Here is a 106,093-nt window from a genome sequence, read left to right as displayed (position 1 = left end):
CCATGGAGGAAAAGCTCAGGGCAGCGGCATGAACCTTAACCAGTGTCCAAAATTACTTGACCAGATCAAGGCCGCTCCTACAGGGGTTCGCGTTCTCCTGTAGGAGCGGCCTTGCGTCGCGATGGGCTGCGCAGCAGCCCCATAGATCTTACGGGTTACCCTGGAGCTCAGTGGTCGTCAACTTCCTCGTCATCCCCACCCGCCACATTCATCCCCAGCTCCTTGATCTTGCGCGTCAGGGTATTACGCCCCCAACCCAGCAACAGCGCCGCGTCCCGGCGCCGTCCGGCGGTGTGCTTGAGCGCCGTCTCTATCATGATCCGTTCAAAACTCGGCACCGCGCTGTCCAGCAGGTTCGACTGCCCACGCGCCAGCGCCTGGTCGGCCCACTGGCGCAGGGCCTGCTCCCAGTTGGTGACCGGTGCGGCATCCTGTGGCAGGTTCAGCAGCTCGGGCGGCAGGTCGCCGATCAGCACCTCGCGGCTGGAGGCCATCACGGTGATCCAGCGGCAGGTGTTTTCCATCTGCCGCACGTTGCCCGGCCACGGCAGATTGCGGATGAACTCTTCGGTTTCCGGCTTGAGGATCTTCGGCTCGACTGCCAGCTCCTGCGCGGCGCGGGCGAGGAAGTGGCGGGCGAGGGCAGGGATGTCCTCGCGGCGGTCGGCCAGCCGCGGAATGTGGATGCGGATCACGTTCAGGCGGTGGAACAAGTCCTCACGGAACTTGCCCGCCTGCACCAGCGACTCCAGGTTCTGGTGGGTCGCAGCAATGATGCGCACGTCGACCTTGACCGGCACATGGCCGCCAACGCGGTAGAACTCGCCATCGGCCAGCACCCGCAGCAGGCGGGTTTGGGTGTCGGCGGGCATATCGCCGATTTCGTCGAGGAACAAGGTGCCGCCATCGGCCTGCTCGAAACGGCCCCGGCGCAGGTTGGCAGCACCGGTGAAGGCACCTTTCTCATGGCCGAACAGCTCGGACTCCATCAAGTCCTTGGGGATGGCCGCCATGTTCAGGGCAATGAACGGCGACGCTGCACGCGGGCTGTGACGGTGCAGGGCGTGGGCCACCAGCTCTTTGCCGGTACCGGACTCGCCGTTGATCAGTACGGTGATGTTGGAATGGCTGAGGCGGCCGATGGCGCGGAACACCTCCTGCATCGCCGGGGCTTCACCGATGATTTCCGGTGTGCGCGCCAGGTTCTGTGGCACGTCCAGGCCTTGCTGCTCCTGGGCGTGCTGGTTGGCGCGCTTTACCAGCGAGACGGCTTCGTCCACATCGAACGGCTTGGGCAGGTACTCGAAGGCTCCGCCTTGGTACGACGCCACGGCGCTGTCGAGGTCGGAATGGGCGGTCATGATGATGACCGGCAGGCGCGGGTGGTGTTCGCGGATCTGTGCCAGCAGGTCGAGGCCGCTGGCGCCCGGCATGCGGATATCTGAAATGATCACGTCCGGTTGCTGGCGTGCCAGGCGGCCCATCACCCCGTCTGCGCTGTCGAAGCTCTGGGTGGTCATGCCTTCTTGTTGCAGGGCTTTTTCCAGGACCCAGCGGATGGAGCGATCATCGTCGACGATCCATACGGTTTCACTTCGGCTCATGAGGCGGTGGCTCCTTGTTCCAGGGGCAGGTAGATCGAGAAGGCGGTGTGGCCTGCGTGGCTTTCGCACTCGATCAGGCCCTGGTGCTGGCTGATGATGTTCTGGGTAATGGCCAGGCCCAGCCCGGTACCGTCCGGGCGGCCGCTGACCATGGGATAGAAGAGGGTGTCTTGCAGTTCCGGTGGAATGCCCGGGCCGTTATCGATGATCTCCACCCGCGCGACCAGGCGGTGGCGAACATGGCCGATGGTGAACTGGCGCAAGGCGCGGCTGCGCAGGGTGATGCGGCCCAGGCGCAGTTCGTTCTGCGAACTGATCGCCTGCATGGCATTGCGCACGATGTTGAGTACGGCCTGGATCATCTGCTCGCGGTCGATCAGCACGTCCGGCAGGCTGGGGTCGTAATCGCGCACCAAAGTGATGCAACCCTGGCTTTCGGCATCGACCAGGCTGCAGACCCGCTCCAGCACTTCGTGGATGTTGGTCATGGCCAGCGACGGCAGCTTGTTCGAACCGAGCATGCGGTCGACCAGGTTGCGCAGGCGGTCGGCCTCCTCGATGATCACGTTGGTGTAGTCGCGCAGGCCTTCTTCGGGTAGCTCGCGGGCCAGCAGCTGGGCCGCGCCGCGAATGCCGCCGAGGGGGTTCTTGATTTCGTGGGCCAGGCCGCGCACCAGCATCTTGGTGGTTTCCTGCTTGCTCAGTTGGGCCTCTTCCTTGGTGATGCGCAGCAGCCGGTCGCGCGGGTGCACCTCCAGCAACAACAGGGTCTGGCCCTGGTTGAGGATGGGGGTTACCGCGTAGTCGACGGTGATGGTCTGCCCGGTCAGCGAGGTGAGCTGCGCTTCGCGCTTGGTGAACGGGTGCGCCTGCTCCACCGCCTGGCGCAACGAGCTGAGCGCCTCGGTCGATTCGGTAAACAGCTCGCTGATGAACTGCCCATGGCTACGTTGACCACTGACGGCCAGCAGCATTTCCGCGGCCGGGTTCATGTACTCCAGGCGCAGCTCGGCGTTGAGCAGCAACGTGGCGGTGGTCAGGTTGTCCAGTAGCAGACGGTGCTGCGCATCGCTGATGGTCATAAGGCGTCGTTGACCTCTTTTGGCGCTTGCCTGGCACTTCTTTGGCCAGGGCCGGGCTCGGGGTGCATCGGCTGATGTGTCTCTCCGCAGAAAAAATGCAAGAAACAAACCAAAGCTCCGAAAAGAAGCGGGATTTGCCGATAAAGGCCTGGATCTGCGCAAATTCGGATCAGAAAGTCTTGGTGAAACGTTTAATGTGAACCAGATTGGGGAGCAAATCGGGGCGCTGCACTCAATCTTGCACCAAGATAGAGCATAGCGTGGGTGGCGAGGGTTCTGCGTGGGGCGCAAACGAAAACGGCCTCCCGAAGGAGGCCGTCGTGATCATTTCACCGGCGCGAGGCGCCGATCAGATCAGCAGCTGTAGTACAGCTCGTATTCCAGCGGGTGCACGAAGGTACGGACCTTGATCTCTTCTTCCGACTTCAGCTCGATGAAGGCATCGATGAAGTCATCGGAGAACACGCCGCCCTTGGTCAGGAACGCACGGCCTTTATCCAGCTCTTCCAGGGCTTCTTTCAGGCTGCCGCACACTTGCGGAATGTCCTTGGCCTCTTCTGGTGGCAGGTCGTACAGGTTCTTGTCGGCAGCATCGCCTGGGTGGATCTTGTTCTGGATGCCATCCAGGCCAGCCATCAGCAGGGCCGCGAAGGCCAGGTACGGGTTGGCCGATGGGTCCGGGAAGCGTGCTTCGATACGGCGGGCTTTCGGGCTGCCGACGTAAGGAATACGGATCGAGGCGGAACGGTTACGAGCCGAGTAGGCCAGCATTACCGGGGCTTCGAAGCCTGGGACCAGACGCTTGTAGGAGTTGGTCGACGGGTTGGTGAAGCCGTTCAGGGCCTTACCGTGCTTGATGATACCGCCGATGAAGTACAGGGCAGTGTCGGACAGGCCGGCATAGCCTTCACCCGAGAAGGTGTTCTTGCCGTCTTTCCAGATCGACATGTGCACGTGCATGCCCGAGCCGTTGTCGCCGTACAGTGGCTTCGGCATGAAGGTGGCGGTACGGCCGTAGGCGTCGGCAACGTTGTGCACGACGTATTTCAGGGCCTGTACTTCGTCAGCTTTCTTCACCAGGGTGTTGAACTTGACGCCGATTTCGTTCTGGCCGGCAGTCGCCACTTCGTGGTGGTGAACTTCAACGATCTGGCCCATTTCTTCCAGTGCGTTGCACATGGCAGTACGGATTTCGTGGTCGTGGTCGAACGGCGGAACCGGGAAGTAGCCGCCTTTCACGCCTGGACGGTGGCCTTTGTTGCCGCCTTCCACGTCAGCGCCGGTCATCCACGAGCCTTGCTCGGAGAAGATCTTGAACATCGAACCGGAGATGTCCGAGTGGAACTTCACTTCGTCGAAGATGAAGAACTCTGGCTCCGGGCCTGCGAATACGGTGTCACCGATGCCGGTGCTCTTCAGGTACTCTTCGGCACGCTTGGCGATCGCACGTGGGTCGCGATCGTAGCCCTGCATGCTCGACGGGTCGACGATGTCGCAGGTGATGATCAGGGTAGGTTCTTCGGTGAACGGGTCCAGGACGGCAGTGTCGTCAACCGGCATCAGGATCATGTCGGAAGCTTCGATGCCTTTCCAGCCAGCAATGGAGGAACCGTCGAACATCTTGCCGACTTCGAAGAAGTCTTCGTCCAGCGCATCACGCGACGGCATGGTCACGTGGTGCTGAATGCCTTTGGTGTCCGTGAAACGCAGATCAATCCACTTGACGTCATGATCTTTGATGAGTTGAACCGACTTCGACATGTTGTCCTCCGGAGGGTCTAGAGCGCGGTGGGCCGCTGCCCTGGAAAAAGGGTGTTGCCGGGCGCGGATAGTCGGCCAAGCTTACCTGCCTCACAAGGGAGCAAATTGCATGCCAGTGCCCGAAAATGGCGAGGGTGGGATAAAAGCAGGCGTTTGCGGGCATTTGGCGGCGAGTTGGCGGGCAAAAGTGCACCCTTACGATGCGGTTTTTGGTGGGTGCGCACTATTATGGTGCGCCTGGTGAGTCTTGTGCCTTTTCCGAGGGCCTCTTCGCGGGTAAACCCGCTCCCACAGGGACCGCACGGATTTCGAGGACTGTGCAAACCCCTGTAGGAGCGGGTTTACCCGCGAAAGGGCCGGAACAGGCGCCACAAAACCCCAGCCTTGCATTTATCTCAAAGCTTCTGATCAAAAGTTGGTCAAATCCTGAGCAGTTTCCGCTATAATTCGCGCCCCACATTTTCGGCAGGCCCTGCGCGCGCTGTTAACCAATGAAACTTATCGTCAAAGTCTTCCCAGAAATCACCATCAAGAGCCGGCCGGTGCGCAAGCGCTTCATCCGCCAGCTCGCCAAGAACATCCGCAACGTGCTCAAGGACCTCGATCCTGAGCTCGCGGTCGATGGTGTCTGGGACAATCTCGAAGTGGTTACCCGCATCGATGACGAAAAAGTCCAGCGCGAGATCATCGAGCGCCTCACCTGCACACCGGGTATCACCCATTTCCTGCAGGTAGAGGAATACCCGCTGGGTGACTTCGACGACATCGTTGCCAAGTGCAAGCAGCACTTCGGCCACTTGCTGGCCGGCAAGCACTTTGCCGTGCGCTGCAAGCGCGGGGGCCACCATGACTTCACCTCGATGGACGTCGACCGTTACGTCGGCAGCCAGCTGCGTCAGCAGTGTGGCGCCGCTGGCATCGAGCTGAAAAAGCCTGAAGTGCTGGTACGCATCGAAATCCGCAACCAGCGCCTGTACGTCATCCACAACCAGCACCAGGGCATCGGCGGCTACCCGCTGGGCGCCCTGGAGCAGACCCTGGTGCTGATGTCCGGTGGCTTCGACTCCACCGTGGCGGCCTACCAGATGATGCGCCGTGGCCTGATGACCCACTTCTGCTTCTTCAACCTCGGCGGCCGTGCCCACGAGCTGGGCGTAATGGAAGTGGCCCACTACCTGTGGAAGAAGTACGGCAGCAGCCAGCGCGTGCTGTTCATCAGCGTGCCGTTCGAGGAAGTGGTCGGCGAGATCCTCAACAAGGTCGACAACAGCTACATGGGCGTGACCCTCAAGCGCATGATGCTGCGCGGTGCCGCGCACATGGCTGACCGCCTGGAGATCGACGCCCTGGTAACTGGCGAGGCCATTTCCCAGGTGTCCAGCCAGACTCTGCCGAACCTGTCGATCATCGACTCGGCCACCGACAAGCTGGTGCTGCGCCCTTTGCTGGCCAGCCACAAGCAGGACATCATCGACCAGGCCAACGAAATCGGCACCGCCGACTTCGCCAAGCACATGCCAGAATACTGCGGCGTGATTTCGGTAAACCCGACCACTCACGCCAAGCGCCACCGCATGGAGCATGAAGAGAAGCAGTTCGACATGGCCGTGCTGGAGCGCGCCCTGGAGCGCGCCAAGCTGATCTCCATCGACCATGTGATCGACGAGCTGGGCAAGGATGTCGAAATCGAGGAAGTGGCCGAGGCACTGTCGGGCCAGATCGTCATCGACATTCGTCACCCCGATGCCCAGGAAGACGAACCCCTGGTACTGGAAGGTATCGAAGTCCAGGCCATGCCGTTTTATGCCATCAACAGCAAGTTCAAGCATCTGGACCCGACGCGCCAGTACTTGCTGTATTGCGACAAGGGTGTGATGAGCCGTTTGCACGCACACCATCTGCTCAGTGAGGGACATGCCAATGTGCGTGTTTATCGTCCGACATAAGACGCCGGGGCTGTTTGGCGGCAGTATCCGCCATCGCCCTCCCGACCGCCGGGCCCGCTGAGCCTTAAACAGTACATATTGGCCGCCTACACTGGCGGCAACCGAATCCTCTGATCGAGATACACTTGTGATCGAAAATCTGCGTAACATCGCCATCATCGCCCACGTTGACCATGGTAAAACCACCCTGGTCGACAAACTCCTGCGTCAGTCCGGCACTCTGGAGCGTAACGAGCTCAACGACGAGCGCGTCATGGACTCCAACGACCAGGAAAAAGAGCGCGGTATTACCATTCTGGCGAAAAACACCGCCATCAACTGGAACGGCTACCACATCAACATCGTCGACACCCCCGGCCACGCCGACTTCGGTGGCGAGGTTGAGCGTGTAATGTCGATGGTCGACTCCGTGCTGCTGCTGGTCGACGCTCAAGACGGCCCTATGCCGCAAACCCGCTTCGTAACCAAGAAGGCCTTCGAAGCCGGCCTGAAGCCAATCGTCGTGATCAACAAGGTTGACCGCCCGGGCGCGCGTCCTGACTGGGTTCTGGACCAGATCTTCGACCTGTTCGACAACCTCGGCGCTACCGACGAGCAGCTGGACTTCAAAGTGGTCTACGCCTCGGCCCTGAACGGCATTGCCGGTCTGGACCACACCGAAATGGGCGAAGACATGACTGCCCTGTACCAGGCTGTCATCGACCACGTTCCAGCGCCAGCTGTTGACCGTGACGGCCCGTTCCAGATGCAGATCTCCGCACTGGACTACAACAGCTTCCTGGGTGTTATCGGCGTTGGCCGTATTGCCCGTGGTCGCATCAAGCCGAACACCCCGGTTGTTGCCATCGACGCTGACGGCAAGAAGCGTAACGGCCGTATCCTCAAGCTGATGGGCCACCACGGCCTGCACCGCGTTGACGTTGAAGAAGCCCAGGCTGGCGACATCGTCTGCATCAGCGGTTTCGACGAGCTGTTCATCTCCGACACCCTGTGCGACCCGACTGCCGTTGAGGCGATGAAGCCGCTGACCGTTGACGAGCCAACCGTTTCGATGACCTTCCAGGTCAACGACTCGCCGTTCTGCGGCAAGGAAGGCAAGTTCGTCACCAGCCGTAACATCAAGGACCGCCTGGACAAAGAGCTGCTGTACAACGTTGCCCTGCGCGTTGAAGAAACCGATTCCCCAGACAAGTTCAAGGTCTCGGGCCGTGGCGAGCTGCACCTGTCGGTACTGATCGAAACCATGCGTCGCGAAGGCTTCGAGCTGGCCCTGGGCCGCCCGGAAGTAATCATTCGTGAAGTAGACGGCGTCAAGCAAGAGCCGTTCGAAAACGTCACCATCGATATCCCTGAAGAATCCCAGGGCAAGGTGATGGAAGAAATGGGTCTGCGTAAAGGCGACCTGACCAACATGGTTCCGGATGGCAAGGGCCGTGTACGCCTGGAATACAACATTCCGGCGCGTGGTCTGATCGGTTTCCGTAACCAGTTCCTGACCCTGACCAACGGTGCAGGCATCCTGACCTCGATCTTCGACCGCTACGACGCGGTGAAGTCCGGCCACATGTCCGGCCGTCAGAACGGCGTACTGGTTTCGGTCGAAACCGGCAAGGCGCTGACCTACTCGCTGGAAACCCTGCAGGCGCGTGGCAAGCTGTTTGTCGAGCACGGTCAGGAGATCTACAACGGTCAGATCATCGGCCAGAACAGCCGCGACAACGACCTGGGCGTCAACCCTACCAAGGGCAAGAAGCTCGACAACATGCGTGCTTCGGGTAAAGACGAAGTCATCGCCCTGGTTCCGCCGGTTCGCTTCACCCTGGAACAGGCTCTGGAATACATCCAGGAAGACGAGCTGTGCGAAGTAACGCCGAAGTCCATCCGTCTTCGCAAGAAGATCCTGGACGAAAGCGAGCGTACCCGCGCTGCCAAGAAAGCCAAAAACAGCTGAGTTAGCTCTGGCTGAATGAAAACGCCCCCGGTCGAAAGGCCGGGGGCGTTTTTTTTACCTTGAGATTTTGGGGCCGCTTTGCGGCCCTATCGCGACACAAGGCCGCTCCTACAAGTTACCGCGGTCTCCTGTAGGAGCGGCCTTGTGTCGCGATAGGGCTGCAAAGCAGCCCCAGGATCTCAAATGTAAAGCAGGATCAGCGCCCGACCACCTTGGGCTTATAGGCGCAATACCCCGGCCGCGGCCCGACCTTGGGGTGGTTGCGGCAGGTATCCGGGCGCTTGTCATAAATGGTGCACAGCCGGCTCTTACGATCCAGGTACATGCAGTCATCGTTGCTCATCCGGGTCAGGGTGAAGATGCCCGACTTCTGGTTGAAGCGCTCGATGATGCCTTCTTTTTGCAGGCGCTTGGCCACGTTCTTCGGCGGTTCGTCTTTCTCGAACTCGTCTACCACGCCGATACGGATCAGATCCTTGATCTTCACCTCCACCGGCAGGGTGCAGCAGGTCGAATGGCAGCCATGGCACATGTTGCTGGTATAGCGCTGCCAGGTCTCCAGGCGGTCGACTTCGGCCGCGGCGATCAGGGTCGTTTTCATCTTTATAGGGTGGATCACGGTCTTGGGGCGCGCGATCATACCGGAATTGTTCAATTTATGAACAACCTTTTGCCGGATTGGCAAAGTGGGCATGAAAACTGCGAACACTAACTGTCACTCCCTGTCGAAGGGGCTAGTCTCATCAATCTCCCTCCGCTTTCGTCAACTTGCCAGAGGATGCCGCATGTCCCAGGAACCCGAAGCACGTGACGCCGAGGTGGCCGAATTTCGTGCCGCTGTACTGAACAAACTGACCTACGCCGTTGGCAAGGACCCGGAGCATGCGTTCGACCACGACTGGTTCGAAGCCATCGCCCTGGCCGCGCGCGATCACATGGTCGACCACTGGATGGACCATACCCGCCTGGCCTACCGCCGTAGCCAGAAGCGGGTCTATTACCTCTCCCTCGAGTTCCTCATCGGGCGCTTGCTGTACGACAGCCTGAGCAACCTTGGCCTGCTGGACATCGCCCGTGATGCGCTGGAAGGGCTGGATGTGGACCTGGAGCGTATCCGTCTGCTCGAGCCCGACGCCGCGCTGGGTAACGGTGGTCTCGGTCGCCTGGCGGCGTGCTTCATGGAAAGCATGTCCACCCTCGGTATTGCCGCCCATGGTTACGGCATCCGCTACGAGCATGGTTTGTTCCGTCAGGCCGTGGTCGATGGTTGGCAGCAGGAACAGACCGAAAACTGGCTGGACTTCGGTAACCCCTGGGAGTTCGAGCGTGCCGAGGTGATCTACCCGATCAGCTTCGGCGGCAGTGTCGAAACCGTGAACGACGCCAGTGGTGCCCAGCGCCAGGTATGGTCGCCAGGCGAAACGGTGCGGGCGGTGGCGTACGACACGCCCGTGGTGGGCTGGCGTGGGTCCAGCGTCAATACCTTGCGGCTGTGGCGTGCGCGGGCGCTGGAAGAGCTGCACCTGGAGCGCTTCAATGCCGGTGATCACCTGGGGGCGGTGGCCGAAGTGGCGCGGGCCGAGAGTATTTCCCGCGTGCTGTACCCGGCCGACAGCACTGAGGCCGGGCAGGAACTGCGCCTGCGCCAGGAGTACTTCTTTGTGTCGGCTTCGCTGCAGGACTTGCTGCGCCGCCACCTGAACATGCACAAGGACTTGCTCAACCTGCCCGACGCCGCGGCCATCCAGCTCAACGACACGCACCCTTCGATTGCCGTGGCAGAGCTGATGCGCCTGCTGGTAGACCAGCACGAAGTGCCGTGGGACAAGGCCTGGGAGCTGACCGTGGGCACGCTCGCCTACACCAACCACACCTTGCTGCCCGAGGCCCTGGAAACCTGGCCGGTAGCCCTGATGGAGCGCATGCTGCCGCGGCACATGCAGATCATCTACCTGATCAATGCCTACCATATCGACGCATTGCGGGCCAAAGGGCTGCACGATTTCGACGTGCTGCGCGCCGTATCGCTGATCGAGGAAGACAACGGCCGCCGGGTGCGCATGGGTAACCTGGCGTTCCTCGGCTCGCACAGCGTCAACGGGGTGTCTGCGCTGCACAGCAAGCTGATGAAAAGCACGGTGTTCTCCGAGCTGCACAAGCTCTACCCGCAACGGATCAACAACAAGACCAACGGCATTACCTTCCGCCGCTGGCTGTACCAGTCAAACCCACAGCTGACCGAGATGCTGGTCGAAGCGCTCGGGCCGGGGCTCAAGGACGACCCTGAAGGGCTTCTGGCTGGCCTCGTGCCATTTGCCGACAAGGCGAGTTTCCGCAAGCAGTTCGCCGCTCAGCGCCTGCACAGCAAGCGCGCCCTGGCCAGCATCATCCAGGACCGCATTGGGGTCACGGTGAACCCCGAAGCGATGTTCGATGTGCAGGTCAAGCGGATCCACGAGTACAAGCGCCAGTTGCTCAACCTGCTGCACACCGTGGCGCTGTACCAGGCCATACGCAACGACCCTGGCACCAATTGGGTGCCGCGGGTGAAGATCTTTGCCGGCAAGGCTGCGGCCAGTTACCACCAGGCCAAGCTGATCATCAAGCTGGCCAACGACATCGCCCGGGTGGTGAACAACGACCCGACCGTGCGCGGCCTGCTCAAGGTGGTGTTCCTGCCCAACTACAACGTCAGCCTGGCAGAAAGCATCATCCCGGCGGCAGACCTTTCCGAGCAGATTTCCACGGCCGGTTATGAAGCCTCCGGTACCAGCAACATGAAGTTCGGCCTGAACGGTGCGCTGACCATCGGCACCCTGGACGGTGCCAACGTGGAAATGTGCGAACAGGTGGGCGCCGACAACATGTTCATCTTCGGCCTCACTGCGCAGCAGGTCGAGGCGCGCAAGCGTGCCGGTGACTTTGGTGCCAATGCCGCCATTGCCGCTTCCAACCGCTTGAGCGACGTGCTGCAGGCCATTCGCAGCGGTGTGTTCTCGCCAGACGACCCTTCACGCTACGCCGGGTTGATCGACGGGCTGGTGGCCTATGACCGCTTCCTGGTGTGTGCCGACTTCGATGCCTACTGGGATGCCCAGCGGCGGGTCGAGGAACTGTGGCACACGCCGCAGGAGTGGTGGCGCATGGCGGTGTTGAACACGGCACGGATGGGCTGGTTCTCGTCGGACCGCACCATTCGCGAATATGCCACCGACATCTGGAAGGCCCTCGACTGACAAGCGACCGCGGTCTTTGTAGGAGCGGCCTTGTGTCGCGATAGGGCCGCAAAGCGGCCCCGGCAATCTTTGCGTTACAGCTGAGAACCGCGGGCCGCTTTGCGGCCCTATCGCGACACAAGGCCGCTCCTACAGAGATTGCGCAAGCCTGGAGCAATTAGACAGCCGGCCTGGCGAAGGCTGAACTAGCGACCTATTGTGCCGTCTGAGAGCCGTGGCGAGTCTCATTGCTCGCTAGCCCGCCACTCTCCCTGTAAACTGCGGGGGTTTTTACTTCCCCAATCCTTTCGGAGCCATACATGTCCCGCGTTACCCTGAGTCGCTATCTGATTGAGCAGACCCGCAGCAACAATACCCCTGCCGATCTGCGCTTCCTGATCGAAGTGGTGGCGCGTGCGTGCAAGGAAATCAGCCATCACGTGTCCAAAGGCGCCCTCGGCGGCGTGCTGGGCAGCATGGGCACTGAAAACGTGCAGGGCGAAGTCCAGAAGAAACTGGACGTGATTTCCAACGATATCCTGCTGGAAGCCAACGAGTGGGGCGGCCACCTGGCCGGCATGGCTTCCGAAGAAATGGACAATGCCTACCAGATCCCGGGCAAATACCCGAAAGGCGCGTACCTGCTGGTCTTCGACCCACTGGACGGTTCGTCGAACATCGACGTCAACGTCTCGGTCGGCACCATCTTCTCGGTGCTGCGTTGCCCTAACCAGTACCTGAGCCAGAACGAAAGCCTGAACGAAGAAGCCTTCCTGCAGCCAGGCACCGAGCAGGTCGCCGCCGGTTACGCCATCTACGGCCCGCAGACCATGCTGATCCTGACCCTGGGCAACGGCGTCAAGGGCTTCACCCTGGACCGTGAACTGGGCAGCTTCGTGCTGACCCACGAAAACATCCAGGTGCCGGCGACCACCGCCGAATTCGCCATCAACATGTCCAACCAGCGTCACTGGGAAGCCCCGGTCCAACGCTACGTGGGCGAACTGCTGGCCGGCGAAACCGGCCCGTTGAAAAAGAACTACAACATGCGCTGGATCGCCTCGATGGTGGCCGACGTGCACCGCATCCTGACCCGTGGCGGCCTGTTCATGTACCCACGTGACGCCCGCGAGCCAAGCAAGCCGGGCAAGCTGCGCCTGATGTACGAAGCCAACCCGATGTCGTTCATCATCGAACAGGCAGGCGGCGCCTCTACCAACGGTTACGATCGCATCCTCGACATCAAGCCAGAAAGCCTGCACCAGCGCGTGTCGGTGATCCTTGGCTCGAAGGAAGAGGTAGAGCGCGTCACCGCCTACCACAAGGAGTAAGTCATGCTCGCACCTTGGCAGCCGTTGCTGGAATGGTGGTTCGGTTGGGGCACCAGTGCCCAGGCCGTGGCTGACGAGAAGAGCACGCTGTGGTTCGGCAAGCATCACGATGCCGATGCCCATGCGCTGTTTGGCGACCTGGTCGAGCACGCCCTGGCGGGCGGGCTCGAGGAATGGCAGCAAAGCCCGCAGGGCTGGCTGGGCTTGCTGATCCTGCTGGACCAGTTGCCGCGCATGATCTACCGCGACACGCCGCGCGCCTTCGAGGGCGACCGGCGTGCCCAGGTGGTGGCCATGCAGGGCCTGCAGAAGGGCTGGGACTACCAGCTGCTGCCGATCCAGCGTGTGTTCGTGCTGCTGGTGCTGGAGCATGCCGAGGTGCTGGACTGGCAGAACCTGTGTGTCGAGCGTTATCAGTTGTTGCTGGACGAGCAGCCCGAAGCCAGCCGGCGGCTGTTCGAAGGCTTCCTGGACTATGCCGAGCAGCACCAGCGGGTGATTGCCCGGTTTGGGCGTTTCCCGCACCGCAACCTGGTGCTGGAGCGGCCGAGCACCAGCGAAGAAATGGACTTTTTGCTGGAGCCTGGGTCCAGATTCTGATGCCCACGGGGCCTGCTGCGCAGGCCATCGCGACGCAAGGCCGCCCCTGAAAAGGGGCGGCCTTTTTATTGGCACGCGGTTAATGCTTTGTGATTAATCGCACAGTAGTGGCCATCCGACCAATGGTGTAGGGGCAAAGTGGGTAGGGCAGGGAACCTGGGAGGGATTTTCCCGTCGAAGGTCACTGCAGGCCACTCGCCTGTTTCCCCTCTCCAGGAGTGTCCTTCATGTCGTTGCGTTCCCTCGCCCTGTTGTCGTTGTGCGTCGTCCTGACTGCGTGCAGCAAGATCAACCAGGAAAACTATTCCAAGATCAAGGCCGGTATGAACAAGGCCGAGGTCGAGCAGCTGCTCGGCACGCCGACCGAGTGTTCTGGCGCGCTGGGCATGAGCAGCTGCACCTGGGGGGACGAGAAGAGCTTCATCAGCGTGCAGTACGCGGCTGACAAGGTGCTGATGTATTCAGGGCAGGGCCTCAAATGAGGCGTCTGTACCTGCTGATGGGGGTATGCCTGGCGTTGCTGCTGGGCGGTTGTGCGGGCTCCGTGCACGACCCGCTGGCGCCGAAGACCGCTGGCAACGTCGACCTCAAGCGCTACCAGGGCAAATGGTTCGAGCTGGCGCGCCTGCCCATGCGCTACCAGACCGGCTGCGAGCAGTCCGAGGCGCACTACAACCTCAAGCCTGATGGCACGTATGGTGTGCTCAACCGTTGCCGCACCATGGGTGATGAGTGGCTGCGTGCCGAGGGGCACGCAAGCATCCAGGAGCCGGGGCACACCGACAAGCTGTGGGTAGAGTTCGATAACTGGTTTACCAAGCTGGTGCCTGGCGTGGCGCGGGGCGAATACTGGATCCTGTACGTGGACGATCGCTACCGCACGGCAGTGGTCGGCAGCCCGGACCGCAAGTACCTGTGGATACTGTCACGCACGCCGACGTTGCCGGCCTGGGAGCGCGAGCACCTGCTGGCCAAGGCGCGGCAGCAGGGGTATGACACCAGCCGGCTGATCTGGCGGGCGTCCGATCAGCAAATCGTAAAAATGCACTGATTTTTGGGGCCGCTTTGCGGCCCTTTCGCGACACAAGGCCGCTCCTACAGGGATACGCGTTCCCCTGTAGGAGCGGCCTTGTGTCGCGAAAGGGCTGCAAAGCAGCCCAATACGCTCAACCCAAGAGCTGCCGCAGCACCCCGGCAAACGCCTGCGCGCTTTCCTCTTCCTGGGCATGCCGCCCCTGGCGCACCACCCATTGCCCATTCACCATCACATCCCGCACCTGGCGATCCCCGCCAGCAAACAGCCAGCGGTTGAGAATGGCATCGCCATCCGCCAGGGCGATGTAGGGGTCCTGCCCATCCAGTACCAGCCAGTCGGCGCGCTTGCCCACGGCCAGTTCACCGACCGCTTGCCCCAGTGCCTGGGCACCGCCCGCCAGCGCGGCGTCGTACAGCGTGCGCCCGACCATCGGTTGATCGCCGCGGTACAAGCGGTTGCGTCGCTGGTCACGCAGCCGCTGGCCATATTCCAGCCAGCGCAGTTCTTCCACCACGCTTAGCGACACATGGCTGTCCGAGCCAATGCCCATACGCCCGCCCTGGGCCAGGAAGTCCACCGCCGGGAAAATCCCGTCGCCCAGGTTGGCTTCGGTGGTCAGGCACAACCCAGCCACCGCGCCACTGCGGGCCATGGCGGTGACTTCATCCGGCTCGGCATGGGTGGCATGCACCAGGCACCAGCGACGGTCCACCTCCACATGCTCGTACAACCATTGCAGCGGGCGCAGGCCGCTCCAGGCCAGGCAGTCGTCGACCTCCTTCTGCTGCTCGGCGATATGGATATGCACCGGGCATTGCTTGTCGCTGGCCGCCAGCACTTCGGCGATCTGCCCTGGCGTCACCGCACGCAGCGAGTGGAAGCACAGGCCCAGATGCTGCGCGGGTTGCGCGGCCAGCAGCGGGGCCAGTTGCGCTTGCAGTTGCAGGTACTGTTCGGTTGAGTTGATGAAGCGCCGCTGCCCGTCGTTCGGTGCCTGCCCGCCGAACCCGGCATGGCTGTACAGCACCGGCAACAAGGTCAGGCCAATGCCACTGTCGGCTGCGGCCGCGCTGATGCGGCGGGACAGCTCGGCCGGGTCGGCGTAGGCCTTGCCTGCCTGGTCGTGGTGCACGTAATGGAATTCGGCCACCGAGGTATAGCCGGCCTTGAGCATTTCGATATACAGCTGGCGGGCGATGACCTGCAATTGGTCCGGGTTGATCTGCCCGACCAGGCGGTACATCAAGTCGCGCCAGGTCCAGAAGCTGTCGTTGGGGTTACCGGCGACTTCCGCCAAGCCCGCCATCGCACGCTGGAAGGCATGCGAGTGCAAGTTGGGCATGCCGGGCAGCAATGGGCCGGCCAGGCGCTCGGCGCCTTCGGCCGAAGCGCCCGGCTCGATGCGGGTCACATGGCCATCGCTGGCGACCTCGATACGGACATGGCTGGCCCAGCCCGTAGGCAACAGAGCGCGTTCGGCGAAGTAGGCGGACATCGGTCAAATCCTGTTATTGTTAACTTGTATATACATATACAGGCGTTTGCCTGCCGGGTAAACTGCGGCAAGCTACCGCTCATTCCCTATGCACAAGGATCCAACGCCGTGCCGACACCTCCTGTCTCCGCGCTGGTTGCCCAGATGGGCGAGGGCCCGGCGCCGCTGTACGCCCGGGTCAAACAGATGATCATCCAGCAGATCGACAACGGCAGCTGGCCGCCGCATCACCGGGTCCCCTCGGAGAGTGAACTGGTCAACGAGCTAGGCTTCAGCCGCATGACCATCAACCGTGCCCTGCGCGAACTCACGGCCGACGGCCTGCTGGTGCGCATGCAAGGGGTCGGCACTTTCGTAGCCGAGCCCAAGGGCCGTTCGGCGTTGTTCGAAGTCAACAACATTGCCGATGAAATTGCCGCACGCGGTCATCAGCATAGCTGCCAGGTGATCACGCTCACCGAGGAGGCAGCCGGTTCCGAGCGGGCCCTGGCGCTGGACATGCGCGAAGGCCAGCGGGTGTTCCACTCGCTGATTGTGCATTTCGAGAACGGCGTGCCGGTGCAGATCGAGGACCGCTACGTCAACGCGGCGATCGCACCCGACTACCTCAAGCAGGATTTCACCCGGCAGACGCCTTACGCCTACCTGTCCCAGGTGGCGCCGCTGACAGAGGGTGAGCACGTGGTCGAAGCCATCCTGGCAGAGCCGGAAGAATGCCGCCTGCTGCAGATCGAGCGGGGCGAACCTTGCCTGCTGATCCGCCGTCGTACCTGGTCCGGTCGCCAGCCGGTAACCGCTGCGCGGCTGATCCACCCCGGTTCCCGTCATCGCCTGGAAGGACGTTTCAGCAAATGAGCCAGCTGCAGTTGTTGCGCGCGCAGGATTACCCGCGCATGCCGTGGAAGAACGGTGGCGGTTTCACCGAAGAGATCACCCGCGACAGCGGCGAGGGCCTGGACGGCTTTGGCTGGCGCCTGTCGATTGCTGATATCGAAGAGTCTGGCGGCTTTTCCACCTTCGCCGGTTACCAGCGCATCATCACCGTGCTACAGGGCGACGGCATGCGCCTGTTGGTCGATGGCCAGCCCAGCCGGCCGTTGCTGCCGTTTGATGCCTTTGCCTTCGGCGGTGAAAGCCAGGTCAGCTGCAAGCTGCTGGGCGGGCCGATCCGCGATTTCAACCTGATCTATGCACCGCAGCGGTACCGGGCGAGGTTGCAGTGGTTTGATGGCACGAGCCGGTTGTACAGCTCGGCGTCGACAGTGCTGTTGTTTGCTGCCAGCAGCCACGTGGAAGTGGCCATGGCGGGGCGTGAGGTGGAGCGGTTGGGGTTGTATGACTGCTTGCGGCTGGAGGGCAACGATGAGTTGCTTGGGTTGGAGGTATTGGGGCGGTTCTGCCTGATCGAACTCATTACACGTTGAGATAGCCGGGGCTGCTGCGCAGCCCTTTCGCGACGCAAGGCCGCTCCTACAAAGACTGCGTTTGCCCAGGCTGGCGCGGTCACCTGTAGGAGCGGCCTTGCGTCGCGAAAGGGCCGCAAAGCGGCCCCAGCTTTCCCAGCCTGCTAGCGAATCAGTCCGAATATTTTGGTTGTCGATGCTTGTACATACAAGTAAAGGTGTGTTTGTATATTGACCACGACATACCCGCCCGCGGACGACCGCAGAGGACCTTTCCCGTGACCGACAACAACAAATACCGTGACGTTGAAATCCGTGCCCCACGTGGCAACAAGCTGACCGCCAAAAGCTGGCTGACCGAAGCGCCACTGCGCATGCTGATGAACAACCTCGACCCACAGGTTGCGGAAAACCCGAAAGAACTGGTGGTGTACGGCGGTATCGGCCGCGCCGCCCGTAACTGGGAATGCTACGACAAGATCGTCGAAACCCTGACCCGCCTGGAAGACGACGAAACCCTGCTGGTGCAGTCGGGCAAGCCGGTCGGCGTGTTCAAGACCCACAGCAACGCCCCGCGCGTGCTGATCGCCAACTCCAACCTGGTGCCGCACTGGGCCAACTGGGAACACTTCAACGAACTGGACGCCAAAGGCCTGGCCATGTACGGCCAGATGACCGCCGGCAGCTGGATCTACATCGGCAGCCAGGGCATCGTCCAGGGCACTTATGAAACCTTCGTCGAAGCCGGCCGCCAGCACTACGGCGGCAGCCTGAAAGGCAAGTGGGTACTCACCGCAGGCCTCGGCGGCATGGGCGGCGCCCAGCCACTGGCTGCCACCCTGGCCGGCGCCTGCTCGCTGAACATCGAATGCCAGCAGAGCCGCATCGACTTCCGTCTGGAAACCCGCTACGTCGACGAGCAGGCCAACGACCTCGACGACGCCCTGGTGCGCATCGCCAAGTACACCGCCGAGGGCAAGGCCATCTCCATCGCCCTGCACGGCAACGCTGCCGAAATCCTGCCAGAGCTGGTCAAGCGTGGCGTGCGCCCGGACATGGTCACCGACCAGACCAGCGCCCACGACCCGCTCAACGGCTACTTGCCCGCCGGCTGGACCTGGGAGCAGTACCGCGACCGCGCGCAGACCGAACCGGCTGCAGTGGTCAAGGCCGCCAAGCAGTCGATGGCCGTGCACGTGCAGGCCATGCTGGACTTCCAGAAGCAGGGCGTGCCGACCTTCGACTATGGCAACAACATCCGCCAGATGGCCAAGGAAGAGGGCGTGGCCAATGCCTTCGACTTCCCGGGCTTCGTCCCTGCCTATATCCGTCCGCTGTTCTGCCGCGGGGTTGGCCCGTTCCGCTGGGCGGCGCTGTCTGGCGAGGCCGAGGACATCTACAAGACCGACGCCAAGGTCAAGGAACTGATCCCTGACGACGCCCACCTGCACCGCTGGCTGGACATGGCCCGCGAGCGCATCAGCTTCCAGGGCCTGCCAGCACGTATCTGCTGGGTTGGCCTGGGCCTGCGCGCCAAGCTGGGCCTGGCCTTCAACGAAATGGTCCGCAGCGGCGAGCTGTCGGCGCCGGTCGTGATCGGCCGTGACCACCTGGACTCGGGTTCGGTCTCCAGCCCCAACCGCGAAACCGAAGCCATGCGTGATGGCTCGGACGCTGTGTCCGACTGGCCGCTGCTCAACGCCCTGCTGAACACCGCAGGCGGCGCTACCTGGGTGTCGTTGCACCATGGTGGTGGTGTGGGCATGGGCTTCTCGCAGCACTCGGGCATGGTCATCGTCTGCGACGGTACCGATGAAGCCGCCGAGCGCATCGCCCGTGTACTGACCAACGACCCAGGGACTGGCGTCATGCGCCACGCCGATGCCGGTTATGACATCGCCATCGACTGCGCCAAGGAGCAGGGCCTGGACCTGCCGATGATCACTGGCTGATCGCCACGCTTTGGATCGCACCCCGCCAGGGGTGATACTGAACAACAAGAAGGAGCGCGCAGGCACCCACGAACGGGCCTGCGGCTCCACGCGATTTGGAGTAGTAACGTGACCGAACTCACCCTCAAGCCGGGCACCCTGACCCTGGCCCAGCTGCGCGCGATCTACGCCGCGCCCGTGCGCCTGCAACTGGATGCCAGCGCCGCGCCGGCCATCGACGCCAGCGTCGCCTGTGTCGAGCAGATCATTGCCGAAGACCGCACCGCCTATGGCATCAACACCGGTTTCGGCCTGCTGGCCTCGACCCGCATCGCCAGCCACGACCTGGAAAACCTGCAGCGCTCGCTGGTGCTGTCCCACGCCGCCGGTATCGGCGCGCCGCTGGATGACGACCTGGTGCGGTTGATCATGGTGCTGAAAATCAACAGCCTCAGCCGCGGCTTCTCCGGCATTCGCCGCAAAGTCATCGACGCGCTGATCGCCCTGGTCAACGCCGAAGTCTACCCGCACATCCCGCTGAAAGGCTCGGTGGGTGCTTCCGGTGACCTGGCGCCACTGGCGCACATGTCGCTGGTGCTGCTGGGCGAAGGCAAAGCCCGCTACAAGGGCCAGTGGCTGTCGGCCACCGAAGCCCTGGCGGTTGCCGGCCTCGAACCGCTGACCCTGGCTGCCAAAGAGGGCCTGGCCCTGCTTAACGGCACCCAGGCGTCCACCGCCTATGCCCTGCGTGGCCTGTTCTATGCCGAAGACCTGTACGCGGCGGCTATCGCCTGCGGCGGCCTGAGCGTCGAAGCCGTACTGGGCTCGCGTTCGCCGTTCGATGCGCGCATTCACGAAGCGCGTGGCCAGCGCGGCCAGATCGACACCGCCGCCTGCTTCCGCGACCTGCTGGGCGAAGCCAGCGAAGTGTCGCTGTCGCACAAGAACTGCGACAAGGTCCAGGACCCGTACTCGCTGCGCTGCCAGCCGCAGGTCATGGGCGCGTGCCTGACCCAACTGCGCCAGGCTGCCGAGGTGCTGGGTATCGAAGCCAACGCCGTGTCGGACAACCCGCTGGTGTTCGCTGCCGAGGGTGACGTGATTTCCGGTGGCAACTTCCACGCAGAACCGGTGGCCATGGCCGCCGACAACCTGGCCCTGGCCATCGCCGAAATCGGTTCGCTCAGCGAGCGCCGCATCTCGCTGATGATGGACAAGCACATGTCCCAGCTGCCGCCGTTCCTGGTGGAAAACGGTGGGGTCAACTCCGGCTTCATGATCGCCCAGGTCACCGCTGCCGCCCTGGCCAGCGAGAACAAGGCCCTGTCGCACCCACACAGCGTCGATAGCCTGCCGACCTCGGCCAACCAGGAAGACCACGTGTCGATGGCCCCGGCTGCCGGCAAGCGCCTGTGGGAAATGGCCGAAAACACCCGTGGCGTGCTGGCCATCGAATGGCTGGGCGCCTGCCAGGGCCTGGACCTGCGCAAAGGCCTGAAAACTTCCGCCAAGCTGGAGCAAGCGCGCCAGGCGCTGCGCAGCGAAGTGCCGCACTATGACCGTGACCGTTTCTTTGCGCCGGACATCGAAAAGGCTGTGGAACTGTTGGCCAAGGGTAGTTTGACCGGTTTGCTGCCGGCAGGTGTGCTGCCAAGCCTGTAATGCCCCCAGGGGCCGCTGTGCGGCCCATTCGCAGCACAAGGCTGCTCCTACAAAAGCGACGCGCTCCCTTGTAGGAGCAGCCTTGTGCTGCGAAAGGGCTGCAAGCCAGCCCCCTGATCTCACGACCACAAAAACAATTTAAGGACGTGACATGCAACAAGCTCAAGGTCTCAAGCGCGGGCTAAATGCTCGCCACATCCGTTTCATGGCCCTCGGTTCGGCCATCGGAACCGGGCTGTTCTACGGCTCCGCCTCAGCCATCCAGATGGCCGGCCCGGCCGTGCTGCTGGCTTACCTGATCGGCGGCGCCGCTGTGTTCATGGTCATGCGCGCCCTCGGCGAAATGGCCGTGCACAACCCGGTGGCCGGCTCCTTCGGCCACTACGCCAGCACCTACCTCGGCCCCATGGCCGGCTTCATCCTCGGCTGGACCTACGCCTTCGAGATGGTCATCGTCGCCATCGCCGACGTTACTGCCTTCGGTATCTACATGGGCTTCTGGTTCCCGGAAGTGGCCCGCTGGATCTGGGTGCTGGGCATCGTCTTCATCATCGGCGGCCTCAACCTGTGCAACGTCAAGGTCTTTGGCGAGATGGAATTCTGGCTGTCGCTGCTCAAGGTCGGCGCCATCGTCGCAATGATCCTGGCCGGCCTTGGCATCATGGCCTTCGGTTTCAGCCAGGTGGGTACCGGGCATGCCGTAGGGCTGAGCAACCTGTTCGACCATGGCGGCTTCATGCCCAATGGCGTAAGCGGGCTGATCGCCTCCTTTGCCGTGGTGATGTTCGCCTTCGGCGGCATCGAGATCATTGGCGTGACTGCCGGTGAAGCCAAGGACCCGCAGCGGGTCATCCCCAAGGCAATCAACGCCGTGCCCCTGCGCATCCTGCTGTTCTATGTGCTCACCCTGTTCGTGCTGATGTGCCTGTACCCGTGGCCGCAGATCGGCAGCGAAGGCAGCCCGTTCGTGCAGATCTTCAGCAACCTGGGGATTGGCTCTGCCGCCGCAGTGCTGAACGTGGTGGTGATTTCCGCTGCGATCTCGGCCATCAACAGTGACATCTTTGGTGCTGGCCGCATGATGTATGGCCTGGCCCAGCAAGGCCATGCGCCACGCAGTTTCGGCAAGCTGTCGAAACACGGTGTGCCATGGATGACCGTGGTGGTGATGGGCGCCGCGCTGCTGATCGGCGTGCTGCTCAACTACCTGATCCCGGAGAACGTGTTCCTGCTGATCGCTTCGATCGCCACCTTCGCCACCGTGTGGGTGTGGTTGATGATCCTGCTCACCCAAGTGGCCATGCGCCGCAGCATGAGCCGTGAAGAGGTGGCCCAGCTCAAGTTCCCGGTACCGTTCTGGCCATACGGCCCGGCCATGGCCATTGCGTTCATGGTGTTCATCTTTGGCGTGCTCGGCTACTTCCCGGATACCCAGGCGGCATTGATCGTCGGCGTGGTCTGGGTGGTGTTCCTGGTGGCGTCCTACCTGCTGTGGTGCAAGCCGCGCGCAGGGCAGGGCCAGCCAGTAGCAGAGCCAGTCGAGCTGCACCGCTAGCAAAGGAGATTTGCGCATGAGAACCCTCTGGCAGCATTGCCATGTGGCCACCATGGCCGAGGGCCGTTACTCGGCCATCGAAGACGCGGCCATCGTCACCCGCGCCGGGCTGATCGAATGGATCGGCCCACGGGCCGAGCTGGCGCAGGTCGACGCTGACCGTACGGTGGACCTGGGCGGCGCCTGGGTCACCCCGGGGCTGATCGACTGCCACACCCACGCGGTGTTCGGTGGCAACCGCAGCGGCGAGTTCGAGCAGCGCCTGCAAGGCGTCAGCTATGCCGAAATTGCCGCCCAGGGCGGTGGTATCGCCAGCACCGTGCGGGCCACCCGCGCGGCCAGCGAGGACGAGCTGTTCGCCAGTGCCCGCCAGCGGGTTCAGGCGCTGATGCGCGATGGCGTAACCACTCTCGAGATCAAGTCCGGTTACGGCCTGGACCTGACCAACGAGCGCAAGATGCTGCGCGTGGCCCGGCGCCTGGCCGACGAGCTGCCGCTGGCGGTGCGCGCCACCTGCCTGGCCGCGCACGCCTTGCCGCCGGAGTACGCCGGCCGGGCCGACGACTACATCGCGCACATCTGTGACGAGATGCTGCCGGCCCTGGCCGCCGAAGGCCTGGTGGATGCGGTGGATGCCTTCTGCGAACACCTGGCGTTCTCCCCGGCCCAGGTCGAGCGACTGTTCATCAAGGCGCGTGAGCTGGGCCTGCCGGTCAAGCTGCACGCCGAACAGCTGTCGTCGCTGCATGGTTCGAGCCTGGCGGCCCGCTACCAGGCGCTGTCGGCCGACCACCTGGAGTTCATGACCGAGGAAGACGCCATTGCCATGGCCGCAGCCGGCACGGTCGCCGTGCTGCTGCCGGGCGCCTTCTACTTCCTGCGCGAAACCCAGTTGCCGCCCATGGACGCATTGCGCCGCCACGGGGTGAAGATTGCCCTGGCCAGCGACCTCAACCCCGGCACTTCGCCCGGGCTGTCGCTGCGGCTGATGCTGAACATGGGCTGCACCTGCTTCCGCATGACCCCGGAAGAAGCCTTGGCCGGCGTCACCGTGCATGCCGCCACGGCCTTGGGCCTGGGCGACAGCCACGGCTCGCTGGAAGTGGGCAAGGTAGCCGACTTCGTCGCCTGGCAAATCGAACGCCCCGCCGACCTGGCCTACTGGCTGGGCGGCGACCTGCCCAAGCGCGTAGTGCGCAAAGGCCACGAAATCTCCAACTGAGCGAGGCACGATGGACAAGGTTCTGAGTTTTCACCAAGGCCGCCTGCCGCTGTTGATCAGCATGCCGCACGCCGGCCTGCGCCTGAGCGACGCCGTGCGCGACGGCCTGGTCGACGAAGCGCGCAGCTTGCCGGACACCGACTGGCACATCCCGCAGTTGTACGACTTCGCCCGCGACCTGGGCGCCAGCGTGGTAGCCGCAGAGTACTCGCGCTTCGTCATCGACCTGAACCGCCCGGATGACGACAAGCCGTTGTACGCAGGCGCCACCACTGGCCTGTACCCGGCCACGTTGTTCGAAGGCGAACCCCTGTTCAAGGAGGGGCTGGCGCCGTCTGGCGAAGAACGCAAACGCTACCTGGAGCAGATCTGGCGCCCGTATCACGGCACCCTTCGCCGCGAGCTGGACCGGTTGCGCGAGCAGTTTGGCTATGCACTGCTGTGGGATGCCCACTCGATCCGTTCGCACATCCCGCACCTGTTCGATGGCAAGTTGCCCGACTTCAACCTGGGTACCTTCAATGGCGCCAGCTGCGATCCAGTGCTGGCCGAGCGTTTGCAGGGCGTATGTGCCGAAGCCCGAAACTACAGCCATGTACTCAATGGCCGCTTCAAGGGTGGGCACATTACCCGGCATTACGGCGACCCGGCCAACCACATCCATGCAGTGCAGCTGGAGCTGGCACAAAGCACCTACATGAATGAAACCGAGCCATTTGCCTACCGCGAAGACCTGGCGCAACCGACCCAGCAAGTACTGCAGCAGCTTTTGCAGGCACTGCTGGATTGGGGCAAGGAGCAGTACGGACGTTGATGTTTGCCCGTGAAAGTGGCGACGCGCTGCGGGCCATGCGCGTCGCCATTTGAAGCGGGTAATCAGTTGTTGATCTGCGCTATGGTGAGTTCACGCAACAGCTCCTGCTCCTCCAGGCCCTTATCGTTTTGTAATTGTTGTTGCAGCCTCAGTTCCTCCTGAAGCGAGTGATCCTTGTTGGCCAGTTCAAGTACAAGCTGGCGGTAGCGGTTATCTATTTCGGCAAAGCGCTCGGCATGTTCGGCCCGCAGGCGTGCAACCCAGTCCGTATTGGCCAGCATGTAGTCGACCAGGGCATCGCCCAGTTCGCTTTTGCGGACCTTTTCCAGCACCAGCGACAATTCATCAGGCGCCAGATTTGCTGCGCTTCGAAAACGCATGCTGTCGGCAAGCGGAAGGTCGAGCTCCCTGGCCAGCTCCCGGCGGTAGGCCAGCCGCACCGAAACCCGGTCGCCCGAGCCGGTTCGCTGGTTGGCCAGTTTCTCCAGTTGTTCGATCCTGAACAGTTGCAACAGGCGTAGTCGCAACGTTTGCAAGGTATCGCCCGCTTCGATCAACAGGCGCTGCCCCATCAGGTACAACTCGATATTGTTGAACTCCTGCAGCGCACCATCGTGGCAGGTCTGCGAGCCGGTTTCCGGGTCAGGCAATGCGGCCGCAGCGATACTCTCCATCAGCGGGCGCTCGGCATCGTTGCCTGCGGCCACAACCAGCATCATCCGTACACGCTCGCAGAAGCTGGCTTGCGAGGCCGGGTCGATGTAGGGCGCAGCATTGCGCAGGCGGCCCGCCAACCGCAGCAGATCGCTGCCTTCGAGCATTTCCCAGCAGTCGCGCAATGCCTCGTTCTGCGCCTCGTTGCCAAGCATCCAGTCTTCGAGCCTGGGCGTATCGTCGCCCATCAGAGGGAAGTGCGGGTGATCCAGTGATCCTTCGCTCGAAGAATTGACCAGCATCAGGTTGCCCGGGATATCCAGGGCGAAGGAGTAGCTGTGCTGGCTGTCCGAGAACGCACGCACACGCAGAATGGTTTCAAGCGGTAAAGGGTTGCCGAACAAGGCGATCGACGAGATCGGCATGGGGTTGTCCAGGTTCGAGAGTATGTGCTCGGGCAACTGGGTGATGTTGTTGGAACTCAAGTCCAGCAGCTCCAGCGGCAGCAAGCTGTCGCACCAGTTTGGCCAGGCTTGCAGGTTCATGTCGGTCAGCGCGAGTGATTGCAGGTTGCTGGAGAGCCGTGCAGGTACCTGGCTGATGGTCCCCATACGGTTGCCTGACACGTCCAGTGACGACAGGTGCTCCAACCCCGCCAAGGTCTCCAGCATGCGCTGATCCACTTCCAGGCCCATGTTGCGAAACTCCAGGTAGTTGAGCCGGGGAAGACGTGCCAAGGCAGACGCCAGTGAGGAAGTGGCCGCCTGATGCGCATCGATGGTCAACCGGGTGACATTGGGGAAGCGGCTGAGCAATTCGTCGAGTTGCGACGTGGTGCCGCTGGTGCGGGTCAGCATGAGCGCTTGAACGCGTTCTTCAAAGAATGCTGGAAGCCGCCTGGGGAACTGTTCGACAGCCACATCCTCCAGTTGCAGGCGCAGGTATCGCTGGCCCTGCTCCTGTTGCTCCCAGAACTGGCTGATCGCTGCCTGGATGCGCTGCCTGTGTGCGAGCGCTTCCTGGGTCAAGGGGTTGCTCGAACTGGACGCCTGGGCCCAGCCGTCGATTGCGTCGCGCATTTGCTGGCGCTCGTCGCGTATGCGTGCAAGCCGGCCGGTGAGTTCTGCAGGTACATCCACGGTAACGCCCGCCGTCTCGGCCCGCTCGTTCAACAACAAGCGCTGTAAATGGGTTTCGTTGACAGGGTTGCCTTCGAGTGAGATCACTGTCGGGTTGGGCAGTGCGTCTGCTTCATTGAGCAGGAACGACGGCAATGACCTGAGGCTGTTGTTGCGCAGGGACAGGTGGGCAATACGCCCCAGGGCATCACTGCCAATTCCGATGGGCCACTGCGCCAGTTGCATGTGGTCCAGGCCCAGGAAATCCAGCGTCAGTTCATGGAAGCTTGGGCTGTTGTTCTGGGCCAGGCGGTTGCCACTCAGGTCCAGGTACCTCAACTGGCGAAGTTCTGCCAACAGATTGAGGTCGTTTTCTGAGAGCGCGATGTTCTGGTTGGTCAGTACCAGCCTTTGCAGTTCGGGCAAGAGTTGGGTGATGGAAGGGACGCTGAGCATGAAGAAAGAGGGTGCTGACCGGGCATTGTAAGGCCGGCTGATTTCCAACGATTCGATCTGCGGCATCTGCCTGAGCAGACGTTGCAGCAAGCGCTCGTGCTGTGCCCAGCCAGCGAGCCTGCCTGACGGGAGGTCAAGCAGGTTGAGGCTACGCACACGATTGTAGAAAAAATCGGGCAGGGTCAGAGGTACATCGGCCAAGGGCACCTGAGTGATGCGTAGCTCGGCCGTGTGCTGGCCGCCTTCATCCAGAGCGGTGTCATACCAGTGTTGCATGATCGCGTCACGCAGGCTGTTGTAGTCGCTTGCAGCCTGTTCTGTGTCCGGTGAAATGGCTTCGCTCCAGTCAGCCAGCCTGCTTTGCAGTTCATTGCGCTGCTCCAGCAGCGCCTGCAGATGGTCGAGTATTTGCGACGGCCCCAGACCGCGACTGGTCAGCGACAGCAGGACCTGATCCGCCGTAGCGCCGGTGTGTGCGAGAAGCCCTGTTGCTTCGACAGCCTCGATCAGGCGCTGGCGGGTAGCGCCTTGAGCTGCCGGGCCGCTCCCGCTCAACGGGTAGCCCAGGCGCCCATCGGCCAAGCGCATGGGCGAACGGTAGCCGGGGCGCACAGGTTGCATGCCCAGTACCGCCCTCACGGTCGAGCGGGGTGGCAGGGGGCTTTCCTGTACCAGGCGTTGCAGTGCTTGCTGATCTGCGACACCAAGCTGCGCCATGGCCTCTGGCAGCGCCTCGTACAGCGCGGCATAGAGGTCTGGATAAGCGCTGACCGCTGTGCTCGGGCGGCTTTCATCGTGCACGATGTATCCGGCATCCGCATGGGTGATGGTGTGGTAGGGGCGAGCGTCTTGTGGGCCGATGGCATGCGCCTGGGCAGGCCAGGACATGCGCTGGAGCAGCTGCAGTCTTGTCTCGACGGGCCAGCCTGGCAGGTGTTCAAGTGTATGCATGATCAGCCTGTCGCTGTCCCAGTTTGGCACACCGGACAGGTACAACCCTTCGCAGGCGCGGGCCAGGCGGATGTTTTGCTGGTAGACGCGGATCTCCTCGCCAAGGCGCATGGGGATTTTGTCGCTGCCGAGCATTTGCAGTTCGCTGGCGCTTGCGCCGCGCACCAGCTCGTCGCTGACGACGGCCGGCAGGTTCGGATACACCCGCCGTATGGCTCCGGCTCCCGGCGTCAGGTCGCTCGGAAGGCGAGCGTAAGCCCTGGAAAACGCGGCTGCCCGGGTGCTTGCGTCCGGCAGCTCGCGGACTGTTTCGTCCAGCTTGAAGCGTTGCAGGGTGTCTTCGAGCAAGGCCGGCAGCCGCTGGTTCTCGGCCAAGGTCCGGCGCAGTACGTCTTCGTGGGTGTCGCTGACGGCAAGTATCCGTTGCAGCGTCGGCTCGTCGAAGTGGGCATTCAAGTGACCGATACGGCGCAGCAGTGCCATGCCCGACCAGCTCAGCGGCTTGTCCGTGACCTGCAACCAGGCCCCGGCCCCATTGTGCCGCAACGGTGGCTCATAACCGCCCGCCTTGCTGGGGTGCTCGATGCCGTAGGTGCCGGTGTCGGCATTCCATTTCAGTGAAAATACCTTGCCTTCAAGGCGTAGCCAGATCTTGCCATCCTGGCGGTACAGCCCAAGCCCGTCCGGACTGGCCTGCGATGGCAGCGTGACGTCTTGTTCGAAGGGGGTCAGGTCCTGGTTCCACAGGCGCGTGCTGCCATCTGGTAGCTCAACCTCTACCAGTTCCTCGATGAAGGAGGGGGTCGGCACATCAATGCGTTCTATTTCTGGCTCTTCCAGCGCACTGCCTGCTTCGCTGTCTGCGGTGTTTCTCGCCGCTTTGGCTGCCGCGCTCAAAGCGGCCATGATCGCCACGTTTTCAATTACATCGACCATGTAGGTGAATGCCTTGTCGCGCTCGTCGTTTTTCCAGGCCTCGATGCCCTCGTAGACCTCGTGGGCCAGTTGGGCCACGCAGACGGCGAGCATTACCTCGCCCAGCCCGGGCACGAAGAAACCGGCGATGTTAAGGGCTGTCAGCACGCGTCCTGCAATCAATTCCCGGTGAGCCTGGGCCGTGCGCCGGTCGACGATTTCGGTGGGGATTGCGTGGAACAGCACATCTTTTTCATGCCGTTGGGCTTTCTGGAAGGCCATGACGCTCTGGAACGTGTGGCCGAATGGCCTTGCAACCGGATGCAGGGTGGCATGTGGGTCAGGGACACGCTCAAGTAACCCGCGCACACTCCAGGCGATGGGCGTGAGCCGGTCCTTGAGGCGGGTGATCGTCGCCGCCTTGTCACGGTCGGCAATGTGTTTGTCCAGGTAGCTGATGTTGGCGTGCAGCCTGTCGCGCAAATCGGCCTGCAAGGCCTCCAGGGTTGTGAATTCCTTGAGTGGCTGTGCGCTGTCCTCAGGGATATACAGGCCCACGGCCTGATGCCCTTCGGCTTGCAGGGTAATGAGCACCACTCCGGTCAGCTCTGCTTCCCACAGGTCGAGATAGCTGAACGTCAGGGGCGAGGTTGCCGATAGCGGCTGGTCGACCGGCACGGCAAGCGCTGCGGTGTACAGCGTCTCACCGATATCGCCTTTGAGGCGGGCGTAATGCAAGGATTGCCGGAAGGCCGAGACCTCCGCTCGCCCCAGGGTCTGGTAAACGGCCAGCCTGGCTTCATCGGTGTCTGGCTGCGTGGTGGCCTCAGGGTAATAGATTGCGTGCACCATGCCATGGTACTTGCCACCGATGTCCAGCGTGCGGCACAGGTCGGCGAAGTCTTCGGCGACGATATCCACTGCATTGGTGATCGGGACGGTGCCCATGAAGCGTCGATGATCGAGGATGACGGACTTTTTTAGCGCCGCCCCAGGCGCGTCCATGCCGTGTTCGGCAGCGGCGTCCTGGTCAAAGTTGTGCAGGGCGCTGTGCAGCAGCGAGCGGGTAGCCTGGTTCACCGCCACGCGCGCGTCGCCTGCGCGGGTCGTGTCGATGAGGCGGGCGTCGACCAGGTACGTGTTGTGCACATCCAGGTCGAGCCCGAAGCGTTGCTTGATGGCTTCAGTCAGGGTCTGGGCAGCGTGGGTTTGCAGGTCGGGTAGCGGTTCGAACAACTTCTGCACCTGTGCATGGTGTTCGCGGTGGCGAGCATGTTCCGCCTGCCATGCCTTGGCGATTTCCGGTAGCTGCTGCACCGCTGTGGCCAGCCAAGCAGGGATCGGCAACGCGTTGCGCATTGCGCGGTGGGTGTCTGGCGTGGCTTGCTTGAGCCAGGCGGGTATCTTGCGCTCGATGGTGGCGTAATGAGCGCCAGGTAAGGTGTTGGCTGGGGTTGGCATGGCGGGCCCTTGCTAGGTATGGGGCAAGGGACTATCGGGGCTCTGGCTGGCGCGCTGGAGGTAAATATGTGTGCCCGGCTTGCGGCGGTGCCCTAGAGGACGGTGCTCAAAGCGCAATTCAGGTTTATGATGCCCAACGGCAGTCAATATCCTCACACGGAGTGCGCAATGCAGACCCTCTACCCGCAGATCAAACCCTACGCCCGGCACGATCTGGCCGTGGAAGCGCCGCATGTGCTGTATGTCGACGAAAGTGGCTCGCCAGAAGGTCTGCCCGTGGTATTCATCCACGGAGGCCCGGGCGCTGGCTGCGACGCCCAGAGCCGCTGCTACTTTGACCCCAACCTGTACCGCATCATCACCTTCGACCAGCGTGGCTGTGGCCGTTCCACGCCCCATGCAAGCCTGGAGAACAACACCACCTGGCACCTGGTCGAGGACCTGGAGCGCATTCGCGAGCACCTTGGCATCGACAAATGGGTGCTGTTCGGCGGCTCGTGGGGCTCGACCCTGGCCCTGGCCTATGCCCAGACCCACCCCGAGCGCGTGCATGGGCTGATCCTGCGCGGCATCTTCCTGTGCCGGCCGCAGGAGATCGAGTGGTTCTACCAGGAGGGTGCCAGCCGCCTGTTCCCCGACTACTGGCAGGACTATATCGCGCCGATTCCGCCGGAAGAGCGTGGCGACCTGGTCAAGGCCTTCCACAAGCGCCTGACCGGTAATGACCAGATTGCCCAGATGCACGCCGCCAAGGCCTGGTCCACCTGGGAGGGCCGTACCGCCACTCTGCGCCCGAACCCCCTGGTGGTCGACCGCTTCTCCGAGCCGCAGCGGGCGCTGTCGATCGCCCGTATCGAATGCCACTACTTCATGAACAACGCCTTCCTCGAACCGGACCAGCTGATCCGCGACCTGCCGAAGATCGCCCACCTGCCAGCGGTGATCGTGCACGGTCGCTATGACGTGATCTGCCCGCTGGACAACGCCTGGGCCCTGCACCAGGCCTGGCCGAACAGCGAACTGAAGGTGATCCGTGACGCGGGCCACGCCGCATCCGAGCCGGGCATCACCGATGCCTTGGTGCGTGCCGCCGACCAGATGGCCCGCCGCCTGCTCGACCTGCCCTTGGAAGAAGCATGAGGGGCTTGCTGCAGCGCGTGCGCGGTGCGCGGGTTGAAGTCGCGGGGGAGGTGGTTGGCGCCATCGACCAGGGTTTGCTGGTGCTGGTGGCCGTCGAGCCTGAAGATTCCCACGAGCAGGCCGATAAACTGTTGCACAAGCTGCTGAACTACCGTGTATTCAGCGATGAGCAAGGCAAGATGAACCTGTCGCTCAAGGATGTCGGGGGTGGTTTGTTGCTGGTGTCGCAGTTCACCTTGGCGGCGGACACCCGCAACGGCATGCGCCCGAGTTTCTCGACGGCAGCGCCGCCGGCCCTCGGGGCTGAATTGTTCGACTATCTTTTGCAGCAAGCGAAGCGCCAGCATGCCGACGTGGCGAGCGGGCAGTTCGGGGCAGACATGCAGGTGCATCTGGTCAATGATGGCCCCGTAACATTTATGTTACAAATATGAGGTCAAAAAACCCTTTGTTTATAGGAAAACAAGGGGTTTTGTACGATAAATAGTTGTTCCAGCCTGATGCGTTGTCACGCGACCTGCTGGATAATCGCGCGCTGCATGGACCTGCGTTCGCAGGTTCGTTTCACTCTGACTCGAGCATTGTCTGGATCCGTTTGGGGAATCATTACGCCCTCACGGGGTCCGAACAGTGCTCGCCAACCCGGCATTTGTCGCTGGCCGTTGGTTTCATGATCTGTTTTCGGCGAGGGTTGCTCGTGATTGTTAGTCCCCAAAAAGCATCAAGAATCCCCGGCATCCGGCTACGCAAGGCCCTGATGGCCAGTGTGGCAGTGGTCGGCCTGATGAGCGCGGGCCAGCTGTGGGCATTCAATCTTGACGATGTTGCAGCCAAGGCAAAGGATCTGGCCGGCCAGAAGTACGACGCACCAAAAAGCAATTTGCCGGCGGTGTTCCGTGACATGAAGTTCGCGGATTATCAGAAAATCCATTTCCTGCAGGAAAAGGCCGAGTGGGCCAAGGACAAGACCCCGTTCAAGCTGTCGTTCTACCACCAGGGCATGCATTTCGACACCCCGGTGAAAATCAACGAGGTCACCGCTTCCAAGGTCGAGGAAATCAAGTACGACCCGAGCCGCTTCGAGTTCGGTGACGTGCCACACGACCCGGAAACCACCAAGAACCTGGGTTATGCCGGTTTCCGCGTGCTGTACCCGATCAACAAGGCTGACAAGCAAGACGAGATCATGACCTTGCTTGGCGCCAGCTATTTCCGCGTGGTCGGCAAGGGCCATGTGTATGGCCTGTCGGCCCGTGGCCTGGCCATTGACACCGCGCTGCCGTCGGGCGAGGAATTCCCGCGCTTCACCGAGTTCTGGGTCGAGAAGCCCAAGCCGGCCGACAAGCACCTGGTGATCTACGCCCTGCTGGATTCGCCGCGCTCCACCGGCGCCTACAAGCTGACCCTGCGCCCGGGCAACGACACCGTGGTCGACGTGCAGTCCCGCGTGTTCCTGCGTGACCAGGTCAGCCGCCTGGGCATTGCCCCGCTGACCAGCATGTTCCTGTTCGGCCCCAACCAGCCGTCCAAGGTCCTGAACTACCGTCCGGCCCTGCACGACTCCGAAGGCCTGTCGATCCACGCCGGCAATGGCGAGTGGCTGTGGCGCCCGCTGAACAACCCGAAACACCTGGCCGTGAGCAACTTCAGCGTCGAGAACCCGCGTGGTTTCGGCCTGATGCAGCGCCAGCGCGCCTTCAGCGACTATGAAGACCTCGACGACAACTACCAGAAGCGCCCAAGCGCTTGGATCGAGCCGAAGGGTGACTGGGGCAAGGGCACCGTCGACCTGGTCGAAATCCCGACTGCCGACGAGACCAACGACAACATCGTGGCCTTCTGGAGCCCGGAAAAGCTGCCGGAGGCAGGCAAGCCGATCGAGTACGCCTACCGCCTGCACTGGACCATCGACGAGGCAAAGTTCCAGGCGCCTGAGCTGGGTTCGGTCAAGCAGACCCTGCGCTCCACCGGTGACGTCAAGCAGTCCAACCTGATCCGCCAGCCAGACGGCAGCGTGGCCTTCCTGGTCGACTTCGCCGGCCCGGCCCTGGCCGCATTGCCTGAAGACACCCCGGTGCGCAGCCAGATCAGCGTTGGTGACAACGCCGAGGTGGTCGAGAACAATCTGCGCTATAACCCTGAGACCAAGGGCTGGCGCCTGACCCTGCGCCTGAAGGTCAAGGAAGCCAACAAATCGACCGAAATGCGTGCCGCGCTGCTGCGTGATGTGCCGGTCGAGCCCGCCAAGCCTGCCCAGGACACCAAGCAGGACAAGGCCGCAGCCAAGCATGCCAAGGCCGAGAAAGCCGTCAAGGCCGAGCAACCTGCCAAGGCCGAACAACCTGCCGCCGATGCGGCGCCCACCAACGGGACCCCGGCCACCACCGAGAAGGTGCTGACCGAGACCTGGAGCTATCAGTTGCCTGCCGATGAGTAACTCAAACGCAAGGCCAGTATCGCTTGGCGAGTACCTGGCTCACCTACCACTGAGTGACGAGCAACGGGCGGAACTCGCCAGCTGCACGTCGTTCAGTGAGCTGCACCAACGCCTGGCGGCCAACCCGGCCGCCAACGCTGCCGAGGCCGTGCAGGCCTCGGTGGGCCCGCGCCTCACCGTGGGCAGCGCCGCCGAGCTGGAAGAGGCCGAAATGCTCGGCGTCGACGGCAGCGGCCGCCTGTGCCTGAAGATCGCCCCGCCGATCAAGCGCACCAAAGTGGTGCCCGAGCCTTGGCGCACCAACGTGCTGATTCGCATGTGGCGGCGCATGACGGGCCGTACCAACGCCCCCCAGCCACCCAAGCGCGAGCTGCCGCCGGCACGCTGGCGCACGGTTGGCTCGATCCGCCGCTACATCCTGCTGACCCTGATGATCGGCCAGACCATCGTCGCCGGTTGGTACATGAAGGGCATCCTGCCGTACCAGGGCTGGTCGTTCGTCGACCTTGACGAAGTCCTCAGCCAGCCGCTGTGGGATACCGTGGTGCAGGTGTGGCCGTATGCCTTGCAAACCTCCATCCTGATTCTCTTCGGCATCCTGTTCTGCTGGGTGTCGGCGGGCTTCTGGACCGCACTGATGGGCTTCCTCGAGCTGCTCACCGGGCGCGACAAATACAAGATTTCGGGCAGCAGCGCCGGCAACGAGCCGATTGCACCCGAGGCGCGTACTGCGCTGGTGATGCCGATCTGCAACGAGGACGTGCCTCGCGTGTTCGCGGGCCTGCGCGCAACCTTCGAGTCGGTGGCCGCCAGCGGTAACCTCGACCGCTTCGACTTCTTCGTGCTCAGCGACACCAACGACACCGACATTGCCGTGGCCGAACAGCAGGCCTGGCTGGACGTGTGCCGCGAAACCAAGGGCTTCGGCCGCATCTTCTACCGCCGCCGCCGGCGCCGGGTGAAGCGCAAGAGCGGCAACCTCGACGACTTCTGCCGTCGCTGGGGTGGCGAGTACAAGTACATGGTCGTGCTGGACGCAGACAGCGTCATGAGCGGCGAGTGCCTGAGCAGCCTGGTGCGCCTGATGGAGGCCAACCCGGATGCCGGCATCATCCAGACCGGGCCTAGAGCCTCGGGCATGGACACCCTGTACGCACGTATGCAGCAGTTTGCCACCCGCGTGTACGGCCCGCTGTTCACCGCTGGCCTGCACTTCTGGCAGCTGGGCGAATCGCACTACTGGGGCCACAACGCGATCATCCGCATGAAGCCGTTCATCGAGCACTGCGCCTTGGCGCCATTGCCGGGCAAGGGCGCGTTCGCCGGTGCGATTCTCTCCCACGACTTCGTCGAAGCTGCGCTGATGCGCCGTGCCGGCTGGGGCGTGTGGATCGCCTATGACCTGCCGGGCAGCTACGAAGAGCTGCCGCCCAACCTGCTCGACGAGCTCAAGCGCGACCGTCGCTGGTGCCACGGCAACCTGATGAACTTCCGCCTGTTCCTGGTCAAGGGCATGCACCCGGTGCACCGTGCGGTGTTCCTCACCGGGGTGATGTCGTACCTGTCGGCGCCGCTATGGTTCCTGTTCCTGGTGCTGTCGACGGCGTTGCTGGCGACCAACACCCTGATGGAGCCGCAGTATTTCATCGAACCGTACCAGCTCTACCCGCTGTGGCCGCAGTGGCACCCGGAGAAGGCCGTGGCGCTGTTCTCCACCACCATCGTGCTGCTGTTCCTGCCCAAGCTGCTCAGTATTATCCTGATCTGGGCCAAGGGAGCCGTCGAATTCGGCGGGCGGATCAAGGTCACCTTGTCGATGCTGATGGAGATGCTGTTCTCCATGCTGCTGGCACCGGTGCGCATGATCTTTCACACCCGCTTCGTGCTGGCCGCGTTCCTCGGTTGGGCAGCGACCTGGAACTCGCCGCAGCGTGACGACGACTCCACACCGTGGAGCGAGGCGGTGCGCCGCCATGGCCCGCAAACCCTGCTGGGCATTGCCTGGGCCGCACTGGTGGCGTGGTTGAACCCGAGCTTCCTGTGGTGGCTGGCGCCAATCGTTGGCTCGCTGGTGCTGTCGATTCCGGTTTCGGTGATCTCCAGCCGTACCCGCCTGGGCCTGGCGGCCAAGGACGAGAAGCTGTTCCTCATCCCCGAGGAATACGCTACCCCGCAAGAATTGCTGGCCACCGACCAGTACACCCACGAAAACCGCTGGCATGCCCTGCATGACGGCTTCGTGCGGGCTGTGGTCGACCCGCGGCAGAACGCCCTGGCCTGCGCCATGGCCACTGCCCGTCATGGCCAGGCGGCGCCGATTGAAGCGCTGCGTGCCGAGCGCGTGGCCAAGGCCCTGGAAGTCGGGCCGAAAGGGCTGGACCTCAATACCCGCCTGGCCCTGCTCAGCGACCCGGTGGCGCTGACCCGCCTGCACGAGCAGGTGTGGGCGGAGCACAACGCGGCGTGGATCGATGTGTGGCGCGCGTCGATCAAGAACGACCCGCACTCGCCGCTGTTGCCGCTGCACCCAGAGAACGAAGGCCAACCGGCACTCGTCGGCGCCTGACAGACCTTGGGGCCGCTTTGCGGCCCGATCGCGACACAAGGCCGCTCCTACAGGAATATGCATTCCCCTGTAGGAGCGGCCTTGTGTCGCGAAACGAGGGCGAAGCCCTCGCCAGCAATTTCCCTGCCTGATGGATTTTGGCCAACAAAGTCCCCCCCGGCGCTAGGTCCCCGAGCCGCCATGCGTTAGCATCCCATTCCGATACGACGCCTCGGCCGGTACGGCCGTGCCAACACAATAAGATTCGCTACTTTTCTTGCTAGGGGACTTGGTGATGATCAAGCAATACCTTTCGCGGCTGCTGGTGGGTGTAACCGCCCTGGTCGCTGTAACTGCGGCCCAGGCAGGCGCCATCGATGACGCGGTCAAGCGCGGCACCCTTAAGGTGGGCATGGACCCGACCTACATGCCGTTCCAGATGACTAACAAGCGTGGCGAGATCATCGGCTTCGAAGTCGACATTCTCAAAGCCATGGCCAAGTCCATGGGCGTCAAGTTCGAAGCGGTCTCCACGGCTTATGACGGCATCATCCCGGCCCTGCTGACCGACAAGTTCGACATGATCGGCAGCGGCATGACCCTGACTCAGGAGCGCAACCTGCGCCTGAACTTCAGCGAACCCTTCATCGTGGTTGGCCAGACCCTGCTGATCCGCAAGGAGCTGGCGGGCGAGATCAAGTCGTACAAGGACCTGAACAACGAGAAGTACCGCCTGACCTCCAAGCTGGGCACCACCGGTGAAATGGTCTCCAAGAAGCTGATCGGCAAAGCCAAGTACCACGGCTACGACAACGAACAGGAAGCGGTGATGGACGTGGTCAACGGCAAGGCTGATGCCTTCGTCTACGATGCGCCATACAACGTGGTAGCCGTGGAGAAGGCCGGTGCCGGCAAGCTGCTGTTCCTCGAAGAGCCCTTCACCTACGAGCCGCTGGCCTTCGGCCTGAAGAAAGGCGACTACGACAGCATCAACTTCATCAACAACTTCCTGCACCAGATCAAGCATGACGGGACCTACGATCGTATTCACGACAAGTGGTTCAAGAACAAGGACTGGCTGAAGGACATGGAATAAGGCCCAGGCCACAAGCCCGGCTTTGACCCCGACGCGCAGGCAAACCCTGCGCGTTCGCATTTACGGAAGTACCCCACGTGATCAAACACAAGAAAGCCCAGTGGCCCTGGCACGGGCTGACCGCCCTGGTGCTGGTCGGCCTGGCGATCAGCCTGTACATGGCCACCTCGATGATGTCCTACGAGTGGCGCTGGAACCGCGTACCGCAGTACTTCGCCTACAAGGCCGAAGACGTTCAGCGCGCTGCCGGTTATGGCACCGTCCAGGAGATCGTAATTTCCGGCGATAACGCCCGCGTCACGCTGAAGGACGAGCAAGGTGACGAGCAGGTGCTCGAAGTAGCCAAGGACAGCCTGCAACTGAGCCGCGGTGACGATGTGGCCGAAGGCGACCAGATCGGTGTCACCCGCCACTGGGCAGCCGGCCCGCTCGCCTGGGGCCTGTGGACCACGTTGTGGCTGTCGGTGGTGTCTGGCGCCCTGGGCCTGGTCATCGGCCTGTTCGCTGGCCTGTGCCGGTTGTCCAGCAACCCGACCCTGCGTGACCTCTCAACCGTGTATGTCGAACTGGTGCGTGGCACGCCGCTGCTGGTGCAGATCTTCATTTTCTACTTCTTCATCGGCACTGTGCTCAACTTGTCACGCGAGTTCGCCGGGGTGGCGGCCTTGGCATTGTTCACCGGCGCCTACGTGGCGGAAATCGTCCGTGCTGGCGTGCAGTCCATCGCCAAGGGCCAGAACGAAGCCGCCCGCTCGCTGGGCCTGAACGCTGGCCAGTCGATGCGCCACGTGATCCTGCCGCAGGCTTTCAAACGTGTGCTGCCGCCGTTGGCGGGCCAGTTCATCAGCCTGGTCAAAGACACCTCGCTGGTTTCGGTGATCGCCATCACCGAACTGACCAAGAGCGGCCGGGAGGCCATCACCACCTCGTTCTCGACCTTCGAGATCTGGTTCTGCGTGGCAGGTCTGTACCTGCTGATCAACCTGCCGCTGTCGCACCTGGCCAGCCGGCTCGAGCGGAGGCTTGCGCAAAGTGATTGAAGTCCGTGACCTGCTGAAAGTCTTCGACACCCGTGGCCACGTGGTACGGGCTGTGGACAACGTCACCACCCAGGTTGCCAAGGGCGAAGTGGTGGTGGTGCTCGGCCCATCGGGTTCGGGCAAGTCCACCTTCCTGCGCTGCCTCAACGGCCTGGAGCATTTCGACGAAGGCCATGTCGCCATCGACGGCCTGCAACTGGCTGACCCCAAGACCGACATCAACGCCTACCGCCGCGAGGTCGGCATGGTGTTCCAGCACTTCAACCTGTTCCCGCACATGACCGTGCTGGAAAACCTGTGCCTGGCGCAGAAGGTGGTGCGCAAGCGCAACAAGGCGGAGCGTGAAGCCAAGGCCCGGGCGTTGCTGGAGAAGGTGGGCATTTCGCAGAAGGCCAACGAGTACCCGTCGCGCTTGTCGGGCGGCCAGCAACAGCGCGTGGCGATTGCCCGTGCCCTGGCGATGGACCCGAAAGTGATGCTGTTCGACGAGCCGACCTCGGCGCTTGACCCGGAAATGGTCGGCGAAGTGCTGGACGTGATGAAGACCCTCGCCCAGGAAGGCATGACCATGGTCTGCGTCACCCATGAAATGGGCTTTGCCCGCGAAGTGGCGGACCGGGTGCTGTTCTTCGACCATGGCAAGCTGCTGGAAGATGCCGCGCCTGGGGCGTTCTTCGATGCGCCGAAAGACCCGCGCGCGCAAGCGTTCCTGCGCCAGGTATTGTGAAACTTGGTGGACGGTAGAGCGTAGCCAACCCCGAAGCTCGCTTCCTGCGGGTTGGCTATATCACTCATCCGTTGATTTGGAATGCAGCTGGCAAATGAATAATTGCAGGGCAAGTGGCTTAAGTGATTTTTCTAATTGCTTTTGAAGCTACATGAGGATATTTCTTTTCTAGATAATTCAGACGGCTGCGCGCTGCCTGAATTGCTATTGTGTTCTGTTCAAGTCGCCACTCTGCAGCCTTGACTTGCGACGGTGTTTTCTCAAGCGCTAGACGCTCTGTGTTCAGCTGATCAAGAGTGGACTCAAACGTTCTTAATTTGGACGCTTTGCCGGCGTAACCTGCGTGTAAGTAACTTGCCTTTATACCGTGCTTGCTATTTTCGTATGTGACTGTACCGTCCATTTTGCTCATGTCGTCCATGAGTGCTAACATTTCCTTATTTGTTTCTGTGAGTCTGGTATCAATTGCTTGAATATCCCGCTGTACCTGAGCGTGTTTCCTCTGTTCGTTGCCGACGTTAAATTTTAAATTTGCAGTGCTGTCTATGTGATTTTTCAGATTTTTTGAGGCTTTGACTAGAGATTTTGCTGCTTTCCAGTCCTTGTAGCGAGCTATAAGTCCACGGAAGTTTCCTGAAGGATCATTATAGTTAATCGGGTCGCCCGCTGTGTAAGCATATGCATTAAGGTTGCCGGCCAAGAATATGCTGGTACGATCGGCAGAAATAAATCGCTTAAGACTGGGGCTGTATCCACGTTCTCCGCGGCCTAACAAGTACACACCGAAAGCTTCCCGATGCTCTCCGTTGAAGCCCGGTGCTACAGGTAAAGGCCCAGTGCCGTTATTTCCGTAAGCACAGTAGGCCACGCTGTTGATGGCAGAACTCTGGATCGAAGCCAATACGGACGTTGCTCTGTCGACAGCAAGCAGCTTGGTCTCGGTAAAAGGTGGCCCCCCTAGCTGACAGACCGGAGTGCTGGCCGCGTTCATCACTCTTACTGAGCCACCGGGCACTCCAATAGATGCGAGCCGGTCATGCTGATAAAATCGTAACTGACGATTATTCATGAGAAGCATCCCTATTGAGTCATGGCCTCAAGGATGCAGGCAGCCAGGTAGCCCCAACAACTGGCAAAAATGCCAGGTTGAGGCGCCCCTGTAATCTCAAATGCTGAACCGCCCAACCATCCCCCGCAACTGCTGCCCCAGCTGCTCCAGCTCCCCGCTCGAGGCCGCCGTCTGTTCGCTGGCCGCACTGGTCTGATCCGACACATCCCGCACATTGATCACGCTTCGGTTGATCTGCTCGGCCACCACGCTTTGTTCTTCGCTGGCCGTGGCGATCTGTTGGTTCATGCCCTGAATGCTCGACACGGTGTCGGTGATCTGGCTTAGCGCATGCCCGGCCCTGCGGCTCAGCTCCACGCTCTGCTCGGTCAGGTTCTTGCTGCTGTCCAGCAAGCGGGTCACCTCGTCGGTACCGTTGTGCAGGCTGTCGATCAGCTGGCCAATCTCTTCGGTTGCAGTCGAGGTACGCTTGGCCAACCCGCGCACTTCATCGGCCACTACGGCAAAGCCACGGCCGGCTTCGCCAGCACGGGCCGCCTCGATGGCCGCGTTCAGCGCCAGCAGGTTGGTCTGTTCGGACACCGACTTGATCACGTCAAGGATGCTGCCAATGCGCTGGCTTTCGCCTGCCAGGTGATGCATGGCCGCCAGGCAATGATCCATCTGCCCGGCCAGTTGCTCGATACGGCCGATGGCTTCGGATACGACCCGGTCGCCCACCTGGGCCTGCTGGTCGGCGTTGGTTGCAGCCAGCGAGGCCTGCTCGGCGTTCTGTGCCACTTCCTGAACGGTGGCGCTCATCTGGTTCATGGCGGTGGCCACCTGGTCGGTTTCTTCGCGCTGCTGGTTGATCTTCAGTTTGGTGTCCTCGCTGCTGGCTGCCAGCTGTGTGGCGGCCTGTGACAGCTGCCCGACGCCTTGGTCGATACCCCCGATAAGCTCGCGCAGGCTCAAGGTCATCTCACGCATGCGGCTTTGCAACTGGCCCATCTCGTCACGGCGTTGCACCGCGTCAACCTGGCTCAGGTCGCCTTTGGCTATGCGTGCAGCCACGGCCAGCGTCTGGCGCAACGGCTGGGTGATCTGCAAGGTGATCAGCCAGGCGGCCAACACCCCCATCGCGAGTGCCAGCAGCGCTACGCCGGTCAGCAGCGAGCGGGCGGCCAAGGCTTCGCTGTCGCGCTGTTCGATCTTGCGTTCACCCAGTTGCACGCTCACTGCGGCCAGTTCATCGCCCATTTTCTCCATCGCATTCTGCAGTTGCTCAACCCGCACGGCCGCGCGGCGGTACTGGTCCAGGCTGGCCCGGTAACTTGCCAACTCGGTACCGGGTTGCTCGGTGAGCGCGTGTGGCAAGCCCAGCGGCTCGAGGTTTTGTAGCAATTGCCCAAGGCTGGTATCGGCAGCGTCCAGCGCACGTTCACCCACCCGTGTGAATTCCTCGACGGGTGAGAAGGTATAGGCCGGCATCAGGCTTTGCTGGTTAGCGCCATCGACATGCCGGGTGAAGGTATCCATCAGGCTCAGTACGGCACTTCGCTGGCTGTCGGTCGACATGTTCAGCAAGGCCTGGGCCTGTAGATTCTCGATGACCTCGTTTAGCTTATGTTCCTGTGCCTGCATGGTTTCGCGCAGGGCAGTACGGTCAATGACGCTGCGTTGCAGCTCGCTGAAAGTGTCGCGCAGGCGCTGCAGCATCGCCTGCTTTTCGCTCAGTAACTGGCGAGACTCATCAACGTTGCTGCGTTGCTGCAGCGTGGTCAGCATGGCGTTCAGCTGGTCAAGGATACGGGTAACTTGTGCTTTGCTGGCGTCGTCGTTAAGCACGCGATACGTGATGCGCTCTGCGCGCAGGTCTTTGGTGAAGTCGTTGATCAGGCCTATCTCGCTCAGCTGTTCCGAGCGGGTAATGGCGCCATCCAGTGCGCGCCAGCCGCTGAGGGTGGTGGCCAGGGTAAGCAGCAGGACCACGGCAAAGCCGAGGGCCAGCTTGGCAGCGACACTGATGTTGCCGAGCTTGCGGTTGAGGTATCCGAGCATGATGGGGCTCCGTCCATTCGAGAAAGGGGATGCAAGCGCATTGCTGGCATCTCACCTCTGCCAATCGGCAGCGGAGCTGTAGGACTTGACCTGAAAACCGGGTAGGAAATTTCGCTGCGAACTGTAGGAAGGTTATGCCAGCACTGGCCTCTTCGCGGGTAAATCCGCTCCTACAGGTACTGCTCAGCCCTTGAAGCCTGCGCGATACCTGTGGGAGCGGGTTTACCCGCGAAGAGGCCAATACAGGTGATCCATCCCTCAGATCAAAGTTTGAACCGCCCCACCAACCCCTGCAGGTGGGTCCCCAGCCGAGCCAATTCCACACTCGAACTGGCCGTCTCTTCACTGGCCGCTGACGTCTGGTCGGATATATCCCGCACATTCATCACGCTACGGTTGATCTCCTCGGCCACGGCTGTCTGTTCCTCGGCTGCCGTGGCAATCTGCTGGTTCATCGCCTGGATCGACGACACGGTGCGGGTAATGGTCTCCAGCGAGCTGCCAGCGCGGCGGGTCAGCTCGACGCTGCTGTCGGTCAGCTGGCGGCTGTTGTCCATCACGCTGGCCACCCGTTGGGTGCCGCTTTGCAGGCCGGCAATCAGTTCTTCGATCTCTTCCGTCGACTGCTGGGTGCGCTGGGCCAGGCTGCGTACTTCATCGGCCACCACGGCAAAACCACGGCCGGCCTCGCCGGCACGGGCGGCTTCGATAGCCGCGTTAAGGGCCAGCAGGTTGGTCTGCTGGGCCACCGACTTGATCACGTCGAGCACGCTGCCGATCTTGTCGCTCTCGGCCTTGAGCTGGTTCATCGCTTCGCTGGAGTTGATCACTTCACCCGCCAACCGCTCGATCTGCGCCACAGCCTCACCCACCACGCGGTCGCCTTCGCGGGCTTGCTGGTCGGCCATCAGGGCGGCTTCCGAGGCCTGCTCGGCGTTACGGGCTACCTCGTGAACGGTGGCCGTCATCTGGTTCATGGCGGTCGCTACCTGGTCGGTTTCGACCTTCTGGTTGTTGACCCCGGCGCTGGTCTGCTCAGTTACCGCCGACAGTTCTTCTGCGGCGCTGGCGATCTGCGTGACCCCGTCACCGATGCCGCCAATCAGCTCGCGCAGCCCTTGGGTCATGCGCTGCATGCTCGCTTGCAGCTGGCCCAGTTCGTCGCGGCGATTTACTTGCAGGTTTTGGGTCAGGTCGCCACTGGCTACCCGCTCGGCGGCGCGCAGGGTTTGTCGCAGGGGAATGATGATCTGCCGGGTAATGGCCCATGCCGCCAGCAGGCCGAGGGCCAGGGCCAGCCCGGTGGCCACGGCGAGCAGGGTCTTGGCCTGGGTCGCGCCGGCGTCACGCACGGCGGTCTGCGAAGTGGTCATCGCCTGGCTGGTCTGTAGCAGCAGCGTGCCTTGCTCGGCCATGTGCTGCAGGGCCTGCTCGCTGGCGACCTGGGCATTGCCGAACTGAGTGACCGCATCGCGGTAGCCGCCCATGGCGGTGGCGGCATCGTCGAGACCGGCGGCATGCTCGGCCGGCACTTTGGCCGGCAATGCACGCAGCTCGGCGAGGGCCTGGTCGATGGCTTTCAGCGCCGTTTGCTGGAACTCGGCATTGCCGCTGTAGGTGTAGCCACGCACCTGGAAACGCGCTTGTTGCAGCATGGCGCTGACATCTACCGCGTGCTGGTACTGGTTGATATCGCCACCTTGCAGCAGGCCCCGTTGCACGCGGCCGATCAGCTCTGCAGCCTTGTCGGCGCTGTCGCCGAGCACGCTACGGCTGGCCTCGCGGCGCTGGCCGGCCTGCTTCAGCTCGTTGAATGCCTGCTGGTAGATGCGCACGGCCTCGCGCTGCTGCTCCAGGCGCTGGCGGTCGGTGGGGTTTTCGATCTGCCCGAGCATCAGCTGCACCTGGCGGTCGAGGTTGGCCAGGGCTTTTTCCAGCTCGGCCACCGATGCGTCATCACTGCGGCGCTCGTAATGCTGGCGGGCAATGCGCAGTTCCTGGGTGTACTGCTGGATGACCGAGATGTTACCCAGCTTGTCGCCACGGTCGATGATGCTGTCCATGCCGTGCCAGCCGGCCAGGGTAATAGCCAGGGTCAACAGCAGCACCAGGCCAAAACCCAGCCCCAGTTTGCGATTCACGCTCACATTGCCCAGCGATTGGGCTAACCATTGGTACATGTACGACTCCCCGGCGGCTTGGCAGCACAAATAATTGTTGTGTTGCCAAGGCCATCGGCCCGGGAGGGGGAAACTTGATGGGCGAAAAAGTGGCGTTTACGTCAGAAAATACGCGAAAGCAGCGCAGTGACGGCAGTCTCTACCCGCAGGATGCGATCACCCAGCTGCACCGGTGCCAGGCCAGCCTTGCCCAACAGGTCAATTTCGTAGGGGATCCAGCCGCCTTCAGGGCCGATGGCCAGGGTTACGGCTTGTTCCACGGCACGCGGGCAGGCCGGGTAAGGGCCGGGGTGGCCCACAAGGCCCAGGGTGCCAGCGGCGATGGCGGGCAGGCGGTCTTCGACGAAAGGCTTGAAGCGTTTCTCGATGATCACCTCGGGCAGCACCGTGTCACGCGCCTGTTCCAGGCCGAGGATCAGGTTGTCGCGAATGCTCTCGGGCTGCAGGAAAGGCGTTTGCCAGAAGCTTTTCTCGACCTTGTAACTGTTCACCAGGATCAGCCGCGATACGCCCAGGGTAGCCACGGTCTGGAACAGCCGCCGCAGCATTTTTGGCCGCGGCACTGCCAGCACCAGGGTCAACGGCAGCTTGGCCGGTGGCTGCTGGTCGAAGGCCACTTCAAGTTCGGCTTCGTGCTTTTCCAGGCGCAGCACCGTGGCTTTACCCATCAGGCCGTTGATACGGCCCACGCGCAGGTTGTCGCCCACCGCCACACGGTGAATCTCCTGCATGTGGGTAAAACGCCTGTCAGCGAGAACGACGCGGTCGGCCGAGACGAAATCGGCCTCTTCAAGAAGCAACAGATTCACGGTTGGGTCGCTGGTGGCTGGTCGTTGTGGTCGTTGGCTGCTTCGTCGTGGGCACTGCGCTTGCGGATCAGGCTGCCGCACAGCACGCCGACCTCGAACAGTAGCCACATGGGCACGGCCAGCAGGGTCTGGGAGAAGATGTCCGGCGGGGTGAGGACCATGCCGACCACGAAGCAGCCGATGATCACGTAAGGGCGGATCTTCTTCAGGTACTTCACGTCGACCACGCCTATCCACACCAGCAACACTACCGCCACCGGGATTTCGAAGGCCACGCCAAAGGCGAAGAACAGCGTCATCACGAAGTCGAGGTAGTTGGCGATGTCGGTCATCATTGCCACGCCTGCCGGGGTGGCGGCGGCAAAAAACTTGAACATCAGCGGGAACACCAGGAAATAGGCAAAGGCCATACCGGCGTAGAACAGCAGAATGCTCGACACCAGCAGCGGAATGGCAATGCGCTTTTCATGGCGGTACAGCCCTGGCGCGATAAAGCCCCAGATCTGCTGAAGGATGAACGGGATGGCCAGGAACAGCGACACGATCATGGTCAGCTTGAACGGCGTGAGGAACGGCGAGGCCACGTCGGTGGCGATCATCGTCGCGTTGGCCGGCAAATGGTCGCGCAGCGGCGCCGAGACCAGGGTGTAGATCTGCTGGGCGAAGGAAAACAGCCCGGCAAAGATCAGGAAAATGACGGCAACACAACGCAGCAGGCGGGTGCGCAGTTCGGTCAGGTGCGATACCAGCGGCATCGGCTGGTCGTGTTCCGGATTCTCGCTCATGGGGCTCGCGGCGGTTGAGGCGGTTCAGAGGATGCGACCGGGGTTGCAGGTGCTTCGACCGGCCTGGCCTCAAGCCCGGCAGGTGGCTGCACGCTGGCCGTGGTTACCGGCGGCTGGGCAGGGGGTGTCATCGGGTTGAGGATGCGCTTGGCTTCCTCTTCCATCTGCAGGATGTGCTCGTTATGCAGCTGGCGACGGATGTCGTCGGCGCCGATTTCGCGCTCCACTTCCATCTTGATGCTGTTGAAGCTGCGTTTGAGCCGGCCGATCCACAGGCCTGCGGTGCGCGCGGCACCGGGCAGGCGCTCGGGGCCGAGCACCAGCAGGGCGACCAGACCTACGAGTAGCAGCTCGCTGAAACTGATGCCGAACATGGGTCAGTCTTTCCGTTGCGGCTCTTGGACCGGTTGGGCCTGGCCTTCGATGGTGTGGCCTTGTTGCGGCTGGGCAGTGTTTTGCACCGGCGGCACAGGCTGGGCAGGCGGCGGAGTCTGCTCGGCCGGCTTGGTCTCTTCTTCGTTCATGGCCTTGCGGAAGCCCTTGATCGACTCGCCCAGGTCACTGCCAAAGTTTTTCAGCTTCTTGGTGCCGAACACCAGGACCACGACAACCAGCAGGACGATCCAGTGTTTCCAGTCAAAAATACCCATTTCGTACTCCCGAAATTTACAGGTACAGCAAATCTGTCTGGCAGCGCGGCCCTTGTGGGAGCGGGTTTACCCGCGAACACCGGCGCTGCCGGTGCCATATACCGCGTTGCATGCTTCGCGGGTGAACCCGCTCCCACAGGGGCGTGCAGCGCCCCAAAAATACATCAGGCAGATGGCTGGCGTGCGGCCTTTTCATCGTGCCCGGACAGCCCGAAACGGCGATCCAGCTCATCCAGCACGGCTTGTGGATGCTGGCCCAGCGCGCTGAGCATCACCAGGCTATGAAACCACAGGTCGGCGGTTTCGTAGATGACATCGCTGTAATCCTTGCTGACGGCAGCGTCCTTGGCGGCAATGATCGTTTCGACCGACTCTTCGCCGAGCTTTTCGAGGATCTTGTTCAGGCCCTTGTGGTAAAGGCTGGCTACGTAGGAGCTGTCAGGCGCCGCTTGCTTGCGTTCTTCAAGCACTTCGGCCAGGCGGTTGAGGGTGTCGCTCATGTCAGTGTCCTGCGCTGTAGATGGCATCCGGGTCCTTCAGGACCGGGTCGACGATTTTCCACTGGCCGTCTTCAAAGACGCGGTAGAAGCAGCTTTCACGGCCGGTATGACAGGCGATATGGCCCAGTTGCTCGACCATCAGGATGATCACGTCGGCGTCGCAGTCCAGACGCAGCTCATGCAGCTTTTGCACGTGCCCGGATTCTTCGCCTTTACGCCACAGCTTGCCACGCGAACGCGACCAGTAGATGGCGCGCTGTTCGGTGGCGGTCAGCGCCAGCGATTCGCGGTTCATCCAGGCCATCATCAGCACGCGTCCGGTCTTGTGGTCCTGGGCGATTGCCGGTACCAGGCCGTCGCTGTTCCACTTGATCTCGTCCAGCCAGTCTTTCATCGTCGACTCCAAAGCGGGCCCGCTCCTGTATCGGGCCCTTTGCGCTAGTGTGCCAGCCACAGGCGCGGCTGGCTATTGGCGCACGATCAGGTAAAGGCCTGCGGCCAGCATCAGCCAGGCCGGCCACGCAGCAGGGGCGGCCAGGCTGGCGGCCTCGGCGGCGCCTGCGGCCAGCACCGCGCCACCACCGAGCAGGCCGGCGCCCAGCAGGCGCAGGGCCCAGCGGTCACCCTGGCGGCGGCGTTCCGGCATTTGCGGATCGTGCAGGTGCGGTTGCGACAGGCGTTCGAGAAGGTCGCGGGCCATGTTGGTCAGGTGCGGCAACTGCTCGACCTGCCCATGAATGTTGCCAAGCACAGCCTTGGGGCTGTAGCGGTCGCGCATCCAGCGTTCGAGGTAGGGTTTGGCGGTGCTCCACAGGTCCAGGTCGGGGTACAGCTGGCGGCCCAGGCCCTCGATGTTGAGCAGGGTCTTTTGCAGCAGCACCAGCTGCGGCTGCACTTCCATGTTGAAGCGCCGCGCGGTCTGGAACAGGCGCATCAGCACCTGGCCGAAGGAAATATCCTTTAACGGTTTTTCGAAGATCGGCTCGCACACGGTGCGGATCGCCGCTTCGAATTCGTTGACCTTGGTGTGCGCAGGCACCCAGCCTGAGTCGATGTGCAACTCGGCGACACGGCGATAGTCACGCTTGAAGAAGGCAAACAGGTTGCGTGCCAGGTAATCCTGGTCCTCGGCGGTCAGGCTGCCGACGATGCCGCAGTCGATGGCGATGTACTGCGGGCTCCACGGCTTGACCGTGCTGACAAAGATGTTGCCCGGGTGCATGTCGGCATGGAAGAAGCTGTCGCGGAATACCTGGGTGAAGAACACCTCCACGCCGCGCTCGGCCAGCAGCTTCATGTCGGTACGCTGGTCGGCCAGGGTGGCCATGTCGGTCACCGGTACGCCGTAGATGCGTTCCATCACCAGCACTTTGGGGCGGCACAGGTCCCAGTAGACCTGGGGCACGTACATCAACTCGGAGCCTTCGAAGTTGCGCCGCAGCTGGCTGGCGTTGGCCGCTTCGCGCAGCAGGTCGAGCTCGTCGTAGATGGTTTTTTCGTAGTCGCCGACGATTTCCACCGGGTGCAGGCGGCGGGCATCGGCCGAGGCGCGTTCGGCAGCCTTGGCGATCAGGAACAGCCAGGCTAGGTCCTGGGCGATCACCGGCTTCAGGCCCGGGCGTACCACCTTGACCACCACCTCTTCGCCGGTTTTCAGGCGTGCGGCGTGTACCTGGGCCACCGAGGCCGAGGCCAGCGGCTCGACATCGAAGCGGCTGAACACCTCGCCAACCTTCGCGCCCAGCTGCGCTTCAATCAGTGCCACGGCCTGTTTCGGGTCGAACGGCGGCACGCGGTCCTGCAGCAGCATCAGCTCGTCGGCGATGTCGGTGGGCAGCAGGTCGCGGCGGGTGGACAGCAACTGCCCGAACTTGATGAAGATCGGCCCCAGATCCTGCAGCGCCAGGCGCAGGCGCGCGCCACGGCTGAGTTCGGTGGGCTTGCGTGGCAGCCAGCGCCACGGCATCAGCAGGCGCAGGCTGGCCAGCCACCAGGGCAGCAAGGGCTGTTCGAACAGCAGGTCATCGAGACGGTAGCGAATCACCACGCGCTGGATGCGAAAAAGACGGCGGACGGCGAGCAGCTTCATGCGTTTTCGCTGGTATCAAGGGATCGGGAGAGGCGCTTGATGCGCGCCTCGAGGCGTTCTGTATCGAGCTTCAGGGCATCGAGCTCGCTGAAGGCGGCTTCGGCTTCGCGCTTGCCTACCAGGGTGCGGGACTCTTCGGCCAGGTATTCGGAAAGGTTCTGGCTGAAGCGCGCCAGGCCCTGGCGGGTCCAGCGTGCACGCAGGCGAATGTGGCCTGCCAGCATTGCCGTGGCGACCGGGCCGAGCCAGCGTTGCAGCTCGTGCTCCCAGTCCAGCTCCAGGTCCTGCAGCACGCCGAACAGGTCGAGCAGCACGGCGCTGTCGCCATGCAGTTCTACCTGCGGGCTGTGCAGCACGGCGGTCTTGTCCCTGGCCAGGGCCAGTTGCACCAGGCTGCCGGCCGGTGCGCGCAGGCTGCAGTCGACCTCGCCTTCCCAGTGGGCGGCGAGCATCAGGCCGTCTTCATCGGGCAGGATGAAGACCTGCAGGGCCGGTTGGCGGCAGTCGATCTCGATGACCTTGCCTTCCAGCGCGGCCAGCCGCGGCAGGGCCGTGCTGTCCATGCGCAGGACGCGGTTCAGGCCATGTTCGACGCTGGCGAGCAGCCCGGCCAGCAGCATCAGGGTTTGATCCCCCGGTGCACGGCAACGATGCCGCTGGTCATGTTGTGGTAGGTGACGCGGTCGAAACCGGCCTCGACCATCATGCTCTTCAGGGTTTCCTGGTCCGGGTGCATGCGGATCGATTCGGCGAGGTAACGGTAGCTTTCCGAGTCGTTGGTGATCAGCTTGCCGGCCAGCGGCATGAAGGCGAACGAATAGGCGTCGTAGGCCTTGGACATCAGCTTGCTGGTCGGTTTGGAGAATTCCAGGATCAGCAGGCGGCCACCGGGCTTGAGCACGCGCAGCATCGAACGGATGGCTTCGTCCTTGTGGGTGACGTTGCGCAGGCCGAAGGCGATGGTCACGCAGTCGAAGTGGTTGTCCGGGAACGGCAGTTTTTCGGCGTCGGCCTGGACGAACTCGATGTTGCCGGCCACGCCACGGTCCAGCAGGCGGTCACGGCCAACCTTGAGCATCGACTCGTTGATGTCGGCCAGTACCACCTGACCCGTCGGGCCGACCAGGCGCGAGAACTTGGCGGCCAGGTCACCGGTACCGCCGGCGATGTCCAGCACCCGGTTGCCGCTGCGCACGCCCGACAGCTCGATGGTAAAGCGCTTCCACAGGCGGTGCATGCCGCCGGACAGCACATCGTTCATCAGGTCGTACTTGGCTGCCACCGAGTGGAACACTTCGGCGACTTTTTTCGCCTTCTGGCTTTCAGGTACGTCCTGGTAGCCAAAGTGGGTGGTGGGTTCGGCGTGGTCGCCTTTGCGCTGGTCGTTCATATCGCTTCACCGGAAAAAATTACCGCCATTCTAGGGCGAACGGGCGGATTTGTCTTGGCGGGGTGTGCCAGTGGGCAGGGGCGGGCATAATGCCCATTATGTCTACATCTTCAGGAATGCCCGCATGACCCAGATCAGCGTCGAACGTAAACACTCCCTAGGCCGCGATGCTGCCCGCGCCAAGGCGCAAGCGCTGGTCGACAAGCTCAGCCGCGAGTACGACCTCAAGGCCACCTGGAACGGTGACCGGGTCGATGTGGCGCGCAGCGGCGCAAACGGCAGCGTGCACATTGGCGAAGACATCATCCGTGTCGAGCTGAAGCTGGGCATGATGCTGTCGATGATGAGCGGCACCATCAAGGGTGAAATCGAGCGGGCGCTGGACAAGGCACTGGCCTGACGCCCTCTGTAGTCAGTTGTCGGGGAAAGGAATCACGCCTTCGATCTGCTCTAGGCGCAGGTCGCCCCGGTAGACATGGATCCGCTCTGCCGGGTCGCGGGAGCGCTCCAGCTTTTCCTCGCGGCTCATGGCCCGGGGTTCCCAGAACTTCAAATGGGCCTTGGCAAACCTGCGAGCCGCGGCTTGGGCACTGGTGTAGTGAAAGTGCGCTTCCCAGAGCATCTGCTTGGGTTGCTTGCGAAAAATGCTGTAGACATCCAGGTAGTCGTCGGCTTTGAGCCGCTTGCGCGCCTTGCTCAGGGTTATCTCGATTTGGCCTTGCTCATGAAGGTAGCGCAATGCCTTGCTGTCCGGATGCCGCGTGTTGAAGTAGGCGTCGGTAAGCAACCGGCGCTTTTCAGCCTGCAGCTCCTTGACCGCCTCGTTCAACTGCGCTGCCAGGGCCTGGCCCTGGGCCGGGCCGGCCGTCAACTGCCGGGCGATGTCCTCCATGTCCTGAATTTGCCAGTCCATCAGGTCTGCCAGGCTGTTGGGTTCATTCGAATAGCGGGCGGCCAGGGCGAGCTTGCCAGCCTTCTGCGCAAGCAGGCTGGCGCCGACGCGGCGAAGGTAGGCGTTGCTACGCGGGGGGGCGGCGCTGGGTACCGGTTCCCACTGCTCGCCACGCTGCTGGTACTGGACGGTCTGCTGGGTGACAGGGTCGCTCTGCGTCGCCAGCTGCCCTTCCTCGGTGTCTTCGGCCAGGATCGTTCTACCCTGCACGGTGCGGATCAGCTTGCGTCTGCCTGGGCGCCCGCGGTAGGTCAACTGCCTGGGCTGTGCGGGCATGCCGCCTTGGTGGGCGAGCAGTGCGTTGCTCAAGTCATGCTCGGCCGCTGACTTCAAGGCCGTTACCTCGCCTATGTACTGCTCCAGGCGTGCAGTATCAAGTGCCGGCTCGTTCAATGACAGCAGGTAGTTGGCCTTGCCAAGCGAAGCCTGGTATTCGCGTACGGCATTGCCGAGGATTTCCGCTTGCTCTTCGGCGGGCAGGTTCGCCGCCGCCAGGCCATCGTGGCTCAGCAGTGCCGCCTGGAAGCCGCGATCGCGCAGGCTTGCTTGCATGCGCAGCAGTTCGTCGAAGTTTTCGCCGGTCAGTTGCTCCCTGTTCACTACCAACTGGGCCAGATCGCTGATCACCTGGCCGCGGGTGATGACGGTCGAGTAGTGGCGCTGGCCAATGATTTTTTCCAGCTTCGCCGGTTTGTCCTTGAACTGCAGGGTGGAGTCGGCCAGGGCGTGTGCGATGTTCTGGTCCAGGCGTTCACTGACCGTGAGTACGCGCTTGTGAGTGGCGTGCGCCGCTGCCAGGTTGTCGCGGTACGCAAGGTACAGCAACCCTTGTTCCTGGCCGAACGGTAATTTGACCAGTTGCGCCGACTGTTGCCTCAGGACTTCATAGTCGGTCAGGTCGAGCAGGCGGTGGAACAGATGCAGGTCGGTGTCGAGCAGTTGTTCCGCCCACTGACTGCGGCCCACGGCCGATGTGCTCCGTGGGTCGAGCCTGGCGAAGCGCGGCTCGCTCATCTGGGTGAACAGCCTGACTTGCGAGGCCAGCAGCTCGGCCTGCTTTTCATAAGTCAGCGAGATGATCAGCAAATGCGGCCGGATCTCGTTGCGCATCGTCTGCACCGTGCGCAGCTGTTCCTGAAGCGTTTCCGGCAAGTCGGCGCGCGCGATACCCGGATGCTCGCGCAGCGCTCGCCTCACTTCCCGCGCGGCCTCGTCGTAGGGTTTGCTCAGTTCCAGGTACCTTTCGATGAAGGTCTCGTTCTTCAGGATCGCCTGGTCGTTGCGTTTTCGCTGTTCCTGCAGGGCAACAATCGCGGTTCGGTTCTCATCCAGTACCTCCTTGCGTGACCTGGGCATGCCGCCCGCCAGCCGCAGGTCGATCATCCATTCGCCGTTCCAGCGGGCCAGCCAGGGCCCTCTGCTGCGTTCGCGCCCGACGATGTGGTAGCCATCCCAGGCACCGCCAAGCGCCTGCCAGTCGCCTGCACTGGTATCGGGGCCGATGACGCGAACACCTGTGTAAGACTCTTCGACCTCGTAGGTGGTGGCCTCGAGCTTCACGTAGTAGCGCTCGTCGACCTTGTACAGCCCGCGCAGGCGCCCTTGCTGCTGCGCCGCCAGCCCTTGCAGGTCAACACTGGCACGCATTTCGAGCAGGGCATTGCGCGCCGCGCTCGGAAGGTTGCCGATGCGTTGCTTATTGCCCCAGGCGCTTACCTTGCAGGGGGTGGGCCCAGGCAGCTGGGACGGGTCTTGCCAGGCCCTGGCCTGGGGCTGTTCCTGTCGTGCCGCGCTGCCGGCCTGGCGAGGCGATGGGCCACCGAAGTGCAGCCGGGCCTTTTCCGGCTGTACCCGTTGCGGCGGTGCCATGCCATGAACCTGAACCAGCAGCATGGCGATATTGGCCAGCAGGTCGGAGGCAGCCAACGCCTTCTCCGCCAGGCTGCCTGTGGCTAGCGCTGACAGGTCGGTTTTAAGGCTGACCACTGTGCCGACCAGCCAGATCACCGTAGCCGCAGGCCCGCGCAGCAGCGTTGTGACCGTGTTGAACGCCATCCAGCCAAGTTGCACCACCATCGCCCAGCGCAGCTGGGCATTGGAGACACTCTGGCGCGAAGCCAGCAGCACCATCGCTTCGGCATGGGATTGAAGCAGCTGGGTGGGCAGATCGTCCGACCAGGCAGCGAAGGCCAGGTTGGCTGGCGCACGCAACTGCTCCAGGGCGTGTTCGGTCAGCACCGTGCCGGCCCCCAGCAAGTCGGCCAGTTCAGACAGCTGCGGGTGCAGGTGGGGCCGGGTGAACCCTCCGTTGTCATAGATTGGGCGGTCCGCGTCATCCAGCCAGGCAAGGATGCTTTGTTGCAGTTCGCCAGGCGCGCGGATATCGGCCATCAACAGTGCTTCGCTGGTGTATGCCAGCAGTCTGCGGCCAGCGGCCAGCGGGCGATAGAGGACCAAAATGCGTGGTTGTGCGACCACGATCACGAACATGCCATGCACCCGGTTGGCACGGCTGGCGCCCGGTGCGCAATGGAATGCCAGCGGGGCTACGCTGACTGGCGCGGTGGCCGTTGTCGTGTCACGGCAGAACAGCATCAATGCCTGGCAGGCCTGTTCGCCCAAGCACCCCTCGATCCTGGCCTGAAGGGCGTCCAGCAGCAGGCTGCTGCGCCATTCACTGGCGAAGCGCTGGATACGCTGGTCACGGTCGATCGGGTCCTGCAGCTTTTGGTGGATGTACAGGGGATATTGGCCACCCACATCCACGCTATCTACCAGGCGATTGACGTAATCGAGGTCCAGCCAGCCTTCGACGGGTGGTGTGCCGGCTGCTGTGACTGCAGTGGCGACTTCCTGCAGGTTCGGTTGCAAGCGCGAGATGGCCAGTTCGGTCAGGGAGACGGGTTTGAGCGGCTCCAGGCGCGCTGGCCCGGTGGACGATATCTCGACCACTTGCGAAATCGAGACAAGCAACTGATCGGAGGCCGGCACTGCCTTGCCGGGGTGGTCCGCGCTCATCTGTTCACGCAGACGTCGGGTGGTGTACTGCTGCAGGTCCTCGAAGTCGTCCGCCGCTGCTTTGCCAGCTGCCAGCGCCTGGCGTGCCGCCAGCGCCAGCATTGCCCGGTGGTAGTCGAAGCGGTCACTGGCGCTGGCCTGGGCAAGCCAGGCCGGTAGCGCAATGGCTGGCGCCTGCCGGTCGATGCAAGTGTACTGCGGGAACGCCAAGGAGGGGTCGCAGAGCTGGCTGTAAAGGCGCTCCAGTTCGCCCACCTGGCTGATCGCGCATAGCTGTAGGCGTTCGATACCCTGCAAGACGCCGTTGAGCAACTGGCTGGCCTGGTAGCGGAAAGCGTCCCCCTGCACTGGCGTACAGGCCCAGGACAGCGTGTCGAAATCATGCTGGTCGGCCAGTTCGTCGCGCAAGGCCAGGGCGAAGGCGGATACGTCTTCAAAGCTGCGAACGGTGCCCGAAGGCTGGCACCAGAGCACCAGGCTAGCCTGGTCGTGCTCCGCGATCATGAGCAGGTCCGCAGATACCAGCTGATGCGCGTCGCCTCCCTGTTGCAGTGACACTTGCAGCCCCTGCAGGGCGGGTACGCTGCTGTCTTCGGCGACCCATGCGTACAACAGGCGTTTGGCAGCTGCGCACAGGCCCTGGCGTTCCAGCGTACTGAGCAACGCAGCCTTGATCATCTGCTCCAGCCAGCGCAAACGGGACACGCCCGAGTCGCCTTCGCAGCCATTCCAGAAACTCACCTGCGCTTGCTGGAACGACTCGGTGAGGGTGGTCAGCATGTCGTCGAACGCCTGGTTTACAACATCCATACGCAGATCGATGGTGGGCGCTTGCGGCTGCGGGCGAAAAATGGCGGGCGGCGCCAGGCTGAACTGGTCGCTGGCGGCCAACGACAGGTTGCTGCCGTCAAGGAAGTGCGTAAGCAGCGTGTCGAGCAGATCACTTTGCCGAACTGCGCCATCGCCTGTCGGCGCATGCACAATGCTCATCCCCTCGAGCGATTGCAGCCCGGGGTGATTGGTGCGGATCCAGGGATAACGGTCTGCCAGTGCCTCGAAGGCGGCGCGGGCGGTAACGCTGCGCAAGCTGGGGCGATCGGCAAAGTGCGCAGCCACTCGCTGGCTGAACGAATTGGGGGGAGTGGGAAACGAGTCGGGCATGGCAGCGGCGCTCCGTGGGCTAAAGAGGCCGATGCTGGCTCGCGCTGCCAGGCAGGCGGTGGTAGATAGGTAAACGCGGGCCTGTTTTCAACGCAGCAAAATCGGTGCGCAGGGACTTCTTCGGCAAAGCCTAGGGTGAAGATTCTAATTTGGCTCATTACCTTATGCTCAAGCCCAACCTCCATGGGCGGTTTCTCCTCCACTCATGAGCATGAGGTACAGAGCATGGCCAAAGTGAATGTGAAGAAAAAGGATGACGCCCAGAGCACCTTGGGTGAAGTTCGCGGGTATGCACGCAAGATCTGGCTGGCTGGCATCGGCGCCTATGCGCGGGTCGGCCAGGAAGGCTCCGACTACTTCCAGGAGCTGGTCAAGGCCGGCGAAGGCGTCGAGAAGCGTGGCAAGAAACGCATCGACAAAGAGCTCGATGCTGCCAACCACCAGATCGACGAAGCCGCTGAAGAAGTCAGTCGCGTACGCGGTAAGGTCGAAATTCAACTCGACAAGATCGAAAAAGCTTTCGACGCACGGGTAGGGCGCGCCTTGAATCGCCTCGGCATTCCGTCTAAACATGACGTTGAGGCGTTGTCGGTGAAGCTTGAACAGCTGCACGAGCTGCTTGAGCGCGTCGCGCACAAACCATAAGGAGAGCAGGATGGCTGGCAAGAAAAATTCCGATAAAGAAAGCAGCTCCTGGGTCGGCGGGATCGAGAAGTACTCCCGCAAGATCTGGCTGGCGGGGCTGGGTATCTATTCGAAAGTCGACCAGGACGGCCCGAAGCTGTTCGACTCGCTGGTGAAAGATGGCGAGAAGGCCGAGAAGCAGGCGAAGAAGACGGCTGAAGAAGCAGCCGAATCCGCCAAGTCGTCGACCACCTCGCGCGTGTCTGGCGTGAAGGACCGTGCGCTGGGCAAGTGGGGCGAACTCGAAGAGGCTTTCGACAAGCGCCTTAACAGCGCTATCTCGCGCCTGGGCGTGCCGAGCCGCAACGAGATCAAGGCCCTGCACCAGCAGGTGGACAGCCTGACCAAGCAGATCGAGAAGCTGACCGGTGCTTCGGTTACGCCGATTTCGTCGCGCACTGCGGCGGCCAAGCCGGCTGCGAGCAAGGCAGCGGCCAAGCCCCTGGCCAAGGCAGCAGCGGCCAAGCCTGCGGCGGCCAAACCTGCTGCTAAAACGGCGGCGGCCAAACCTGCAGCTAAAACTGCAGCGGCCAAACCTGCGGCCAAGCCTGCATCTGCCAAGCCAGCGGCAAAACCGGCAGCGGCCAAGCCAGCGGCAGCGAAGAAACCTGCGGTGAAGAAAGCTCCGGCCAAACCGGCAGCCGCCAAGCCGGCAGCCCCAGCCGCCAGCGCCGCCCCGGCCGCAACCGCAGCACCGGCACCTGCTGCCGCCCCGGCCAGCAGCGCACCGTCGGCACCAAACGGCACCGGTACTCTGATCTGAAAGCAGATTGCCTTCCGGGCAAACGCGGTCAGCGTAGGAGCGGCCTTGTGCCGCGAATGGGCTGCAAAGCAGCCCCGGGATCTTTGCCGTTACGCTGAGGTCGCGGGGCCGCTTTGCGGCCCTTTCGCGGCACAAGGCCGCTCCTACAATGACGGCGTTGTCAGCGTGGTGTTTCTACCCGTCCAGGTAGCGCACCGCCAACTGCTCCGCCGCCGCCCGCGCCTGTGCCTGCAGGTGTGGCGCCACCAGCATCATCACCTGGTACACCACAATCCCCACATCCCCCTCGCGCCCCAGCACACGCTGGTAATCCAGCGAGAACAGCAGCGTCATTGTGATCTGCTCCACCAGTTGCCCCAGCGCCTGGGTCTCACTCTCCACCAACCCTTGGCCCTTGAGGCTGGCGAGCAGCGCCGCCAGCGTACGCTTGAGTGCATTGATCAGGCTGCGCATGCCGCGCGCCAGCTTGGGCAGGCGGCCGGTGAGGTTGGACAGGTCCTGGAACAGAAAACGGTACTGGGCCATGTGCTCGACGATCAGGTGCAGGAACAGCCAGTAGTCCTCGGCGTCCAGGCGCACCTCCAGGGGTGGGTCAAGCAAGGGCATCAGCGCTTCTTCGAAGCGCTCGAACAGGCCCAGCACCAAGGGCTCCTTGCCATGGAAGTGGTAGTACAGGTTGCCCGGGCTGATACCCAGTTCGTTGGCAATCTCCAGGGTGGATACGTTCGGTTCGCCCTGCTGGTTGAACAGTTGCAGGGCGCATTCGAGGATACGGTCGCGGGTCTTCATCCAGTCGTAGGGCTCATCGGGTCAGGACATAGGTGCCTGGCGCCGGGCCGAGCGGTGGATAGGTACTGTTGCCCAGCTCGGTACGGGGAGCCTTGAGCGGGCCGGAGCGCGGTGTGATCCACTCCAGCCACAAGGGCCACCAACTGCCGTCGCTGCGCTTGGCCTCGTAGAACCAGGCGCGCGGGTCGCCGGACAGTTTGGGGTTTTCCAGGTAGTAGGCCTTGGGGTTGCCCGGCGGGTTGATGATGCTCTGGATGTGCCCGCTGTTGGCCAGCACGAAACGCCGGTCGCCACCGAGCAGCAAGGCCGAGCGATACACGGCGTCCCACGGGGTGATGTGGTCATTGCTGCCGGCTACGGTAAAGCTGTCCAGGTCGACCTGCTTGAGGTCGATGGGCGTGCCGCACACTTCGAGGCCTGCCGGGTGGGTGAGCGGGTTGTGCTTGAAAAAGTCCAGCAAGTCGCCGTGCAGTGCTGCGGGCAGGCGTGTGTTGTCGGCGTTCCAGTACAGGATGTCGAACGCAGGTGGGGCTTTGCCCAACAGGTAGTTGTTGACCCAGTAGTTCCAGATCAGGTCGTTTGGGCGCATCCAGGCGAAAATCCTGGCGACTTCGCCGCCGTCCAGCACGCCCCGTTGATAGGAACGGCGCTTGGCGGCCTCTACTGTCTGCTCGTCGGCGAACAGGCTGGCGGGGCTATCGAACTTGCTATCGAGCAGGCTCACCAGGTAAGTGGCGCTGCGGATCTTGCGCAACTGATGCTTGGCCTTCAGGTGGCCCTGCAGTGCGGCCATGGTCAGGCCGCCAGCGCAGGCACCCATCAGGTTGGGGTCGCGGTTGCCGCTGATGCTGCGGCAGGCGTTCAGCGCTTCTTCCAGGGCCTGTACGTAGGAGGACAGGCCCCATTCGCGGTGGCGCGGGTCGGGGTTGCGCCAACTGATCATGAACACCTGCAGGCCGTTCTTGAGCATGTACTGGACGAAGCTGTTGTGCGCCTGCATGTCGAAGATATAGAACTTGTTGATTTGCGGCGGCACCACCAGCAAGGGCCTGGCGTGCTGTTTTTCGCTCATCGGCTTGTACTGGATCAGCTCCAGCAGCTCGTTGCGAAACACCACCGCGCCCGGCGTTGCCGCCAGGCTGCCACCCACCTCGAAGGCGCGTTCGTCCACCTGGCGGGGCAGGCCGTCGTTGTGGCGCAGGTCGTCGAGCAAGTGGGCTACGCCACGTACCAGGCTTTGCCCGCCCGTGTTCAGCAGCTCTTTGACCGCCAGCGGGTTGAGTAGCGAGTTGCTTGGTGCCAGGGCGTCGTTGATCATGCCGAACAGAAAATGTGCGCGGGCGCGGTCATCGTCGTCCAGGTGGCTTTCGTCGATCCACTGGCGCGTCTGCTTCTGCCACGCCAGGTAGGCCTGCAGGCCACGGCGATAAAACGGGTTCTGGCTCCAGGTCGGGTCGCTGAAGCGGCTGTCGCGTGGGTTGGGCTGGTAGGGGGTGTCGCCCAGCATCACACGGCCCAGCTCGCCGCCGAACGCCAGCAGGTGCCGTGCCGTGTGCAGCGGGTTGGTCAAGCCGTGGCGGCCAACCCTGCGCAGGGTCGACACCAGGTCGCGCCCGCGTAGGCCGAGTATGGCGTTCTGCACGTTCATGCTGGTGGCGGGAAGCGTTTTCGTTCCTTTGCCCGGTTTGTCTGTCATGGCAACACTCCCTCGTCTTACCCGATGCTTGGGCAGCGACAATCAACCGCCAGAGGCGGGGCGCGGGTGCATGACCGCGCGCTGACGTTCTTCCTGGAGAAACTTCATGATGATCGGTGCGACGGCCTCGGCCCGGGTAATCAGGAACAGATGGCCATCGTCGATTATGTGTAGCTGGGCATTGGGAATCCGCCAGGCCAGCAGGCGCATGTTGATCAGCGGGATCAGCGGGTCGTCGTCACCGGCCAGCACCAGCGTTGGCTGGTGGATCTTGTGCAGCCAGTGGATGCTGGTCCAGCCCAGGCCGGCGAACAGCTGCCAGTAGTAGCCCAGCTTGCCGCCTGAGCGCACCTTGGACGCATGGTGCATGGCCAGGTCCGGGTCGCGGCGGAAGGCGCCGCCGTAGATCAGCGGTGCAATGCGGATTACATGGGAAGGCTGCACGTAGCGCCTTGGGCTGGCCATCATCCACAACACCTTGGGCTTGCCCGGCACCATTACCGCACCGGCCGCAGTGGCGGCCAGCACCAGTTTCTTGCAGCGTTCGGGGTAGTCGTGGGCAAACTGCTGGGCCAGGGCGCCGCCCCAGGACACGCCGATGACGTTGACCTGGCCGTAGTCCAGGTAATCGAGCATGCGCGCCGTGAGCTTGGCCAGGCCAGGAAAGCGATAGGGGTGACGCGGGGTGGATGACCCCCCCACACCGGGCACATCGAAGGCGATGACCTCCAGGTCCGGGTCAAGCGCCTCGATGAACGGGAACACCAGCTCCAGGTTGGCACCGATGCCGTTGAAGATCAGCAACGGTGTCAGGTGTGGCTTGCCCGGGCGGACGGCGGTGCGAATGGACTGGTCGTCCAGTTCGACGGTCCTGAAGATGTAGGGTTCCGGCATGCGTTCGACTCTGTCGTGAATAAAGCGCCGTGGCCCGCTCATGGCGGCCACGGCAACGCAACTTAGCGTTCGTGAACGTAGGTGCCTGGGGCGGCTTCGCCAGCGGCATAAGCGCGGTTGCCCAGACGGGTTGGCGCTTTTTTCAGCTCCCCGGCACGTTCGCTCAGCCAGCTCTGCCAGTGCAGCCACCAGGAGTCGGCGTGCTTGGTGGCGTTTTCTTGCCAGGCCACCGGGTCACCCGGGCGATCGGCGCCGGTCATGAAGCGCGCCTTGGGGTTACCTGGCGGGTTGAGGATGCTCTGGATGTGGCCGCTGTTGGACAGCACGAACTCGATCTTGCCGCCGAACAGGTGCGCCGAGCGGTAGCACGATTGCCACGGGGTGATGTGGTCGGCTGTACCGGCAACGCTGAAGATGTCGCAGTGCACATTCTTCAGGTCGATGGGTGTGCCGCACACTTCCAGTGCATCCGGGCGGGTCAGCGGGTTGCTCTTGAACATTTCGATCAGGTCGCCATGGAAGGCGGCCGGCAGGCGCGTGGTGTCGTTGTTCCAGAACAGGATGTCGAACACCGGCGGCTCGTTGCCGAGCAGGTAGTTGTTGACCCAGTAGTTCCAGATCAGGTCGTTGGGGCGCATCCAGGCGAACACCTTGGCCATTTCGCTGCCTTCCAGCACGCCAGCCTGGTAGGAGTGGCGCTTGGCACTTTCCAGGGTCTGCTCATCGACGAACAAGGCGACCTGGTTGTCCATGGTCGTGTCCAGCACGCTGACCAGCAGGGTCAGGGCGTTGACCTTGTTTTCGCCAATGGCGGCATAGTGACCCACCAGCGCGGTGCAGGTGATGCCGCCGGAGCAGGCACCGAGCATGTTCAGGTCTTTGCTGCCTGTAATCGCCAGCACCGCGTCGACGGCTTCCTTGAGCGCATCGATGTAGGTGGACAGGCCCCATTCACGCTGGGCCTTGGTCGGGTTGCGCCAGCTGATGATGAAGGTTTGCTGCTGCGAGCGCAGGCAGTAGCGCGCCAGGCTCTTTTCCGGGCTGAGGTCGAACACGTAGAACTTGTTGATCTGCGGCGGCACCACCAGCAGCGGGCGGGCGTGCACCTGCTCGGTGATGGGACTGTACTGGATCAGCTCCAGCACATCGTTGCGGTACACCACCGCGCCCTCGCTGGTGCCCAGGTTCTTGCCCACTTCGAAGGCGTCCATGTTCACCTGGCTGGGCATGCCGCCGTTGTTGACCATGTCCTTGGCCAGGTTGGACAGGCCATCGAGCAGGCTTTTCCCGCCGGTTTCGAAGAAGCGTTTGACCGCTGCCGGGTTGGACAAGGTATTGGTCGGCGCCATGGCTTCGGTCATCAGGTTGATGACGAATTGGCCGCGGCTGATGTCCTGGGGTGGCAGGTCGCTGTTGCCGATCCAGTCCTGCAACTCGTTGCGCCAGGCCAGGTAGGTTTGCAGGTAGCGGCGGTACAGCGGGTTGTTGCTCCAGGCCGGGTCGTTGAAACGGCGGTCGTCGCTTTCCGGGGCCAGGCTGGACTTGCCCAGCAGCACGTTTTTCAGTTCCAGGCCAAAGTGGGCCATATGCTTGGCGCTGTGCAGCGGTTGGCGCACGGCCTGGCGCAGCACAGTGCGTGCCGAGCTCAACAGGTCCTTGCGGCGAATGCCGATGACCGGGTTCAGCCCCAGGGTGTTTTCCGAGGCCTGCCGCTGTAGCTCATCGTTGTTCTTGTTACTCATCTACGACGCTCCGTTGTCCTGAGACGAGTACCGGTTGCTGTGACAAGCGCACAGCCCTGAGCCCGGTACTGCTACTCGGGTGACCAGTGATAAGGAACAGCGGTGCTGCGGGGGTTCTGACTGCCTGCAAAGTGATGCAGGGAACTTGCCACACCCATTGGTTACCCGACTTTCATGTAATGCGCAAGACAGCCCTTCACTGGGCTGTCTGTAAGTCATTCAAACAGATGAATTTAGAAAATGCGCTCTAAACCCTGCAGGCCTTGCGCTAGAGCATGAGTTTCACAACCGATTCGGCCGGGTCGCGGGATTTTCCGGCCTTGTGCAGCTCGTCGAGGTAGTCGGCCCACAGCTGTTCCTGGCGCAGGCACAGCTGTTCCAGGTATTCCCAGGTGAACAGGCCGCTGTCATGGCCGTCGTCGAAGGTCAGTTTCAGTGCATATTGGCCGGCAGGCTCCAGGCCGACCAGGCCGACGTTGATCTTGCCGAACTGCAGGATGGGGTTGCCGTGGCCCTGGACCTCGGCGGAGGGGGAATGCACGCGCAGGAGTTCGGCGGGCAGGTGGTAGACCTCGCCGGGGGCGTAGGTGAGGGTGAGGGTTTTCGAGGCTTTGTGCAGGTTTATGGCGGTGGGCATGCGGGCCATGGCTGGAATCTCTCGGGAGCTGATGATGCACAGCTTCTGGAGATTTGGGGGAATGTGCAAGGGGGCCGCACAGCGGCCCCCTGCGGTCTTACAGGATGTAACGCGACAGGTCTTCGTTCTGCGCCAGTTCACCCAGGTGGCTGTTCACATACGCAGCGTCGATCTGGATCGGCGTTTCGTCATGGGCACTGGCCAGGTCACCAGCGCTGAACGACACCTCTTCGAGCAAACGCTCAAGCAGGGTGTGCAGGCGGCGGGCACCGATGTTCTCGGTCTTTTCGTTTACCTGGTAGGCAATCTCGGCCAGGCGCTTGATGCCATCGCCGATGAACTCGATGTTCAGGCCTTCGGTCTTCAGCAGGGCCTGGTACTGCTCGGTCAGCGAAGCGTGCGGCTCTTGCAGGATGCGCTCGAAATCTTCCGGGGTCAGTGCCTTGAGTTCCACACGGATCGGCAGGCGGCCTTGCAGCTCGGGCACCAGGTCGCTCGGCTTGCTCAGGTGGAACGCACCCGAGGCAATGAACAGGATGTGGTCGGTCTTGACCATGCCCAGCTTGGTGTTGACGGTGCAGCCTTCGATCAGCGGCAGCAGGTCGCGCTGCACGCCTTCACGGGACACGTCGGCGCCGCCAACGTTGCCACGCTTGGCAACCTTGTCGATTTCGTCGATGAACACGATGCCGTGCTGCTCTACCGCTTCCAAGGCCTTGGCCTTGAGCTCTTCCTCGTTGACCAGGCGGCCCGCTTCTTCGTCGCGAACCATCTTCAGCGCTTCTTTCACCTTCAGCTTGCGCGCCTTGCGCTTGCCTTTGCCCATGTTGGCAAACAGGCTCTGCAGCTGGTTGGTCATCTCTTCCATGCCAGGCGGCGCGGCAATTTCGACGCCCACGGCATCGGCCACTTCGATTTCGATTTCCTTGTCGTCCAGCTGGCCTTCACGCAGGCGCTTGCGGAACAGCTGGCGGGTGTTGGAATCGCTGCTGGTCTGCGCGGCTTCTTCGCTGAAGCTGGTGACGCGTGCCTGCGGCAGCAGGGCATCGAGGATACGGTCTTCAGCGGCGTCCTCGGCGCGGTGGCGCACGCGGATGATCTCCTGCTCGCGCAGCATTTTCAGCGCGGCATCGGCTAGGTCACGGATGATCGACTCGACGTCGCGGCCCACGTAGCCCACTTCGGTGAACTTGGTGGCTTCGACCTTGAGGAACGGCGCGTTGGCCAGCTTGGCCAGGCGACGGGCGATTTCGGTCTTGCCGACGCCGGTAGGGCCGATCATCAGGATGTTCTTCGGGGTCACTTCGGCACGCAGCTCGGCAGGCAGCTGCATCCGGCGCCAGCGGTTGCGCAGGGCAATGGCCACGGCGCGCTTGGCGTCGTCCTGGCCGATGATGTGGCGGTTGAGTTCGTGGACGATCTCGCGGGGGGTCATGGACATGATCAATAGGGTCCTGGGGCAGGTGAGTCAGCGTGGAAAAGCCTCTTCACCGGGAAGAGGCGCCAAAGCAACTGAATCAGTCGGCCAGGTCCTGCTCCTCGATGGTCAGGTTGTGGTTGGTGAACACGCAGATGTCGCCGGCGATGTTCAGGGCAGTTTCAGCGATTTCACGGGCCGAAAGGTCGGTCTTGTTCAGCAGGGCGCGGGCTGCGGCCTGGGCGTAGGCGCCACCGGAACCCATGGCGATAAGGCCGTCTTCGGGTTCGACCACGTCACCGTTGCCGGTGATGATCAGCGAGGCATCCTTGTTGGCCACGGCCAGCATGGCTTCCAGGCGGCTCAGGGAACGGTCGGTACGCCATTCCTTGGCCAGCTCGACGGCGGCGCGAACCAGGTGGCCCTGGTGTTTCTCCAGCTGGCCTTCAAAGCGCTCGAACAGGGTGAAGGCATCGGCGGTGGCACCCGCGAAGCCGGCGATGACCTGGCCGTGGTACAGGCGGCGCACTTTCTTGGCGTTGCCTTTCATCACGGTGTTGCCGAGGGAAACCTGGCCGTCGCCGCCCATGACGACTTTGCCGTTACGGCGGACAGAAACGATGGTGGTCAAGGGGAGAGTCTCCACGCAGCGGGGCGAAAGTGCCTGATGCAGACTCATATGGGGGTGGGGGAAAAGATTTCAACCGGGGGGGATGAATGGTTGGTCCGGTCTTCGAACCGGGCACGGTCGATGTAGGAGCGGCCTTGTGTCGCGAAAGGGCCGCAGAGCGGCCCCAGCAATTCATGCGTGATGCAGTGGCCCTGGGGCCGCTGCGCGGCCCGATCGCGACACAAGGCCGCTCCTACACAAAGCAAGTAGGCGCTTTGTCAGGCCTCGTGGCAGACGTGCCCATCGACCAAGGTATAACGCACTGCACCCGGCAGGCAGTGGCCGATGAACGGGCAGTTCTCGCCACGCGAGAACCACTGTTCGCCGGCAACGGTGGAGGCTTGCGGGTCGAACAGCACCAGGTCGGCCGCACCACCCACTTTCAGCTCACCGGCCGGCAGGCGCAGGGCGGCAGCCGGGCCGCTGCTCAGGCGGGCCAGCAAGGTCGGCAGGTCGAGCAGGCCGTCCTGCACCAGGGTCATGGCCAGTGGCAGCAGCAACTCGACGCTGCTGATGCCCGGCTCGGTGGCGCCGAATGGGGCAAGCTTGGCGTCGCGCTCATGGGGCTGGTGATGGCTGGAAATCGCCTGGATCACACCCGATTTCACTGCGGCGCGCAGGCCATCCCGGTCTTTGGCAGTGCGCAGCGGTGGCTGCACGTGGTACAGGCTGGAAAACTCGCGCAGCGACTCATCGGTGAGTATCAGCTGGTATAGCGCCACATCGGCGGTCACCGGCAGGCCGAGTTCCTGCGCCTGGGCAATCAGCTGTGCGCCACGGGCGCTGGTGATCTGGCTGAAGTGCGCACGCACGCCGCTTTGTTCCACCAGCAGCAGGTTGCGGGCCAGTGCCACGGTTTCGGCGCTTTCCGGGATGCCCGGCAGGCCGAGGAAACTGGCCATGGCACCTTCGTGGGCCAGGCCGCCCTCGGCCAGGTCGCGGTCCTGGGAGTGGAACACCACGGTGAGGTCGAAGGTGGCGGCGTATTCCAGGGCGCGGGCCAGGGTACGGTTGTTGGGGATTTGTTTCAGGCCGTTGCCGAAGGCCACGCAACCGGTGTCGCGCAGGGCCACCAGCTCGGCCAGTTGCTCGCCTTCGAGGCCTTTGGTCAGGGCGCCGATCGGGTACACCTTGCTGTTGGCGGCCTCGCGGGCGCGGTCCAGGATCAGCTCGGCCACCGCCGAGGTGTCCAGCACCGGCTTGGTCTGCGGCGGGCAGCACAGACTGGTGACACCGCCGGCCACGGCTGCGCGGGTTTCACTGGCGATGTTGCCTTTGCGGCTGTAACCCGGCTCGCGCAGGGACACGCCCAGGTCGACCAGGCCCGGTGCGGCAACCAGGCCATCGGCCTGGATCGTGCGGCTGGCGCTGAAGCCGGCTGGCGCGGCGCCGATGGCGGCAATGCGGCCACCGTCCAGGTGCAGGTCGGTGATCTGGTCCAGGCCGGTTTTAGGATCGATGACCCGGGCGCCAAGAATACTGATGGTCACTGGGCGTTCTCCTGGTCGAATTGACGTTGCGCGTTCTGCCCGCTCATGGCCATGGACAGCACGGCCATGCGCACGGCGATGCCGTAGGTGACCTGGTTGAGGATCACCGAGTGCTTGCCGTCGGCCACCGCCGACTCGATTTCCACACCACGGTTGATCGGGCCCGGGTGCATGACGATGGCGTCAGGCTTGGCGCCGGCCAGCCGCGCGGTGGTCAGGCCGAACAGGCGGTAGAACTCGCCCTCGCTGGGCAGCAGGCCGCCGGCCATGCGCTCGCGTTGCAGGCGCAGCATGATCACCACGTCGACATCCTTCAGGCCTTCGGCGAGGTCGGTGTAGACCTTTACGCCGTACTGCTCGATGCCGATCGGGATCAGGGTTTTCGGGCCGATGACGCGGATGTCCGGGCAGCCCAGCGCTTTGAGCGCCAGCATGTCGGAGCGGGCCACGCGCGAGTGCAGGATGTCGCCGACGATGGCCACCGAGAGGTTCTCGAAGCTGCCCTTGTGGCGGCGAATGGTAAGCATGTCGAGCATGCCCTGGGTCGGGTGCGCGTGGCGGCCGTCACCGCCGTTGATCACGGCGACGTCCGGGCACACGTGCTCGGCGATGAAGTGCGCGGCGCCGGAGTCGGAATGGCGTACCACGAACATGTCGGCCGCCATGGCCTCGAGGTTGCGCAGGGTGTCGAACAGGGTCTCGCCCTTGCTGGTCGAGGAGGTCGACACGTTCAGGCTGATCACGTCGGCCGACAGGCGCTGGGCCGCCAGTTCGAAGGTGGTGCGGGTGCGGGTCGAGTTCTCGAAGAACACGTTGCACACGGTCTTGCCGCGCAGCAACGGGACTTTCTTCACGGCCCGGGCACCGACTTCCAGAAAGGAGTCGGCGGTGTCGAGGATCTCGGTGAGCAGTTCGCGGGGCAAACCGTCGAGCGAGAGGAAGTGGCGTAGCTGGCCCTGATCATTGAGCTGCAGCGGGCGCTTGGCGTCGATTGGCGTCATCGCGGGGGGACTCTTAAAGGGCGGAAGCGGAGGCGAGGTCCTGGCGCTCGAGGGCGAGCGGTGCGGGTCCGGTCAATTTTACCCGTTCATGGGCGGCCAGCGACAGGGTGGCACCGAGCACATTCGGACGGATCGGCAATTCGCCGGCATCCAGGTCCAGCAGGCAGACCAGGGTGACGCTGGCCGGGCGGCCGTAATCGAACAGTTCGTTGAGCGCCGCGCGGATGGTACGACCGCTCATCAGTACGTCATCCACCAGCACCAGGTGCTGGCCCTCGACCTCGAACGGCAGCTCGGACGGGCGCACTTGTGGGTGCAGGCCGTTCTGGCTGAAGTCGTCGCGGTAGAACGAGACGTCCAGGGTACCCATGGGGCTGGCGTCGCCCATGGCTTCCTGCAGGGCCTGGGCAACCCAGACACCGCCGGTGCGGATACCGATGTAACGGGGCTCGGTGATTGCCCGGCGCGCCAGGTGGGCACGAAGGTCGACAGCCATCTGCCGAATCAGGTCGGCGGGATTGGGTAGGCTCATTGCGGGCTCCTCGGAAGGGTGCGCCGGGCGGGCCCGGCGGCAAAGATGATCAGGTATTGGCCTCCAGCCAGCCTTGCAGCAACAGGGCGGCGGCGATGGCGTCGACCGGGTTGTCGCGGTAACTGCCGCGCTGGCCGCCACGGGCCATGCGCTCGCCTTTGGCCTCGAAGGTGGTCAGGCGTTCGTCGTGGGTGTGCACGGGCAGATTGAAGCGGCCGTTCAGGCGGCGGGCGAACTTTTCGGCGCGGGCGCTCATTTCGCTGGGCGTGCCGTCCATGTTCAACGGCAGGCCGACGACAATGGCATCGGGTTTCCACTCATTGATGAGTTTTTCCACCTGAGCCCAGTCCGGCACGCCGTTCTGCGCCTTCAGGGTGCACAGCTCGCGGGCCTGGCCGGTGATCACCTGGCCGACGGCCACGCCGATCTGTTTGCTGCCGTAGTCGAAACCCAGCAAGAGGCGTAGTTCGGCCATCAGGCGTGGCCCGCCTGGCTGGTCAGCAGGTGCAGGTTGATCCCCAGGCTGGCGGCCGCTGCTTCCAGTCGCAGGTCGCTGGCCCGGTCAAAGATGATTTCCGGGTCGAACGGGCAGTTGAGCCAGGCGTTGTCGGCCAGCTCCGCTTCCAGTTGGCCCGCTTCCCAGCCGGCATAACCCAGTGTGATCAGGCTCTGTTTCGGGCCTACCCCTGCGGCAATCGCAAGCAACACATCCTGCGATGTGCTCAGTGACAGCCCTTCCAGGGCTACGGTTGCCTGGAAGCTGCATTCGCTGCTGTGCAGTACGAAGCCGCGGTCGGTCTGCACCGGGCCACCCTGGTAGATCGGCACCTGCAAGGTACTGGCCGGCGGCGTTTCGTCGGGGCGCAGCTGCTCGAGGATGTCGGCCAGGCTCAGTTCCTGCGGCCGGTTGACCACCAGGCCCATGGCGCCATGCTCATTGTGCTCGACAATGTACGTGAGAGTCTGGGCGAAGTTCGGATCGGCCATGTGCGGCATGGCGATCAGGAACTGGTGCTTGAGGTAGCTCGGGGCGAGGGTTTTCATGGGGGATAGTGTGGCGCCAGGTGGCGAGGCTGACAAGGTGCGGATTTGTGTCGCTTGGTTGGCGACTGTCTTGAGGTTTTTGGCGCCTGTGAGATCGAGCGCCACCGCATAGCGCAAGCCCTACACCGAGGCAGTAAATCAGTTGCTGGACAAACGGTCCCCACGGGCAAAGCGCCAGGTGCGGATGATCTCCAGCCGGTCAAACTCGGCAAGATCCCCGGTAAACGGTGCAAACGGCGCTGCCAGCCGCACGATGCGTTGCGCCGCCTGGTCCAGCACCTGCTGCCCGGACGATTCCAGTACCAGCACTTCGTACAGCGAACCGTCGCGGTTGATCGACACCATCATGCGCAGGTTGCCGTAGATCTGTTGCCGACGTGCTTCGTCGGGGTAGTTCAGGTTGCCGACCCGCTCGACCTTCTTGCGCCACTCTTCCTTGTACCAGGCGCCCTTGTCGCGCATGGTCGAAGCGGCGTTCAGGCGATGGATGCGCGGGCGCTTGGCGTACATCTGCTGCTCGTTGGACAGCTCCGCCTCCAGGCTGGCGATCTGGCTGGACAGCTGCGAGCTGTCGAAGTCGGGCGCTGGCGCCGCCGGCTTGGGCTGTGCCTTGCTTTCCTTGGGCTTGGGTTCGACCTTCTGCGGCTTGGGCGCACTCGTCACTACCGCCGACTTTTGTGGGGTAGGGGGTGGTACCACCTCGGGCCTGGCGGCGGGTGGCGGGGTGATCTTGTTGATCTTGCTGTCCTGGAACGGCGCCAGTTCGGTGGTCGTGGGCACCGCTTTCTTGTCCAGCGTGCCGCTGCCCTGCTGGTTTTCCTGAGCCTGGAAATCGGCCTTCTCGGGCGCTTTTTCGCTTTTGAAGGTGGCCAGGGTGATGTCCATGGTGTGGCGGATTTCGGCAGGCTTGACCACGGTGAAGCCGACGCCAAGAATCAGCGCCAGGTGCACCAGGGCAGCCAGGAACAGGGTAAAGCCGAGCCGGTCCACCGGGCGAACACGGGGCGGCAGCAGGTCGGAGGGGATGTCAGCGGGCAGCGTCATCAGGTATCCAGCAACTGCTGGGCGGGGCAGCAGCTCAGTCGAATAGGACCGGCATCATACCCCACTCTGCGGTTTTGCTTCGCGTTGGCTGTCAGCGCGCCTTGAGCTGGCGATCAATGGCATCCATCAATTTGCCACCGATATCGGTGTTGTAGGCAGCATCGATCTCGCGGATGCAGGTGGGGCTGGTGACGTTGATTTCGGTGAGGTAGTCGCCGATCACGTCCAGGCCCACGAACAACAGGCCCTTCTCGCGCAGGGTCGGGCCGACCTGGGCGGCAATCCAGCGGTCGCGGTCGGTCAGCGGGCGCGCTTCGCCACGCCCGCCAGCGGCCAGGTTGCCACGGGTCTCGCCGCTGGCCGGAATACGCGCCAGGCAGTAGTCCACCGGCTCGCCGTCGATCATCAGGATGCGTTTGTCGCCGTCCTTGATCGCTGGCAGGTAAGCCTGGGCCATGATCTGCTGTGTGCCCAGTGCGGTCAGGGTTTCCAGGATCACCGACAGGTTGGGGTCGCCAGCCCGGTGGCGGAAGATCGACGTGCCACCCATGCCATCCAGCGGCTTGAGGATTACATCACCATGTTTGGCTGCGAATTCGCGAATGATGTCCGGGCGGCGGCTGACCAGGGTTGGGGTGGTGCACTGCGGGAACAACGTGGCGAACATCTTTTCGTTGCAGTCGCGCAGGCTCTGCGGGCGGTTGACCACCAGCACGCCGTCATTCTCGGCCTGCTCCAGCAGGTAGGTGCTGTAGACGAACTCCATGTCGAAGGGTGGATCCTTGCGCATAAGGATCACGTCCAGTTCGGCCAGCGGGCTGTCTTGCTCCTCGCCCAGCTCGAACCAGTGCGCCGGGTCGGCAAACACCTTCAGCGGGCGCATGCGGGCGCGGGCCTTGCTTTCGCCCTGGTACAGGTCTTGCTGTTCCATGTAGAACAGGCTCCAGCCGCGGGCCTGGGCGGCCAGCAGCATGGCCAGCGAACTGTCCTTCTTGTAGGAGATGGACGCGATGGGGTCCATGACAATGCCGAGGCGAACGCTCATGGGGTGGTTCCTCTTGGCGGCAGGTGGCCGCGATGGCGAAAGAAAAGTGGCTCAGGGTGGCGCCGCGAACGCCGCCGGTCAAGGGGCGGCGCAGATGGAATGGCCACCCGGAGTATGCTAAAAGTGCAGCTAATTTCCATTGGTAGGCGTCTATGGAACAACCCCTGAAGGTGATGGTGATCGACGATTCGCGCACGATCCGCCGCACCGCGCAGATGCTGCTCGGTGAAGCGGGCTGCGAGGTGATCACCGCCAGCGATGGCTTCGATGCCCTGGCCAAGATCGTCGACCACCAGCCCAGCATCATCTTCGTTGATGTGCTGATGCCGCGCCTGGACGGCTACCAGACCTGCGCCGTGATCAAGCACAACAGTGCTTTCAAGGACACCCCGGTGATCCTGCTGTCGTCGCGCGACGGGTTGTTCGACAAGGCCCGCGGCCGGGTGGTCGGCTCTGATCAGTTCCTGACCAAACCGTTCAGCAAGGAAGAGCTGCTCGACGCGATCCGCGCCCACGTGCCCGGGTTTACCGCGCCTCCACAACACGCACCCTGACCGCGCCCCGCCATGGCACGGCCTTACTTTCCTGATGGGGAAACAGCATGGCCCGAGTTCTGATTGTCGACGACTCGCCGACAGAGATGTACAAATTGGCCGGATGGCTTGAAAAGCACGGCCATGAGGTGCTCAAAGCCAGCAACGGTGCCGATGGCGTTGCGCTGGCCCGTCAGGCAAAGCCCGATGCGGTGTTGATGGATATCGTCATGCCTGTTCTCAACGGCTTCCAGGCGACCCGGCAACTGAGCAAGGACCCCGAGACCAGCGCCATTCCAGTATTGGTCGTTACCACCAAAGACCAGGAAACCGATCGCATCTGGGCAAAGCGCCAGGGCGCGAGGGGGTTCGTGACCAAGCCTGTGGAAGAAGACGACCTGATCGCCAAGCTCAAAGAAGTGCTGGGCGCTTGACCACCCGCCCGCAGGGCGCGTCGCTGACCGCCTTCGAGCTGTTGCTGGACATTGACCGGCGCTGTCGCCTGCTGGTCGCCGACCAACCGCCGCAGGACAACCGCCTGCAACAGTGGAGCGGTATCGGTTTTCGCATTGCCGGGCAGTGGTTCGTCGCGCCCATGGGCGAAGTGGCCGAGGTGCTGCGCGAACCGCGCAGCAGCCGCGTCCCTGGTGTGCAGCCCTGGGTGTGCGGGGTCGCCAACCTGCGCGGCCGGTTGTTGCCGGTGATGGACCTCAGCTGCTTTTTCGGCCTGGGCCATGTTGCCCCGGGCAAGCAACGGCGGGTGCTGGTGCTGGACCACGAGGCGCTGTTCGTCGGCCTGCTGGTGGACGAGGTACTGGGCCTGCAGCACTTTGACCTGGACAGCCTGCAGCTTTCACCGCCGCAGCCACTGATCCGCGCCGCTGCACGTTTTGTGCAGGGGCATTTCCCGCGTGAACGCAATTGGGCGATCTTCAGCCCCTTCGCCCTGGCCCAGGCGCCGGGCTTTCTCGATGTGGCGTTATAGGACCTGCGAACGTGAACAAGCCTGCCACCTCCGTCACCGCAACCACTGTGAGCCCGCGTACCCGCAGCATCGCGCAGATCACTGTGCTGTTTTTGATCCTGATCCTGTCGATCATCCTGCTGTTCGCCAACTTCGCGTACCTGAACACCCAATCCAATTACGACAAGCAGTACATCGGCCATGCTGGCGAGCTGCGGGTGTTATCGCAACGTATCGCCAAGAACGCCACCGAAGCGGCCACCGGCAAGGCCTTGGCCTTCAAGCTGCTGTCGGATGCGCGCAACGATTTTGAGCGGCGCTGGGGCTACCTGCGCCAGGGTGACAAGTCCACCGGGCTGCCGCCCGCGCCGCCCACGGTGCGTGACGAGATGGAATCGGTACGCCGCGACTGGGAAAACCTGCGCAAGAACACCGACACCATCCTGGCCAGTGAGCAGACTGTGCTGTCGCTGCACCAGGTAGCGGCGACCCTGGCCGAAACCGTGCCGCAGTTGCAGGTGGAATACGAGAAGGTGGTCGAGATCCTGCTGCAAAGTGGTGCCCCGGCCAACCAGGTGGCGGTGGCCCAGCGCCAGCTGTTGCTGGCCGAGCGCATCCTCGGTTCGGTCAACACTGTGCTGGCCGGTGACGATGCCGCAGCCCAGGCGGCCGACGCCTTTGGTCGTGATGCCGGGCGCTTTGGCCAGGTGCTGGAGGGCATGCTCAACGGCAACGCGGCAATCCAGGTAACCCGCGTCGAAGACGCCGATGCGCGCGCACGCCTGGCTGAAATCGCCGAACTGTTCCAGTTCGTTGCCGGCTCTGTGGATGAAATCCTCGAAACCTCGCCCGAACTGTTCCGCGTGCGCGAGGCAGCAGGCAACATCTTCAGCCTGTCGCAAACCCTGCTCGACGAAGCGTCGCACCTGGCCAACGGTTTCGAGAACCTGGCCGGCGGGCGCACCCTCGACACCGTTGGCGGCTACGCCCTGGGCCTGCTCGCGCTGGCCTCGATCATCCTCATCGGCCTGGTCATGGTGCGCACCACCAACCGCCAGCTGCGCGAAACGGCGGAAAAAAACGAACGCAACCAGCAGGCGATCATGCGCCTGCTCGACGAAATCGAAGAGCTGGCCGATGGCGATCTGACCGTGACCGTATCGGTAACCGAGGACTTCACCGGTGCCATTGCCGACTCGATCAACTATTCCGTGGACCAGCTGCGCGACCTTGTGGCCACCATCAACCACAGCGCCGTGCAGGTGGCTGCGGCCGTGCAGGACACGCAAAACACCGCTCGCCAGCTGGCCAAGGCGTCCGAGCACCAGGCCGAGCAGATCAGCGAGGCATCCGAGGCGGTTGGCGACATGGTCGAGTCGATCGACCGGGTATCCGCGCATGCCTACGAATCGGCCAAGGTAGCCGAACGCTCGGTAGCCATCGCCAACAAGGGTAACGAGGTGGTGCACAACACCATCAACGGCATGGACAATATTCGCGAGCAGATCCAGGACACCGCCAAGCGGATCAAGCGCCTGGGTGAGTCTTCCCAGGAAATCGGCGACATCGTCAGCCTGATCGACGACATTGCCGACCAGACCAACATCCTTGCCCTCAACGCGGCGATCCAGGCCTCGCTGGCCGGTGAGGCCGGCCGTGGTTTTGCCGTGGTCGCCGACGAGGTGCAGCGCCTGGCCGAACGCTCGTCATCGGCTACCCGCCAGATCGAGGCGCTGGTGCGCACCATCCAGGCCGACACCAACGAGGCGGTGATCTCCATGGAGCAGACCACCGCCGAAGTGGTGCGCGGCGCCCGCCTGGCCCAGGATGCCGGGGTGGCGCTGGCCGAGATCGAAGGGGTATCGCAGAACCTGGCCGACCTTATCCACAGCATCTCCGACGCTGCCCAGTTGCAGACCTCTTCGGCCGGGCAGATCTCCCACACCATGGCGGTCATTCAGCAGATTACCGCGCAGACCTCCGCCGGCTCCGGGGCCACTGCCGACAGCATCCGCCACCTGGCCCGCATGGCCAGCGAGATGCGCCGTTCGGTGTCTGGCTTCACCCTGCCGCCACCTGCCGAGCCCAAGTGAAGCGCCGCGCTGAGGAAGTGACCATGGCATCTGTTGCTGTAAGCCCCGAGCGCCACGACACGGTGGCGCTGGCCTGGACCAAGGCTGCCATCCTCGACTGCCTGGGCCAGGCGCGCCAAGCGCTGGAGCGTTTTGCCGGCGAGCCTGGCGAGCTGTCGATACTGGCCTTTGTGGTCGACAACCTGCACCAGGTGCATGGCTGCCTGCGCATGCTCGAGCTGCGAGGTGCCACGCGCCTGGCCGAGGAACTGGAGCTGTTCGCCAAGGCCATGGCCGATGGCCAGGTGAGCCCACGGGGTGATTGCCTGGGTGCGTTGTTCCGCGGCCTGGAGCAATTGCCCTCATACCTGGAGCGCTTGCGCGGTGCCCGCCACGACCTGCCCTTGGTGATGCTGCCGCTGCTCAACCAGCTGCGTGCCTGCCGTGGCATCGAGCCGCTGGCCCAGGCCAGCTTGATCAGCGGTGCTGCGCAGCGTTTTGCCGGCTCCGACGACCTGGCCAACCTCGACTTGTCGCTGGGCAACTGGCGCGAACAGTTGCAGGCCGGGCCGGGCCGCGATGCCTTGCGCTCGGTGGTGACCGCACTGTGCGACGACCTGATGCGCATAAAGGAGCGCCTGGACCAGTTTGTGCGCAGCGATCGCCAGCACAGCGAGCAGCTCGATGCCCTGCTGGCGCCGCTACGCCACGTGGCCGATACCCTGGCGGTACTGGGCTTTCAGCAACCACGGCGAGTGATCATCGACCAGGTGCTGGCGTTGCAGGCCCTGGCCCAGGGCGAACGGGCCGTGGACGACGCGGTGCTGATGGATGTAGCGGGGGCCCTGCTGTATGTGGAAGCCTCCCTGAACGGCATGGTCGGCCCACTGGAGGAAAACGGCCAGGGCGGCCTGCCAGGCTCGGACCTGGCCGAAATACGCCAGCTGGTGCTGAACGAGTCGCTGAACGTGTTGCAGCAGGCCAAGGACCTGATCGGCGACTATGTGGAGTCCGACTGGCCCCGGCAGCGCCTGCAACCCTTGCCTGGGCTGTTGCAGCAGGTGCGCGGGGCGTTGGCCATGTTGATGCTACCCGCCGTGGCCGAGCTGTTTGCCGGCTGCGCAAGTTATGCGCAACGTTGGTTGCAGCACCTGGAGGACGAACCGCCCGCCGACGAGCTGAGCCACCTGGCCGAGGCCTTGAGCGCCGCTGAATGCTACCTGCAGTGGCGGGTGGCCGACCCGCTGGCGGATGGCCAGCCGTTCATCGACATGGCGTGTGCCAGCCTGGCGGCGCTGGGCGTGCACTGTGCACAGGCCGACGCCCGAGCGGGCCTGGATAGCCAGGGCGATGGCATCGATGACGAACTGCGCGAGGTGTTCCTCGAAGAAGCAGGCGAGTTGCTGCCGGAAATCGAGCGCCACTGGCTGCGCTGGCGTGCCGACAACCAGCAGCGCGGGGCACTGGGGGAAGTGCGCCGTGCGCTGCATACGCTCAAAGGCAGTGGCCGCATGGTGCATGCCGAGGCCGTGGCGGAACTGGCTTGGGGCGCCGAGCACCTGCTGAACCGGGTGCTGGAGGGCCGCAGCGTGCTCAGCCCGGAAGGCGTGGTGGCCCTGCAACAGGTGTTCGTCCATCTGCCTGATCTGCTGGCCGACTTTGCCGCCGGCCAGCTGCCGCAACTGACCGAAATCGAACAATTGGCCGGGCACCTGCATGCCCTGGCGGAAAACGACGCACCGGCGGCCAGTATCGATGGCCTCGATCCACAGTTGCTTGATATCTTCCGCAGTGAGGCACAGGGCCATCTGGCCAGCCTTGATGATTTTCTACAGGGCGCCGATGGCCACGACACGCCGGTCAGCGATGGCCTGCAACGTGCCCTGCACACGCTCAAGGGCAGTGCCGCCATGGCCGGGGTGATGCCGGTCGCCGAGCTGGCCACCGCCTTCGACCGCCTCGCCCGTGAATACAAGGGCCATCAACTGCCACTGCAAATGGCCGAGATCGAATGGCTGGAAGCCGCGCGCTCGCTGTTCCACCTGGGCCTGGCGCAACTCGACAGCACACCCCTGGCCGCCATCCCTGGCGCCGCGGAACTGATCGAAGCGGTTGGCCAGGCAGTCGATAGCCGCCTGGCCGGCGGGCATGACGACCCGCAGCATGCCCGGCGCAGCAAGCGCGACCCGCAGCTGGTTGCCAGTTTCCTGGCCCAGGCCATGGACATTCTGCTGGATGCCGAGTCGTTGCTGTCGCGCTGGCAGCAACAACCCGGCCAGCGCGACGCACTGGATACCCTGCTCGACCAGATGACCACCCTGGGCCACGCCGCGCACCTGGCCGATTTGTGGCAAATGGATGATGTGTGCGAGGCCTTGCTGGACCTGTATGGCGCCGTGGAAGAGGGCAGCCTGCCCGCCGACGCACGCTTTTTCGCCCACACACATCGCGCCCATGAGGCCCTGCTGGACATGCTCGACGAAGTGGCAGCCGGGCAGGACGTAGTGCCGCGGCCGGAGCTGGTCGACAGCCTGCGCAACCTGCTGGACCAGGCCTTGCCACCAGATGCCACCGGCCTGGTGGGCATCGACACGGTGACACCGCTGCACCCGGACATGGACCTGACCGATACCTTGGGGCTGTCGCATGACGCGTTCTCGCCAGAGCTGGTCGAACCACTGCCTGAAGAGCCGGAAAGCCCAGGCGAAGAGCTGCTTGAAGTATTCCTCGAAGAAAGCTCGGACATCGTCGAGAGCGCCGCCGCAGCCCTGGCGCGCTGGCAGGCCGACCCGCGCAGCAGCGTCGAGGTCGACAACCTGATGCGCGACCTGCACACCCTCAAGGGTGTGGCGCGCATGGTTGAAATTGCGCCGATCGGTGACCTGGCCCACGAACTGGAATTTCTTTACGAGCTGCTGGCGGCCGGGCGTTTGCCGCCGAGCCCGCCACTGTTCGCCCTGTTGCAGAATTGCCATGACCGCCTGGCGCACATGCTTGATGCCGTGCGCCTGGGGCAGCCTTTGCATGCCGCCACGGCGCTGATCGACTATATACGCAACTTCAGCAGCGCGGCCCTGACCGACAGTGCAGCTGGCCAAGGGCCGGTCGAAGCCGCCGCCAGCGAGGTACCGGCGGCAGCGCCAGATCGGGCGCCAGGCGACATGGTCAAGGTTGATGCCGAGTTGCTCGATGACCTCGGCAACCTGGCCGGCGAACACTCGATCATTCGTGGGCGCATCGAGCAGCAGGTCAACGATGCGCAGTTCGCCCTCAACGAGATGGAAACCACCCTGGAGCGCATGCGCGACCAGTTGCTGCGCCTGGACAACGAGACCCAGGGGCGGATCTCCAGCCGCCAGGCATTTGAAGGCGACGCCTATGACGACTTCGACCCCCTGGAAATGGACCGCCATTCGCAGTTGCAACAACTGTCGCGGGCCTTGTTCGAGTCTGCCTCGGACTTGCTCGACCTGAAGGAAACCCTGGCCCAGCGCGCTCAGGAGGCGTACAGCCTGCTACAGCAGCAGGCGCGGGTGAACAGCCAGTTGCAGGAAGGCCTGACCGCCACCCTGATGGTGCCCTTCGAACGCCTGGTGCCACGCCTGCAGCGTGTGGTGCGGCAGGTGGCCAGCGAACTGGGCAAGCAGGTTGATCTGGTGGTCGGCAACGCCGAAGGCGAACTGGACCGCAGTGTGCTCGAACGCATGGTGGCGCCGCTGGAGCACATGCTGCGCAACGCTGTCGACCATGGCCTGGAAAGCCGCGAAGCGCGGCTGGCCGCTGGCAAGCCGGAGCAGGGCACCATCCACCTGAACTTGCTGCACGAAGGCGCCGATATCGTTATCGAAATGATTGACGACGGTGCCGGTGTGCCCCTGGACGCGGTGCGGCGCAAGGCCATCAAGCGCGGCCTGCTGGACCCGCAGGCGTACTTGAGCGATCACGAGATCCTGCAATTCATCCTGCGCCCGGGTTTTTCCACCGCCGAAAAGATCACCCAGATTTCCGGGCGCGGCCTGGGCATGGACGTTGTGCACGAGGAGGTCAAGCAGTTGGGTGGCTCGATGAGCATCGAGTCCGCCCAGGGCAAGGGCGCGCGCTTCTTGATCCGGCTGCCGTTCACCGTATCGATCAACCGTGCGCTGATGGTGCACCTGGGCGAGGAACAGTACGCCATCCCGCTCAATACCATCGAGGGCATCGTCCGCGTGCCGCCGGCAGAGCTGGCGACCTGCTACCAGCTGGACGCACCTCGCTATGTATACGCCGGCCACGAATACGAGCTGCGTTACCTGGGCGAGTTGCTGCAAGGCTTGCCGCGCCCCGCACTGCTGGGGCAGAGCGTGCCGTTGCCGGTGCTGCTGGTGCATTCCAAGGAGCAGTCGTTCGCCATCCAGGCCGACAGCCTGTCGCCCAGCCGCGAGATCGTGGTTAAAAGCCTGGGGCCACAGTTTGCTGCGGTTGCCGGGTTGTCGGGGGCGACATTGCTGGGGGATGGCCGGGTCGTGCTGATTCTCGACTTGCTTGGCCAGCTGCGCGGCCAGCAGCGGCGCCTGGCCCGCTTGCCCGGCGGCGGCACCCAGCGCCAACTGCTCGGCCCGGCGCCGCGGCGGGCGTTGCTGGTGATGGTGGTGGACGATTCGGTGACCGTGCGCAAAGTTACCAGCCGCCTGCTGGAGCGCCACGGCATGAGCGTGCTCACGGCCAAGGACGGGGTCGATGCCATGGCCCTGCTGGCAGAGCACCGCCCCGACGTGTTGCTGCTGGACATCGAAATGCCACGCATGGACGGCTTTGAGGTGGCTACACGCATCCGCCGTGACGAGCGGCTGAAAGATTTGCCGATCATCATGATCACTTCGCGCACCGGGCAGAAGCACCGCGACCGTGCCATGGCCATCGGCGTCAACGAATACCTGGGCAAGCCGTATCAGGAGTCGCTGCTGTTGCAGAGCATTGCCCATTGGAGCCAGGCCCATGCTTGAACTGATTTCCGGCCAGCGCAGCAGCCTGACCGGGCTGTTGCTGCCGTTGGGTGACCGTACCCTGGTGTTGCCCAACGTGGCGGTGGCCGAGCTGAGCGGGCAGCGTAACCTGGTGTGCCAGCCCGGCGACCCCGCCTGGCACCTGGGCTGGATCGACTGGCGGCAGCAGCGCCTGCCGCTGATCGGCTTCGAGGCGGCGTGCGGTGGTGAAACACCGTGCGGTGAGCGGGCCCGGGTGGTGGTGCTCAATGCCCTGGGTGATACCGGCCTGCGCTACCTGGCGCTGTTGCTGCAAGACATACCGCGCTCGTGCAAGCTCGACAGCCAGTTGAACTACGTGGATGTGGCGCTGGGCAGGCTGGAACTGGCGGCGGTGCAGGTGGGCGAGCAGGTGGCTCGGGTACCGGATCTGGTTGCATTGGAAAGGCTGGTGCGTGACGCGGATCTGCAACCTGACCTTGGGTAGGATGTAAGGCACAGGGGCCTAGTCGTCTGGATGTGGGAATCGGGCTACCGCAACACCCTGTAGGAGCAGCCTTGTGCTGCGAAGAGGCCGGTAAGGCTGAAGGTCATCTTCGGCTGCTATGGCCTCTTCGCAGCACAAGGCTGCTCCTACAGGCCTTGTGTTTATCTTGAAATCGACACCGGGTGAGGCCATCAGCATCACATCAGGAACCCAGCCCACCTAAGGAGGTCTGTGTTTGCATGTATTACGGTGAACGCTTCAACGCCTGGACCCACCTGGTCGGTGCCGTCCTGGCCTGTATCGGTGCCATCTGGCTGATCGTGGTCGCGGGCCTGCAAGGCGACCCGTGGAAGATCGTCAGTTTCTCCATCTACGGCGGCACGCTGCTGTTGCTGTACAGCATCTCCACCCTGTACCACAGCACCCGCGGGCGGGCGAAGGTGATCATGCGCAAGCTCGATCACCTGTCGATCTACCTGCTGATCGCCGGTAGCTACACGCCATTCTGTCTCGTCAGCCTGCGTGGCCCCTGGGGCTGGAGCCTGTTCGGCGTGGTCTGGGGGCTGGCGGTGATCGGCATGTTGCAGGAGATCAAGCCGCGCTCCGAGGCGCGGATCCTGTCGATCATCATTTATGCCGTGATGGGCTGGATCGTGCTGGTGGCAGTGAAGCCGTTGCTGCACTCGCTGGGCGGCGCCGGCTTTGCCTGGTTGGCCGCCGGCGGAGTGTTCTACACCGTGGGCATCATCTTCTTCGCGCTCGACAGCCGTTTGCGCCACGCGCACGGCATCTGGCACTTGTTCGTGATTACTGGCAGCCTGCTGCACTTCGTGGCGGTGTCGTTCTACGTGCTCTAGTTAAAAATCGCCCCACAATTGCTGTGCCACCGACAGCGCCACCACTGGCGCAGTCTCGGTGCGCAGCACCCGTGGACCAAGGCGGGCGGCGTGGAAGCCGGACGCGTTGGCCTGCTCGACTTCGGCCTCGCTCAGGCCGCCTTCGGGGCCGATCAGAAACGCCAGGGTCGCAGGTTTTTCGTGGCTGGTAAGCGGCTCGGCCACCGGGTGCAGGACCAGTTTCAGGTCCGCCTTGGTGCTGCCCAGCCATTCGGCCAGCGTCACGGGTGGGTGGATGACCGGCAAGGTAGAGCGGCCGCATTGTTCGCAGGCGCTGATCGCCACCTGGCGCCAGTGGGCCAGGCGCTTGTCGGCGCGCTCGTCTTTCAACCGCACTTCGCAGCGTTCGCTGACGATCGGGGTGATTTCGTTGGCGCCAAGCTCGGTGGCTTTCTGGATCGCCCAGTCCATGCGCTCGCCACGGGACAGACCCTGGCCGAGGTGCACGTGCAGCGGTGAATCGGCCTGGCCGGCGAGGGCCCGGTCGAGGCTGACGCGTACGGTTTTCTTGCCCACTTCAAGCAACTGGCCGAGGTATTCATGGCCGCTGCCGTCGAACAGCTGCACGGTGTCGCCGGGGGCCATGCGCAGTACGCGGCCGATGTAGTGGGCCTGGGCTTCGGGCAGGTCGTGCTCGCCAAGGCTCAGGGGGGCGTCGATGAAGAAGCGGGACAGTCTCATGGAATGCTCGTTTAAAAGGTGTACTCGCCCTTTGTAGGAGCGGCCTTGTGTCGCGAAAGGGCTGCGCAGCAGCCCCAGGGTTTTAACAGTGGTGCATAAATTGCCGGGGCCGCTGCGCGGCCCTTTCGCGACACAAGGCCGCTCCTACAGGGGTTATGCGGATAGGTTTCTGGCCTAGCCCGGGTCGCGGAAGTCGGGGTGGAAGTTGGCCGGCACGGCAACACTGACGCTGTCGCGGGTGGCGATGTCGATGCCTTCGCTGGCAACTTCTGCAAGGAAGTCGATCTGCTCCGGGGTGATCACGTACGGCGGCAGGAAGTACACCACGCTGCCCAACGGGCGTAGCAGGGCGCCGCGGGTCAGGGCGTGTTCGAACACCTTCAGGCCGCGCCGCTCCTGCCAGGGGTAAGCAACCTTGCCAGCCTTGTCCTGGACCATCTCGATCGCCAGGGCCATGCCGGTCTGGCGGATTTCGGCCACGTGAGCATGATCGGCCAGGTGCGCAGTGGCGCTGGCCATGCGCGTAGCCAGGGCCTTGTTGGCCTCGATCACGTTGTCCTGTTCGAAGATGTCCAGGGTCGCCAGCGCCGCAGCGCACGCCAGCGGGTTGCCGGTGTAGCTGTGCGAGTGCAGGAACGCGCGCAGGGTCGGGTAGTCGTCATAGAACGCCTGGTACACCTTGTCGGTGGTCAGGCAGGCGGCCAGCGGCAGGTAGCCACCCGTCAGGGCCTTGGACAGGCACAGGAAGTCCGGGCGGATGCCGGCCTGCTCGCAGGCGAACATCGTGCCGGTGCGGCCAAAGCCCACGGCGATCTCGTCGTGGATCAGGTGCACGTCGTAACGGTCGCAGGCCTCGCGCAACAGCTTGAGGTACACCGGGTGGTACATGCGCATGCCGCCGGCACCCTGGATCAGCGGCTCGACGATCACGGCGCTGATCGAGGCGTGGTGCTCGGCCAGGGTCTGCTCCATGGCGGCGAACATGTTGCGCGAGTGCTCTTCCCAGCTCATGCCCTCTGGGCGCAGGTAGCAGTCGGGGCTTGGCACCTTGATCGTGTCCAGCAGCAACGCCTTGTAGGTTTCGGTGAACAGCGGCACATCACCTACCGACATGGCGGCGATGGTTTCGCCGTGGTAGCTGTTGGTCAGGGTGACGAAGCGCTTCTTGTCCGGTTTGCCGACGTTCTGCCAGTAGTGGAAGCTCATCTTCAGCGCCACTTCGATGCACGACGAGCCGTTGTCGGCGTAGAACACCCGGTCGAGGCCGGCCGGGGTCATGGCCACCAGTCGCTCGGACAGCTCGATTACCGGCTGATGGCTGAACCCGGCCAGGATCACGTGCTCCAGTTGGTCGACCTGGTCCTTGATGCGCTGGTTGATGCGCGGGTTGGCGTGGCCGAACACATTGACCCACCAGCTGCTCACCGCGTCCAGGTAGCGTTTGCCTTCGAAGTCCTCCAGCCACACGCCTTCGCCGCGCCTGATCGGGATCAGCGGCAGCTGCTCGTGGTCTTTCATCTGGGTGCAGGGGTGCCACAGGACCTTGAGGTCGCGTTGCATCCACTGATCGTTGAGGCCCATGGGCACTTCTCCTGGCTTTGCGGCGTGGTTCGACCGCGTAAGCCTAAGCAATGCCGCAAGGCAGGACAACCGCTGCCTTTCAATGGCGGTGGGTGCCGGTCCATTCGAGCCGCCGGATGTGCACGGTACCGGCCTGCGAAGTGGAGATGGTCAGGCGGCGGAAGGGGCCGTCGATCACCTGGTGGTAGGGGTTAGTGGCGATGGGGCCAGGGCGCAGGTCGCGAAACCCGCTGCCTTCCACGGTGAGCCAGTAGAAGTTGCGCGGTATCGGGGTGGCCAGGTCGCAATCTACTCTTTCAGCATCGAACAGCATGTGCAGGTCGTCGCAGAGAAAGTCGCTGACTACGTAGTATTCCAGGCGCAGGCACTCGACTTCCTGGGCGAAGACGATTTCTACATCGCTGTGTTCCCCGATGACCAGTTCGGTACCGTCTTCACCCTTGAACGCTTCATGAAAGCCGGTCCATGAGGTGCTGTTGGAGCGGATACTCAGGCCGGATGCTGTATGCAGCGTCTTTTTGTGCCACAGAAACTGCCGTTCGACGTGTTGGAAGTGCTCCTCGAAGATCATGCGCGTGCCCTCCTGGTGGGGCTTCTGGCCATCCTGGCCAGCTTCGCCTGCTTCTGTGTGATCGGGCTACTGGCAAAAATGTCAGTTGCCAAAAGCACTTGATGTCACTGCGCTGGCAGGGTCGGCGGAGGTGACGTATTCTTAACGCATCTCCCTCGGGGCATTCCTGCCTCTCCCCGTTTCTGTAACCTCTGACTCGGAGTCCGCCGACATGGCTGCTGCTTGGGTGCGCCTGTGCGCGTTGGTATTGATTGGTGTCTCCAGCGGCGCCGCGCTGGCCAAGGACAAGACGCCCACGGCGATTGTCGTGGGTGGCGGCCTGGCGGGCCTGACGGCAGCCTACGAGCTGCAGGACAAAGGCTGGCAGGTGACCCTGCTGGAGGCCAAATCGGGCATGGGCGGGCGCTCGGGCTTGGCCACCAGTGAGTGGATCGGCAATGCCAAGGCGCAGCCGGTGCTCAACCATTACCTGGACCGTTTCAAGCTTGAAACACTGCCGGCACCGGAGTTTGTGCGTAGCCCCGGCTACCTGATCGACGGTGAGTACTTCAGCGCAACCGACCTGGCCACCAAGCAACCGGCTACCGCCGAAGCGCTCAAGCGCTACGAGAAAACCCTCGATGACCTGGCCCGTTCGATCGATGACCCGCTGAACCCGCAGGCAACCAGCACGCTGTTCGCCCTCGACCAGATCAACGTCTCCACCTGGCTGGACAAACTGCAACTGCCGGCGACCGCCCGTCAGCTGGTCAACCAGCAGATCCGTACCCGTTACGACGAACCGTCGCGCCTGTCGCTGCTGTATTTTGCCCAGCAGAACCGTGTGTATCGCGGTGTCAGCGACCGTGACCTGCGTGCCGCGCGCCTGCCCGGTGGCAGCCCGGTGCTGGCCCAGGCCTTTGTCAAGCAACTGAAGACCATCAAGACCAGCTCGCCGGTCACCGCCATCGTCCAGGACAAGGATGGCGTAACGGTAAAAGTCGGCAGCGTCGGCTACCAGGCGGATTACCTGGTCATGGCCGTACCGCTGCGCGCCCTGGCCAAGATCCAGATGACCCCGGGCCTGGACACCCAGCACGTGGCGGCGCTCAGAGGCACCAACTATGGCTGGCGCGACCAGCTGATGCTCAAGTTCAAGAAGCCAGTGTGGGAAAGCCGCGCGCGCATGTCGGGCGAAATCTTCAGTAACGCCGGCCTCGGCATGCTGTGGATCGAGCCAGCGCTGAAGGGCGGCGCCAACGTGGTGATCAACCTTTCCGGCGACAACGCCCGCCTGCTGCAAGCGTTTGGCGACAAGCAGATGGTCGACCAGGTGCTGATCCGCCTGCATGCGTTCTACCCGCAGGCCCGCGGTGCCTTCACCGGTTACGAGGTCAAGCGCTACAGCACTGACGCCGGTACCGGCGGCGCTTACCTGGCCTATGGCCCGGGGCAGATCAGTAAATACTGGCGCCTGTGGGAGCGCCCGGTGCAGCGCATCACCTTTGCCGGTGAACATACCGATGCCCTGTACCCAGGAACCCTGGAAGGCGCCCTGCGCAGTGGCCAGCGCGCGGCCAGCCAGGCCCAGGACCTGTTGGTCGGCAAGTCGTTCGACCCCGCCAAGGCGGTGCCGGTTGCGGCGGCAGGGGCAGCAGGTGCGGCGGCGGCCAAGGACAGCAAGGGCGGGTTCTTCTCCAATATGTTTGGTGGTTCGTCCGACAAGGCCGACAAGGCTGACAAACCGCCGGTCAAGGCTGAGCCGAAGCAGGCCGAAGAGGCCAGGCAGGACCAGCCAGGTTTCTTCAAGCGCCTGTTTGGCGGGGCGGATACGCCAGAGGTGAAGGCTGAGCCAATCGCCAAGGCAGAGGAAGTGGCACCTGCTCCTGCTCCCCAGGCCGCGCCGGCTCCGGTGGCACCAGCGCCTGTGGTCAAGGAAGCGGCAGCCAAGCCTGCGGCAACCAAGGCCGCCCCGGCCAAGCATGCGCCGGCGCACAAACCGGCGCATAAGCCTGCCGAAACCAAGAAGGCAACTGCCAAATCCGAGCCGACCAAGAAACCTGTGGCCAATACCCCGGCCAAGGCTGGTTGATTGATCGACAGTGCCGGCCTCTTCGCAGCACAAGGCTGCTCCTACAGGCACCGCATACCCCTGTAGGAACAGCCTTGTGCTGCGAAGAGGCCAGTGCTGGCAGCCTCTATTTCCCCGACTATCGTTAATGTTTCCTTAATGGGAAGCTTACAGAATACTTATCGGATTTCTCGATAAACCGAAGCAATTTTTTCCGCTTTTCTTCGATACGTTACGCGTTAGTCTGTGCACAGCTTTCACGGGGATACACGCCAACATGCAACTGCGCAATTCACCTTCTCGCTACGGCGTGGTCAGCATCATCCTGCACTGGGGTGTGGCGCTGGCAGTCTTCGGCCTGTTCGGCCTGGGTCTGTGGATGGTCGGCCTCGACTACTACAGCCCTTGGCGCAAAGCCGGCCCGGACCTGCACAAAAGCATCGGCCTGGTGCTGCTGGCGGTGATGCTGCTGCGGGTGGTCTGGCGTTTCATCAGCCCCCCACCACCGGCACCCGCCAACCATGGCGCAGTCACACGCCTGGCGGCCAAGCTGGGCCATCTGGCCTTGTACCTTGGTCTGTTTGCGGTGATGGCTGCCGGATACCTGATTTCTACCGCCGACGGCGTCGGCATTCCGGTGTTTGGCATGTTCGAAGTGCCGGCACTGATCAGCGACCTGCCTGACCAGGCAGATGTTGCGGGTGTGATTCATCTCTGGCTGGCCTGGGGCCTGGTGATTTTTGCCGTGCTGCATGCCCTGGCAGCGCTCAAGCACCATTTCATCGACCGTGACGCGACCCTGACTCGCATGTTGGGCCGCAAAGCTTGACTCTCAACCTCAATTGCATAGGAAGGAAATAAGGATGTTGAAAAAGACTTTTGCCGCTCTGGCGCTCGGTACCGCTCTGCTTTCCGCCGGCCAGGTCATGGCTGCCGAGTACAAGATCGACAAGGAAGGCCAGCACGCGTTCGTCGACTGGAAAATCAGCCACCTGGGTTACAGCTTCATCCACGGTACCTTCAAGGACTTCGACGGCAACTTCACTTGGGATAGCGCCAAGCCAGAAGCCAGCAAGATCAGCGTCGACCTGAAAACCGCCAGCCTGACGTCCAACCATGCCGAGCGTGACAAGCACATCGCCAGCGCCGATTTCCTCGACGTGAAGAAGTATCCTCAAGCCAAGTTCGTCTCCACCGCCGTCAAGCCGACTGGCGACAAGACTGCTGACGTGACCGGCGACCTGACCATGCACGGCGTGACCAAGCCGGTCACCTTCAAGGCTACCTTCAACGGAGAAGGCAAGGACCCATGGGGCGGTGAGCGCGCTGGTTTCAACGCCACCACCACCCTCAACCTGAACGACTTCGGCATCAAGGGCCCAGGCCCGACTTCCCAGACCCTGGACCTGGATATCAGTGTTGAAGGTGTGAAGCAGAAGTAATCTGCTTTAAGTGAAAGACCGAGGGGGCTGCTTCGCAGCCCGTTCGCGGCACAAGGCCGCTCCTACAGGTATTGCGCAGTATGTAAAATCTGCGCAATACCTGTAGGAGCGGCCTTGTGCCGCGAACGGGCCGCAAAGCGGCCCCCTCATGCTTTCTATCAGCCCTTGCGGGTAAGTAGCGCCGGGCGCTCACCGCGCGGGCGGCTTGGCAGGTCATCCAGTTGCTCAGGCGTCGGGAAACGGTCGAGTTTGGATTCCTTGCGGATGATCACCGGCTGTTTTTCCGGCTGGCGCGGGTTGCGCACGGCCGGCTCTTGCCGGGCAGCATCGTCACGGGCCGGGCGACCACGGCCACCGCCATCACGGCGTGCACCGCCGCCATTGTTGTTGCGCGGTGGGCGCTTCTCACCGTTGGCACTGCGGGGCTGGCCGCCATTGCGAGCCTGACCGCCGCCACCGTTGCTGCGCGGGGCAGCACCTTGGCCTTGGCTCTGGCCTGCGCCAGTACCACCGCCAGGGCGACGGTTACGCCCCTGGTTCTTGCCTTGGTAAGGGCTGACGTAATCGGCGCGGTTACCGAAGTTGTCGACTTCGTCATCCAGGAACTCATCCGGGGCACGGTCGGCGGGCGGCTTGGGTGTGCTGTTCTGGCTGGCCTGCTGCTGGCGCGGCTTGTTGTCGCGCGGCTTGCGCTGCTGCGGCTTGTCGCCGGACTTTTCTTTATCTGCAGGCTTCGCGGCAGCTGGCTGCTTGGCCTTGCCTTTATCCTTGCCTTTGTCCTTGCGGCCACCGTTGGCGTCTTTACCGCCTTCGCCGCGTGGCTGGTTGCGACCGCCACGGCCGTTGTTCTGCGGGCGCTCGCGTACTTCGGGTTTCTCGGCTTCCACCTGGCTGGCGTCAAAGCCCATCAGGTCGCCGTCGGCGATCTTCTGCCGGGTTACCCGCTCGATGCTCTTGAGCAGCTTTTCTTCATCCGGTGCGACCAGCGAAATGGCCTCGCCCGAACGACCGGCGCGGCCGGTACGACCGATACGGTGTACGTAATCTTCCTCGACATTCGGCAGCTCGAAGTTGACCACGTGGGGCAACTGGTCGATGTCCAGGCCGCGGGCGGCGATGTCGGTGGCAACCAGTACGCGCACGCTGTTGGCCTTGAAGTCGGCCAGGGCCTTGGTGCGGGCGTTCTGGCTCTTGTTGCCGTGAATCGCGGCGGCGGTCAGGCCTTGTTTTTCAAGGTACTCGGCCAGGCGGTTGGCGCCGTGCTTGGTACGGGTAAACACCAATACCTGTTCCCAGGCACCCAGGGTGATCAGGTGTGCCAGCAGCGCACGCTTGTGGCTGGCGGGCAGGCGGTAGACGCGCTGCTCGATACGCTCGACGGTGGTGTTCGGCGGCGTGACCTCGATACGCTCCGGGTTGTGCAGGAGCTTGTCGGCGAGGTCGGTGATGTCCTTGGAGAAGGTGGCCGAGAACAGCAGGTTCTGGCGCTTGGATGGCAGGCGTGCCAGTACCTTCTTGACGTCGTGGATGAAGCCCATGTCGAGCATGCGGTCGGCTTCGTCGAGCACCAGGATTTCCACGTGGGCAAGGTCGACCTTGCCTTGGCCGGCCAGGTCGAGCAGGCGGCCCGGGCAGGCAACCAGCACGTCAACGCCCTTGGCAATCGCCTGGACTTGCGGGTTCATGCCAACGCCACCGAAGATGCAGGCGCTGACCAGTGGCAGGTCACGGGCATAGACTTTGAAGCTGTCGTGCACCTGGGCTGCCAGCTCGCGGGTCGGGGTCAGGACCAGCACGCGCGGTTGGCGCGGGCCGTGACGCTGCGACTTGTCGGGGTGGCCGGCCGGGAACAGGCGCTCGAGAATCGGCAGGGCGAAGCCGCCGGTTTTACCAGTACCTGTCTGTGCGGCAACCATCAGGTCGCGGCCTTGCAACACGGCGGGAATCGCCCGCTGTTGCACGGGGGTCGGCTGGGTATAGCCCGCAGCCTCGATAGCGCGGACAAGAGCCTCGGAGAGACCGAGGGAAGCAAAGGACATGGGCGATCCTGTTCTCGTGTGGGCTGGGCCCGTTGGGATGTTCTGCCTGGCGCGACGGGCATCGGTGGGATGCGATCGCGTCCGGTCCAGCTGGGCTTTCACTGCACATCCGGGAAACGGAGGGGAACGCCAAGGGGCGTCGGTGCCGATCGGGATGCCTGTTACGAGGCCGAGCGTCCGGGCGTGAGCCGGGCGGGAAGGCCCGAGTATAACAGAGCTATCGCGCTGTGCTGCTTTCCTGCTGCTCAACGGCGTTGAGAATGTTTCCGATGTCGCCTGTGTACCGGTGGCTGATGGCGGCAAAGGCCGGTTCCTGCTTGAAACGCTGCAGTTCTTCGGCAAAGGCCAGGGCCAGTGTTTCGCGCCCTGGCTTGCGCACCAGCCCCAGGTACTGGGCCTGGCGGTTGATCACCAGCGGCAGTTCCTCGACTTGCTGCTCCATGCCCAGATGCCGGATCAGGTAATGCCCGACCCTGCGGTCGGTGATCGCCAGGTCGATACGGCCCAGCAGCAGTTTGCCGAAGTTGGCTTCCTGGGTCGGCGCCGCTTCACGTCGAAAATGTGTGGCCTGGTTGAACGCGGCGCCATAGGCGTAGCCGGGCGAGGTGCCTACGGTGAGGCCTGTGAGGTCTTCAGGACCGGCCACGGCATGGCGGCGTGCACGGGCCTGGAACAGCACGAACTCGACCTGCGACAAAGGCTCGGGGGCGTACACCAGATAGGGGCGCCGGGTTTCGCTCTGGAAAATGTCCAGAATGCCGTCGGCCAGGCCTTGCTCGATCATTGCCAGGCAGCGCTTCCACGGCAGGAACTGCCATTCCACCTCGACACCCAGGCGTTTGAATACCTCGGTAGTGACTTCGTAGTCGATACCTTGGGGTTGGCCATCGTGCTGATAAATGTAGGGCGCCCAGTCATCGGACACCAGGCGCAGGCGCTCGCCCAGGGCCAACGGGCTCAGGCAGGCGAGCAGCAGGATCCAGAACAGGCGGGCGACGAGTGGCATGGCCGGAGATTACGCGCTCGGCCGAATCAAGGCCAGTGGCGGGAGTGTTCTCCTGTGCCGGCCCCTTCGCGGGTAAACCCGCTCCCACAGGATTACTGCTACTTTCCAGGCCTCAGCAGATGCACCTCGATCTCTTTGCGCCGTTCGCCCAACGACAGGCGCAACCCCGGGTGGCGCAAGCATTGGCGCAGTTGCTCGGGCTGCATCTGGCCATGACGGGCATTGAGGTTCTCCAGGGCCTTGTCCCACCAGGCCGGCGCGCAGGCGAGGTCGAATTCGTTGGGGTAGGGGTAGCAGCCATACAGCAGCTCGCGGGCGAACTGGCGCTCGTGGCGCGGCAGGGTCAGGCTGAGCGCCCTGTAACCCAGGCGGTGCAGGGCCGGCGGCCGTGGTAGCTGGTCGTTGACCAAGGTGACGTCGGCCAAGGCTGCCTGGCTAAGCGGGTCATGGCCGTGCTTGCGCAGCCAGGCCTGGATCTTGGCGCGGAACTGCGCCTTGCGGCTCCAGTAGTGATGGATGACGTCGGTGCACTCGGCCACCATCAGCTTGCGGTACGCCGCCACTGCCAGGCAGAACTCTTCGAGGGTATAGGCCTCGCGAGCCAAGGGGTAGAACTCGTCCATCATGTCTATGGAGCGGTCCAGGGTGCTGGCGTCCTCGGCGGTAAGGCCGATTACCCCGGAATTGACCAGTGGCATCTGACAGTCGGCCAGGCCCCGGGCTTGCAATATGGACAGCAGGTTCTTGTACAGCAGGCACTTCTGGTTCGCACCATAGCGTGGGCCGATGGCATTGCACAGCAGCTTGCCAGGGGCCACCCGGGCGAACAGCTGCAGCGGCGAAGTGCGGAAGAAGGTGTCGGTGTCGATCAGCACGGCCAGCGGATGTTGCCGCAGCACTTGGCGCAGCAGCACATGCTTGCTGCGAAAATGATAACCGTGTGGGGCGTTCCATGCCTGGCGCGTGGCTTCGTCCAGCAAGTGGACCGTGACGGGCAGCCTGGCGTAGGGCTGCGGGTTGTCGGTGTATACCTGGATGTCCATGGCTTCGCCTGTTGCCGGCCCCAGGTGGGCGAGGGCGCTGACGATGCTGAAGCAGGCTTCCTGATGGTAGGTTGCCGGACCAAAAGCCAGGTAGACAAGTTGTGGGCGCGATGGCTGGGGATGCTGCATGGCTGGCAAGACCTGTAACCCGGAAATGAATAAGGCTTTAGTCTATGACCAAAGCCTTAAGCATTTCTTAAGCAGACTTTGCCAAAAAGTTTCAGCGCGGCAGCTTCAGGTTGTTCCAGATCGCCAGGCTCGGCTCGGCCTGGTTCAAGGTGTAGAAGTGCAGGCCCGGTGCGCCGCCTTGCAGCAGTTGTTCGCACATGCGGGTAATCACTTCTTCGCCAAATGCCTGGATGCTGGCGGTGTCGTCGGCATAGGCTTCCAGCTGCTTGCGGATCCAGCGCGGGATCTCGGCGCCACAGGCGTCGGAGAAGCGGGCCAGCTTGCTGTAGTTGGTGATCGGCATGATGCCGGGCACCACCGGAATGTCCACGCCCAGCTGCTGTGCGCGCTCGACGAAGTAGAAGTAGCTGTCGGCGTTGAAGAAGTACTGGGTGATGGCGCTGTCGGCGCCAGCCTTGACCTTGTGCACGAAGTTGGCCAGGTCGGTTTCGAAATTGCGCGCCTGCGGGTGCATTTCCGGGTAGGCGGCCACTTCCAGGTGGAAGTGGTCAGCGGTTTCCTGGCGGATGAACTCGACCAGGTCACTGGCGTAGCGCAGTTCGCCACTGGCCATGCCCATGCCCGATGGCAGGTCGCCACGCAGGGCGACGATGCGCTTGATGCCGGCAGCCTTGTATTCCGCGAGCAGGGCGCGCAAGTCGTCCTTGGAGTCGCCCACGCACGACAGGTGCGGTGCGGCCGGTACCTTCACTTCGTTTTCCAGCTGCAGCACGGTGTTCAGCGTGCGGTCGCGGGTCGAGCCACCGGCACCGTAGGTGCAGGAGAAGAAGTCCGGGTTGTAGGTGGCCAGCTGGCGGGCGACGCCCATCAGCTTTTCGTGACCGGCGTCGGTCTTGGTCGGGAAGAACTCGAAACTGTAGCGGCGTTCTTGTGACATTACTCGTTCCTCAAGCAGCCTGCTTCAAGCGGCAGGCTGCAAGTAAAAGCCAGGGCGGTGTGGGCCGGCCTGGCTTGGGCATCGTTGCGAAGCGTTGCCTGCGACTACTTAGTAGCGGTAGGCGTGCGGCTTGAACGGGCCTTCGACGGTCACACCGATGTAGTCGGCTTGCTGCTTGGTCAGCTTGGTAACCACGCCGCCGAAGCCGCGGACCATTTCCAGGGCCACTTCTTCGTCGAGTTTCTTCGGCAGTACTTCAACAGTCAGGCGCTCGGCTTTCTTCTCGGCCGACAGGTCGGCGTACTTCTGCTCGAACAGGAAGATCTGTGCCAGCACCTGGTTGGCGAACGAACCGTCCATGATGCGGCTTGGGTGGCCAGTGGCGTTACCCAGGTTGACCAGACGGCCTTCGGCCAGCAGGATCAGGTAATCGTCGTTCTGCGGGTCGAAGCTGCCAGCGCCGGTGCGGTGGATCTTGTGCACCTGCGGCTTGACCTCTTCCCAGGCCCAGTTCTTGCGCATGAAGGCGGTGTCGATCTCGTTGTCGAAGTGACCGATGTTGCAGACCACGGCACGCTTCTTCAGGGCCTTGAGCATGTTGGCATCGCAGACGTTGACGTTACCGGTGGTGGTGACGATCAGGTCGATCTTGCCCAGCAGGGCCTTGTCGATGCTGGCTTCGGTGCCGTCGTTGATACCGTCGATGAACGGCGAGACCAGCTCGAAGCCGTCCATGCAGGCCTGCATGGCGCAGATCGGGTCAACTTCGGTGACCTTGACGATCATGCCTTCCTGACGCAGGGACTGGGCCGAGCCCTTGCCCACGTCACCGTAGCCGATCACCAGGGCTTGCTTGCCCGACAGCAGGTGGTCGGTACCACGCTTGATGGCGTCGTTCAGGCTGTGACGGCAGCCGTACTTGTTGTCGTTCTTGCTCTTGGTGACCGAGTCGTTGACGTTGATCGCCGGGACTTTCAGCTCGCCCTTGGCCAGCATGTCCAGCAGGCGGTGCACGCCGGTGGTGGTCTCTTCGGTCACACCGTGCACGCGGTCCAGCACTTGCGGGTATTTCTTGTGCAGCAGCTCGGTCAGGTCACCGCCGTCGTCGAGGATCATGTTGGCGTCCCATGGCTGGCCATCCTTGAGGATGGTCTGCTCCAGGCACCACTCGTACTCTTCTTCGGTTTCACCTTTCCAGGCGAATACCGGGATGCCGGCGGCGGCGATCGATGCGGCAGCCTGGTCTTGAGTCGAGAAGATGTTGCAGGACGACCAGCGCACTTCGGCACCCAGGGCTACCAGGGTTTCGATCAGCACGGCGGTCTGGATGGTCATGTGGATGCAGCCCAGGATCTTCGCACCCTTGAGCGGTTGCTCGGTCAGGTACTTGCGACGCAGGCCCATCAGGGCTGGCATTTCCGATTCGGCGATGATGGTTTCGCGGCGGCCCCAAGCGGCCAGGGAGATGTCGGCGACTTTGAAATCGGTAAAACCAGCAGGCGTGTTTACAGCGCTCATGAGAGCCTCCATTCGTAGTGTGCGAATGGGCGCCGTTGTGCGTTAAGCGCCCGCGAGAGCGAGCAACGCCCCATCCGAGCCTGACAGGCCTAGCCTGCTGCAGCGCCCCTCGGACGGGTGGCGGGCATGGCGCCGCAGTGGGCGACCATGTGAAACGGCGCAGATTATAGCCGCGCGCGGCCACTTGCCCAAGGTTTTCTGTCGATTAATCGAGACGATAGTCGATGTTCAATGGAGCGATGGCGGCCGCTCTGCCATCATTGCTACACGTTAGCCAAGCAGGTCAGGAGTACAGATGAACTTTCACACCCGCAAGTGGGTTAAACCCGAAGACCTCAACCCCAATGGCACCCTGTTCGGTGGCAGCCTGTTGCGCTGGATCGACGAAGAGGCAGCCATCTACGCCATCGTCCAGCTGGGCAACCAGCGCGTCGTGACCAAATACATATCGGAAATCAACTTCGTCAGTGCTTCGCGCCAGGGCGACATCATCGAGCTGGGCATCACTGCCACCGAGTTCGGCCGCACCTCGATCACCCTCAAGTGCGAAGTGCGCAACAAGATCACCCGCAAGAGCATTCTGACCGTCGACAAGATGGTGTTCGTCAACCTCGGTGAAGACGGCTTGCCGGCAGCGCACGGGCGCACCGAGATCAAGTATGTCCAGGACCAGTTCCCGGATTCGGCAGTCGAGTGACGATTTTTTGGGGCTGCGTTGCAGCCCTTTCGCGGCACAAGGCCGCTCCTACAGGGGATCGCATTCTCCTGTAGGAGCGGCCTTGTGTCGCGATGGGCCGCAAAGCGGCCCCGAAAATCTTACGGCTGGGCGCTGACCTTGCGCACCACCCGGCCGATGCTCAAGCCCTGCACCAGGATCGACGACAACACCACGATGTAGGTGATCGACAGCAGCAGGTCACGCTCCTCGCCCAATGGCAGCGACAGCGCCAGGGCCACCGACACCCCGCCACGCAGGCCACCCCAGGTCAGCACCCGCACCGTGCCTTTGGGCACCGGGCGCCAGCGGCGCAGCAACACAATGGCCGGGGCCACGGTCAGCAGCCTCGACAGCAGCACCGCCAGCGCCAGCACACTGCCGGCCGCTAGGTGCATCCAGTTGAACGGCAGCAGCAACAGCTCCAGGCCGATCAGTGCGAACAGCAGGGCGTTGAGCATGTCATCGATCAGCTCCCAGAAACCGTCCATGTAGCGACGGGTCATGTCGTTCATCGCCAGGTTGCGCCCCAGGTTGCCGATGATCAGGCCGGCCACCACCATGGCGATCGGCGCCGAAACGTGCAGCTCGTAGCACATGGCCGAGCCACCGATGACCAGCGCCAGGGTCAGCATGACTTCCACCTGGTACTGCTCGATGCTCTTGATCATGCGGTAGGTGGCGTAGCCGATCAGGCCGCCAAACACCACGCCGCCGATGGCCTCGCGGGCAAACAGGATCGCCGTGTCGGTCATGCTCGGCGTTTCGCCCAGCTGGATGATGCCCAGCAACACGGTGAACACCACGACCGCGGTCCCATCGTTGAACAGCGACTCGCCGACGATGGTGGTTTTCAGCGGTTTGGAGGCATTGGCGGTACGCAGCGCGCCCAGCACGGCAATCGGGTCGGTAGGCGAGATCAGCGCACCGAACAGCAGGCAGTAGATCAGCGGCACTTGCCAGCCGAACATCGCGAATACCCAGTGCGACAGGTAGCCGATGACCACGGTGGCGATCAGCACCCCGATCGTCGCGAGCAACCCGATCGGCCAGCGGTAACTGCGCAGATCGCTGAGGTTTACGTGCAGCGCGCCGGCAAACAGCAGGAACGCCAGCATCCAGTGCATCAGCAGGTCGTTGAAATCGATCTGGTTCATCAGCCCTTCGACGCGTTCTTCCAGGCCAGGGAAGCCGATCAGGCTCAGGCCCTGCAGCATCAGTGAGAACAGCAGTGCCGTGACCATCACGCCAATGGCGGGGGGCAGGCCGATGAAGCGGTAATTTACATAGGTAAGGAGGGTGGTGAGGCAGATAAACGCGGCAACTAATTCAAGCATCCCGAATCCTGTGACAGTGGCTTCCAAGTCGTTACCCGAATGGCTCGGGCAGTTCTTTGATGACCTGGCGCGGGGTTCGGGACACAGAGTTTGACCCAATTAGTCCAAATCGTTCCCGTAACAGTCTGCACTGGATACCCTGTGGGAGCGGGCGTGCCCGCGAACACCGGCACAGCCGGTGCCATACACCGAGTTGCATTCTTCGCGGGCATGCCCGCTCCCACAAAGCCCCCCTGAACGCTATATATTCACAGCCATAAACAGCCATAAGGACAATAAGGCGTGTTGGCAACATCCCTGGTGCTGGTCGCCGCCCTGCTGCATGCGACCTGGAATACCCTGATCAAATTCAGCGGCGAGCGCTTGCTGGTGATCGCCAGCATGGACACGGTGGCGCTGGTGTTCGCAGTGCTGGCTGTGGCCTTCGTCGATGTGCCGCCGGCTGAGATATGGCCTTGGCTGATAGCCTCGGCGTTGGCCGAGCAGCTGTACCGCTACCTGCTGATCAAGGCCTACCGCGTGGGCGACCTGGGGCTGGTCTATCCTCTGATGCGCGGGCTGTCGCCGCTGGTGGTGCTGGGGCTGACGCTGGCCTTTGCCGGTGAGTCGCTGAGCCAGCAGCAGATCATCGGCATCCTGCTCATCCCGTGTGGCATGGCCTGCCTGTTGTGGCAGGGCGGCGGCGGTGACCGGCTGCCCTGGTCGATGCTGCCGGTGGTAGCCCTGATCGGCCTGTGTATCGGCTGCTACACCTGGTTCGACGGCCAGGCCGTGCGCTTGTGGGGTAAACCGTGGGACTACCTGGTATGGCTGACCCTGCTCAGTGCCTGGCAATTCCCGCTGCTGGCCAGTGTGGCGCGGCGGGCACCGTTCGTCCTGTTCTGGCGAACGCAATGGCGCCTGGGGCTGGCGGTGGGGTTCTGCGTATTGTTCAGTTATGCCCTGGTGTTGTGGGCCATGCACCTGGGGTCGGTGGCCGAGGCGGCCGCATTGCGGGAGTTGAGCGTGATTCTGGTGGTGCTGCTGGGTATGCGCTACCTCAAAGAACCTTTTGGCGGGCCGAGACTCCTAGCTTGCGGGCTGGTCCTGGCAGGCATGCTGGTGATGAAGCTCTAACCCATTTCGAACAAGGAGTCTGAGCATGACCGTTGCCCTGTGGTGCATCCTGATCGCGCTGCTGCTGAACCCGCTGTGTGCCTTGATCGCCAAGGTGGCCAGCGGCCGGTTTGGCCTCAAGGACAATCACGACCCGCGAGCCTTCCTTGATACCTTGTCGGGCCTGCCACGGCGTGCCCATGCGGCGCAGCAGAATGGCTACGAGGCATTCCCGGCGTTTGCGGCTGCGGTGCTGGTGGCGGATATCGTCGGTAATGCCGAGCAGGTGACGCAGGATGTGCTGGGGGTGATGTACATCACCAGCCGCTTGCTTTACATCATCTGCTACCTGGCCGATTGGGCGGCCTTGCGCTCGCTGGTGTGGTTTACCGGGTTGGCAATTATCGTGTCGTTCTTCGTGGTTTCCATCTGAAACCGCGCTGCCTGCTTCGCGGGCTTGCCCGCTCCCACAGGTACACCACAGTATTCAAGGGCTGTGGTGTGCCTGTGGGAGCGGGCAAGCCCGCGAAGAATCCGCCGCCGATCAAGGTACCTTAGGTACCTCAGGTAGTGGCTGGCCTTTAGGCCAGAGCATCCAGATCTGCCCCTGCTGCTTCATGTTCCCCGCCAGCTCGCCGGCTTCCGGCCCGGTGCCCCAGAACAGGTCCGCACGCACTTCGCCGGCGATTGCCCCGCCGGTGTCCTGAGCCCCTACAGGGCGCACCACTGGCGAGCCGTCGGGACGCGTGGTGGAAAGCCACAACAGGCTGCCCAGCGGAATCACCTTGCGGTCGATGGCCACGCTGTAGCCCGCTGTCAGCGGTACGTTAAGTGAACCGCGCGGCCCTTCGTTGCTGTCCGGGCGGGTGCTGAAGAACACGTAGCTGGGGTTGCTGGCCAGCAGTTCAGGTACGCGCTGTGGGTTGGCCTGGGCCCAGGCATGAATGGCACCCATGCTCACTTCTTCTTTTTTCAGCTGGCCCTGCTCCACCAGCCAGCGGCCAATCGGCCGGTAGGGGTGGCCGTTCTGATCGGCGTAGCCCAGGCGCAGCTGACGGCCGTCTTCCAGTTGTACCCGGCCCGAACCCTGGATCTGCAGGAATTGCAGGTCCATCGGGTCGGTCAACCAGGCCAGCACCGGTGCCTTGACGCCGTTACGGTTGATCACTTCGGCAGTGTCGTATGGTTTGAGTACCCGGCCATCGAGCCGACCACGCAGGCGCTTGCCCTTCAGCTCGGGGTACACGCTGGCCAGGTCGACCACGATCATGTCATCCGGGGGGCCGTAAACCGCCACATGGTTGGTCGCCGATTCGCTCAGGCTGCCGGGGTAGACCGGCTCGTAGTAACCGGTAATCAGGCCGTTGGCATTGTTCTCGGCGGAGCGCAGGCCATAAACCTGCAGGTTCTGCTCAAGGAAGGTACGCACCTGGGCAGCACTCGCCGTGTCGCTGCCGGCGGCTTCGCAAGTGGCGGCCCACACCGGGTCGCGCTTGAGCTTCTCACAGCCGCTGCGCCAGGCGTAGAAACCGGCCAGCAGGTCTTCGTCGCTGACTGCGGGCAGGTCTTTCCAGGTGGCCGGGGCGTAGGTGGCGATGGCGTGGGGCTCGGGCTTGGCGCTTTCGCCGCCATTGCAGCCGGCCAGCAAAGCCAGCACCGGGAGTGTCCAGGCCAGGTGGCGCAGGGCAGATGTCATGTGTGCATTCCTGTCATGGGCGGATATGAAAATTCGCCCCTGTTTTTTATGTGGCTATTGGTGTTTGGCCCTTGGGCAGCGATACTGGCCGCCCATTTGCGTAGGCCGAAGTGAGCGTGATGTTGAAGCGATTGACCGTTGTTCTGCTGGCCGCCCTGGCCCTGGGTGGTTGTGACCGGGTTGACCCGAACTCGCCGCTGGGCAAGCGCAAGGTAATCTTCAAGGACATGCTCAAGACCAGTGAGGACCTGGGGGGCATGCTGCGTGGCCGGTTGCCGTTCGACGGGCTGAAGTTTGCCGACGGTGCGCTGAAGCTGGACAGCCTGTCGCATCAACCCTGGCAGCACTTTGCGCAGGTGCGCGATGGCGGTGACAGCGCCGCGCGCGCCGAGGTATGGGAGCGTCAGGCGCGTTTTCATGACCTGGCCCGGCAGCTGGAAAGCGTCACGGGCGAACTGGTCGATGTCAGCCGCAGCCAGCCGCTGGACCCGGCGCAGCTGAAAGCGCCGATGGACAAGGTCGAAGCAGCGTGCAAGGCGTGCCATACCGAGTTTCGTAATCATTGATGGCCTGCTGTGGCCTCATCGCCGGCAAGCCAGCTCCCACAGGTACTGCGCAGTAATTGAAGGCAATGTGATACCTGTGGGAGCTGGCTTGCCGGCGATGAGGCCAGTAAGGGCAACGCAAATCGCTGTCAGCGATCCAGATCGTCCACGGCTTCCTGCAGCTCTTTACGCGATTCGGCAAGCTTGTCCTTGCGCTTGTTGATCTTCTCCGCGTCGCCTTTCTTCTCGGCTTTCTTCAGGTCTTTTTCCCGCTGCGCCACTTCGTGACGTGCATCCAGCACCTTCTGCTCACGCTCTTTGCGCAGGCTCGCGTCGGTGCAGTTGTCCACGCCACGCAGTGCTTCCTCCAGCCCTGCGACCTGGTCGCTGTTGCCGTGGTCGCGGGCAATTTTCAGCTGGTTCTCGATGGCGCTGCGCTTGGCGGCGCAGCCGGTCAGGCCTGGGTCCGGCTGGGCGGCTTGCACGGCACCTGCAGCCAAACCCAGTGATGCGAGCAGGAAAAGAGTCGAAATGCGTTTCATGAAAAGCCTCCTGAACGGGGCGGGGCAGCAAAAGTTGGTGGAAATCCTGCCTTGGTTTTGCCCATTTAGGAACCCTTGGTGAGGTTTTCAGCTTGAATCTCGGGTTTTTCCTGCGCGCTAAATGGTTAAAAATCATTGCTCAACGCCCTGGGGCTTAGCCGGAAAACCCTTTATGCCAATTTCCGTCAGCCGTGCGGCAATGGCTTGCACCTCAGCGGCCGCGAAGAAATCCACAAGTTGGCGCGAGCGTTTTGCGCCGATGCCGGGCACGGTTTGCCATTGCCCGGTACTGCGTGAAGCCAGCTCTGCCCAGTCGCCTGTCAGTTGTAGATGCTTGCCGACGGGCGCGCCAATGCCGCGCAGCCACTGATCGAAGGGGCGTGAGCGCGCTTGGTCGAAACTGCCCAGCAGCTGTGCCGCCGACAGGCTGCTTATGCCGGGTACTTGCTGCAGGCGCTCGGCATCGAGATGCAGCCAGTCGGTCATCGACGTTACCAGGCCCGTTTCGACCAGCCGGCGCCATGTGCCGGGCCCGGTACGCGGCAAGGCCAGGCCTTGTTTTCCGCCAAGCCAGGCAAGCCGGGCAATGAATTGCTCTTCACAGCCTTCGCTGGCCTGCCAGCAGCTGTGGGCATGATGCTGGTCGGGTGCAGGCGCGGCCAGTGGCTGGCGCTCGACAGCGCGGTGCACGACGTGGTCCAGGCGTGGAATGGTAAGCCCGGCAAGGCTGATGGCCACCTGGTCGCCGGGGCGGATATCCAAGGCTTGCCAGCGCGCCAGTGAGCCAAGGCTTACCTGGGTAATGCGCCGGTCATCGAGGGTTACCGGCTGCACATGCACAATGGGCGTGATCCTGCCGGTGCGGCCAACCCGAAAGCGGAGGTCGCGTACTTCGGCCAAGGCTTGCACATAGGGGTATTTCCAGGCCGCGATCCAGTACGGCGCCTTGGCCTGCCAGCGCTCGGCGGACGGCCGGCTGCCCTGGCGCAGGATCACACCGTCGGTGGCAAAGGGCAGGGGGGAGCGGTACCAGTGCTCACGCCAGAGTGCTGCGTCCTCCAGCGTGTCGATGGCGGTGCTGTAGCGCTGGCTGTCCGGGAACCCCAGTTGTGCCAGCTTTGCGAGGCGTTCGGCCTGTTGCTCGGGGCCCTGCGGCCAGCCCCACACGAACAGGCCGATAGTGTTCCCTTGCTCGGCGGTCAGTTGCTTGCGTGCGAGCAGCCCGGCTACGGTGCCGCGGGCGTTGGCGCTGCCTGCCTGGGCTTGTATGTGTTCGTTCAGGAGTAGATACAGCTCACCTTGCAAGTGCAGGTCTACCGGCATGGGCAACTGTCGGGTGATTGCGCCGAGTTGTGGAATGTGTCGGCTCCAGTCATGGCCGTGTACACCGTCACCGCGGCTGGTCAGCTGTACCAATCGGCCCTGCTGGTAAGTGAGGGAAACTGCAACACCGTCGACCTTGGGCTGTACCCACACGCCGGTCTTGCCGGCCATCCATCGTGCCACGGCCTGGCGGTCTGCCAGTTTGTCGACGCCGGTATGCGGCACGGGGTGGGGGACCGGGCCGCGAGCGCTGGCCAAAGGCGAGGGGCTGCTGCCAACCGCGAAGCACTGCTGCAGCTGATTCAGGCGCTCGCGGCTTTGGTCGTACAGTTCATCGGCGACCAGGGCAAGGCCCTGGCGATGGTAGTGCTCGTCCCATCGGGCAAGCGTGGCGCGCAGTTGCGCAACTTCGGCCTCGGCCTGTTGCGGCTTCCAGTCGGGGCATGAGGTGGCGCTGGCCAGTGGGGTGTGTAGCGCAAACAGCAGGACAAGCAGCAGGTAAGGCATGGCCAGCATCCTTGCGTGGCGGGTGGGTCCCCCAGCCTAGGCAGGTTCGCAGGCGCTTGCCGCCGCGCGATTGTCAGCCGATATGTCACAAAAAAGCCCCTGCCGATCGCTCGGCAGGGGCTTTCGTCTGGCGCTGTAGGAAACTTACAGGCCGGCAGCGTCACGCAGCGACTGGGCGCGGTCGGTGCGCTCCCAGGTGAAGGTGGTGAAGGTGTCGTCGCCGACAGTCTTCTGCTGCGGCTCGCGGCCGAAGTGGCCGTAGGCAGCGGTTTCCTGGTACATCGGGTGCAGCAGGTCGAGCATGGTGGTGATGGCGTACGGACGCAGGTCGAAGCACTCACGCACCAGCTGGATGATCTTGTCGTCGGAGACCTTGCCGGTGCCGAAGGTGTTGATCGAGATGGAGGTCGGCTGGGCCACGCCAATGGCGTACGACACCTGGATCTCGCAGCGCTCGGCCAGGCCGGCTGCAACGATGTTCTTGGCTACGTAGCGGCCTGCATAGGCGGCGGAACGGTCGACCTTGGACGGGTCCTTGCCGGAGAACGCACCACCACCGTGGCGGGCCATGCCGCCGTAGGAGTCAACGATGATCTTGCGGCCGGTCAGGCCACAGTCACCCACCGGGCCACCGATGATGAAGTTGCCGGTCGGGTTGATGTGGTACTGGGTGCCCTTGTGCAGCAGCTCGGCAGGCAGGGTGTGCTTGACGATCAGCTCCATCACGGCTTCTTGCAGGTCTTTCTGCGAAACTTCCGGGTTGTGCTGGGTCGACAGTACCACCGCGTCGATACCGACCACCTTGCCGTTTTCGTAGCGGCAGGTGACCTGCGACTTGGCATCCGGGCGCAGCCACGGCAGCAGGCCAGACTTGCGCGCTTCGGCCTGGCGCTCGACCAGGCGGTGCGAGAAGCAGATTGGTGCCGGCATCAGTACTTCGGTTTCGTTGCTGGCATAGCCGAACATCAGGCCCTGGTCACCGGCGCCCTGGTCTTCTGGCTTGGAACGGTCCACGCCCTGGGCGATGTCCACCGACTGCTTGCCGATGATGTTCATCACGGCGCAGGTGGCGCCGTCGAAGCCGACGTCGGAGCTGTTGTAGCCGATGTCGATGATCACCTTGCGCACCAGGTCTTCCAGGTCGACCCAGGCCGAGGTGCTGACTTCGCCGGCGATGATGGCGACACCGGTCTTGACCAGGGTTTCGCACGCTACGCGGGCGTATTTGTCCTGGGCGATGATGGCATCAAGTACGGCGTCCGAAATCTGGTCGGCGATCTTGTCCGGATGCCCTTCGGACACGGACTCGGAGGTGAAAAGGGAGTATTCGCTCATCTCGAAGGTTCCTGAAATTTACCGATGGTGTATGTCGCCAGCCGTCCGCTGGAAATGGCGGACCTGGATCTGGAAACCGTTACGCAAGCCCACGTACAGGCTGTCCCCATGGGCCAGCCCGGCAGCGTTGGCCCAACGCGCCAGGTCGTCCTGTTCAAAGCCAAGCCACAGGTCGCCGCAGGCGTCCCGCGCCCACCCCTGGTCATGGCTGCACAACTCGGTGACCAGCAGGCTACCGCCTGCCTTCACCCGTTTGGCCAGCTGGCGCAAGGCCAGGGCCGGGTCGCTGAAATGGTGCAGCACCATGTTCAGCACAACGCAGTCGGCGGCCACATCCGTTGCACCCAGTGCATCGGCCAACTGCAGGTTCACGTTGTCGAGCCCCTCGCGGTGGCATACCTGGCGCGCCAGTTCGAGCATGGTGGGGCTGTTGTCCAGGGCGGTCACCTGGGCGAAGCGCCGGGCCAGGTCGGGGAGGAAGCCGCCGTCACCGGGGCCGACCTCCAGGGCGCTGGCGGCCGGGTCGAAATGCAGTTTGTCGAGTAGCGCAAGCAGGCTTTCGCGGTACTGCGGCAGGCCGGCTATCAAGTCTTGCTGGGCGCGAAACTTTTCTTCAACGCGCAGGAAGAAGTCCTGGCTGGTGGCCGCGCGGCGCTGCTGCACCTGGGCGATCCGCGCCTGCACATCGGGCGGCAGGACCAGGTCGTCGACCTCATCGAGCAGCGCCGCATGCAGCCGGCCGCCCAGGCGCAGGCCGTCGGGCAGGGCACGACGATAGAAGATGGCGTTGCCTTCGCGGCGGGTTGCCACCAGCTCGGCCTGGGCCAGCACCTTCAGGTGGTGGCTCATGCCCGACTGGCCGATGTCGAAGATCTGCGCCAGCTCCAGCACGCCGAACGAATCGTTGGCCAGTGCGCGCAAGACATTCAGGCGCAGCGCGTCGCCACTGGCTTTGCACAGGGCGGCCAATGCTTCGCGTTGCTCGGGAATCGATTGCGCACGGAGGTTCATGGGGCGGCAGTCTAGACAGGCATCGATGCCCTAGCAAGGCCAATATCAAAAAGTTTTGATATTGGGTGATGGGCGGGGCGGTTAACCCGGTTTTGCCCCGAATTGAATGCCAATCACAGGAAAATCCCCCGACTGCGACCATACGTCATTGCCCCGAGCCCCCCCAGTGGGCGAAAATGGCCGCCTTTTTCGTAACACTACCTATTCAAGCCCCCAGGAGATCAGCGATGCCCAGCCGTCGTGAACGTGCCAACGCCATTCGTGCACTCAGCATGGATGCCGTGCAAAAGGCCAACAGCGGCCACCCAGGTGCCCCCATGGGCATGGCGGATATCGCCGAAGTGCTTTGGCGCGACTATCTGAAGCACAACCCGAGCAACCCGAGTTTCGCCGACCGTGACCGCTTCGTGCTGTCCAACGGCCACGGCTCGATGCTGATCTACTCGCTGCTGCACCTGACCGGCTACGACGTCACCATCGATGACCTCAAATCGTTCCGCCAGCTGCACAGCCGTACCCCGGGCCACCCGGAGTTTGGCTACACCCCGGGTGTCGAGACCACCACCGGCCCGCTGGGCCAAGGCCTGGCCAACGCCGTGGGCTTCGCCCTGGCCGAGAAGGTACTGGGCGCCCAGTTCAACCGTGAAGGCCACAGCGTCGTCGACCACAACACCTACGTGTTCCTGGGCGACGGCTGCATGATGGAAGGCATCTCCCACGAAGTCGCCTCGCTGGCCGGCACCCTGGGCCTGAACAAGCTGGTGGCCTTCTATGACGACAACGGCATTTCCATCGACGGTGAAGTGGAAGGCTGGTTCACCGACGACACGCCGAAGCGTTTCGAGTCCTACAACTGGCTGGTGATCCGCAACGTCAATGGCCACGACGCCGACGAGATCCGTACCGCCATCGACACCGCCCGCAAGAGCGATCGCCCGACCCTGATCTGCTGCAAGACCATCATCGGTTTCGGTTCGCCGAACAAGCAGGGCAAGGAAGACTGCCACGGTGCTCCGCTGGGCAACGACGAAATCGCCCTGGCGCGCAAGGAACTGAACTGGAACCACGGTCCGTTCGAAGTCCCTGCCGACATCTACGCCGAGTGGGACGCCAAGCAAGCCGGTGCCAAGGCCGAAGCCGAATGGAACCAGCGTTTCGACGCCTATGCCGCTGCCTTCCCGGAGCTGGCCAGCGAGCTCAAGCGCCGCCTGAACGGTGAGCTGCCAGCCGACTTCGCGGAAAAAGCCGCTGCCTATATTGCTGAAGTCGCGGCCAAGGGCGAGACCATTGCCAGCCGCAAGGCCAGCCAGAACACCCTGAACGCCTTCGGCCCGCTGCTGCCGGAACTGCTGGGCGGCTCGGCCGACCTGGCCGGCTCCAACCTGACCCTGTGGAAAGGTTGCAAGGGCGTCAGCCATGAAGATGCCAATGGCAACTACATGTACTACGGCGTGCGCGAGTTCGGCATGACCGCCATCATGAACGGCGTTGCCCTGCACGGTGGCCTGGTGCCTTACGGTGCGACCTTCCTGATGTTCATGGAATACGCCCGCAACGCCGTGCGCATGTCTGCCCTGATGAAGCAGCGTGTGATCCACGTCTACACCCACGACTCCATCGGCCTGGGCGAAGACGGCCCGACTCACCAGCCGATCGAGCAGCTGGCCAGCCTGCGCTGCACGCCGAACCTGGACACCTGGCGCCCGGCCGACGCCGTGGAGTCCGCCGTGTCCTGGAAGCACGCCCTGGAGCGCAAGGACGGCCCGTCGGCGCTGATCTTCTCGCGTCAGAACCTGCAGCACCAGGACCGCGACGCCCAGCAGATCGCCGACATC

The 106,093-nt window shown here is 63.1% G+C and carries 86 protein-coding genes, 2 pseudogenes and 1 riboswitch (1 of these 89 only partly in view); of the genes and pseudogenes, 39 read left to right on the top strand and 49 right to left on the bottom strand.

All coding sequences use genetic code 11. The features are described 5' to 3' along the window. Positions 1–167: 167 nt before the first annotated feature. The 3 genes from ntrC to glnA form a co-directional block, all read right to left on the bottom strand. Positions 168–1,604: a nitrogen regulation protein NR(I) gene (gene ntrC / locus ABI582_RS12730; protein ID WP_442119337.1), complete on the bottom strand. Its 1,437-nt coding sequence runs from the start codon at positions 1,602–1,604 to the stop codon at positions 168–170. Continuing rightward, positions 1,601–2,686 carry a nitrogen regulation protein NR(II) gene (glnL, locus tag ABI582_RS12725; protein ID WP_016489593.1) on the bottom strand — a complete coding sequence of 362 codons (1,086 nt, stop codon included), beginning with the start codon at positions 2,684–2,686 and terminating at the stop codon, positions 1,601–1,603. The genes ntrC and glnL overlap by 4 nt, the downstream gene beginning before the upstream one ends. 354 nt (positions 2,687–3,040) lie before the next feature. Next, positions 3,041–4,447, bottom strand: a complete 1,407-nt coding sequence (gene glnA, locus ABI582_RS12720; protein WP_043200634.1) for a type I glutamate--ammonia ligase — start codon at positions 4,445–4,447, stop codon at positions 3,041–3,043. 491 nt (positions 4,448–4,938) lie between these two features. Between glnA and thiI the strand changes: the two genes are divergently transcribed. Further along, on the top strand, positions 4,939–6,393 hold the full coding sequence (gene thiI / locus ABI582_RS12715; RefSeq protein ID WP_442119336.1) for a tRNA uracil 4-sulfurtransferase ThiI: 1,455 nt from the start codon (positions 4,939–4,941) through the stop codon (positions 6,391–6,393). A gap of 127 nt (positions 6,394–6,520) precedes the next feature. Beyond that, positions 6,521–8,344 carry a translational GTPase TypA gene (gene typA, locus ABI582_RS12710; RefSeq protein WP_016489590.1) on the top strand — a complete coding sequence of 608 codons (1,824 nt, stop codon included), beginning with the start codon at positions 6,521–6,523 and terminating at the stop codon, positions 8,342–8,344. A gap of 196 nt (positions 8,345–8,540) precedes the next feature. On the opposite strand, the gene ABI582_RS12705 is transcribed toward typA, so the two are convergent. Beyond that, positions 8,541–8,945 carry a YkgJ family cysteine cluster protein gene (locus ABI582_RS12705; RefSeq protein ID WP_003249225.1) on the bottom strand — a complete coding sequence of 135 codons (405 nt, stop codon included), beginning with the start codon at positions 8,943–8,945 and terminating at the stop codon, positions 8,541–8,543. A 184-nt stretch (positions 8,946–9,129) separates the two neighbouring features. Between ABI582_RS12705 and ABI582_RS12700 the strand changes: the two genes are divergently transcribed. From ABI582_RS12700 to ABI582_RS12680, 5 genes are all read left to right on the top strand, one after another. Next, positions 9,130–11,580 carry a glycogen/starch/alpha-glucan phosphorylase gene (locus tag ABI582_RS12700; RefSeq protein ID WP_338745489.1) on the top strand — a complete coding sequence of 817 codons (2,451 nt, stop codon included), beginning with the start codon at positions 9,130–9,132 and terminating at the stop codon, positions 11,578–11,580. A gap of 299 nt (positions 11,581–11,879) precedes the next feature. Further along, positions 11,880–12,890, top strand: a complete 1,011-nt coding sequence (locus ABI582_RS12695; protein ID WP_012274595.1) for a class 1 fructose-bisphosphatase — start codon at positions 11,880–11,882, stop codon at positions 12,888–12,890. 3 nt (positions 12,891–12,893) lie between these two features. Further along, positions 12,894–13,490: a DUF924 family protein gene (locus tag ABI582_RS12690; protein ID WP_019472569.1), complete on the top strand. Its 597-nt coding sequence runs from the start codon at positions 12,894–12,896 to the stop codon at positions 13,488–13,490. A gap of 227 nt (positions 13,491–13,717) precedes the next feature. Next, positions 13,718–13,972 carry an outer membrane protein assembly factor BamE domain-containing protein gene (bamE, locus tag ABI582_RS12685; RefSeq protein ID WP_003249234.1) on the top strand — a complete coding sequence of 85 codons (255 nt, stop codon included), beginning with the start codon at positions 13,718–13,720 and terminating at the stop codon, positions 13,970–13,972. Then, complete coding sequence (locus ABI582_RS12680; protein WP_019472570.1) at positions 13,969–14,541, top strand: lipocalin family protein; 573 nt, start codon at positions 13,969–13,971, stop codon at positions 14,539–14,541. Before bamE ends, ABI582_RS12680 begins: the two co-directional genes overlap by 4 nt. 115 nt (positions 14,542–14,656) lie before the next feature. Here ABI582_RS12680 and ABI582_RS12675 read toward each other — a convergent pair whose 3' ends face one another. Further along, positions 14,657–16,021 (bottom strand): formimidoylglutamate deiminase, encoded by a 1,365-nt coding sequence (locus ABI582_RS12675; RefSeq protein ID WP_442119335.1) that lies wholly within the window; start codon positions 16,019–16,021, stop codon positions 14,657–14,659. A gap of 144 nt (positions 16,022–16,165) precedes the next feature. On the opposite strand from ABI582_RS12675, the gene hutC reads away from it, so the two are divergent. The 7 genes from hutC (at position 16,166) to hutG (ending at position 24,608) form a co-directional block, all read left to right on the top strand. Continuing rightward, positions 16,166–16,876 (top strand): histidine utilization repressor, encoded by a 711-nt coding sequence (hutC, locus tag ABI582_RS12670; protein ID WP_169725194.1) that lies wholly within the window; start codon positions 16,166–16,168, stop codon positions 16,874–16,876. Further along, positions 16,873–17,445 (top strand): HutD/Ves family protein, encoded by a 573-nt coding sequence (locus ABI582_RS12665; RefSeq protein WP_442119334.1) that lies wholly within the window; start codon positions 16,873–16,875, stop codon positions 17,443–17,445. The genes hutC and ABI582_RS12665 overlap by 4 nt, the downstream gene beginning before the upstream one ends. Positions 17,446–17,702: 257 nt before the next feature. After that, positions 17,703–19,376 (top strand): urocanate hydratase, encoded by a 1,674-nt coding sequence (gene hutU, locus ABI582_RS12660; RefSeq protein WP_442119333.1) that lies wholly within the window; start codon positions 17,703–17,705, stop codon positions 19,374–19,376. A 108-nt stretch (positions 19,377–19,484) separates the two neighbouring features. After that, positions 19,485–21,017 (top strand): histidine ammonia-lyase, encoded by a 1,533-nt coding sequence (gene hutH / locus ABI582_RS12655; protein ID WP_132845208.1) that lies wholly within the window; start codon positions 19,485–19,487, stop codon positions 21,015–21,017. 151 nt (positions 21,018–21,168) lie between these two features. After that, entirely contained in the window at positions 21,169–22,572 is a 1,404-nt protein-coding gene (locus ABI582_RS12650) for an amino acid permease (protein WP_442119332.1), read from the top strand. A 16-nt stretch (positions 22,573–22,588) separates the two neighbouring features. Then, positions 22,589–23,794, top strand: coding sequence for an imidazolonepropionase (gene hutI / locus ABI582_RS12645; protein ID WP_442119331.1), 1,206 nt, complete (start codon positions 22,589–22,591; stop codon positions 23,792–23,794). A 10-nt stretch (positions 23,795–23,804) separates the two neighbouring features. After that, entirely contained in the window at positions 23,805–24,608 is an 804-nt protein-coding gene (gene hutG, locus ABI582_RS12640; RefSeq protein WP_442119330.1) for an N-formylglutamate deformylase, read from the top strand. A 62-nt stretch (positions 24,609–24,670) separates the two neighbouring features. Here the strand turns inward: hutG and ABI582_RS12635 are convergent, their stop codons facing one another. Further along, entirely contained in the window at positions 24,671–30,163 is a 5,493-nt protein-coding gene (locus ABI582_RS12635; protein ID WP_442119329.1) for a dermonecrotic toxin domain-containing protein, read from the bottom strand. 168 nt (positions 30,164–30,331) lie between these two features. Between ABI582_RS12635 and pip the strand changes: the two genes are divergently transcribed. The 7 genes from pip to ABI582_RS12600 all read left to right on the top strand — a co-directional run bounded on the left by pip (position 30,332) and on the right by ABI582_RS12600 (position 39,148). After that, complete coding sequence (gene pip / locus ABI582_RS12630) at positions 30,332–31,303, top strand: prolyl aminopeptidase (protein ID WP_016489576.1); 972 nt, start codon at positions 30,332–30,334, stop codon at positions 31,301–31,303. Then, a complete protein-coding gene (dtd, locus tag ABI582_RS12625; RefSeq protein WP_338745480.1) occupies positions 31,300–31,737 on the top strand; it encodes a D-aminoacyl-tRNA deacylase in 438 nt (145 codons plus the stop codon). Before pip ends, dtd begins: the two co-directional genes overlap by 4 nt. 263 nt (positions 31,738–32,000) lie before the next feature. Beyond that, positions 32,001–33,740 carry a glucan biosynthesis protein G gene (locus tag ABI582_RS12620; RefSeq protein ID WP_338745479.1) on the top strand — a complete coding sequence of 580 codons (1,740 nt, stop codon included), beginning with the start codon at positions 32,001–32,003 and terminating at the stop codon, positions 33,738–33,740. Beyond that, positions 33,733–36,306 carry a glucans biosynthesis glucosyltransferase MdoH gene (gene mdoH, locus ABI582_RS12615; RefSeq protein ID WP_442119328.1) on the top strand — a complete coding sequence of 858 codons (2,574 nt, stop codon included), beginning with the start codon at positions 33,733–33,735 and terminating at the stop codon, positions 36,304–36,306. The genes ABI582_RS12620 and mdoH overlap by 8 nt, the downstream gene beginning before the upstream one ends. Before the next feature lie 277 nt (positions 36,307–36,583). Next, the gene (locus ABI582_RS12610; RefSeq protein WP_024717349.1) at positions 36,584–37,381 is read left to right on the top strand and encodes a transporter substrate-binding domain-containing protein; all 798 of its coding nucleotides are present in this window, start codon (positions 36,584–36,586) and stop codon (positions 37,379–37,381) included. Between the two features lie 77 nt (positions 37,382–37,458). Further along, on the top strand, positions 37,459–38,421 hold the full coding sequence (locus ABI582_RS12605) for an amino acid ABC transporter permease (RefSeq protein WP_442119327.1): 963 nt from the start codon (positions 37,459–37,461) through the stop codon (positions 38,419–38,421). After that, a complete protein-coding gene (locus tag ABI582_RS12600; protein ID WP_264363484.1) occupies positions 38,414–39,148 on the top strand; it encodes an amino acid ABC transporter ATP-binding protein in 735 nt (244 codons plus the stop codon). The genes ABI582_RS12605 and ABI582_RS12600 overlap by 8 nt, the downstream gene beginning before the upstream one ends. Before the next feature lie 118 nt (positions 39,149–39,266). Here ABI582_RS12600 and ABI582_RS12595 read toward each other — a convergent pair whose 3' ends face one another. From ABI582_RS12595 to ubiE, 14 genes and pseudogenes are all read right to left on the bottom strand, one after another. Beyond that, positions 39,267–40,217, bottom strand: coding sequence for an RHS repeat-associated core domain-containing protein (locus tag ABI582_RS12595; RefSeq protein ID WP_442119326.1), 951 nt, complete (start codon positions 40,215–40,217; stop codon positions 39,267–39,269). A 96-nt stretch (positions 40,218–40,313) separates the two neighbouring features. Next, the gene (locus ABI582_RS12590) at positions 40,314–41,018 is read right to left on the bottom strand and encodes a methyl-accepting chemotaxis protein (protein WP_442119342.1); all 705 of its coding nucleotides are present in this window, start codon (positions 41,016–41,018) and stop codon (positions 40,314–40,316) included. Between the two features lie 198 nt (positions 41,019–41,216). Continuing rightward, positions 41,217–42,257: pseudogene (locus ABI582_RS12585) on the bottom strand (methyl-accepting chemotaxis protein); the annotation flags it as partial. A 263-nt stretch (positions 42,258–42,520) separates the two neighbouring features. Beyond that, positions 42,521–43,234, bottom strand: coding sequence for a methyl-accepting chemotaxis protein (locus ABI582_RS12580; protein WP_371321170.1), 714 nt, complete (start codon positions 43,232–43,234; stop codon positions 42,521–42,523). A 141-nt stretch (positions 43,235–43,375) separates the two neighbouring features. Continuing rightward, positions 43,376–44,320: pseudogene (locus tag ABI582_RS12575) on the bottom strand (methyl-accepting chemotaxis protein); the annotation flags it as partial. Positions 44,321–44,538: 218 nt separating this feature from the next. Further along, entirely contained in the window at positions 44,539–45,246 is a 708-nt protein-coding gene (locus tag ABI582_RS12570; protein ID WP_442119325.1) for a 16S rRNA (uracil(1498)-N(3))-methyltransferase, read from the bottom strand. Next, positions 45,243–46,031, bottom strand: a complete 789-nt coding sequence (gene tatC, locus ABI582_RS12565; RefSeq protein ID WP_019472587.1) for a twin-arginine translocase subunit TatC — start codon at positions 46,029–46,031, stop codon at positions 45,243–45,245. The genes ABI582_RS12570 and tatC overlap by 4 nt, the downstream gene beginning before the upstream one ends. Next, the gene (tatB, locus tag ABI582_RS12560) at positions 46,028–46,405 is read right to left on the bottom strand and encodes a Sec-independent protein translocase protein TatB (protein ID WP_016501992.1); all 378 of its coding nucleotides are present in this window, start codon (positions 46,403–46,405) and stop codon (positions 46,028–46,030) included. The genes tatC and tatB overlap by 4 nt, the downstream gene beginning before the upstream one ends. A 3-nt stretch (positions 46,406–46,408) precedes the next feature. Continuing rightward, positions 46,409–46,681, bottom strand: a complete 273-nt coding sequence (locus ABI582_RS12555; protein ID WP_016489564.1) for a twin-arginine translocase TatA/TatE family subunit — start codon at positions 46,679–46,681, stop codon at positions 46,409–46,411. A 164-nt stretch (positions 46,682–46,845) separates the two neighbouring features. After that, a complete protein-coding gene (locus ABI582_RS12550; RefSeq protein ID WP_016489563.1) occupies positions 46,846–47,181 on the bottom strand; it encodes a phosphoribosyl-ATP diphosphatase in 336 nt (111 codons plus the stop codon). 1 nt (position 47,182) lies between these two features. Beyond that, entirely contained in the window at positions 47,183–47,575 is a 393-nt protein-coding gene (gene hisI, locus ABI582_RS12545; protein WP_019472588.1) for a phosphoribosyl-AMP cyclohydrolase, read from the bottom strand. 72 nt (positions 47,576–47,647) lie between these two features. Continuing rightward, complete coding sequence (gene ubiB / locus ABI582_RS12540; protein ID WP_132845184.1) at positions 47,648–49,270, bottom strand: ubiquinone biosynthesis regulatory protein kinase UbiB; 1,623 nt, start codon at positions 49,268–49,270, stop codon at positions 47,648–47,650. Then, the gene (locus ABI582_RS12535; protein WP_338745472.1) at positions 49,267–49,890 is read right to left on the bottom strand and encodes a ubiquinone biosynthesis accessory factor UbiJ; all 624 of its coding nucleotides are present in this window, start codon (positions 49,888–49,890) and stop codon (positions 49,267–49,269) included. The genes ubiB and ABI582_RS12535 overlap by 4 nt, the downstream gene beginning before the upstream one ends. Next, complete coding sequence (ubiE, locus tag ABI582_RS12530; RefSeq protein ID WP_016501988.1) at positions 49,890–50,660, bottom strand: bifunctional demethylmenaquinone methyltransferase/2-methoxy-6-polyprenyl-1,4-benzoquinol methylase UbiE; 771 nt, start codon at positions 50,658–50,660, stop codon at positions 49,890–49,892. Before ubiE ends, ABI582_RS12535 begins: the two co-directional genes overlap by 1 nt. A 124-nt stretch (positions 50,661–50,784) precedes the next feature. Here ubiE and ABI582_RS12525 point away from each other — a divergent pair, with 124 nt between their 5' ends. Next, positions 50,785–51,060: a polyhydroxyalkanoic acid system family protein gene (locus ABI582_RS12525; RefSeq protein WP_019472591.1), complete on the top strand. Its 276-nt coding sequence runs from the start codon at positions 50,785–50,787 to the stop codon at positions 51,058–51,060. Positions 51,061–51,072: 12 nt separating this feature from the next. Here ABI582_RS12525 and ABI582_RS12520 read toward each other — a convergent pair whose 3' ends face one another. Then, a complete protein-coding gene (locus ABI582_RS12520) occupies positions 51,073–55,791 on the bottom strand; it encodes a hypothetical protein (protein WP_442119324.1) in 4,719 nt (1,572 codons plus the stop codon). Positions 55,792–56,016: 225 nt separating this feature from the next. Between ABI582_RS12520 and ABI582_RS12515 the strand changes: the two genes are divergently transcribed. Both ABI582_RS12515 and ABI582_RS12510 read left to right on the top strand, forming a co-directional pair. Then, positions 56,017–56,436, top strand: coding sequence for a phasin family protein (locus ABI582_RS12515; protein ID WP_063423343.1), 420 nt, complete (start codon positions 56,017–56,019; stop codon positions 56,434–56,436). Positions 56,437–56,446: 10 nt separating this feature from the next. After that, positions 56,447–57,238 (top strand): phasin family protein, encoded by a 792-nt coding sequence (locus tag ABI582_RS12510; protein ID WP_442119323.1) that lies wholly within the window; start codon positions 56,447–56,449, stop codon positions 57,236–57,238. A gap of 174 nt (positions 57,239–57,412) precedes the next feature. Here ABI582_RS12510 and ABI582_RS12505 read toward each other — a convergent pair whose 3' ends face one another. The 14 genes from ABI582_RS12505 to gshB form a co-directional block, all read right to left on the bottom strand. After that, entirely contained in the window at positions 57,413–58,027 is a 615-nt protein-coding gene (locus tag ABI582_RS12505) for a TetR/AcrR family transcriptional regulator (RefSeq protein ID WP_338745469.1), read from the bottom strand. Between the two features lie 13 nt (positions 58,028–58,040). Further along, complete coding sequence (gene phaC, locus ABI582_RS12500; RefSeq protein ID WP_442119322.1) at positions 58,041–59,723, bottom strand: class II poly(R)-hydroxyalkanoic acid synthase; 1,683 nt, start codon at positions 59,721–59,723, stop codon at positions 58,041–58,043. A 42-nt stretch (positions 59,724–59,765) separates the two neighbouring features. After that, on the bottom strand, positions 59,766–60,617 hold the full coding sequence (gene phaZ / locus ABI582_RS12495) for a poly(3-hydroxyalkanoate) depolymerase (RefSeq protein WP_426810302.1): 852 nt from the start codon (positions 60,615–60,617) through the stop codon (positions 59,766–59,768). Between the two features lie 62 nt (positions 60,618–60,679). Continuing rightward, positions 60,680–62,359, bottom strand: coding sequence for a class II poly(R)-hydroxyalkanoic acid synthase (gene phaC, locus ABI582_RS12490; protein ID WP_442119321.1), 1,680 nt, complete (start codon positions 62,357–62,359; stop codon positions 60,680–60,682). A gap of 268 nt (positions 62,360–62,627) precedes the next feature. After that, entirely contained in the window at positions 62,628–63,005 is a 378-nt protein-coding gene (locus ABI582_RS12485; protein ID WP_049275547.1) for a gamma-butyrobetaine hydroxylase-like domain-containing protein, read from the bottom strand. An 88-nt stretch (positions 63,006–63,093) separates the two neighbouring features. Further along, the gene (gene hslU / locus ABI582_RS12480) at positions 63,094–64,437 is read right to left on the bottom strand and encodes an ATP-dependent protease ATPase subunit HslU (protein ID WP_016501979.1); all 1,344 of its coding nucleotides are present in this window, start codon (positions 64,435–64,437) and stop codon (positions 63,094–63,096) included. 76 nt (positions 64,438–64,513) lie between these two features. Further along, positions 64,514–65,044, bottom strand: coding sequence for an ATP-dependent protease subunit HslV (hslV, locus tag ABI582_RS12475; protein WP_003249309.1), 531 nt, complete (start codon positions 65,042–65,044; stop codon positions 64,514–64,516). 257 nt (positions 65,045–65,301) lie between these two features. Beyond that, positions 65,302–66,573, bottom strand: a complete 1,272-nt coding sequence (locus tag ABI582_RS12470) for a dihydroorotase (RefSeq protein ID WP_442119320.1) — start codon at positions 66,571–66,573, stop codon at positions 65,302–65,304. After that, entirely contained in the window at positions 66,570–67,574 is a 1,005-nt protein-coding gene (locus ABI582_RS12465) for an aspartate carbamoyltransferase catalytic subunit (protein ID WP_008099987.1), read from the bottom strand. Before ABI582_RS12465 ends, ABI582_RS12470 begins: the two co-directional genes overlap by 4 nt. 13 nt (positions 67,575–67,587) lie before the next feature. Then, on the bottom strand, positions 67,588–68,106 hold the full coding sequence (gene pyrR, locus ABI582_RS12460) for a bifunctional pyr operon transcriptional regulator/uracil phosphoribosyltransferase PyrR (RefSeq protein WP_403008447.1): 519 nt from the start codon (positions 68,104–68,106) through the stop codon (positions 67,588–67,590). Between the two features lie 49 nt (positions 68,107–68,155). Then, positions 68,156–68,581, bottom strand: a complete 426-nt coding sequence (gene ruvX, locus ABI582_RS12455; protein WP_016489546.1) for a Holliday junction resolvase RuvX — start codon at positions 68,579–68,581, stop codon at positions 68,156–68,158. After that, positions 68,581–69,150, bottom strand: a complete 570-nt coding sequence (locus ABI582_RS12450; protein WP_132845165.1) for a YqgE/AlgH family protein — start codon at positions 69,148–69,150, stop codon at positions 68,581–68,583. The genes ruvX and ABI582_RS12450 overlap by 1 nt, the downstream gene beginning before the upstream one ends. A gap of 138 nt (positions 69,151–69,288) precedes the next feature. Next, complete coding sequence (locus ABI582_RS12445; protein ID WP_442119319.1) at positions 69,289–70,194, bottom strand: TonB family protein; 906 nt, start codon at positions 70,192–70,194, stop codon at positions 69,289–69,291. A gap of 91 nt (positions 70,195–70,285) precedes the next feature. Next, positions 70,286–71,239, bottom strand: a complete 954-nt coding sequence (gene gshB / locus ABI582_RS12440; RefSeq protein WP_442119318.1) for a glutathione synthase — start codon at positions 71,237–71,239, stop codon at positions 70,286–70,288. Between the two features lie 152 nt (positions 71,240–71,391). Between gshB and ABI582_RS12435 the strand changes: the two genes are divergently transcribed. The 7 genes from ABI582_RS12435 to trhA all read left to right on the top strand — a co-directional run bounded on the left by ABI582_RS12435 (position 71,392) and on the right by trhA (position 81,116). Then, positions 71,392–71,793, top strand: a complete 402-nt coding sequence (locus ABI582_RS12435; protein ID WP_016501972.1) for a response regulator — start codon at positions 71,392–71,394, stop codon at positions 71,791–71,793. Between the two features lie 47 nt (positions 71,794–71,840). Beyond that, positions 71,841–72,206, top strand: coding sequence for a twitching motility response regulator PilH (gene pilH / locus ABI582_RS12430; RefSeq protein ID WP_016489541.1), 366 nt, complete (start codon positions 71,841–71,843; stop codon positions 72,204–72,206). Continuing rightward, entirely contained in the window at positions 72,203–72,757 is a 555-nt protein-coding gene (locus ABI582_RS12425; RefSeq protein WP_019471556.1) for a chemotaxis protein CheW, read from the top strand. Before pilH ends, ABI582_RS12425 begins: the two co-directional genes overlap by 4 nt. 47 nt (positions 72,758–72,804) lie before the next feature. Further along, positions 72,805–74,829, top strand: a complete 2,025-nt coding sequence (locus ABI582_RS12420) for a methyl-accepting chemotaxis protein (RefSeq protein ID WP_442119341.1) — start codon at positions 72,805–72,807, stop codon at positions 74,827–74,829. Between the two features lie 23 nt (positions 74,830–74,852). After that, positions 74,853–79,793, top strand: a complete 4,941-nt coding sequence (locus tag ABI582_RS12415; protein ID WP_442119317.1) for an Hpt domain-containing protein — start codon at positions 74,853–74,855, stop codon at positions 79,791–79,793. After that, positions 79,786–80,259 (top strand): chemotaxis protein CheW, encoded by a 474-nt coding sequence (locus tag ABI582_RS12410; RefSeq protein WP_016489537.1) that lies wholly within the window; start codon positions 79,786–79,788, stop codon positions 80,257–80,259. Before ABI582_RS12415 ends, ABI582_RS12410 begins: the two co-directional genes overlap by 8 nt. 239 nt (positions 80,260–80,498) lie before the next feature. Next, the gene (gene trhA, locus ABI582_RS12405) at positions 80,499–81,116 is read left to right on the top strand and encodes a PAQR family membrane homeostasis protein TrhA (RefSeq protein ID WP_019471552.1); all 618 of its coding nucleotides are present in this window, start codon (positions 80,499–80,501) and stop codon (positions 81,114–81,116) included. On the opposite strand, the gene ABI582_RS12400 is transcribed toward trhA, so the two are convergent. From ABI582_RS12400 to ABI582_RS12390, 3 genes are all read right to left on the bottom strand, one after another. After that, positions 81,117–81,836: a 16S rRNA (uracil(1498)-N(3))-methyltransferase gene (locus ABI582_RS12400; protein ID WP_442119316.1), complete on the bottom strand. Its 720-nt coding sequence runs from the start codon at positions 81,834–81,836 to the stop codon at positions 81,117–81,119. It lies immediately after the preceding gene. A gap of 174 nt (positions 81,837–82,010) precedes the next feature. Next, on the bottom strand, positions 82,011–83,417 hold the full coding sequence (locus tag ABI582_RS12395; RefSeq protein WP_442119315.1) for an adenosylmethionine--8-amino-7-oxononanoate transaminase: 1,407 nt from the start codon (positions 83,415–83,417) through the stop codon (positions 82,011–82,013). Positions 83,418–83,496: 79 nt separating this feature from the next. After that, a complete protein-coding gene (locus ABI582_RS12390) occupies positions 83,497–83,988 on the bottom strand; it encodes a hypothetical protein (RefSeq protein ID WP_258654221.1) in 492 nt (163 codons plus the stop codon). A 211-nt stretch (positions 83,989–84,199) separates the two neighbouring features. Between ABI582_RS12390 and ABI582_RS12385 the strand changes: the two genes are divergently transcribed. From ABI582_RS12385 to ABI582_RS12375, 3 genes are all read left to right on the top strand, one after another. Beyond that, on the top strand, positions 84,200–86,059 hold the full coding sequence (locus ABI582_RS12385) for an FAD-dependent oxidoreductase (protein ID WP_442119314.1): 1,860 nt from the start codon (positions 84,200–84,202) through the stop codon (positions 86,057–86,059). 256 nt (positions 86,060–86,315) lie between these two features. Then, complete coding sequence (locus ABI582_RS12380; protein WP_338745460.1) at positions 86,316–86,867, top strand: cytochrome b; 552 nt, start codon at positions 86,316–86,318, stop codon at positions 86,865–86,867. Between the two features lie 34 nt (positions 86,868–86,901). Then, entirely contained in the window at positions 86,902–87,480 is a 579-nt protein-coding gene (locus tag ABI582_RS12375; protein WP_442119313.1) for a YceI family protein, read from the top strand. A 158-nt stretch (positions 87,481–87,638) separates the two neighbouring features. Here ABI582_RS12375 and ABI582_RS12370 read toward each other — a convergent pair whose 3' ends face one another. The 5 genes from ABI582_RS12370 to ahcY all read right to left on the bottom strand — a co-directional run bounded on the left by ABI582_RS12370 (position 87,639) and on the right by ahcY (position 94,152). Next, complete coding sequence (locus ABI582_RS12370; protein ID WP_442119312.1) at positions 87,639–89,519, bottom strand: DEAD/DEAH box helicase; 1,881 nt, start codon at positions 89,517–89,519, stop codon at positions 87,639–87,641. A gap of 217 nt (positions 89,520–89,736) precedes the next feature. Continuing rightward, complete coding sequence (locus ABI582_RS12365; RefSeq protein ID WP_442119311.1) at positions 89,737–90,525, bottom strand: substrate-binding periplasmic protein; 789 nt, start codon at positions 90,523–90,525, stop codon at positions 89,737–89,739. A gap of 98 nt (positions 90,526–90,623) precedes the next feature. After that, positions 90,624–91,697, bottom strand: a complete 1,074-nt coding sequence (locus ABI582_RS12360) for a hypothetical protein (protein WP_442119310.1) — start codon at positions 91,695–91,697, stop codon at positions 90,624–90,626. 91 nt (positions 91,698–91,788) lie between these two features. Further along, positions 91,789–92,634: a methylenetetrahydrofolate reductase [NAD(P)H] gene (metF, locus tag ABI582_RS12355; protein WP_442119309.1), complete on the bottom strand. Its 846-nt coding sequence runs from the start codon at positions 92,632–92,634 to the stop codon at positions 91,789–91,791. A gap of 108 nt (positions 92,635–92,742) precedes the next feature. Beyond that, the gene (gene ahcY, locus ABI582_RS12350; protein ID WP_016501957.1) at positions 92,743–94,152 is read right to left on the bottom strand and encodes an adenosylhomocysteinase; all 1,410 of its coding nucleotides are present in this window, start codon (positions 94,150–94,152) and stop codon (positions 92,743–92,745) included. A gap of 20 nt (positions 94,153–94,172) precedes the next feature. Then, a riboswitch (S-adenosyl-L-homocysteine riboswitch) is annotated at positions 94,173–94,269 on the bottom strand. 178 nt (positions 94,270–94,447) lie between these two features. Here ahcY and ABI582_RS12345 point away from each other — a divergent pair. Further along, a complete protein-coding gene (locus tag ABI582_RS12345; protein WP_016501956.1) occupies positions 94,448–94,849 on the top strand; it encodes an acyl-CoA thioesterase in 402 nt (133 codons plus the stop codon). Between the two features lie 119 nt (positions 94,850–94,968). Here the strand turns inward: ABI582_RS12345 and ABI582_RS12340 are convergent, their stop codons facing one another. Continuing rightward, positions 94,969–96,204 (bottom strand): cation:proton antiporter, encoded by a 1,236-nt coding sequence (locus ABI582_RS12340; protein WP_086974231.1) that lies wholly within the window; start codon positions 96,202–96,204, stop codon positions 94,969–94,971. Positions 96,205–96,486: 282 nt separating this feature from the next. Between ABI582_RS12340 and ABI582_RS12335 the strand changes: the two genes are divergently transcribed. Together ABI582_RS12335 and ABI582_RS12330 are read left to right on the top strand one after the other, a co-directional pair. Continuing rightward, on the top strand, positions 96,487–97,320 hold the full coding sequence (locus ABI582_RS12335; RefSeq protein ID WP_016501954.1) for a DMT family transporter: 834 nt from the start codon (positions 96,487–96,489) through the stop codon (positions 97,318–97,320). A gap of 25 nt (positions 97,321–97,345) precedes the next feature. Continuing rightward, positions 97,346–97,732: an MAPEG family protein gene (locus ABI582_RS12330; protein WP_442119308.1), complete on the top strand. Its 387-nt coding sequence runs from the start codon at positions 97,346–97,348 to the stop codon at positions 97,730–97,732. A 111-nt stretch (positions 97,733–97,843) separates the two neighbouring features. Here ABI582_RS12330 and mltA read toward each other — a convergent pair whose 3' ends face one another. After that, positions 97,844–98,995, bottom strand: a complete 1,152-nt coding sequence (gene mltA, locus ABI582_RS12325; protein WP_442119307.1) for a murein transglycosylase A — start codon at positions 98,993–98,995, stop codon at positions 97,844–97,846. Between the two features lie 119 nt (positions 98,996–99,114). Here mltA and ABI582_RS12320 point away from each other — a divergent pair, with 119 nt between their 5' ends. After that, positions 99,115–99,561: a c-type cytochrome gene (locus tag ABI582_RS12320; RefSeq protein ID WP_442119306.1), complete on the top strand. Its 447-nt coding sequence runs from the start codon at positions 99,115–99,117 to the stop codon at positions 99,559–99,561. A gap of 128 nt (positions 99,562–99,689) precedes the next feature. On the opposite strand, the gene ABI582_RS12315 is transcribed toward ABI582_RS12320, so the two are convergent. The 4 genes from ABI582_RS12315 to ABI582_RS12300 form a co-directional block, all read right to left on the bottom strand. Further along, positions 99,690–100,082, bottom strand: coding sequence for a DUF1090 domain-containing protein (locus ABI582_RS12315; RefSeq protein WP_012274528.1), 393 nt, complete (start codon positions 100,080–100,082; stop codon positions 99,690–99,692). A 132-nt stretch (positions 100,083–100,214) separates the two neighbouring features. Further along, entirely contained in the window at positions 100,215–101,912 is a 1,698-nt protein-coding gene (ligB, locus tag ABI582_RS12310; RefSeq protein WP_442119305.1) for an NAD-dependent DNA ligase LigB, read from the bottom strand. A 144-nt stretch (positions 101,913–102,056) separates the two neighbouring features. Continuing rightward, positions 102,057–103,247, bottom strand: coding sequence for a methionine adenosyltransferase (metK, locus tag ABI582_RS12305; RefSeq protein ID WP_043198231.1), 1,191 nt, complete (start codon positions 103,245–103,247; stop codon positions 102,057–102,059). Positions 103,248–103,265: 18 nt separating this feature from the next. After that, the gene (locus ABI582_RS12300; protein ID WP_442119304.1) at positions 103,266–104,258 is read right to left on the bottom strand and encodes an ArsR/SmtB family transcription factor; all 993 of its coding nucleotides are present in this window, start codon (positions 104,256–104,258) and stop codon (positions 103,266–103,268) included. Between the two features lie 227 nt (positions 104,259–104,485). Here ABI582_RS12300 and tkt point away from each other — a divergent pair, with 227 nt between their 5' ends. Continuing rightward, positions 104,486–106,093: the 5' portion of a transketolase gene (tkt, locus tag ABI582_RS12295; RefSeq protein WP_442119303.1), read on the top strand. It continues 390 nt past the right edge of the window; the window shows 1,608 of its 1,998 coding nt (coding positions 1–1,608); it begins with the start codon at positions 104,486–104,488; its stop codon lies off the right edge, out of view.

This window comes from Pseudomonas sp. SAS7, from assembly GCF_052112345.1.
Classification (GTDB): domain Bacteria; phylum Pseudomonadota; class Gammaproteobacteria; order Pseudomonadales; family Pseudomonadaceae; genus Aquipseudomonas; species Aquipseudomonas putida_Q.
This window is presented reverse-complemented; position numbering and strand designations above follow the sequence as displayed.

Excerpts from the sequence above, each read along its gene's own strand:
- ntrC (WP_442119337.1), bottom strand. The coding sequence starts at position 1,604 with ATGAGCCGAAGTGAAACCGTATGGATCGTCGACGATGATCGCTCCATC.
- glnL (WP_016489593.1), bottom strand. The coding sequence starts at position 2,686 with ATGACCATCAGCGATGCGCAGCACCGTCTGCTACTGGACAACCTGACC.
- glnA (WP_043200634.1), bottom strand. The coding sequence starts at position 4,447 with ATGTCGAAGTCGGTTCAACTCATCAAAGATCATGACGTCAAGTGGATT.
- thiI (WP_442119336.1), top strand. The coding sequence starts at position 4,939 with ATGAAACTTATCGTCAAAGTCTTCCCAGAAATCACCATCAAGAGCCGG.
- ABI582_RS12705 (WP_003249225.1), bottom strand. The coding sequence starts at position 8,945 with ATGAAAACGACCCTGATCGCCGCGGCCGAAGTCGACCGCCTGGAGACC.
- ABI582_RS12700 (WP_338745489.1), top strand. The coding sequence starts at position 9,130 with ATGTCCCAGGAACCCGAAGCACGTGACGCCGAGGTGGCCGAATTTCGT.
- ABI582_RS12695 (WP_012274595.1), top strand. The coding sequence starts at position 11,880 with ATGTCCCGCGTTACCCTGAGTCGCTATCTGATTGAGCAGACCCGCAGC.
- ABI582_RS12690 (WP_019472569.1), top strand. The coding sequence starts at position 12,894 with ATGCTCGCACCTTGGCAGCCGTTGCTGGAATGGTGGTTCGGTTGGGGC.
- bamE (WP_003249234.1), top strand. The coding sequence starts at position 13,718 with ATGTCGTTGCGTTCCCTCGCCCTGTTGTCGTTGTGCGTCGTCCTGACT.
- ABI582_RS12680 (WP_019472570.1), top strand. The coding sequence starts at position 13,969 with ATGAGGCGTCTGTACCTGCTGATGGGGGTATGCCTGGCGTTGCTGCTG.
- ABI582_RS12675 (WP_442119335.1), bottom strand. The coding sequence starts at position 16,021 with ATGTCCGCCTACTTCGCCGAACGCGCTCTGTTGCCTACGGGCTGGGCC.
- hutC (WP_169725194.1), top strand. The coding sequence starts at position 16,166 with ATGGGCGAGGGCCCGGCGCCGCTGTACGCCCGGGTCAAACAGATGATC.
- ABI582_RS12665 (WP_442119334.1), top strand. The coding sequence starts at position 16,873 with ATGAGCCAGCTGCAGTTGTTGCGCGCGCAGGATTACCCGCGCATGCCG.
- ABI582_RS12650 (WP_442119332.1), top strand. The coding sequence starts at position 21,169 with ATGCAACAAGCTCAAGGTCTCAAGCGCGGGCTAAATGCTCGCCACATC.
- hutI (WP_442119331.1), top strand. The coding sequence starts at position 22,589 with ATGAGAACCCTCTGGCAGCATTGCCATGTGGCCACCATGGCCGAGGGC.
- hutG (WP_442119330.1), top strand. The coding sequence starts at position 23,805 with ATGGACAAGGTTCTGAGTTTTCACCAAGGCCGCCTGCCGCTGTTGATC.
- ABI582_RS12635 (WP_442119329.1), bottom strand. The coding sequence starts at position 30,163 with ATGCCAACCCCAGCCAACACCTTACCTGGCGCTCATTACGCCACCATC.
- pip (WP_016489576.1), top strand. The coding sequence starts at position 30,332 with ATGCAGACCCTCTACCCGCAGATCAAACCCTACGCCCGGCACGATCTG.
- dtd (WP_338745480.1), top strand. The coding sequence starts at position 31,300 with ATGAGGGGCTTGCTGCAGCGCGTGCGCGGTGCGCGGGTTGAAGTCGCG.
- mdoH (WP_442119328.1), top strand. The coding sequence starts at position 33,733 with ATGAGTAACTCAAACGCAAGGCCAGTATCGCTTGGCGAGTACCTGGCT.
- ABI582_RS12595 (WP_442119326.1), bottom strand. The coding sequence starts at position 40,217 with ATGAATAATCGTCAGTTACGATTTTATCAGCATGACCGGCTCGCATCT.
- ABI582_RS12590 (WP_442119342.1), bottom strand. The coding sequence starts at position 41,018 with ATGAGCGCCACCGTTCAGGAAGTGGCACAGAACGCCGAGCAGGCCTCG.
- ABI582_RS12580 (WP_371321170.1), bottom strand. The coding sequence starts at position 43,234 with ATGAACCAGATGACGGCCACCGTTCACGAGGTAGCCCGTAACGCCGAG.
- tatC (WP_019472587.1), bottom strand. The coding sequence starts at position 46,031 with ATGAGCGAGAATCCGGAACACGACCAGCCGATGCCGCTGGTATCGCAC.
- tatB (WP_016501992.1), bottom strand. The coding sequence starts at position 46,405 with ATGTTCGGCATCAGTTTCAGCGAGCTGCTACTCGTAGGTCTGGTCGCC.
- ABI582_RS12555 (WP_016489564.1), bottom strand. The coding sequence starts at position 46,681 with ATGGGTATTTTTGACTGGAAACACTGGATCGTCCTGCTGGTTGTCGTG.
- ABI582_RS12550 (WP_016489563.1), bottom strand. The coding sequence starts at position 47,181 with ATGAGCGACACCCTCAACCGCCTGGCCGAAGTGCTTGAAGAACGCAAG.
- hisI (WP_019472588.1), bottom strand. The coding sequence starts at position 47,575 with ATGAAAGACTGGCTGGACGAGATCAAGTGGAACAGCGACGGCCTGGTA.
- ubiB (WP_132845184.1), bottom strand. The coding sequence starts at position 49,270 with ATGAAGCTGCTCGCCGTCCGCCGTCTTTTTCGCATCCAGCGCGTGGTG.
- ABI582_RS12535 (WP_338745472.1), bottom strand. The coding sequence starts at position 49,890 with ATGCTGCTGGCCGGGCTGCTCGCCAGCGTCGAACATGGCCTGAACCGC.
- ubiE (WP_016501988.1), bottom strand. The coding sequence starts at position 50,660 with ATGAACGACCAGCGCAAAGGCGACCACGCCGAACCCACCACCCACTTT.
- ABI582_RS12525 (WP_019472591.1), top strand. The coding sequence starts at position 50,785 with ATGACCCAGATCAGCGTCGAACGTAAACACTCCCTAGGCCGCGATGCT.
- ABI582_RS12520 (WP_442119324.1), bottom strand. The coding sequence starts at position 55,791 with ATGCCCGACTCGTTTCCCACTCCCCCCAATTCGTTCAGCCAGCGAGTG.
- ABI582_RS12515 (WP_063423343.1), top strand. The coding sequence starts at position 56,017 with ATGGCCAAAGTGAATGTGAAGAAAAAGGATGACGCCCAGAGCACCTTG.
- ABI582_RS12510 (WP_442119323.1), top strand. The coding sequence starts at position 56,447 with ATGGCTGGCAAGAAAAATTCCGATAAAGAAAGCAGCTCCTGGGTCGGC.
- ABI582_RS12505 (WP_338745469.1), bottom strand. The coding sequence starts at position 58,027 with ATGAAGACCCGCGACCGTATCCTCGAATGCGCCCTGCAACTGTTCAAC.
- phaC (WP_442119322.1), bottom strand. The coding sequence starts at position 59,723 with ATGACAGACAAACCGGGCAAAGGAACGAAAACGCTTCCCGCCACCAGC.
- phaZ (WP_426810302.1), bottom strand. The coding sequence starts at position 60,617 with ATGCCGGAACCCTACATCTTCAGGACCGTCGAACTGGACGACCAGTCC.
- phaC (WP_442119321.1), bottom strand. The coding sequence starts at position 62,359 with ATGAGTAACAAGAACAACGATGAGCTACAGCGGCAGGCCTCGGAAAAC.
- ABI582_RS12485 (WP_049275547.1), bottom strand. The coding sequence starts at position 63,005 with ATGGCCCGCATGCCCACCGCCATAAACCTGCACAAAGCCTCGAAAACC.
- hslU (WP_016501979.1), bottom strand. The coding sequence starts at position 64,437 with ATGTCCATGACCCCCCGCGAGATCGTCCACGAACTCAACCGCCACATC.
- ABI582_RS12465 (WP_008099987.1), bottom strand. The coding sequence starts at position 67,574 with ATGACGCCAATCGACGCCAAGCGCCCGCTGCAGCTCAATGATCAGGGC.
- pyrR (WP_403008447.1), bottom strand. The coding sequence starts at position 68,106 with ATGAGCCTACCCAATCCCGCCGACCTGATTCGGCAGATGGCTGTCGAC.
- ruvX (WP_016489546.1), bottom strand. The coding sequence starts at position 68,581 with ATGGCCGAACTACGCCTCTTGCTGGGTTTCGACTACGGCAGCAAACAG.
- ABI582_RS12450 (WP_132845165.1), bottom strand. The coding sequence starts at position 69,150 with ATGAAAACCCTCGCCCCGAGCTACCTCAAGCACCAGTTCCTGATCGCC.
- ABI582_RS12445 (WP_442119319.1), bottom strand. The coding sequence starts at position 70,194 with ATGACGCTGCCCGCTGACATCCCCTCCGACCTGCTGCCGCCCCGTGTT.
- gshB (WP_442119318.1), bottom strand. The coding sequence starts at position 71,239 with ATGAGCGTTCGCCTCGGCATTGTCATGGACCCCATCGCGTCCATCTCC.
- ABI582_RS12435 (WP_016501972.1), top strand. The coding sequence starts at position 71,392 with ATGGAACAACCCCTGAAGGTGATGGTGATCGACGATTCGCGCACGATC.
- pilH (WP_016489541.1), top strand. The coding sequence starts at position 71,841 with ATGGCCCGAGTTCTGATTGTCGACGACTCGCCGACAGAGATGTACAAA.
- ABI582_RS12415 (WP_442119317.1), top strand. The coding sequence starts at position 74,853 with ATGGCATCTGTTGCTGTAAGCCCCGAGCGCCACGACACGGTGGCGCTG.
- ABI582_RS12410 (WP_016489537.1), top strand. The coding sequence starts at position 79,786 with ATGCTTGAACTGATTTCCGGCCAGCGCAGCAGCCTGACCGGGCTGTTG.
- trhA (WP_019471552.1), top strand. The coding sequence starts at position 80,499 with ATGTATTACGGTGAACGCTTCAACGCCTGGACCCACCTGGTCGGTGCC.
- ABI582_RS12400 (WP_442119316.1), bottom strand. The coding sequence starts at position 81,836 with ATGAGACTGTCCCGCTTCTTCATCGACGCCCCCCTGAGCCTTGGCGAG.
- ABI582_RS12395 (WP_442119315.1), bottom strand. The coding sequence starts at position 83,417 with ATGGGCCTCAACGATCAGTGGATGCAACGCGACCTCAAGGTCCTGTGG.
- ABI582_RS12390 (WP_258654221.1), bottom strand. The coding sequence starts at position 83,988 with ATGATCTTCGAGGAGCACTTCCAACACGTCGAACGGCAGTTTCTGTGG.
- ABI582_RS12385 (WP_442119314.1), top strand. The coding sequence starts at position 84,200 with ATGGCTGCTGCTTGGGTGCGCCTGTGCGCGTTGGTATTGATTGGTGTC.
- ABI582_RS12380 (WP_338745460.1), top strand. The coding sequence starts at position 86,316 with ATGCAACTGCGCAATTCACCTTCTCGCTACGGCGTGGTCAGCATCATC.
- ABI582_RS12375 (WP_442119313.1), top strand. The coding sequence starts at position 86,902 with ATGTTGAAAAAGACTTTTGCCGCTCTGGCGCTCGGTACCGCTCTGCTT.
- ABI582_RS12370 (WP_442119312.1), bottom strand. The coding sequence starts at position 89,519 with ATGTCCTTTGCTTCCCTCGGTCTCTCCGAGGCTCTTGTCCGCGCTATC.
- ABI582_RS12365 (WP_442119311.1), bottom strand. The coding sequence starts at position 90,525 with ATGCCACTCGTCGCCCGCCTGTTCTGGATCCTGCTGCTCGCCTGCCTG.
- ABI582_RS12360 (WP_442119310.1), bottom strand. The coding sequence starts at position 91,697 with ATGCAGCATCCCCAGCCATCGCGCCCACAACTTGTCTACCTGGCTTTT.
- metF (WP_442119309.1), bottom strand. The coding sequence starts at position 92,634 with ATGTCACAAGAACGCCGCTACAGTTTCGAGTTCTTCCCGACCAAGACC.
- ahcY (WP_016501957.1), bottom strand. The coding sequence starts at position 94,152 with ATGAGCGCTGTAAACACGCCTGCTGGTTTTACCGATTTCAAAGTCGCC.
- ABI582_RS12345 (WP_016501956.1), top strand. The coding sequence starts at position 94,448 with ATGAACTTTCACACCCGCAAGTGGGTTAAACCCGAAGACCTCAACCCC.
- ABI582_RS12340 (WP_086974231.1), bottom strand. The coding sequence starts at position 96,204 with ATGCTTGAATTAGTTGCCGCGTTTATCTGCCTCACCACCCTCCTTACC.
- ABI582_RS12330 (WP_442119308.1), top strand. The coding sequence starts at position 97,346 with ATGACCGTTGCCCTGTGGTGCATCCTGATCGCGCTGCTGCTGAACCCG.
- mltA (WP_442119307.1), bottom strand. The coding sequence starts at position 98,995 with ATGACATCTGCCCTGCGCCACCTGGCCTGGACACTCCCGGTGCTGGCT.
- ABI582_RS12320 (WP_442119306.1), top strand. The coding sequence starts at position 99,115 with ATGTTGAAGCGATTGACCGTTGTTCTGCTGGCCGCCCTGGCCCTGGGT.
- ABI582_RS12315 (WP_012274528.1), bottom strand. The coding sequence starts at position 100,082 with ATGAAACGCATTTCGACTCTTTTCCTGCTCGCATCACTGGGTTTGGCT.
- ligB (WP_442119305.1), bottom strand. The coding sequence starts at position 101,912 with ATGCCTTACCTGCTGCTTGTCCTGCTGTTTGCGCTACACACCCCACTG.
- metK (WP_043198231.1), bottom strand. The coding sequence starts at position 103,247 with ATGAGCGAATACTCCCTTTTCACCTCCGAGTCCGTGTCCGAAGGGCAT.
- ABI582_RS12300 (WP_442119304.1), bottom strand. The coding sequence starts at position 104,258 with ATGAACCTCCGTGCGCAATCGATTCCCGAGCAACGCGAAGCATTGGCC.